Genomic DNA, 112,898 nt, shown 5'->3' with positions numbered 1-112,898 from the left:
GCAGCCGCGCCACCAGCTTTTGACCCAGCAGGCCGTTGGCTCCAGTTATCAGAATTTTCATTGTTTTCTCAATCAGCCGTAAAGCGCCCTTGTTTTGCCCCACCGCGAATGGCTTTTAGCCCCTTTAGAGGTATTGGTAGCCGTAGAGCTTGGTGATTTTCTTCTTCCGCAGGTGCTCCACTTTCATCGTCATGGGCACGCTGGTGAGGGGCCGGTCGCGGTTATCCTTGGGCACTTTGGCAATTTTATCCACCACGTCGAGGCCCTGAATGACCTGGCCAAACACCGTGTACTGGCCGTCGAGGCGGGGCGTACCGGCATGGTTTTCAACCAAGTAAAACTGCGAGCTGCTGCTGGGCGTGCCGGCCGGGCCACCCGTGCGGGCGGCGGCCAGGGCCCCGTACACGTGCGGGTGGCCGGGGCCTAGCTCGGCGGGCACGGTGGGGTCGCCGGGGCGGCCCTGGCCGTCGTTGGCGGGGTCGGCGTCCTTCGAGTTGGCGTCGCCGCCTTGGATCATGAAGCCGTCGATGACGCGGTGAAACGTGGTGCCGTTGTAGAAGCCTTTGCGGGCCTTTTGCAGGAAATTGGCCCGGTGCAGCGGCGTGTCCTGGAACAGCAGCAGCCGGATGGTACCCTCAGGCGTGGTGATGGTCACCACATCGTCTTTGCCGCCCTTGCGGGGGCCCTTGGCCAACGGCGCGGCGGCTTGCGCGGCCGGGGCCAGCAGCAGCAGCGCCACCAGCCACCGCCCGGCTTGAGAAAAGGAGAAAGTCATAAAGCAGTTAATTAGCTATTCAACGCCGCGCTGCCCGCAAAACCAGGCGCCCGGGGCCCTAGCCGCGGTGCTCGCGGATACTGGCCAGGATTTCGCGGCCACCGCGGCCCAGCACCGCATCGGCCACGGATGTACCCAGGCGGTGGGCATCGGCGGCGGGGGCGGTTTGCGTATCCTCCACGTATTCCTCGCCGCTCAGGCTGATGATGCCCGCGTGCAAGTGCAGGGCCCCCACGGCGTCGAGCGTGGCCAGCGCAAACGACGGAATGCTGCACCCGCCCTCCATTGTCTGCAAAAAGGCGCGCTCGGCCCGCAGGCAGGCGTGGGTGGCGGGGTGGTCGAGGGCGGCCTGAATTTGGATTTTCAGGTCCGCGTTCAGGCCCCGGGCGCACTCCACGGCGATGCTGCCTTGGCCGGTGGCGGGCACAAACCGGGTTTCGGGCAGCGTGTGGCGCACCAAGTGCTCGTAACCCATGCGGTGCACGCCAGCGTAGGCCAGCACCAGGCCGTCGTACTGGCCTTCCTCCAGCTTGCGCAGGCGGGTTTGGAGGTTGCCGCGGGCCTCGGCCGTGGTGGCCCCGGGGTAGAAGCGGCGCAGCTGGGCCTTGCGGCGGGTGCTGCTGGTGCCCAGCACAATGCCCGGCTGGTCGAGCGACAAATGCTCGTTAAAGCTCAGCACCACGTCGTTAACCTTTTCGCGCTCCAGAAATGCCAGCAGTTCCAGGTCGTCGGGGATGCTGCTTTGCACGTCCTTAGCCGAGTGCACGGCCAGGTGGGTTTCGCCGCGGCGCAGGCTTTCTTCCAGCTCTTCGGTGAAGACGCCCTTGGCCCCGATTTTGGCCAGCGAGCGGTCCAGCACTTGGTCGCCGATGGTGGTCATGGGCACAATTTCGGACGGCAGGCCGGCCTGGCTGAGCAAGTAGGCCACTCGCTCGGCCTGCCAAAGGGCCAGGCGGCTGCTGCGGGTGGCGAGGCGGATAGGGTTCATTTGGTCAGTTAACAATTAACAGTGAGCAGTCAACACCGCGGGGGCCCTAAATGGCACAGGGCTGGGGGCCCTAAGCCGCACGGAGCTGGCCGCCGAGACGCAACGAGCTGTCCACGAACACCATGCGCGGATTGGCGTTACGCTCAATGTGGTAGTGGGCGTCGGTCAGCTCCTTGGTTAACGCGTCGGCGTTGCGCGGGGTCACAAATTTGGCGAAACTGGCCACAAACTGTTGTTCCTCAGCCGGCAGGTGGGGCATCAGGCGCGGGTCGATGCCGAAGAGCAGCACTTTGCGCACAAGCACCAAGGCGTAGGCCAGCAGCTCCTTCTGGTTTTCGCGGCCCTGCTTCTGGAACGCCTCGCTCTGCTTCAAAATCTCCGCGCCCTTGGTGTTGTAGTTGAAGCACAGGCGCATCCAGTCGCGGAAAAACGCGAAGTAGTCGTGGTCCGCACTCTGATCCTTCGAGGCGATGGCGGCCCCCAGGCTGCCCTCGGCCAGCTGCGCCACCTGGCGGGCCTTGGCCTCGGGCACGTGGTAGTGCGCGTGCAGGTAATCGGTGATGTCGGCCTCGGCGAAGGGGCGCACGGCCACCGGCTGCACCCGGCTGAGGATGGTGGGCAGCAGCCGCTCGGGCGCGTGGCTCACGAGCAGGAACACGGTGGCGGGCGGTGGCTCCTCCAGCAGTTTCAGCACGGCGTTGGCTGTGGCGGGGTGCATCAACTCGGGCAGCCAGAGGATGACGATCTTGAAACGCGCTTCGAACGCTTTGAGGCTCACCAATTTCAGCAGCTGGCCGGCTTCCTCTTTCGAGATGCTGCCCTGCTTGTTTTCGGCCCCGATGTGCTGCATCCAGTCGTTGAAGCCCTGGTAGGGGTTGTCGAGCACGAAGCTGCGCCAATCGGCCATGAACTTGCTGCTCAGCGCATCCTTCGGCACGGCCTTGGTGGTGGTCACGGGCACGATGAAGTTGAGGTCGGGGTGCACCAGCTTGGCAATTTTGGTGCAGGCCGGGCAGTGGCCGCAGCTGTCGTCGGCGTCGGGGCCCCGCTCCTCGCAGTTCAGGTATTGGGCGTAGGCCAAGGCCAGAGCCAGCCCGGCGCCGCCCTCGCTGCTGCGAAACAGCTGCGCGTGCGCCACGTGCTCCCGCCGCACCGATTGGCGCAGCAACTGCTTCACGGCGAGCTGGTTGGGTATGTCGGTAAAGAGCAAATCTAAAAGGAGCTGAAATACATCATATTAACCGCGTTGAGCAGGCCCAACAGCATATACCATCCCACCACGATTACTATTACCGCTGCCAAACGCTCGCCAATACTTACAAAACGGCGAACGGGCCCACCACAGCGCTAATCCGCCGAGTAGCCAGTAAAAAGCAATTATCAGCTTTCCCACTGGCTGGATTTCTTTCATCCCAATGGCTAAAAGCGGTACAGTGGGTATGGCGAGCACGCCAACTCCGCCGAGCAGGTAAGCCAGCGCATCTGATTTGGGTTTCGCAGGATTCATCGGCAACGGCTTAAAGTTCTCCAAGCAAGTTAAGGTTCGGCGCCTACTCCTTTGCCTTTTCCCATACCCTATCCTCGGCCGTGGCCTTGAATACTACTTCCATAATCCCCTGTTCTACCGCGTCGTAGGGCAGGTGGCGGCGGCCCATCACGCGCTCGGCTACCTCGGCTACTTTGGGCAGGCGGAAAGTTTCGAAGCCCGACGGGCCGCCCCAGCTGAAGCTGGGAATGAACTGCCGCGGGAAACCGGCTCCGAAAATATTGGCCCCCACGCCCACCACCGTGCCGGTGTTGAACATGGTGTTGATGCCGCACTTGCTGTGGTCGCCCATCATCAGGCCGCAGAAGGTTTGGCCGGTGTTCACGAAGCGGTGGGCGGCGTGGCTCCACACCTTCACCGGGGCGTAGTTGTTCTTGAGGTTGCTGGTGTTGGTATCGGCCCCCAAGTTGCACCACTGGCCGATAACGGAGTTGCCCAAGTAACCCTCATGGCCCTTGTTGCTGTAGCCCATAATGATGCTGTTGGCTACCTCGCCGCCCACCTTGCAGTAGGGCCCCACGGTGTTGTCGCCGCGCATTTTGGCCCCGGCGTTGATGTGCGACTCTTCGCCCAGCGCCAGGGGCCCCTTGAGGATGGCGCCCTCGTGCACCTGCGAGTTTTTGCCCAGGTAAATCGGGCCGTTTTCGGCGTTGAGGATGGCGGCGCGAATCGTCACGCCCTCCTCGATAAAGATGTTTTCGGGGGCGTACACGATGGTGTGCACGTCGCCGACGGGCTGCGAGGTGCGGCCGTGGGTGAGCAGCGCATAGTCGCGCCGGATCTCGGTGCCGTTGCGCAAAAACAGGTGCCAGGGCCGCGAAATAACCGTCACGGGCTCGGCCACCTGGCGGGCGTCGGGCAGGCCGTCCTGCACCAGCTCGGCCACCAGGGTGGCGTCGGCCAGGTGGGCGGCCACCAGCACCTCGTCGCAATACAGGGCTTGGCCGGGGCGCAGGGCCTGCACCTGCTTGACGAGCAGATCGTCGGGGCACACGGCTCCGTTGATGACCAGCGCGGGGCCCTGCACGTCGCCGGCCGGGAACTTGGCCTGCAAGTACGGCTGGGTGAGGTAGCCCACCGCCGGGGCCCCCAGGCGGTGCTGCCACTTTTCGGCCAGCGTGAGGATGCCGCAGCGCAGCGCCGCCACCGGCCGCGTGAAGGTGAAGGGCAGCAGGTGCGGCCGGATAGCCGGGTCGTCGAATAATAGAACGTGCATTTTTTCTAAGTTATTAGCCAATAGCTAGTTGCTACCAGCTTTTTGTATAGCGGGGTAAATTGTATAGCGGGGCGAATTTACGGCAACACAACTGGGCCGGGGCCAAAAAAAAACTCCTCCCGGGGGGCCCGAAAGGAGTTTTTAAAAGCTAACAGCTGGCAGCTAAGGGCTAACAGCTGAAGAGGAAGCTATTCTTTGTTGGCGCTGCTCTGCTCTTTCTTGGCGTAGCGGCTGCGGAATTTCTCCACGCGGCCGGCCGTATCGATGAACATGTTCTTACCGGTGTAGAAGGGGTGCGAAGCGCTGCTTACTTCGATTTTCACCACCGGATACGTTTTGCCGTCTTCCATCGTAATGGTTTCGGTCGGCTTCATCGTGGAGCGGGTGATGAACTTGAAATCCGAAGAAGTGTCCTGGAACACAACTTCCTGGTACTCGGGATGCGTCTCTTTTTTCATGTAGGAAGCCGGTTTGACCGGGTGAACCCGGCCGATTTTGCGGAAGGGATTGCAAAAGTACGGCTTTGTGCCGACTTAGCCAACGCCAGCCCGCTTTTTTTTCGGATAACGGCCGCCAGTGCAACGCTTTGGGCTCCGGCGTGCTCTTACCAACAGCCGCAATACTGTACTTTTGAAGTAATTCATTGGATAAGCGCGGCAGTCCTTTCGCTCATCAAAGCCCGTTTGCATGAGGCAACCCTCTCTTTTTTCGTCGGTTCCAGTCCGCTTGGCGGGCCTAATTCTGCTGGGGACCCTGCCGGCGGTGGCCGCGGCCTGGCTGCTGCCCACGCGCCTCACCGCCACCCGTACCGGGCCCGACGTGCGCCTGGACTGGTCGGTGGCCGACGAAACGGGCGTGAACGGCTACGACCTGTACCGCCACACCACCGCCCACCCGCGCTTCGAGCTGGTGGCCCGGCGGCCGGCGGCCGGCCACCGCCACTACCGCTGCCTCGACGCGGGCGCCACGCACTTGGCCGGTGGCGAGCCCCTCACCTACCGCCTCGTTACGCGCCGGCCCGGCAGCGCCGCGGGGGGCCCCACGGCGGCTTTCGCGGCCGCAGCGCCCGGGGCCCTGGCGCGCTCCTGGCAGGTCATCAAGCAAACCTTCCGGCAATAGGCGCGGCGTTGCGGGCGCGTGCCCGACCTTTGCGGGCCCACCGCCGCTCATTTGCTTGCCCATGCGCCTCTGCTTCGCTTCCAATAATGCCCACAAGCTCGACGAAATCCGGCCCCTGCTGCCGCCCGGCTTCGAGCTGCTGAGCCTGGCCGACATCGGCTGCCACGAGGAGCTGCCCGAAACCCAGGACACCCTCAACGGCAACGCCCGCCAGAAGGCCGACTACGTGCGCCAGCACTACGGCGTGGCCTGCTTCGCCGACGATACCGGGCTGGAAGTGACGGCCCTGGACGGGGCCCCGGGCGTGTACTCGGCCCGCTACGCAGGGCCCCAGCGCGCGGCCACCGACAACGTGGCCAAGCTGCTGCGTGAGCTGGCCAGCGCCGCCGACCGCACGGCGCAGTTCCGCACGGTGGTGGCGCTGGCTCAGGCCGACGGCAGCACGCGCACCTTTGCCGGGGCCGTGGCGGGGCGCATTGCTGGGGCCCCCAGCGGCGCGGGCGGCTTTGGCTACGACCCCGTGTTTGTGCCCACCGAGGGCGACGGCCGCACGTTTGCCGAAATGAGCGGGGCCGAGAAAAACCAGATCAGCCACCGCGCCCGGGCCGTGGCGGCGCTGCTGGCCTACCTGGCCGCCCACTAGCGGCCGCCCGGCCGGGGCCCCGGCAATGCGCCCCCAACTGCCACTCCTCTAAAACTACCTTTGCGGCCTTATGCAGCAGCAGCCACCTTACCTCGTCGGCATCACCGGCGGCAGCGCCTCGGGCAAAACCACGTTTCTGAACCGCTTGCTTTCGGCGTTTCCCGAAGACCAGGTTTGCCTGGTTTCGCAGGACAACTACTACCACCCGCGCGACAAGCAGGTGATTGACGAACAGGGAGTGCACAACTTCGACCTGCCCGGGAGCATCGACTCGGCGGCCTACGCCGCCGACGTGCTGGCCCTGAGCCAGGGCCGGGAAGTGCGCCGGCAGGAGTACCTCTTCAACAACCCTACCGTCACGCCCAAGCAGCTCGTGTTCCGGCCCGCGCCCATTGTGGTGGTGGAGGGCATCTTCGTATTTCACTTCGCCGAAATTGCCAAGCTGCTCGACCTCAAGGTATTCATCGACGCCCAGGAGCACGTGAAGCTGCACCGCCGCATCATCCGCGACCGCGACGAGCGCGGCTACGACGTGGCCGACGTGCTCTACCGCTACACCCACCACGTGGCCCCCACCTACGAGAAATTCATTGCCCCCTACAAGCACGACGCCGACATGGTGATTCCCAACAACCACCACTTCGACAAGGGCCTGGAGGTGCTCGTGGGTTTCTTGCGCGGCAAAGCGACCGGCCAGTAACCACCGCTACTATAGTATGTACAGCAAAGCCGAAGCCACGCAGCTGCGGCAAGCCTTCTGGACGGCGCTGGGGCAGTACATGGCCCCGGTGCTGTCGGCCGAAGGAGTGCCCGCCAACTGGATAAATTACAAGACGGGCCTGAAAAACGTGTATTTCCGAATGCACGCCGACACCCAGCGCGCCACCATTGGCATTGAGCTGACGATGCCCGACGCGGGCATCCGGGCCCTGTTCTTCGAGCAGTTTGAGGAGCTGAAAACCCTGCTGCACGAAACCCTGGGCGAAACCTGGGCCTGGGAGCCCGCTGCCCTCGACGCCAACGGCCAGCCCCTGGCCCGCATCTACGCCGAGCTGGCCCCCGCCAACCTGTTTAGCCGCGACGACTGGCCGGCACTGATTTCGTTCTTTAAGCCCCGCCTCATCGCCCTGGACGCCTTTTGGAGCGACGCCCAGTACGCCTTCGAGGCCCTGAAATAGGGCCCCGGCGGGCAGGCGCGGGCATTGCGGCTAAAGTCCTATCTTTGTAGTCCCCGTTTACATCCATGCAGGTTTTACTTTCCCGCTTCTGGTCTTCGCTCCGCTTCGCCTGGCTCGCCGCCACGGTGCTGCTGGTGCTGGGCCTGAACCAGCGGGCCGTGAGCGTGCTGCGCCTGCCCGGGGGTCCCGGCGACACCCGCCTCGCTGCCCCGGCCAAGGCCACGGTAGTCAAGCAAAAAGTATTGTTGGAAGCCACGGCCGCCCTGGCCCACTTTGTGGCCCCGGCGGCCGTGGCGTGGTTGCCCACCGCGGCGGGCAGCGTGTGGCTGCCCCGGCTGCGGCGCGCCCTGGCGGCACCGCGGCCCTGCGCCGGCGTGCGGGCCGGCGAGGTATTCCGGGCCCGGCTGCTGGCCGTGGCGCTGGCGCCGCAGGCCCCTTAGCCGCCAGGGGCCACCCGCTTTTTTGGAAAATCGGCTGTCTGGCTTACCGGTAGAATAGTAGCAATCAATTCATTGCTTTTCTCATCATGGTGCTGTCACGTTTGCTACGCATTAGCTGGGTGGTATGCCTGCTGGCCAGCCCGGTAGGGGCAGGGCTGGCGCAAACGGCCCCACCCACCGATGCGGCGCTGCTGGCCGGACACCACACAGTGGCCGTTCTGCCGTTTGAGGCCACCGTGCAGCTGATGAACATGCACGATTTGATCTACGGCACGGGCCCCTTCGCCGCCGTACTGGCCCAGCAGCAGCAAGCAGCGGCCCCGCCCCTGGATTCGGCGCAGCAGCAAGAACAGCTGCGGGTAGCCTACGAGATGCAGTGGCTGACGCTGCAACAGCTGCAAGACCGGCGGCCCAAGCACGGCTACCGCGTGGAATGGCAGCCGGTGGAGGAAACCAACCGCCGCCTACTCGCCGCCGGCATCGCCTACGAAGCGCTGGCGCAGCAGCCGCTGAGCCGCTTGCAGCAAGTGCTGGGGGTGGATGCGCTGCTAACCGGGCAGGTGACGCTCTACCAGCCCATTCCCAAAAGCATGGGCCTGGCGCTCCGGGCCCTCGGCAACGAGCCCCTGCTGTACGGCCCCAGCACCGTGCCGCCCAGCCAGTCAGCCGTTACCCTCGCCCTCTACGATTGCGCTAACAACCGCCAGGTCTGGCAGTTCGATTTTAGCCGCACGGGGGCCAATGCCCTCCCGCCGATGCGCCTGGCCCCGCGCCTGGTGAAGGCGGCACTGCCCTCGCTGCCTTATTGCCAATCCAAAAAAGAATAGCCCGCTCGCTCCTTCCGCCCAGCCGGCTACTACGCTTACCCGCTGGCTTTTTCTAAGGCCAAATTTCATTGCTCATTATTTCATTGCCAACTACTTAACATGCGTAACAAAGGACTCATTACTACCCTCACCATCATCATTGCGGTGATATGCGGGTACCACCTGTTCCTGACCTACATCTCGAACGGGGTGCAGGACAAGGCCGTGGCCTACGCCACCACCGGCGGCAAGCTCAACGAGCTGAAGCGCCAGCACTACCTCGATTCGGTGTGGCGCGCGCCCGTATTTGGGCCCCTCACCTACCGCCAAGTGCGCGAAAGCCAGCTCGGCGAAGGCCTCGACCTGAAGGGCGGCATGCACGTGACGCTGGAAGTATCGCCGGTGGAAATTGTGCGCGCCATGAGCGGCAACTCGAAGGACCCCGCCTTCAACACCGCCCTGGCCCAGGCCCAGGAGGCGCAGAAGGTGAACTCCAGCACGCCGTTCACCACCCTGTTTGGGCAGGACTACCAGCGCCTGGCCCCCAGCAAGCCGCTGGCCACCATCTTCGCCAACACCACCAACAAGAGCCGCGGCATTGACATCAACTCGTCGAACGAGAAGGTGATTGCCGCCATCAACAAGGAAGTGGAAGAAGCCATCGACCGCTCCTTCAACATCCTGCGCACCCGCGTCGATAAGTTCGGCGTGAACCAGCCCAGCATTCAGCGCGTGAAGGGCACCGGCCGCCTCCAGATTGAGCTGCCCGGCGTGGATAACCCCGACCGCGTGCGCAAGCTACTGCAAGGCCAGGCCAAGCTGGAGTTCTGGGAAGTGTGGGCCCAGCAGGAAGTGGGCCCCTACCTGGTGCAGCTCGACCAGGCCCTGGCCGCCCAGGAGAAAGCCACCGCCAAAACCCCGGCTGCCGCTGGGGCCCCCGCTGCCACCGCCGCTGGCGACACCACTTCGCTGGCCGCCCAGCTGGCCAAGAAAAACCCCGCCGCTGCTAGCGCGGGCGCCGACTCGGCCGCCGCTGCGCAGAAAGTAGGGCCCCTGGCCCGCCTGCTCACCATGCCCGGCCGCCTGGGCGTGGCCCTGCGCGACACCGCCCGCATGAACGTGCTGCTGCACAGCGCCGAAGCCAAAGCCATTCTGCCCCCCAACCTGGCCCTGCTCTGGAGCGTGAAGCCCACCGTGGTGGACCGCCAGGAGTACCTGGAGCTGAACCCCATCAAGAAAACCCGTGACGGCCAGGCTCCCGTGGCCGGCGAAGTGGTGGCCGACGCCCGCCAGGACTACGACCAGAGCGGCCACCCCGAGGTGAGCATGAGCATGAACCCGAGCGGCGCCAAGAAGTGGCAGCGCATGACGGCCGCCAACATCGGCCGCCAGGTGGGCATCGTGCTCGACGACTACGTGTACTCGGACCCCGTGGTGCAGGGCGAAATCGCCGGCGGCAACACCAGCATCTCGGGCAACTTCTCCATCGAAGAGGCCCAGGACTTGGCCAACGTGCTGAAGGCCGGCAAGCTGCCCGCCCCCACCCGCATCGTGGAAGAAGCCGTGGTGGGCCCCTCGCTCGGCAAAGAAGCCATCAACCAGGGCCTATACTCGTCGCTGGCCGGCTTGCTGATCATCATGGCCTTCATGGCCGCCTACTACGGCCGCGCCGGCCTGGTGGCCGACGCCGCCCTGCTCTTCAACATGTTCCTGATCTTGGGCGTGCTGGCCGCGTTCCAGACGGCCCTCACCCTGCCCGGCATCGCGGGCCTGATCCTGGTTATCGCCTCGTCGGTGGACGCCAACGTGCTCATATTTGAGCGTATCCGCGAAGAGCTGGACCACGGCCACAACCTCAACGACGCCATTAACGCCGGCTACTCGCGCGCCTTTTCGGCCATCTTCGACTCGAACGTGACCACGATGCTCATCGCCGTGATTCTGGGCTTCTTCGGTACCGGCCCGGTGCAGAACTTCGCCATCACCCTCGGCATCGGCGTACTCACCTCGTTCCTGTCGGCCGTGTTTGTGTCGCGCCTCATCATCGAGGCCCTGGTGAAGGGCAAGGAGGTTAGCAAAATCACCTTCTCGACCTTCCTCTCGCGCAACCTGTTCAAGAATGTGAACTTCGACATCGTGGGCAAGCGCAAAATTGCCTACGCCGTTTCCACGGTCATCATCGTCGTCGGCTTCGCGCTCATGTACGTGCAAGGGGGCCCCAACCTGGGCGTGGACTTCACCGGCGGCCGCGCCTACGTCATCGACTTCAACAAGAACATGGTGGCCTCTGACGTGGCCGACGTGCTGCGCCCCGAGTTCAAGGGCGCCGGCATCGAGGTGAAGCAGTACGGCGCCGACAGCCGCCTGCGCGTGACCACCAGCTACCTCGCCACTGACGAGAGCCAGACGGCCGACAAAACCGTGCTCACCACCCTCAACCAGGGCCTGAGCAAGTTTAGCGCCGATGCCCCGGTAATCAAGTCTACCTCCAAAGTGGGCGCCACCATCGCCGACGACATCAAGCGCACCTCGGTGCTGAGCCTGGGCCTGACGCTGCTGGGCATCTTCGTGTACGTGCTCTTCCGCTTCGAAAAGTGGCAGTACTCAATGGCCGCCGTTATAGCACTATTCCACGATGCATTGTTGGTAATCGCATCTTACCCGATTGCTCGCCTATTCGGGCTGAACTACGAGATGGACCAGATCTTCGTGGCGGCCGTGCTCTCCATCATCGGCTTTTCGATGAACGACACGGTGGTGATTTACGACCGGGTGCGCGAGTACCTGCGCGAGAACCCCAAGCTCACCTTCGCCCAGGTGGTGAACCCGGCCCTGAACTCGACCTTCTCGCGGACGATGATTACGTTCACGACCGTTTTCCTGGTGGTACTGGTACTGTATATCTTTGGTGGTGAGACGCTTCGCTCGTTCTCCTTTGCCATGATGATCGGCATTATCTTCGGCACGTACTCGTCGCTGTTCATCGCCACACCCATCATTCTTGATACCTACGGGAAGAAAGAAGAGCGTGACCGCCTCGCCGCGGGCGAAGATGTGGTCGACCTCACCGGCGGCACACCCAAGCTGAGCCGCAGCACGGTGAGCTAGGGCCCCGGGGGCGGGTTTCCGTCGGGGCCCGTCCCTCCCCTTTTGCATTCGTAGAGAGCCCGGCCCCATTGGCCGGGCTTTTTTGTGCGTTCAACTTATTGTAATAAATCGGGGCAGCTTCCTATTATACCTTGCGCTCTGTAGCGCGGTCCTATTATATCACCGCCGCTTATTCTATCGATTGCTATCCTCTTTCCTACCCTCTATGCGCAAGCTTCTATTCCTATTCCCGGCCCGGGCCGCGGTAGTGGCCGCGGCGGCCCTGCTGGCCCTGGCCACGGGGTGCACCTACTCGCACGCCCCCGAGCCCACCCCGTGCGTCGACGCCGCGCCCGCTACCTACGCGGCCGTGATTTCGCCCATTTTCGAGGCCCACTGCCGCGAGTGCCACGGCGCTACGGTGTACCAGGCGCTGGGCGGCGGCAACGACTACAGCAGCTACGCGGGCATCAAGCAGCAGTCGGCCAGCCTCATCCTGGGCTGCATCCGCCACGACCCGGGCTTCACCCAGATGCCCAAGGGCAAGGACCAGCTCTCGGCCTGCGACATCGCCCGCATCCAGGCATGGATCGATGCCGGCCAGCCCAACAACTAGCCCGGCGCTTCCTCCCCCACCCATTTCCCGCCCGCGAAAGACCGCCCCGCCGCCCCGGCGCCGGCCCTTCGTTTTATGCCACCGCCCATGAAAAGACTGCTATTCTTAGCGTTCAGCTTGCTGTTGCTGGCGGTGCCGGGGCCCGGCTGGGCCCAAGGCAAGTTCATGACCAAAGCGGGCCGGGTTAGCTTCTTCTCCACTAGCATCATCGAAGACATCGAAGCCCGCAATACGGCAGCGGCGGCGGTGCTCGACGTGGCCACCGGCCAGCTGGCGCTCGTGGTGCCCATCAAGGAGTTCGTGTTCAAGCGCACACTCATGCAGGAGCACTTCAACGAGAACTACATGGAGTCGGATAAATTTCCGCGGGCCACGTTCACAGGGCACTTTACGGGGGCCCCCGCCAGCACGCTGGCCGTGGCCGGCTCGCACCAGGTGCAGGTGGAGGGCGACCTGACCCTGCACGGCGTGACGCACCACCTCGAAACGGCCGGCATGCTGGAGCTTAAGGGCGGCCAGCTGATGGTGTTCGCCTTTTTCAGCGTGGCCCCGGCCGACTACAACATCGAGGTACCGCGGCTGGTGCGCGAGAACATCGCCAAAACCGTGAGCATCCGCGTGTCGCTGACCTGCGACGCGGCCCCCGGCACCAGCACGCCAGTATCGCGCGCCACCCCCGATAACTAACTATCCTTCAATACGCTATCCTTATCCCTTTCGATGAAATCACTTCGCTACGCACTAGCTTCCTTCCTGGGCCTGGCGGCCCTGCTCGCCGGGGCCCCGGCCGCCCACGCCCAGGACGACCTGCTCGGCCAGCTTGAAAAAAGCGCCGACCCGCCCAAGCGCGAGGTGGTAGCCGCCACCTTCAAAGCCACCCACATCATCAACTCGCAGTCGGTGGAGAACCCGGGCAAGGGCACGATGGCCTTCCTCATCCAGCACCGCTTCGGCACGCTCAACTCGGGGGCTTACAACTTTTTCGGCCTCGACCAGGCCGTGCTGCGCCTGAGCTTCGAGTACGGCCTCACCAACCGCCTGGCGGTGGGCGTGGGCCGCAGCTCGCAGGAAAAAACCCTGGACGGCTTCCTGAAGTACCGCGCCATTCGCCAAACCACGGGGCCCCAGCCCGTGCCGGTGTCCGTCACGCTGTTTGCCTCGTCGGCCGTCACTACGCTTCGCTTCAGCACCCCAGCCGACCGCAACATGGCCTCGCGCGTGACCTACGCCTACCAGGCGCTCATTGCCCGCAAGTTCAGCCCCAACCTGTCGGTGCAGCTCATGCCCACGCTCATCCACCGCAACTACGTGGCCACCGCCGCCGCCCAAAACGACGTGTACGCCCTGGGGGGGGCCCTGCGCCAGAAAATCACCAAGCGCACCGCCCTCACTGCCGATTACTATTACTTATTTCCGGGCAACACGGCCACTAATTTCCGCAACGCGCTGGGCGTGGGCGTGGACCTGGAAACCGGCGGCCACATCTTCCAGTTGCACGTCACGAACTCGCTGGGCATGACGGAGAAGTTCTTCGTGCCCGAAACCACCGGCAACTTCTTCGCCGGCGACCTATATTTTGGCTTCACCGTGGCCCGCAACTTCACCATCCGGCCCCACTAGGGCCCTAGTTAAAAGTTAAAAAGCCCGCCTGGATTACCAGGCGGGCTTTTTAACTTTTAACGCTTAACTGACTTTCTTACACCAGAATGCCTTCGGCAACGACGCTTTGCACTTCGGGCACCATGCGCTTGAGCAGGTTTTCGATGCCCGACTTGAGCGTGACGGTGGCCGAGGGGCAACCCGAGCACGAGCCTTGCAGGTTCACGGTCACCACGCCTTCGTGGTAGCTTTTGAAGGTGATGTTGCCGCCGTCCTGCTCCACGGCGGGGCGCACGTAGTTGTCGAGCAGGTCGATGATTTTCTGGGCCGTCTGGCCTTCCTGGGCGGTGGGGTCGCCGGCAGTGGCGGCCTGGGCGGCCTTTTGCTCGGCGGCGGGGTCCACGGTGAACAGGGGGCCCCCAGCCTCCACGTAGCCTTTCAGGAACTGGCGCAGTTCGGGGATGAGCTGCGTCCAGGCCAAATCGGGGTGGGTTTTGGTGACGGTGACGAAGTTTTGGGCGATGAACACGCGGCCCACGTAGTCGAACCCGAACAGCTCCTGGGCCACGGGCGAGTTGGCGGCGGCCTCCAGCGTTGGGTAGTCCACGCTCACGCCGTCGGCGAGGAGCTGCTGGTTGAGGACGAATTTCATGCTCTCCGGGTTCGGCGAGGCTTCGGCGTAGATGGATACGGCGGACATGGCGATGATAATTGACTGTGCGAGAGAAGGGCCCCAAGGGCGGCACTACAACAGCGCCGGGGCGGTAGAGGTTGCAAAGATACTAGCGCAGCGCGGCTGCCTTCACGAAGTTAGCTGTAACCAAGCTTATTACAGCTAACTTCTTTTAAGCTTGCGCCAGCGGGGGCCCCAAAGCCGGGCGGTGAGCATTCGCTGCGGCTGGGGCCGTGCCGGTTAGCGGTCCTTTTACAGCTGGTTGCTGCGGGCGCGCAGCAGCAGGTCGGCCAGCACGAGGTGCGTCATGGCCTCCACGATGGGCACGGCGCGGGGCAGCACGCAGGGGTCGTGGCGGCCGCGGCCGGCCAGCGTTACGGCCTCACCGGCCTGGTTGACGGTGGGCTGCGACTGGAGAATGGTGGCCACGGGCTTGAACGCCACCCGGAAGTACACGTCCTGGCCGTTGGAAATGCCGCCCTGGCTGCCGCCGCTACGGTTGGTGCGGGTGGCAATGCGGCCAGCCTCGTCGGTGTAAAACTCGTCGTTGTGCTGCGAGCCGGCCAGCTTCGTGCCTTCAAAGCCCGAGCCGAACTCGAAGCCCTTCACGGCGTTGATGCTGAGCAGGGCGTGGCCCAGCACGGCGGGCAGCTTGTCGAACACCGGCTCGCCGAGGCCCGGGGGCACGCCGGTGGCCACGCCCGTTATCACGCCGCCCACGGTGTCGTGCGCGTCGCGCGCGGCCCGGATGCGGTCTTCCATACGGGCAGCGGTGGCGGGGTCAGGGCAGCGCACGAGGTTGGTGTCAATCAGGCTCAAGTCCAATTCTTCGTAGCCCACAGGCACTTCAATTTCGCCCACGGCCGACACATAGGCCTGCACCCGCACCCCAAAGTGCGCCAGCAGCTGGGCGGCCACGGCCCCGGCGGCCACGCGGGCGGCGGTTTCGCGGGCCGAGCTGCGGCCCCCGCCGCGGTGGTCGCGGCGGCCGTACTTGGCGTCGTAGGTGTAGTCGGCGTGGCTGGGGCGGTAGGCCCCGGCAATGTGCGAATAATCGTCGGAGCGCTGGTCGGCGTTGGGGATGAACAAGCTGATGGGCGTGCCGGTGGTCATTCCTTCAAATAGACCCGACTGGATTTGCACGCGGTCGGCCTCATTGCGGGGCGTGGTCAGCTCGCTCTGGCCGGGGCGGCGGCGGTCCAGCGCGGCTTGGATATGGGCCGCCTCCACAGCCAGGCCGGCCGGGCAGCCGTCAATAATTACCCCGATGCCGGTGCCGTGCGACTCGCCAAAGGTGGTGATGCGGAAAAGGGTGCCGAAGGTGTTGGACATGGGCAAACAAAGCGAAGAAGAAACAAACGAAGGGCAACGAGCCGGCAAGTTCGCGGGAAATTCGCGGGGAATTCATCAGTTGGCCCGCCGCCGGGCCTGCCACCAGCCGGCGGTGGCCAGGCCCAGCAGCCCCACCAGCAGGGCCCCGGCGTAGCGCCGCGCTTGGCGATAGGCATCGAGCGGCTGCCACACGGCGTCGGCCCGGGCAATGGCGGGGCCGTAAAACGGGTCGCTGGGGGCCGCATCGGCCGCCACTGGGGGCCCCGCCGGGGCCGACGCGCCAGCCCGGATCTGAAGGCGCAGGGCCGAGCGCAGCGTGTCGTAGCGCCCCGTGGTGGGGTCAAACACCGCCAGCTGGAAGAGGCTGTCGAGCGGCAGGGGGCCCGGCCGCTGGGCCACCAGGCGGTAGCGAAACAGCTTGCGCCCGCCCCCGCCGGGCAGAGCCTCATCGCGCACCTCGGGGCCGTACACGGCCAGCCCGGGCCGCGGGGCCAGCACCGGCGGCGGCAGGGCCCCCAGGTTGCCGCGCCCCTCCACCCCAAACGTGTAGCCAAACGCCTGCCCCGCCGCAAACTCGGTGCGGCTGATGGATTCGCGCAGCTGGTAGTGGCCCACGGCGGCCGGGGGGCCCCCGCCGCGCCGCGCTGGCAGCGGGCGCACGGCCACCACCAAGGCCGGGGCCAGGTAGGTTTTGTATTGGGCCAGGCGGCCATCCACGCCGGGCTCGGGCTTTTTCAGAAGCCGGAACTTGGTCATCGTTAGGGCCAGGGGCGGGAAGCGCAGGGGCTGGGCCGTGAGCGGGTAGTAGGTGGTTTCGGCCAGCCGGAAGCGCAGCAGCAGCTCGCCGCCGCGGCGCACGGTGTCGGGCAGCACGCGCTGCTCGGCGGCGGGCACCTCCCAGGCTGTGGTTTGGCGCAGCTGCCCAATCAGGCGCGGTAGCTGGTCGTCGAAATCGTGAAAGGCCAGCACCGCCTGGTCGGCGGGCCGCAGGTAGAACGAGAGGGCCACCCGCACGCCCTCACCCACGAAAACCTGCCGGCGGTCGGCCTCCAGGGCCAGGGCTCCGCGGTCGGGCACGTCGAAATACAGGGCCGGCTTAGGCTTGCCAAACAGCTGGTCGAGGGCCCCCACGCCTTGCAGGGGCGCGGCATCGGCCGCCGGGGCCTTGGCTGGGGGCACCGCCACCACGGCCGGGCCCACGTGCACGGTGGTGCCGCCGCCGCGCACCCGCACCCCGTTCACCGTCAGCTGGAAGGGCTTGATGGCGTAGTCGCCCTCGCCATAGGGAGCGTAGCGCTGCGTGAGCGTCAGTTCGGTGAAGCGCTGGCCGGCCACCAGCTGGGTGGTAGTAGTACTGGTTTTACCAGCTTTCTTGAAGCCTTCTAGGTCGGGGAAATCGGAATATTCGGCCAGCGCCTCGCCCCTTAACCTGAACGCTAAAGTATAGATACCCGTAACGGGCACACTGGCCGGGCCGGGCACCAGCGCCACGCGGGGCCCCTCGGGCTGGGCCCAGCACAAAATATCGGCCGACACCAAAAAAATAATAAATAAAAATTGGAGTGCAATCGTTTTCAATCTTTTCGTAATCTGTACGGTAAAGGGCCCCTAAGTTGGCCTAAATCATTGATTAAGCTGTTTATAGCATAAAACTAATCGTATAGGATTAAATCAAGAATAAAATAATTTATGTAAAAACACAATCCTTGCGCCAAGCCGGACCGTATCTAGCCCACGAACGCCTCGGGCGCATGGTGCTCTAGCACTTTACTTTGCCAGAGAAACATGCCACGCCGAAGTGCCGGGCAATGAAAATTCCTTTACCTATTTTTTACCATTTTTCTTTTTCACCATGTCCCAACACTCCCAAGTAGGCGGCAAAGACGAGCTTATCACCGTCCAGCCTCTGTACACGCCTATCAAACGGCGTTCGTTCTTTATGTATGCCGGCGCTACCGCCGGTGCTACTGCATTAGTATTAGCCGGTTGCTCGAAAGACGACACAAATAACAACACGCCCACTACCGGCACTGTGAGCCTTGGCTCGGGCGACGTAGGTGTGCTCAACTACGCTTACGCACTGGAGCAACTGGAAGCTGCTTTCTACGCGCAAGTAGTTAAAACCCCGGCTTCCGACTTCCAGTCGACCGAATTGGCTTACTTCACGCAGGTTGCAGCGCACGAAGCCATTCACCGCGATTTCTTTAAGGCTGCAATTAACCGCGATGCGCCCGGCAAAGCAATCCCCGGCCTGACTCCGAACTTCTCCAGCATTAACTTCTCGTCGCGCGCCTCAGTATTAGGTACCGCGAAGGCATTTGAGGATCTGGGGGTAGCCGCTTATAACGGTGCCGGCAAATTGATCAAGACTGCCGCTTACTTGGTCATTGCTGGCCAGATTGTTTCGGTTGAAGCCCGTCACGCTGCTTACGTTCGTGATTTGCTCGATTCCACTGGCAAATCGTTTGCTGGCGACGACCAAGTAGACCCTACGACTGGCCTCGACAAAGCTATGGCGCCGACTGACGTGATTGCCGTCGCCCAGACCTATGTAATGGAAAAGTTGGACGCTAGCAACGTCGGCAAATAATTTCCTCTTCCTCATTTGTAATCAATTTTTGTTATGGATCTCTTCAAAATAATTGACCAGCTCGCGGAGGTAGATGCCGACGTTCTCGGTCGCTTCGACTCGCGCCGCGCTATTTTCGGTTCGCTGGGCACCGCAGCTAAGCGTTCGGCCTTGGCTGCTACGCCGCTGTTCCTGGGCGCGCTGTTCCAAAAGGCTTACGCCGGCACCACTGGCACCACGGCTACGGCCGTGGAAGTGCTCCAGTATGCACTGGCACTGGAGCTGTTCGAGCAAGACTTCTACAAAAAAGTACAGGCTTCTGCCCTATACACTGCTGCTTCGTCTACTGACAAGGCGGCCATTGACCAAATTAAAAAGCACGAGGATTCGCACGTTACGCTGTTGCAAGGCGCAATCAGAGGCATGAGCGCTACCCCCGTATCGGGCGTTACCTTCAGGTCGACGGTTTTTGCATCCCTCGTCACCTTTAAGACTGGCACCGCTGCCACCTCGCAGCTTGGCATTGCCCAGCTTCTGGAAGACACCGGCGTTCGGGCTTACAAAGGCCGCGCTGGCGAACTGCTCGGTACCGATTTGCTGACCGTTGCTCTGCAAATCCACTCGGTGGAAGCCCGCCACGCAGCAAAAATCCGCGTAATGCGCGGCCAGCTTGCTTGGGTGAACCCCGCCGACGACCTGGCATCCCATCCAGTTTATACCAGCGGTGTTACTACAGGCTCTAACCCTGGCCAGTTTGGCTTGGTGGTTCCTGCTTACACTACGGCTAGCCCAACCGAGAATAACACGACGCAGTCGGCCGTACCCATCACCACTGGCTTGGGCACTACCTACACGGCTTCGGATGCAGCCGCAGCTTTTGACGAGTACCTGCAAGTTGCCGAAGTACTCGACAACTCGCGTGCTGGTAGCCTGATCGGCGCTTAGTCAAAGACACTAGGCCTGCTTGCCACAGGAAAGACAAAAAAAGCCGGTTCCGCAATATGCGGAGCCGGCTTTTTTTTGTCTTTCACAGGCTGAATACGTTGCGCAAGCCGTTTGTTCATCTTGATAGTTTTTGCACTATTCCCAACTGTCAGGAACCCAATTGCATCTACAAAATTTGGGGATTCGGCGGTTATAAACGTAGCCCTGGTCGGTTTCCTTGCGTAATAGGGCACCGCAGTCGTTGGGTGCCGCGTTCCTACCCGGGCGTTGGTGCTTGCGCTGGTGTAACTTGTGTACGCAGCCGGCGGCCCTACCCTTCTATCCCCATCCCACCCATTGCCATGCTCGAATATGCCAAAATCATCTTGCTAAAGGTTAGTTTTAGCAGACTGCTGTTTGAGAAAGAACTGCGCAAAGCGCTCAAAACCGTGCTGCCCGCTGACTTGGCGCAGTTCCGCTCGTGGTGCTATGCCGAATTTTCGCGCCTCTACCGCCGCGTGCTCAAGCGCGTATTCCGGGCCCACGCTGGCCTGGGGCCCGCCCTCAGCGCCGCCTAGGGCCCCCAACGGGTACTACGCCTCGGGCGATACGAATTGGATATTGCGGGTAAGGCCAGCGTAACCCGTGCGCTTCACCGCCGACTGCCGGAACAGTTCCGTGAATAGCTCGTGGGTAATTTCGCGCCAGTCGCTGGCCGACAGGTTTTTCAGTTCCGGGTGCGCCTGGAAATGTGGTTCTTGGTGCGGTTTGGCAAAGCGGTTCCAAGGGCACACGTCCTGGCAGATGTCGCAGCCAAACACCCAGTTGCCAAACTTGCCCGCTACTTCGGTCGGAATCTGGTCCTTGAGCTCGATGGTAAAGTAGCTGATGCACTTGCTGCCGTCTACCACGTAGGGCTCGGTGATGGCCTGCGTGGGGCAGGCGTCGAGGCATTTGGTGCACGTGCCGCAGTAATCGCGGATGGCACCGTCGTAGTCCAGATCCACGTCCACGATCAGTTCGGCGATGAAGTAGAACGAGCCGCTGCCGGGCGTGATGAGGTTGGAGTTTTTGCCCACCCAGCCAAGGCCGCTCTTCTTGGCCCAGGCCTTGTCCAGCACCGGGGCCGAATCGACGAAGCACCGCCCGCCGATTTCGCCAATTTCGGCCTGCATATCAGCCAGCAGCTTTTTCAGCTTGTCCTTAATGACGAAGTGGTAGTCGCGGCCGTAGGCGTACTTACTGATTTTCAGTGTATCGTCAGGCTGCTGTTCCTCCTTGGGCGGGTAATAATTAAGCAGCAGCGAGATTACCGACCGGGCCCCGTCCACCAGCAAGCGCGGGTCGAGGCGTTTGTCGAAATGGTTTTCCATGTAGCCCATGCGGCCGTTCATGCTGCGCTTGAGCCAGTTTTCGAGCCGCGGCGCTTCCTCTTCCAGAAACTCCGCTTTGGAAATACCGCACGCCATGAAGCCCAGCTCGGCAGCGCGGCGTTTGATGAAAGGCGTCCATTCGGCGCGAAGAAGCATGTGATGGCAGGAAATGAACCCCAAAGAAACGAAGAACGCGCCGCTGAGGGCGGCGCGTTCCGTGCATCGTAGCGTGGACTCTACGAGTCCAGGTTGCAGCCACTAAGCCGTAATCTCGGCAAATAGGTCGCCGTTGTTGCCGCGCAAGTGGCTGGGCAGCAGGCGGCCCAGGTGCTGGTAGGCGGCTTCGGTGGCCTCGCGGCCGCGCGAGGTGCGCTTGATGTAACCCTCCTGGATGAGGAAGGGCTCGTACACTTCCTCGATGGTTTCGCCTTCTTCACCACACGCAGTGGCGATGGTGGTGATGCCCACGGGGCCCCCTTTGAACTTGTCGATGATGGTGGTAAGGATGCGCTTGTCCATGTCGTCGAGGCCGCGGGCATCTACGTCCAGGGCGTTCAGGGCAAACTGCGCAATTTCCACCGTGATGGTGCCGTCGCCCTTGATTTGAGCAAAGTCGCGGGTGCGGCGCAGCAGGTTGTTGGCAATGCGCGGGGTGCCGCGCGAGCGGCGGGCAATTTCGAAGGCCGCGTCTTCATGGATGGGCGTGCCCAGGATTTCGGCCGAGCGCAGCACAATGGTAGTCAGCAGCTTAGAGTCGTAGTACTCCAGCCGGGCCGAAATGCCGAAACGGGCCCGCAGTGGGGCCGTGAGCATGCCCGAGCGCGTGGTGGCCCCCACGAGGGTGAAGGGCGAGAGCGAAATCTGGACCGAGCGGGCGTTGGGGCCTGAATCGAGCATGATGTCGATGCGGTAATCCTCCATCGCCGAGTACAGGTACTCTTCCACCACGGGGTTGAGGCGGTGGATTTCGTCGATGAACAGCACGTCGTGCGGCTCCAGGTTGGTGAGCAGGCCGGCCAGGTCCGAAGGCTTGTCGAGCACGGGGCCCGAGGTCATCTTGATGCTGCTGCCCAGCTCGTTGGCGATGATGTGAGAGAGCGTGGTTTTACCCAGGCCGGGGGGCCCGTGCAACAATACGTGGTCGAGGGCGTCGCCGCGCTGCTTGGCGGCGGCCACGAACACCTTCAGGTTTTCCAGGATTTTGGCCTGGCCCGTGAAGTCGTCGAACGACAGCGGCCGCAGGGCCTTGTCGATGTCCTTGTCAGTGGCGTCGAACTGTTCGGTGCCGCCGGTGAGATAGGCTTCGCGCATGGGATAAGTATCGGTTGGTGGTGGTCAGGTGGCAGCCGTGGGGGCCCTATTCCTCAACCCCAACCGCCGGGAAAAAGCTCCCATTATTTTAGCAAAGCTGCGCCGCCGCCGGGGCCCTTGCTAACGGTTCATTAGTACCTCAATGTCGAGGTGCAGCCAATCGTCTTCCCAGGCTTTGTGGTTGAGGCGAGCTTCAATGGCAAAGCCGGCGTCGAGCAGGCGGGCTACGGTTTCGTTCTGGGTTTCGGGCAAGTAGCCGAGCCACACGTTGGCGGGGTGGGTGGTGGGGTGGGTGTGCACCTGCACGGCCCAGTCGTCGTAGTGGCTGTCGGGCTCGCGGGTGAGCAACAGGGCCTGCCCGACTTGCAGCGAAGGTTCTACTTCGTCAATTTCGGGGCGGCGGTGCGAGGTGCCCGCAACGAGGCACTCCAGTAGCACGAGGGGTTCGGTAGCCTGCTTCATGGGGGCAAATTACGGGGCCGATGGCGAATGGCAGGACATTTCGTGCTAATTAGTTCAAACAAGCACTTTACAGCCAGGCGTTTTCTAAAACTGAGGTACGTTGCAGAAGCATTCACCCTTTTCCTTTCTTAACTTGTGAAAAACGTATTTCTCTCCGGAGCATTGGCCCTGGCCGTAGTTGGCTCGTGGGCATTTTACCCGAAGGCGGCCGAGCCGACGGGTTCTATGATGGTTATTAGCAACGTGTCACTTGGCTTTGATGCGCAGGCAGCCATCATCACCATCGACCCCGATGGCAAGCAACAGGAAAAAGCTGTGGATTTCAGCCGGGGCAGCGCCAAGAAACTGGCAGCCAATCTAACCGAAGTACATAAAGCGACTTTAGCCACCGTGAACGAGTACACCAAAGCTGGCTGGCACGTTGTAAGCGTGACGCCCAGTGGGTTTGCCAACCAAGGCAATACAATTTTCGCTCAAAACGTGTATTTATTGGAGAAATAAGGGGCTTCTGTTCCCATTTCACTTCAACCAAAAACGGCCGCCCATTCATTAGGACGGCCGTTTTTTATGCACAAACTAAAGCAGGTGATACAAATCTTGTCTTACTTAAACGCTTGGATGCCGGTGATATCCGCCCCAGTGATGAGCAGGTGGATGTCGTGGGTGCCCTCGTAGGTCACCACCGATTCGAGGTTCATCATGTGGCGCATGATGGGGTACTCGCCGGTGATGCCCATGCCGCCGTGGATTTGGCGGGCCTCGCGGGCTACGTGCAGGGCCATGTCCACGCTATTGCGCTTGGCCATGCTGATTTGGGCGCTGGTGGCCTTGCCTTCGTTTTTGAGCACGCCCAGGCGCCAGGCCAGGAGCTGGGCCTTGGTAATTTCGGTGATCATCTCAGCCAGCTTTTTCTGCTGGAGCTGGAAGCTGGCGATGGGCTTGCCGAACTGCTCGCGCTGGAGGCTGTACTTCAGGGCCGACTCGTAGCAGTCGATGGCCGCGCCGATGGCGCCCCAGGCAATGCCGAAACGGGCCGAGTCGAGGCAGCTGAGGGGGCCCCGGAGGCCTTCGATATTGGGGAGGATGTTCTCCTTGGGAATCTTCACGTTGTCGAACACCAGCTCACCGGTGACGCTGGCGCGCAGGCTCCACTTGTTGTGGATTTCGGGGGTAGTGAAGCCTTCCATGCCGCGCTCCACGATGACGCCCTTGATGCGGCCCTGCTCGTTTTTGGCCCACACCACGGCCACCTGGCACTCGGGCGAGTTGGAAATCCAGAGCTTGGCGCCGTTGAGTACGTAGTGGTCGCCGGCGTCCTTAATGTTGGTGGTCATGCCGCCGGGGTTCGAGCCGTGGTCGGGCTCCGTCAGGCCGAAGCAGCCCAGCCACTCGCCGCTGGCCAGCTTGGGCAAATACTTCTGGCGCTGCTCCTCGGAGCCGTACTGGTAGATGGGGAACATCACCAGGGAGCCCTGCACCGAGGCCGTGGAGCGCATGCCGGAGTCGCCGCGCTCGATTTCCTGCATGATGAGGCCGTAGCTGATATAGTCCATGCCGCCGCCGCCGTACTCGGTGGGAATGGTGGGCCCGAAGGCCCCCACGTCGCCAAACTTGCGCACGATTTCGGACGGGAAATGCGCGTCCTGCGCCCACTTTTCGATGCTGGGCGAAATCTCCTTTTTCACGAAGTCGCGGATGCTCTGGCGCACGAGAATGTGCTCCTCGGTGAGCAGGCCGTCGAGGTCGAAGTAGTCGGTGAAGCCGTTGGCGTTGGTGCTGCCGCCCTGGGCGGTGTGGGCTTTGGCTTCGGGCGATAAAACGTCGGCGATGGAGGACATGGCAAAGGCGGGAATGGGTTTAGGCAAAGGTAACAGGGCCGGCCGGGGCGCGGTTCAGGCCGGGGGGCCGCGGGGACCCCGGCCGCATTTATACCATTGGCACCTCAATTGAGCTGCACGCTTTTTCACTCACATTCATTTCATTACGCGCGCTACCTGAAAGCATGGCATCTCCGCAAACTACTTTTTGCGCCTTCACGCCCGGCCCTGATGGGGGTGCGGGCTAGCCTCTACAACAACGTGCAGAAAAATCCCGGCTACCTGGTCGTGTTCCTGCAATACTTCATCCCGGCGGCGCTTATCGTGTACACCATGCTCGAGCGCATTGCCCTGCTCACCTTCGTGCTGGCGGGGGTTTTATGAGCGGTTCCGGCGGCTGGCCATTCGCAGCCAAATCAGCATCCGGCACCTGGTGCGCGAGCTCAACGAGCAGGAATTCGTGTACTTCACCAAGGGTGACAACGTGGCCAACCTCAACAAGGTGATGACTTACGTGGAGGAAAACGAGCTTACCAACCACCTCAAAATCGTGCTGCTGCTGCGCGAGGGCCAGCAGGTGCCCGCGGGCTTGCTCACCGACCTGGGCGTGCTCGACCGTGCCTACCCTAACATCCACCTCGACTTCGTGGCGCGCCCCGGCCGCTTCGGCCCCGACCTCAGCACGGAGCTGTCGGAGGAGTGGGGCATCCCCAAAAACTTCATGTTCATCGGCTCGCCCGGCGACAAGTTCCGGTACCAGGTTTCGGAGCTGGGCGGCGTGCGGCTGATTGTTTGAGGCCCCCGCGGGGGCCCAACCTCAGGCCACGCCCACCGTCAGCGGCAGCTCGTCGCCGGGGGCGCAGGCGCGGCCGGGCGGCGCGGGCACGTCGGCCTCGGCCCCGCCGGGCAGCTGCACCCGCAGGCCGCCGCCGGGCAGCACCGCCACCACCCGGCCCAGCAGGGGCCCCGGGGCGGCGGGCGGCGGGGGCCCCTGCTGGCGCACCTGGCCCAGCTCCAGTTCCACCACGCGGGTGGCGAGGCGGGCAATTTCGGCCGGGTCGTGGCTGATGAGGATGGTGGTGAGGCCGAACTGCTGGTGCACATCGGCCAGCACCTGCTGGAGGCGCAGGCGAGTGGGCAGGTCGAGGGCGGCCAGGGGCTCGTCGAGCAGCAGCAGGCGCGGGCGGCGGGCCAGGGCGCGGGCCAGGGCCACGCGCTGCTGCTGCCCGCCCGAGAGGGCCCCGGGGCGGCGGCCGGCCAGGGCCCCCAGCTCCAGCAGCTCCAGCAACTCGGCCACCAGGGGCCCCGCACCGGGCGGGCCGGCGGCGGCAAAGGCCAGGTTTTCGCGCACCGTCATGTTGGGAAACAAGGCGTAGTCCTGAAACACGAAGCCCAGCGGGCGCTGCTGCGGCGGCAGCCACTGGCGGGCTTGCTGGTCGTACCAGGGGTGCTCGCCGAAGCGCACAAAGCCGCCGTCGGGGCGGTCGAGGCCGGCGAGCAGGCGCAGCAGCGTGGTTTTGCCCGCGCCCGAGGGGCCGCTGAGGGCCAGCAGCTCGCCGGGGGCCAGGGCCAGGCGCACGTCGAGGGTGCGGGGGCCGGCGGCGGTGTGCAGGGCTTTGAGGAGGTGAAAATCAAGCACGGGCGGGCTCAGAACAGGCGGCGCGTGGCGTCGCGCTTGGTGAGGTAAAACAGGCCCACCAAAATGCCGAACGCCAGCCCCAGCAGCGTGAGGGCGTAGGCGTTGGCCTGGGCGTAGTGCAGGCTCTGCTGCTCGTCGTAAATGGCGATGGAGGCTACCCGGGTGCGGCCCGGCAGGTTGCCGCCAATCATCAGCACCACCCCAAACTCGCCCAGCGTGTGGGCAAAGGTGAGCACGGCCCCGCTGAGCAGCGCCGGCCGCATGTTGGGCAGCAGCACCCGCCACAGCGTGGTGCCGCGCGACTTGCCCAGCGTGTAGGCCGCTTCGCGCAGCGAGCGGGGCACCTGCTGAAACCCCGCCTGCAAGGGCTGCATCATAAAGGGCAGGTTGTACACCACCGACCCCACCAGAATGCCGGCAAAAGTAAAGTTCAGGCTCAGCCCCAGGGTGTTAATCAGGAAGTGCCCCAGCGCCGTATCGTCGCTGAACGCCAGCAGCAGGTAAAACCCAATCACGGTGGGCGGCAGCACCAGCGGCAGGCTCACCACGGCCTCCACCAGCGGCTTGGCGCGGAAGCGGGCGTAGGCCAGCCAGTAGGCCAGCGGCACGCCCAGCAGCAGCAGCAGCGCCGTGGTGCTGGCCGCCAGCACCAGCGTGAGTTGCAGGGTTTGCCAGTAGTCGGGGGGCATTATTGGGTGGGGGGTGCTTGGTTAGTGGTGCTTGGTTAGTAGTGCTTGGTTGGGGGCGGCCCGCCAGGGGCAGGCGGCTGGTTGGGCTGGTGGCCGTTATGCTAACGGGACGTCATGCAGAGCGTAGCGAAGCATCTTTCCCACGGAAGTAACCCAACCGTGCAACGACGCAAAAAAGATGCTTCGTTGCCCTCTGCATGACGGCCTTTTGGCGCGCTTCGTGGCCAGTGGCTAAAAGCTGAACCCGTACTTTTTCAGGGCCTGGCGGGCTACGGGGCTGGCCACGAAAGCGGCGAAGGCGGCGGCCGTGGCGTTGCCTTGGGCCTGCTTCAGCAGCACGTAGCTCTGCTGCAAGGGCTGGTGGGCGGCGGCCGGGATGAGGTAGAAGCGGCCGGCGCGGCGCAGCTCGGGGCTGAGGGCCAGCGAGTAAGCCAGCAGGCCCACGTCGGCGGCACCGGTGGCGGCGTACTGGGCGGCCTGGGCAATATTCTCGCCCAGCACCAGCCGGGGCTGCACCTGGCCGTAGAGCCGGTAGTGGCGCAGCACTTCCTCGGCCTTACGGCCGTAGGGTGCGTGGGCGGGGTTGGCCAGGGCAATGCGCCGCACCTGGGGGTCAAGCAAGGTTTTCATGCCCAGCTTATTGGGGTCGAGCTTCTTGCTCCACAGCACCAAGCGGCCCAGCGCGTAGGGGCGCGGGGCCCCAACCGTGAGGCCGGCCTGCTGCAAGCGCGTGGGGTAGTCGGCGTCGGCCGAAAAAAAGAGGTCGAACGGGGCCCCGTGGCTCAGCTGCTCATAAAACCGGCCCGACGAGCCGTACACCACGCTCACCTTGGCGCCGGGGTGCTGGCGGTGGAAAATCGTCACTAGCGAGTCGAGCACGTACTTCAGGTCGGCGGCCGCCGCGATGGTGAGCGGCGCGGGGCCCGGCGCGGGCGCGGCCCCGGCCGGGGGCCCCAGGGCCAGCAGCAGCAGCGCGAACAGGGCGAAAAAACGATTCATAAGCTTACGCGAAAGGCCACCCGATAACTACCGGGTGGCCCTATGGTTATATCCGCAAAGATACTGCGCCGAGCCGAGCCCCTGGGGGCCCCGCAGCTGGCCCCCAGGGGGCCCTAGCTACCAGCGCAGGTTCACCGAGGCTAGGAAATTGGTGAGGGCCTGCGGGTAGTAGTAGTTGAAGTACTGCGTTTGGCCGCCACTGATGTAGCCGTAGGTGTAGCCGTTGTTCACGTACTTGGCGCCCAGCACGTTGTTAAGCAGGCCAGCCAGCTCAATCTCGCGGAAGCCCAGCTTGCCGGGGTGCCAGAGGTAGCGCACGCGCAGGTCCTGCACGTAGTAGGGAGCGATGCTGCGGCTGTCGGTGCTGGTGTTGTCGAGGTACTGGCGGCCGGCGTAGCGGGCCAGCGTGGCCAGGCGCAGGCCGGGCAGCGGCTCGTACTCGAGGGTGTAGGCGAAGGTGAGGCTGGGCGAAAACGAGATGTTGGTCTGCCGGAAGGCCGTGCCCTGCTCGCCGCCGTTGTCGTAGTCGGCCAGGTAATCGGTGTAGTTGTTGATTTTGTTGCGGCTGAAGGTAGCCGTGGGGCTGAAGGTGAGGCCCCGGGCCAGCAGCGCGGCGGCTTGCAGCTCCAGGCCGGTGCGGTACGAGTCGCGCACGTTGGCGTGGATGGGGTTGCCCACGTCATCGAGCTTTCCACTGAGCACCAACTGGTTGCGGTACAGCATCAGGTAGTAGTTGGCCGACCACTGGATGGGCCCCGTGGTGCGGCGCAGGCCCAGCTCAAAGTTGTTGAGCATTTCGGACGTGGGGCGGCGGTCGGCGGGCGTGTCGGTGTAGTCGGTGCGGGTGGGCTCGCGCTGGGCCAGGGCGTAGGAGGCGTAGGCCGCCAGCCCGTCCTTCACCTGGTAAGTGAGGCCGGCCTTGGGGTTGAGGAAGTTGAACTTGATGGTTTGCTGGCTCTTGCCGCCGTTGGGGCTGCCGTCGGGCGCAAACAGCTCGTAGTTTACGTACCGAAATTGCAAGTCGCCGAAGGCCGACAGCCGCTCGCCGAGCGCCACCGTGGCACGGGCGTAGCTGTTCACGTCGAGCTTGTGGGCGTTGGGCTCCTGGTCGTAGCGGTAGCCGGTTTCGGGGATGTTGTTGCCGCGCTGGGCCCAGGTCAGCTCGTCAAAATGCTGGCCGCGGTAGTTCACCAGGGCCCCACCCAGGGTGAAGGATTGCAGGCGCGACTGCGCGTATTTGGGCTGGAGCTGCAAGGCGTAGGTGGCGCCGTAGAGGTCAGTTTTCAGCCAGCGCCGGCGAATCACGTCGGTGGTCGTGAGGGTATCAAACCCGCCGCCGTTGCGCGGCTGGTACACGGGGCCCCCAATGCCGTACTTGGCGAAATCCTGGTTGGCCTTGTACTCCTCGTAGTAGCCGCCGCCGCGCGTCCAGAAGGGCGTCACGCTCAGGTTGAGGCGGGACGTTAATTGCCGCGACACCAAGAACTGGTAGTAGTCCTGCTGGTAGTTATCGGTCTGGTTTTTATACGCCGGCAAGTGCTGGCCGGCGTCGGTGCCCGACTCATTGTAGCGGCGGTTTTTGGTGAGCAGCGAGTCAGCCAGGCCGAACCAGCTTTGGTACGTGGTTTCGTAGCCGGTGATGATAAGGGCCCGGAGCAGGGTTTTCTCGTCGGAATACGTGCCGGCCAGGTACAGCGACTTCAGCCGCGCCGCGCCGCGGTCCACGTAGCCCTCGCTCTGCACCCGCGAGGCGCGGGCGTCCACCGTAAAGTGGTTGTTGATGAGGCCCGTGCCGGCGGCCACCGTGCTTTTCCAAGTGCCAAACGAGCCGGCCGAGTTGTTAATTTCGGCGTAGGCCTTGGGGCGCAGGCCCAGGGTTTCCACGTTCAGGCTGGCCCCGAAGGCCCCCGCGCCGTTGGTGCTGGGCCCCGCCCCGCGCTGCACCTGAATGCTCTGCACGGACGACGCCAGGTCGGGCAAATCGACGAAAAACACGCCGTGGCTCTCGGCCTCGTTCACCGGCACCCCGTTGAGGGTCACGTTGATGCGCGTGCCGTCGGTGCCGCGGATGCGGAGGCCGGTGTAGCCCACGCCGGTGCCCGCGTCGGAGGTCGTCACCACGCTCGGCGTCTGGTCGAGCAGGTAGGGCAGGTCCTGGCCGAAGTTGCGGGCCTGGAGCTGCTCGCGGCTCACGTTTTGGTAGGCTGTGCCGGTGCGCTCGTTGGCACGGGTGGCCGTGACGACGGCCTCGGGTGTGAGGTTGCGAGCGGTTTGCAGCACCAGCGCGGGCAGCTGCTGGGGCCCCGGCTGGCCTTGCAGCGGCCGGGCCAGCGCCTCGTAGCCCACGTAGCTGGCCCGCAGCGTGTGGGGCCCCGCGGGCACGGCCGGCAGCACAAAGCGGCCAGCGTTGTCGGTGGTAGTGCCCAGGCCGGGCACGTCGGCCAGGGTGATGGTGGCGCCGGGCAGGGGCGCGCCCCGGTCATCGGTGAGGGTGCCGGCCACGGGGCCCTGCGCCCAGGCCGGCGCGGCAACCAGCGCTAGCAGCGCAGCTCCCGCAAAGGGTAGAATTTTCAAAAAAGATGAAAAAATGGGACGCACCCGGGCCCAAGGGGGCGGAGCCAGGGCGGAAACGTCCGCGGATTGTTTATTTCCCTTTCGCCGGCATTACCCGGATCAGGTGCGATGGGTATCATCTCAGCCGGTGTTGCACGCAACGCCAGCACCCCTAAACAGGCCACAAAGGTAGGGCGGGCGGCAACCAGTTGGGGGCCCCGTGGCTTTTTTTCTGCGGCGGCTGGCTTTTCGGTGGAAATCAATTAATTTAGAGCGCCGGGCCGCCGCAACCCCCAGCCCGCGTTGGCTGTTAATAGCCCAGTTGCTTTCCCCCGCCTGCCTGCTATGTACCAGCTTCTCTACGCCGTTGTGCTTTGTGCCGTGCTGCTGTTTGTGCTCGTGGTGCCGCGCCGCCGCGTGGGGCCCCCGCCGCCGCCGCCCGATGGCGACGACGACGGCGGCGAGCCGCACGACCCTGGCCTGCCCGACCTCGACCTGCCCCCCGGCATCTCGCGCCCCATCAACGACTGGGAGCCGGACTACAACCGCCCCCGGGTAGGGGCCTGATTGACCGCATTAATTAGCAAAAGAGCGCGGGCAGCCTTGGAAAATAAGGAGAACCTCTCCCCAATATTTTCCAAGGCTGCCCGCGCTCTTTTGCTAATTTTGATTAAAACACCTCGCCCACGTTGAACGAGAGGCTGCTGGAGCCCTGGATGCCGCGGGCGTAGTCGATACCCAAGTTGGTGTTTGACACCTTATTAAGGTTGATGCGCAGGCCTGCGCCCACGGCCGGGGCTACTTTGTCGTAGCGCTTGGCGATGGGCTCGGCGAGCCGCTGGGCGTCTTCCGACACGGCTTGGGCGTTAGCGAACACCACGCCGCCCAGCAAGCGGTTGCGGGTGAGGCCGAAGCGGTATTCGCTTTCGAGATAAAGCAGGTTTTTACCCCGGAACCGGCCCTGGATGTAGCCCCGGCCCAGGTTGCTGGCGGCGTCCCAGCCGGTGCTGGGCAGGTCCAGGAACGGTGGGTTGCCCTTCAATGTCAATGCGTTGTACGACCAGAAGGCCAGCACGTTGGCCGAGCGGCGGCTGGGGTGCAGGTAAGCGCGGCCTTCGAGCAGCAGGCTTTCGTAGTTGGTGGTGCTGCCCAGGGCCTGGCGGTTGGGCCGGTACACGGCGCTGAGGTAGGCCCCACCGGCTGGGTTGATGGCGTTGGCGCGGCTGTCGTAGAGCAAAATGAGCGCGGGGCCCACCGACAGCGAGCGGCCGCGCACCCCGTCGCGGTAGTGCGAGATGGTGCTGACCTGGCGCGCCCCGTTGCGGCTCACAATGTTCCAGTGGTCGTCGAGCTGCAGGCCCAGCCCGGCGTAGAAGTTGGGCCCCAGGCGGCGCAACGCGCTCTGGTAGGCGCGCAGGTAGTCGTAGTCCATCGTCGTCACCTGCTCGGTGGTGCTGGTGTGCATGCCCAGGCCGTAGGTGCTCTGGGGGTAGTGCATGAGGCGGTAGTCGCTGGCAAAGTTCCAGCGGTTGCCGGCCGCCCACACCGACGCCGCCACCGTGCCGATGGCCTGCGCCCGCGCCGTGTAAATGAGGGCCCCCAGCACCGTCGACATGTTGGCCCCCGGCCGGCGGAAGGCCACACTGGCCGCCACTTCGGCCAGCGCGCCGGTTTGCTGCGAGTAGCCCACGGCCGGCAGCAGCGCCAGAAACTTGTGGCCCCGCGCCAGGGCCAGCGAGTCGTGCGGGGCCAGGCGCAAGCGGGGCACCGCCGCATTTAGGGCGTCCACCACGTCGGCCGCTGCGGGCCGCGGGCGGGGCGCGGGCGCGGGGCGCAAGCTGTCGGCCGGCACCCTGGGCGGCCCCGGAGCCCCGGCCGCGCGCAGCGCCCCGGCCAGCAACAAGCAAAACCACGCACGGAACGGCACTACGGCAGCTAAAAGGGACGAGCGGATAAGAGTTTTTCTTCAGACTACGCTGGGGGCCCCAGGCTTAACGCTGACGTGCCCCGTCCCGGCGGCTCAGCCGATTTCGATTTCGTAGGTGGCCGCAAAGGCCTGGCCGGGAGCCAGCGCCAGGATGCCTTCCTTGTCGCGCAGCTCCTGCGGGGGCCCCACGGGGCTGGCCACGCCGTGCCAGGGCTCGATGCACACGAACGCCGCCCCGGGGCCCTTCGTCCAGAGGCCGAGGTAGGGGAAACCATCGAAGCGCAGGCGCACGAAGTGGGGCGCGCCGTGGGCCCGCAGCGCCACGCGGGTGAAGTCGTAGTTGGCAAACACCAGCGCATCGTCGGCAAACAGCTCGTAGGTGAGCGGCAGTGTGGCCTCCTGGTGCAGCACGGGGGCGGTTTCGCCGCTGCGCAGGCCGCCGCGCAGCAGCTGCTTGCTGAGCGTCACGGGGTGGTCGAACTCGAAGTAATAATCCTCAAACTGCTCGCCCGGCAGCAGCGGGCACCGAAACGCCGGGTGGGCCCCGATGCTGAACAGCAGCTCGTTGCCGGGGGCCCCGGCGGGGTTGCGCACGTCCCAGCGCACGGCCAGGGTGGTACCGCGCAGGGTGTAGGTGATGGTCAGCTCGAAGGCAAACGGGTAGTTGGCGCGGGTCTCGGCCGAGTCGGTGAGGCGGAAGGCCAGTTCGGTTTCGGTGTGGCGCAGCACGGCAAACTCCTGGTCGCGGGCGAAGCCGTGCTGGCCCAGGCGGTAGGCCTGGCCCTCGTGCAGGTACGTATCGTCGGGCAGGCGGCCCACAATGGGGAACAGTACCGGCGCGTGGCGGCCCCACACGGCGGGGTCGGCGGCCCACACGTACTCCAGGCCGGTGGCGGTGGCAACAAGGCCGGTGAGCTCGGCCCCGTGGGCGGCGAAGGTGGCCCGGCACTGGGCATTGGCAAGAACAAGGGCGGGCATGGCGCGAACAGGGGCGAAAGCGGTAAGATCAGGGCCCCTAAGCTACGGCTGGGCGCGCAGCAGCCCATCTACCAGCTGCTGGGCGGCGGCCAGGCGCTGCGCCGGGGGCCCCCAGATTTCGGCAAATGCATCGGGGCCCGCCAGCAGCTCGTCGCGGTAGCGGTCGTAAAAATGCTGGCGCAGCTGCGGGTGCTCGCGCAGCGGGTCGGGCTCCCAGGGCACGTCCACGCCCAGCAGCAGCACCAAGTCGTAGCGCGGCTGGGCCACGGCGGCAGCAATCCAGGCGGGGCAGTGGCCGAAGGCGTGCTCGGCCCATACCTTGATTACCAATAGGTTGGTGTCGCACACCAACAAGGGCCCGCCGGTGGCCGTAGCGGCAGCTTCAGCGGCGGCCTCGGCGGCCAGCTGGCCGTGGGCAATGGCTTCAAGGTCGGCCAGGGCGTAGGGCGGGCGGCGGCCGGTGAGGTAGGTGCGGGCGTACTCGGGCACCCAGGGGGCCCCGTAGTGGGCGGCCAGCTGCTGGCTCAGCGTCGATTTTCCCGTCGATTCCGGGCCGGTGAGGGCAAGGCGAAGCATAGCCAATGTTACGTTTTAAGGCGCAAAGGGACCCAGTGCGGGGCCCTTGCCCCGGCAAAGGTGCGGGCCGGGGCCCCACTGCCGCCGCGCCGTGCCACCGGCGGCATCCAATAAGTACTGATTAAAATCACTTTTGTCCCAAATTGGGACTTTTGCCGGGCCGGGCCTTAGCGGCGGTCTTACCTTTGCCCTCTATCCGCTTAATTATTTTATGCAAATAGCCGCTATCAGTCCGGTCCAACTCGCCAGCCGCCTCGCCGCTGGCGACCCGCTCCACCTACTTGATGTGCGCGACCCCATCGAGTTCGACTACTGCCACCTGCCCGGTAGCGTGCTGCTGCCCCTCGACGAGCTGCCTCAGCGCACCGAGGAAATACCCGCCAGAGGCGAAGTAGTGTTAGTGTGCCACCACGGCGTGCGCTCGGCCCAGGCCCTGAGCTACTTGCAAATGCGCCACGGCCGCACCAACCTCTTGAACCTGCGCGGCGGCATCGACGCCTGGAGCCTCGAAGTAGATCCCTCCGTGCCCCGGTATTAGGTTGGGCAATGGGCAGTGAGCCGTTGGTGTTTAGGAAGTTAGCACTGGACTTGCGCAAACAGGCCGATGACTAGCCCCGGAGGGGCGGCCCATCGGTAGCAAAATGTTGATTAATAACGCCGAAGCCCCAGCGGGGCGGCCCAATCGCCTGCCACGGTGTTGGGCCGCCCCGCTGGGGCTTCGGCGCTCAATAACAACTAATTACTACCACCGGGCCGCCCTTCTGAGGCTACAAGTGCGTAAGGCCTACAGCAGTGCATGGTGAGCAGTTGGCCAAAAACCTGGTGGGCCCTTCTTGCTTTACTGCTAGCTGCTCATTGATACCTGCCAACTAATTAAGTGAAAAACCCCACCCTGCCCGGCCGCCTGGCCCTGCGCCAGCCCCCCGCCGGCCCGCCCCTGATGCGCCAGCGCTGGGGCGACCTACTATTCATGCACTGGCCGGTGCCGCCGGCGGTGCTCGCCCCTTTCCTGCCCCCGCGCCTGGCCCTCGACCTGCACGACGGCCACGCCTGGCTGGCCATCGTACCGTTTCGGATGTGGGACGTGCGCACCCGCTTCACCCCGCCCATCCCGGGGGCCAACCAGTTCCTGGAGCTGAACGTGCGCACCTACGTGCACCTCGACGGCGTGCCCGGCGTGTGGTTTTTGTCGCTCGACGCCGCCAACGCCCTGGCCGTGTGGGCGGCGCGCACGGTGTTTCACCTGCCCTACCTGCGCGCCCGCATGGCCCTGGCCCGCCCCGCCCCCGGCCAGGTGCGCTACACCGCCCGCCGCACCCACGGCGGGGCCCCGGCCGCGCACTTCGCCGCCACCTGGCGCGTGGGCGCGCCGCTGCCGGCCGCCGATACCGCGCCCGGCTCGCTGGCATTTTTCCTCACCGAGCGCTACTGCTTGTACGCGGCCTGGGGGAAGCGCCTCTACCGCGGCCGCATCCACCACGACGCCTGGCCGCTGCGCGAGGCCGAGCTGCTGGAATTCGACTCCAATTTGATTGAAGCGCACGGCTTGCCCACGCCCGCCGGGGCCCCGGTGCTGTACGCCGGGGGCCCCCTGGCCGTGGAGCTGTGGTGGCTGCAACGGGTGTAGCGCGGCCGTTTCCGCTTCCTTTGCGGCTCGCTCCTCCCCTTTTCGCTTTCCGCTCCGCTATGATCCTCGTTGTATTGGTTAACTACAACTCCGCGGCCCACACCCTTGCCTGCGTGGCCTCGCTGCGCGCCCACACCCGGCCCGGCACGGCCTACCAAGTCATTGTGGTCGACAACGCTTCCACGCCCGCCGACCGCGCTGCCTTGCAGCCACTGGCCGCTTGCCCCGAGGTAGAGCTGTGCTACTCGCCGGTTAACCTGGGCTTTGCCGGGGGCAACATGCTGGGGTTTCGCACCGCCACGGCCACCCGCCGGCCGACCCACGTGTTTTTGCTAAACAACGACACGCTGCTGCGCACCGACTGCCTGACGGAGCTGGCCGACTTGCTGACGGCGCGCCCCGAAATTGGCCTGGCCGCCCCCCAAATGTTTGACTCCGAGGGCCAGTGGGTGGAGAGCTACGGCTTCTTCCCCACGCTGGGCGACAAGCTGTTGGGCCGGGGCCTGTGCCGGGCCCTGGGGCTGGGCTACCACCCGCCGCGCCCCGTCCGTGCCGCCCGCCAGCCCTACCCCGCCGACATGGTGACCGGCGCCGCCATGTTTGCTGACGCAGAGCTGTTTGCCCGCATCGGCGGGCTCGACGAAAAGTATTTTCTGTACTGCGAGGAGGAGGACGTAGCCTGGCGCGTGTGGCAGGCCGGGCGCCAAGTGGTGGTGGTGCCCACGTCGGAATTCGTGCACCTGGGCGGGCGTAGCAGCCAACCCAGCTTTGGCCTGCTGCGCGAGTTTTACATTTCGCTCGCCTACTTTTTGCGCAAAAATTTCAACCCCATCCACGCCGAGGCCGTGCGCTGGCTGTTCGTGGTGAAGCTCGTCTTCCGGGCTCGGCGCGGCCGCCAGTACCTGCGCCTGGCCAAGTTCCTGGCCCAGGGCGCGCCCATGTCGGCCTCCATTCGCCCCACCGCGGCCGTTCCCGATTAGGGCCCCAGCGCCGCACCCACTGCTGGCCGCCTCACCGTTTCTTCCGCTCCTCGCTACCCCGCCCTTGCCCAACGATTTCCGCCTGCCCCCGCTGCCCGACTTGCCCATCGTGGAGGCGCTGCCCGCGCTGCGGACCGCCCTGGCCGCCCACACCCGCGTGGTGCTGGAGGCGCCGCCCGGCGCGGGCAAAACCACGGTGGTGCCGTTGGCGCTGCTGGCCGCCGAGTGGCGGGGGCCCCAGGATAAAATCCTGGTGCTGGAACCGCGCCAGCTGGCCGTGCGCGGGGCCGCCGCCCGCCTGGCCCAGCTGCTGGGCGAGCCCGTGGGCCGCACCATTGGCTACCGTGTGCGGCTCGATAGCAAGGTGAGTAAAGACACCCGCGTGGAAGTCATCACCGAAGGCATTCTCACCCGGATTCTGCAGGATGACCCGGCCCTGGAAGGCGTGGCCTGCGTGGTGTTCGACGAGTTTCACGAGCGCAGCCTGAATGCCGATTTGGGTTTAGCACTGGCCCTCGACGCGCAAGCCGTGCTGCGGCCCGAACTGCGGATTCTCATCATGAGCGCCACGCTGGAGGCGCAGCGGCTGGGGCAGTGGCTGCCCGCGCCGGTGGTGTCGTCGGCCGGTTTCCTGTTTCCGATTGACACGCACTACCTCGACCCGCGCCGGGCCGCTGCCCTGCCTAACCGGCCCGGCGAGCGGCTGGCCGCGCTGGTGCCGGCCCAGGTGCGCGCCGCACTGGACGCCCACGCCGAGGGCGACGTATTGGTGTTTCTGCCCGGCGTGGCCGACTTGCAGCGCAGCGCCCGGGCCCTGGATTCGCTGCCCGACGACATTGACCTGCACTTGCTGCACGGCGAACTGCCGTTGGAGGTGCAGGACGCCGCCCTGCGCCCGGCGCGGGCCGGCCGGCGCAAGGTCATCCTGGCCACCAGCATCGCCGAAACCAGCCTCACCATCGAGGGCGTGCGCATCGTCGTGGACGGCGGCTTTGCCCGAGTGCCGCGCTTCGTGCCACGCACCGGCTTCACCACCCTCGAAACCGTGCCCGTGGCCCGCGCCGCCGCCGACCAGCGCCGCGGCCGCGCCGGCCGCCTGGCCCCTGGCACCTGCTACCGCCTCTGGACCGAGGCTGAGCACCACCAGCTGCCCGCTCACCGGGCCCCCGAAATCCAGGCCGCCGACCTCAGCGCCCTGGCACTGGAGCTGGCCCTGTGGGGCACCGCCAACCCCGCCGATTTGCGCTGGCTCGACGCGCCGCCCGCCGCCGCCTACGCCCAAGCCCAAGACCTGCTGGTGCGCCTGGGGGCCCTGGCGGGGGAAATTAAAAGTGAAGAGTTAAAAGTTAAAACGGATAATGAAGGCAACGAGAACACGCCTTTTAACTCTTCACTTTCAACTTTTAACTCCGCTAATTCCCCCTTAAAGCCCACCGCCCACGGACGCCAGCTGGCCAAGCTGGGCCTGCCGCCGCGCCTAGGCCACCTCGTGGTGCGCGGCCAGGAGCTGGGCCAGGGCCCCGCCGCTACCGCCCTGGCTGCCCTATTAGCCGAGCGCGACCTGTTGCGCTGGGCCACCCCCAACGACCCGCGCCCCACCCCGCCCGACCTGCGCCTGCGCCTCGAAGCCCTGGCCAGCGGCCGGGCCCCACTGCCCGGCCTGGCACTGCACCAAGCCACCTTGCAGCGCGTGCGCGACGTGGCCCGCCACCTGCAAAGCCGCCAGGGCCCTAAAAATTCCGTTGCTAGTGCCTCTTTTGCCGACGCGCCCATCGGCCTGCTCACGGCCCTGGCCTACCCCGACCGCGTGGCCCAGCGCGAAACCGACGGCCGCCTGCGCCTGGCCACCGGCCAGCGCGTGGAGCTGCGCACCGAAGACGTGGACCCGCAGGCCGAGTTTTTTGCCGTGGCCCACCTGGCCGGCACGGCCGCCGCGCCCCGCGCTACCCTGGCCGCCCCCGTGAGCCGCGAGGAGCTGGAAACGGCTTTTGCGGAGCAGATTACGACCACCGATGAGGTGCGCTACGACCCCGCCACCCAGCGCGTGGCTAGCCGCCGGGTGCGCCGCCTGGGGGCCCTGCGCCTGGCCGATACCATCATCGGCCAGCCCGATGCGGCGCTGGTGGCCGGGGCCCTGGTGGCCTACTTGCAAGAAGCCGGCCTGGGCAAGCTGAACTGGACGCCCGGGGCCCGGCAAGTGCAGCAGCGGCTGGAGTTTCTGCGCCACCACTTTCCCGCGCCCGCTGCTAATGAAGGCGATGAACAAGCCATAACCACTGACAACCAACAGCTAACAGCGAGCTGGCCCGCCACCGACGAGGCCACGCTGCTGCGCGAACTGCCGCAGTGGCTGGGGCCCCACTTGGCCGGCCTCAAAAGCCTCGACCAGGTGCAGCGCCTCGACCTGACGGAGCCACTGCTGGCGCGCCTGCCCGGCGGCTGGGCCCAGCGCCAGGCCCTCGACCGCCTCGCGCCCGCCGCCCTCGAAGTGCCCAGCGGCTCGCACGTCACGCTCGACTACGCCGAGCCCGCCGCGCCGGTGCTGGCCGTGAAGCTGCAGGAATTGTTTGGCCTCACCGAAACGCCCACCGTGGCCGGCGGCCGGGTGCCGCTGCTGCTGCATTTGCTCTCGCCCGGCGGCCGCCCAGCCCAGGTCACGCGCGACTTGCGCAGCTTTTGGGAGAAGGGCTACTTCGACGTGCGCAAGGACCTGAAGGGCCGCTACCCGCGCCACCCCTGGCCCGACAAGCCCATGGAGCACATCCCGACCAGGCTAACCAAGAGGCGGTTGGATAACCTGTAGCGGGGGCTTACCGCATGTCGTCCTCGTTCACGAAGGCGCTGCTGGGGCCCCCGGTGCGGGGGGAGTAGTGGCGGTGCAGCCAGCGCGAGAGGCCCCCGAGGCCGGGCAGCAGCACGCGCTCGGTGATGTTGGCCTGGTCGAGCTTGTCGCGCACTTCCCACTTGAGGGCGGCCGGAATAATAATACGAAAGTACAATTCGGGGTGGCCGGCCAGCCACTCGTGTAGCACGCTCTGGCTGGCGCTCATCAGCGAAAACAGCGCGTACTGGTGCACAATGCGCGCATCGAGGCTGGGCGGCTCCAGAAACAGCACAAACGGCTCGGCTTGCAGGCTTTCGAGGTTGCGCAAGCTGTCGGTGACGGGGGCCAGCAGCTCGGAAGTGAAGACGTTGGAGCCTTCGTGGCGCAGGGCGTCGCGCAGCGAATCGGGCAGGTGCTCGGCGGCCTTCACGTAGTTCAGGGCCCAAATAATCCCATCCTGGTGGTAGGCCTGGAGGTCGTCGGTGGCGAAGTGCAGGGCCACGTAGGGCGAGTACGTCCAATCGAGCAAGCGGGTGGGCAGGCCGTGGTGCTGGGCCAGGGCCAGCCAGTCCCACACCGAGGCCGTGGCCGCCGGCACGGCCGCCGTGTCGCGGGCGTACTTGCGGAAGTTGCGCAGCAAGTGGTGCTCCAGCTCGAAGTAGTTGCCGCCCAGGCGCTGCAAGCTGGTGGTGAGCAAGTAGTTTTTGGAGCGCTGCCCGCGGTACACAAACGGCGAGCGGAACCGCCCGATGCGCCCGTCCCAGGTATCCTGAAACAGCAATTCCTGCAAATGGGCCCAGGAAGTGGCAACGTGGTCGGCGGCGGAGTAGGGCATGCCCGAAGGTACGGCCGGGGCCCCCAGCCGGCCGCCGGGGACCACAAAAAAGGGGCCCCGGCGCATTGCCAGAGCCCCTTTCTGCCAGAAACACGGACTTATTTTTCCGCTGGAAAGTCTGCGCCTTCGCCCACGCTGGCGTACTGCTCCACCTCGTCGCTCAGCTCCTTGATTTTGGCGCGGGCGCCCTTCACGGCGGCGGCGCCCAGGGGCAGGTGCAGGGGCGGGTTCTCCTGGTTCACCACGTCGTACATGGCCTGGGCGGCGCGCACCGGGTCGCCGGGCTGCTTGCCGCTGTAGCCCTGGATGTCGCCCATGTTTTTGCCGGCCGTGGCGTCGTAATCGGCGTTTTTGGGCTTCGTGAACGTAGCCGATTCGCCCGCCCACTTGGTGCGGAAGCCGCTGGGCTCGATGTTGGTAACGTGGATGCCCAGGGGCCCCACTTCCTTGGAAAGCGCCTCGCCGATGCCCTCAAGGGCAAACTTGGAGCCATTGTAAATGCCCACGCCCGGGAAGGCGCGCAGCCCACCGATGCTGGTGATGTTCAGAATGTGGCCGCTTTTGCGCTCGCGCAGGTGGGGCAGCACGGCCCGCAGCACCCGCAGGGCCCCGAACACGTTCACGTCGAACTGCCGCTGCACTTCGTCCTCGTCAATTTCTTCGATGGGGCCCAGCGAGCCGTAGCCGGCGTTGTTTACCACCACGTCGAGGTGGCCGAGGGCGTCGATGGCTTCCTGCACGGCGCCGGGCACGCGGGCGGCGTCGGTCACGTCGAGCACCACGCCGCGGCCATTGGCGCCGGCCTTTTGGGTGAACTCGTCGGCTTGGTTTTGGTGTCGGAACGTGGCGGCCACTTTGTCGCCGTTGGCGAGCAGTAGTTCGGCCAGGGCCTCGCCGAAGCCGGATGAGGCGCCGGTGATGAACCAGTTTTTAGGGGAATTGGGCATGAGTCGTTTTTGCAAGTGGTGTGAAATACCAGGTGCATAAGACGGCGCGGGGACCCTATTTGTTTTGCCGCGCCGCCGCCGGGGCCCCGGTGCAAGCAAAATTTATTATTTAATAATATTATTGGTTATCAGACATATACAAAGTAGTAACGCACCTTATTGCAACGCAAGCTGCCGCGTGGGGCTCTACCTTTCCCACTCCCCTTTCCGCCCCGCCCATGCGTTTTTGCCCCCCTTTGCTCATCGGCCTGCTGGCCGGGGCCCTGCCCTTGGCCAGTTTTGCCCAAACCGCGGCCCCTGCCCCGTTCAAGCCCCAGCTTTTTGTGGGGCTGGGCGTGGCCGCGGGCTCGCCCCAATCGCCGGTCGCCTCGTTCGACAACACCCTTTCGCCCCTCCTCACGGTGGGGGTGCAGCTGCAGCCCCGGCTGGCACTGCAAGCCAGTGCGCAGTACCACCAGCGCAAGGATTCCTACTTCCACCCGGGCCTTTTCTACTTCAACGGCGGGCTGCACCAGGGCATTAGTTACAGCAACAGCCAGCAGCGTACTATAGCAGTACCCGTGCTGGTGCGCTACGCCCTCACGCGCCGCCCCGAGCAGCGCCTTCAGGTTGACGCGCTGGGCGGCTTCACCCTGGCGCGGGATACCTATCAGAGCAACGCCACTACGGTCGATAGCCTCCAGAACACGGTTAATAACAGCAATTACGACTACGCCAACAACAATTTTTACCTGAATTTGGGCGCTGGCTTGCGCTACCGCTTGGGCAATCACCTGGCCCTAACGGGCGATTTATTGTTCAACCTCCTCTTAAATAGGAATACTTACAATTCCATTTCCTCCACTGGCGCGCTGGGCCTGCGCTACCGCTTCGGGCGCAGCTAGGGGGTGTTTACAATCAGAGCCACGTCAGAGCGGCAATCAAGCAGCAGGTGGCAAAGTAGTTGGCGGCGCGTTTGTCAAAGCGGGTTGCTACCGCCCGGAAGCGTTTTAAGCCGTTGATAGCCCGCTCAATATGGTTTCGCTCTTTATACATGTCGGTGTCATGGTTCAGCGGGATGAGGCGATTCTTTTTGCTAGGAATCACGGCCGTGGCCCCGGCTTGTTGGATTTGGGTGCGCACATACCCAGCGTCGTAGGCCCGGTCGGCCAGTACGGCTTGGCCCGGGCGCAGGTGCCTTGCAAGCAGGCCCGGCGCTTGCGGGCAGTCGCCGGCCTGACCGCCGGTCAGGGCCAGGGCACAAATTCGGCCGTAGGCATCGCAACTCAGGTGGAGCTTGGTGGTGAACCCGCCTCGGCTGCGGCCGAGCGCCTGCCCGACAGGACTATCTTTTTTTTCGCGCCGCCCGCCACCTGGTGCGCCCGTACGGCGGTGGAATCGACCATAAGCTGATGCAAGCCCGTCGCGTTCTGCACCTGGGCCAGTACCTGCGGCCACACGCCAGCTTGGCGCCAGCGCCGAAACCGGGCGTATACCGTGTGCCAGGGGCCGAACCGTTCTACAGGCAAATCGCGCCACGACACCCCACAGCGGGCCCGCCAGAGCACGGCTTCCACAAACAAACGCGTGTCTTTAGCCGTCGTACCTGGCGAACTTTCTTGGCCTGGCAGCAGCGGCGAAAGCCGCGTCCACTGCGCATCGGTCAACAGACTGCGGTCTTTATTCATGCTCAAAGGTCGACCCTAACTGTAAACACCCCCTAGGGCCCCGGGTTCTACCAGCACAGTTCCACCTTTCCTTCGTTTCCCATGCGGCTTTGCATCACCCTTTCATTCGGCCTGCTGGCCGGGGCCCTGCCGCTAGCAAGCCGGGCCCAAACCACCGAAACAGCGCCGTTGCCTCGCTATTACGCGGGCTTGGGCGTTTACCAATTCCCGGTCAGCGGCACCCTGGCCCCCGTGGTACCCACGTTCGGCTTGCAATTCCGGCCGCGGTGGGCGGTGCAGGCCAGCGTAGTCTTTCGCCCGCAGCGCTACGACTATGCGTACAATTATACATACTACGACGCCCCTAGTGGGGCCCAGGGGCAGTACCGCACCACCCTGTATTCTGGCACGGACCGCTCTCGGAGCCTGGCCATCCCCGTGCTGGTGCGCTACACCCTCACGCGGCGGCAAGAGCACCGCTTTCAAGCCGACTTGCTGGGCGGCGTTACGTGGCTACGCCAGTCCTATCGCTCAGAGGAGCACATTGTTGACCCTGCGCAGGGCACAGACGTGTATACCGAACAAGACGGCGCGTATCACACCCTCTACCTCACGCTGGGCCCCAGCCTGCGCTACCGCATCTGGAAAGGGCTGGAAGCCACCGGCGAGCTCACTTACCAGCTAGCAATGGTGGACCCCAACGGCTGGAACGGACGCCGCGTCGACGGGAATGTATCGGCGGGCCTGCGCTACCGCTTTGGCGATTAACTAATCTTTAACATTAGGGCCCCAGCGCCTCGCCCCGCCCGGTGGGGCGTTTCTTTTTCCGGCGCGTTCCAACTTCCCGCTGTAACTTTGCCCTGCAATAGGTTTTCCCTCAAAATCCTTTTGCATATGGCTGATCCCGCCGCCCTCGCTAACAAGATTGCCTTCGAGGCCCTCACCTACGACGACGTACTGCTGCTGCCAGCGTACTCCGAGGTACTGCCCCGCGACTGCGACCCCGGCACCCAGCTCACCGCCCGCATCCGCCTGCAAATTCCGCTGGTTTCGGCCGCAATGGACACCGTGACGGAAGCCGACATGGCCATTGCCATTGCCCAGGAAGGCGGCCTCGGCATCATCCACAAAAACATGAGCATCGGCAAGCAGGCCGAGCAGGTGCGGCGCGTCAAGCGCAGCGAGTCGGCCCTGATCCAGGACCCGTTCACGCTGCTGCCCACCGCCACCCTCGCCGACGCCCGCCACTTGATGCGCCACAACAACATCGGCGGCATTCCGGTGATTGACGGCGAGCGCCGCCTCCAGGGCATTCTCACCAGCCGCGACCTGCGCTTCGAGCGCGACCTGACCCTGCCCGTGACCACCGTGATGGTGCCCCTGAGCCGCCTCGTGACGGCCCCCGCCGGTATCGACCAGGCGGCGGCGGAGGAATTGCTCCAGGACAGCAAAGTAGATAAGCTGCCCCTCGTGGACAAGGACGGCCGCCTCGCCGGCCTGATGACTTACAAGGACATTCGCAAGCGCCGCCGCTCGCCCCAGGCCAGCAAAGACGGCCAAGGCCGCCTGCGCGTGGGAGCCGCCGTGGGCGTGACCGCCGACCTGCTCCAGCGCGTGGCCGCCCTCGTGGAAGCTGGCGTGGACCTGGTGAGCCTCGACACGGCCCACGGCCACTCCAAGGGCGTGCTCGACGCCGTGCGGGACATCAAGGCTGCTTACCCCGACCTCGACGTGATGGCCGGCAACGTGGCCACCGCCGCTGGGGCCCGTGCCCTGGCCGACGCCGGCGCCGACTGCGTGAAGGTGGGCGTGGGCCCCGGCTCCATCTGCACCACGCGCATCATCGCCGGCATCGGCGTGCCGCAGCTCTCGGCGGTGCTGGAAGCGGCCCGCGGGCTGGAGGGCACCGGCATCCCCCTGGTGGCCGACGGCGGCATCAAATTTTCGGGCGACATCGTGAAGGCCCTGGCCGGGGGCGCTGCCGCCGTAATGGTGGGCTCGCTGCTGGCCGGCACCGAGGAATCGCCCGGGCAGCTCATCATCTACGAAGGCCGCAAGTACAAAAACTACCGCGGCATGGGCTCGGTAGAAGCCATGGAGGACGGCAGCAAGGACCGCTACTTCCAGAGCGCCGAGGACGACGTGAAGAAGCTGGTGCCCGAAGGCATCGTGGGCCGCGTGCCCTTCAAAGGCGCGGTAAGCGAGATTATCTACCAGCTGGCCGGCGGCCTGCGCGCCGGCATGGGCTACGTGGGGGCCCCCGACCTGCCCGCCCTGCAAGCCGCCCAGTTCGTGCGCATTACCGGGGCCGGCCTGCGCGAGAGCCACCCGCACGACGTGCAGATTACCCGCGAGGCCCCCAACTACAGCAGCCGCTAGGGCCCCCCCGCCGCCCGGGCGGGCCCCGCGGCGGAATAGGATTCCGCCATTGTAAGTACCTTGCCCGGCGGTTGGGGGCGGAAAGGCCCGCGTGCGGGCGGGCCTGCCCTTCTTTTTCCTGATTCATCTAGTGCGCCAACGCTTATCTCTTTATTCGCTTGTACTGGCCGGCATTAGCTGGGGGCTGCTGCTGCTCGGGGCCCTGGCCCGCGTGCAGGCGCTGCCCATGCTGGCCGGCTGGCCCCGCTGGGGCGTCATTGCGGCGCAGGCGTGCTTCGTCTTCTTCATTTTCCTTAACCAGCGCGCCCAGCCCGACCCACTGCAGGGCTACCACTTCTTGGGCCTGCTGCGGCGGCTGGTGCACGGCCCCGGGCTGCTGGCGGCGCTGGCCCTGGGCCTGGGGCTCATCGAGCGCTCGGTGTCGGCGGGGGCCCCGGTGGGCGGGTCCGCCCTGCTGGCGGTGGTCTACACCGTCAACCTGGGGCTGTTCGTGGCCTTCCTGGCCCGCACCAACTATGCTTGGCGGTCGCTGATTCTGTTTAAGTCGACGCCCCGCCTGCAGCGCGAGTGGCTGTGGTTCGAAATCCTGCTGAGCGGCACCCTCATGCTCCAGCTACTGACCTGGCACCCGCCCGTCATCGTGAGCACGGCGGCGTTCACGGCCTTGGGCTTGTTTGGGGCCTACCTGGGCACCAACCAGAAGTGGGTGGCCTACCTCACCAAGGCGCAGAAGTGGCAGGCCGTCATCTACGAGGTGCTGCTGCTGCTGGGGCTGCTGGTGTTCGTGCAGTACTTCCGCGTCACGCAGTTCGACCCGCTGCTGCTGGCCCCCGAGCCGCAGGGCGCGTTCCTGGTGCTGACGGCTTTTTTCGCTGCGTTTTACTCGGCCATGGGCCTGCTGGTCACGTTCTTCAACCTCCCCACGGCCCAGGTGCAGGAGCAGCGCCGCACCGAAATCCTAAACATCCAGCGCCTCACCCAAATCATTCAGCGGGGGCAGTCGCAGGCCGAAATTTATAAAACTCTGCTCGCCACCACCGTGGAAACCGTGCAGGCCGATGCCGCCTGGCTCGATGTGCCCACCGAGGTGCTGGCCGGCGACGCGGCCACGATGGAGTGCTACTTCAACGTGACCCAGCACGAGGCCGCCCGCTTGCGCGAGCTGCTGGCCGGGGCCCGCCTGGGAGCCGAAAACTTCGTTGATAACAACTTGACCGCCAAGCCCGAGCTGGCCGAGCTGGCTACCCGCTACCGGTCGCTGGCCCTGCTGCCGCTGCGCAGCTTGCAGCACCACTACGGCACGCTCTACGTCCTCAAGCACATCCCCTACGGCTTCGACCCCGAGGACGTGAGCGTGCTGCGCAGCTTCGCCGACCAAACCGTGCTCAGCCTCGAAAACCTGACGCTGGCCAACTTAGCCCTGCTCAACCAGCGCACCCAGGAGGAGTTGAAAATTGCCTCGGAGGTGCAGGACAGCCTCATTCCGAAGAAGCTGCCCACCGACGACTGGTTTGAAATCAGTACCCACTCGCTGGCGGCCAAGGAGGTGGGCGGTGATTTCTACGATTTCCTGTTGCTGCCGGGCCGGCGGCTGGCCGTGCTTATCGGCGACGTGAGCGGCAAGGGCATCACGGCAGCGTTCCACATGGCCCAGATGAAGGGCATATTTCACGCCCTGATGCAAGGCAACCCGCTGGCCAAGAATGAGCGTGACCGGTTTCCGGTACCCAGCCGCTTCATGATGCAAGCCAACACTGCCCTGGCACACTGCCTGGAGCGCTCCTCGTTCATCACCTCCTCGCTCTACATCATTGATTACGAGCAGGGTGGCTTTGTGTTTGCCCGCGCCGGGCACTGCCACACGCTCTACTACCACGCCCTGCGCGAGGAGGTGTTTTACTTCCAGTCCACGGGCCTGGGGCTGGGCATCATCCGCAACGAAGGCTACGAGAAGCACATCAACAACCAGTTTTACGACTACGGGCCCGGCGACGTGATGGTGATTTACACCGACGGCATTGTGGAGGCCCGCGGGGCCGGCCAGGAAGAATACGGCGAAGACCGCCTCAAGCAGCGCCTCGAGGAATGCTACTACCAGGAGTCCGACGCCATCAAGCAGTTTATTATGAACGACTTAAATAGCTTCACCATTGGCCAGCCCATCCACGACGACCAGACGCTGCTGGTCATTAAATTCAAGGCCGTCCAACCCGAACCCACGGCCTGACGTATCGGCCTCACCATGAAAGTAACCGCTCAACCCTCCGCCGACTCCCTGCTCCTCCTCCTCGATGGCGAACTGGACGCCAGCTCGGCCGTGCTACTCGACACCGAATTTAACAAGCCCGACCTGCTCGGCTACCGCAAGGTGCTGGTGGACTGCGCCAAGCTCAGCTACATATCGTCGGCAGGCCTGGGCGTCTTCATTTCGCACTTGCAGCGCCTACAGGACAATAACGTGAAACTGGTCTTTTTTAACATGCAGGAGAAAGTGTTCAACGTATTCGAAATCCTGGGCCTCGACTCGCTCATGACCATCGTACCCACCCAGGCCGAGGCCGCAGCGGCGTAAGGCCGCTTTGGTTTGGGGCCCCTAGCAGGGGCCCCAAACCAAAGCGGTACCGAATAACGTTAGTACTACCTTATCGATAGTAAATAGAAGATTTCTAATGAAGGACGTGCTCCGCATTGAATGCTCGCGCCGCAACCTGCAACAGGTGCGCGACTTCGTGCGGGGTTTTCTCAGCCAACGCGCCGTGCCCGAGCTGCTCATCAACCAGGTGGTGCTGGCCGTGGACGAGGTGGTGGCCAACTTCATCATCCACGCCAACGGCGAGGACGAGCGCCAATTCATCGACTTGGAGCTGACCGTGGTTGGCCGCGCGCTGAGCATCGAGATTGCCGATTCGGGCGACACCATTTTCCAGCCCCGGCCCCACGTGGCCCCCGACCTGCCCGAGTACATCCGGCAGGGGCGCAAAGGCGGCATGGGCATGGCCCTGGTGAACCGGCTGATGGACCGGGTGGAGTTTTTCACCCGCAACCACCACACCGTCTGCCACCTCAGCAAGGAGTTGGCCTAAGAGCCCCAGGGTCCGGCGTGGTTCCCTCATCGGTTGGAAATTAGCTAATTTCGTGCTTGTTCGGGCTGGGCCCTGCCAGCGTTGGGCTGGCGGCCGGGTCCGGTGGGTTCCTTTTTCCTCTTCCATGCACATACGCTTTTTGCACGTCGGCGCGGCCGCTGTGCTGTTTCTGGCGGGCTGCCAGGCCACCAAACCCCAGGCCGCCGGGCCCGCCCAAGCCGCCGCCGGGCCCGCCGTCGAAACCCTGGGGCCCGTGGCCGTACCGGCCAGCGAGTTTGCCTACGTGTACCGCAAAAACAACGGCACGGCCGCCGACTACGGCACCCGCCAGAGCGTGGCCGAGTACTTGGAGCTGTACACCAACTTCCGCCTGAAGGTGCTGGAAGCCGAGCGCCGCGGCCTCGACACCACGCAGGCCTTCCGGCGCGAGTTGGAGGGCTACCGCCAGCAGCTGGCCCAGCCCTACCTCACGGAAAAGAGCGTGACCGACCAGCTCGTGCGCGAGGCCTACGACCGCCTGGGCCAAGAGGTTAGCGCCGCCCACATCCTCATCCGGGTGGCCCCCGACGCGGCCCCGGCCGATACCCTAGCCGCCTACCAGAAGGTGATGGCCCTACGCCAGCAAGTAGCGGGTGGCGCCGACTTTGGGGCCCTGGCCCGGCAGCAAAGCGAAGACCCCTCGGCCAAGGAAAACGGCGGCAGCCTAGGCTACTTCACGGCCATGCAGATGGTGTACCCGTTTGAAACGGCCGCCTACAAAACGCCCGTCGGGCAGGTGTCAATGCCCATCCGCACGCGCTTCGGCTACCACCTCATCAAGGTGAACGACCGGCGGGCGGCGCAGGGCGAAATCAAGGTGGCCCACCTGATGGTGCGCGTGAACGCCCATGCCCCAGCCGCGGATTCGCTCACGGCCAAGAAGAAAATCGACGAGCTGTACGCCCGCCTGCGCAAGGGCGAGGGCTGGGATAAGCTGGTGGCCCAGTTTTCGGAAGATGCCGGCTCGGCTGCCAACGGTGGCGAGCTGCCGCCCTTCGGCACGGGCCGCATGATTCCTTCGTTCGAGGCCGCCGCCTTCCGGCTGCAAAAGCCCGGCGACATTGCCCCGCCCGTGCAGACGCCCTACGGCTGGCACGTCATCAAGCTGCTGGAGCGGCAGCCGGTACCGGCGTTTGCCACCATGGAAACGACGCTGAAAAACAAGGTGGCCAAGGACTCGCGCTCCGAGCTGAACCGGGCCGCGTTCCTCAAGCGTATCCGGCAGGAAGACCAGTTCCTGGAAATTCCGGCGGTCAAGGCTCAGGTGCTAGCCCGAGCTGATTCTTCGTTGGTGGCCGGCCGCTTCAAATACGCCGCCCCGGCCGCAGCTGCCGATGCGAAAAAGAAAAAGCCGGGCGCAGCCGATAACTCGGTGCTGTTCACCATCAAGCAGCAGCCCTATTATGCCAAGGACTTCTTGCAGTACGTGGCGCAGAACCAGCGCCCGCGCCCAGGGGCCCAACCGGCCTTCGTGATGGAGCAGCTCTACGACCAGTACGTGGACCAGCGCCTGACCGATTTTGAGAGAAACTCGCTCGATACCAAGTACGAAGACTATCGGATGCTGGCCAAGGAGTACCGCGACGGCATCCTGCTGTTCCAGCTCATGGACGAGAAGGTGTGGAGCAAGGCCATCGAGGATTCGGTGGGCCTGCAAAAGTTTTTCGCCGCCAACCAAGGCAAGTACCAGTGGGGCCCCCGCACCCAGGCCACCGTGGTGAGCGCCGCCACGCCAGCCCTGCGCAAAGAGGCCATGGAGTATTTCCGGGTTATTCCCCCACCCGTAACGCGGCAGACTTCGCGGGGTATCGTCACCACGGGCATTGCGGAAACCACGATGCCCACTACCAAGGGCATCCCGGCCACCGTCCGGTTCCGCCCCGGAACGGCCACCTTGCTACCGGCCAGCACGGCAGCCCTGGACGGCCTGGTGCGGCAAATGGCCAATGACACTACGCTGCGGGTGGACCTGAGTGCCCAGGTAAAAACCCGCGCCGCGGCCGTGCTGGGTGGGCAGCGCGTGGCTGCCGTGCAGGCGTACTTACTCGGAAAAGGGGCCCCGGCCCAGCGCTTCGGTTACAATACCACCGTCGGGGGCAAGCAGTCCAAACTGCCCGCTTCGGCCGACGCGCTGTACCTGAGCGGCTACACCCACGACCCCACGGCCATCGAGCAGCGCTTTAATGCTAAGAACCCGCTGGCGGTGCAAATTCAGCAGAAAGCCTTCCAGAAGGGCGACAGCAAGGCCGCCGACCAGTTCCTGACCAGCGCGCCCGGCACCTACACTACCCAGCTCGACGGCCGATACTACGCCGTCATCGTGACCAAGCAGCTACCCGCGGGCCCCAAGGCCCTAGCCGACGCTCGCGGCCAGGCCACCAGCGACTACCAGAATTTCCTGGAAAAGGAATGGATTGCCCAGCTCCGCCAGCAGTACCCAGTGCAGGTTAACCAGCCCCAGATAGACAAGCTCGTTACCAAGTAACTACCTACTAGCCAGCACTTTTAAGTGTAAAATAATCTTTTTCTTCAAGCCCCGGCCCGCTGGCCGGGGCTTTTTGCTGGCCGGCGGGTTGCAACCAACTTAGGGCCCCCGGGCTCCTTTTATTGCCGCGGGCCGTTTTGTGGTGAAATTTACGGGCGGCTTTTGGCGTTGCGCGGGCGTGGCAACGCGGGCGGCGGTAACTTTACGGCCCGGTTCCAACCGTTATCCTGAAATAGTTAAGTGATTATGCACAATCCATTGAATCGGCTGGTGGCCGCGGCGCTGTGCGCCCTGGCTTTGGTGCTGGGCGGGGCCCCGGCCGCGCAAGCCCAGTTGGGCGTGGGCCGGCCCAAGGGCCAAGACCTGATCGACGGCATCATCGTGAAAGTAGACAACCAGATTGTGCTGCGCTCCGATGTTGAAAACATCTACGCCCAGGAGGCCGCCCGCGCCGAAGGCAAGGCCCTGCCGCCCGACCTGCGCTGCAAAATCCTGCAAAGCCTAGTGCTTAACAAGCTCATGCTGGCCCGCGCCGACGTGGATTCCGTGACCGTGACCGACGCCAAGGTAGACGGCGAGCTAAGCCGCCGCATGGCCTACTTCGTGCAGCAGGTGGGCTCGGAAAAAAAGCTGGAAGAACTGTATAACAAGTCGGTAAAGTCCTTGAAAGACGACTTGCGGCCCCAGGTGAAGGAGCAGCTGGTGCAGCAGGAGATGCAGGAGAAAATCACCGGCAAAATTGCCGTGACGCCCCGCGAAGTCAACCAGTACTTCACCCGTATCCCGAAGGACAGCCTGCCTTACTACTCGACGGAGGTAGAAGTGGGCCAGATTGTGGTGCCCGCCCAGGTGAACGACGCCGCCAAGCAGGCCGCCGTGGCCAAGCTCAACGACCTGCGGGCCCAAGTGCTGGCCGGCGCGAGCTTCGAGGAGCTGGCCAAAAAGTATTCGGAAGACCCAGGCTCAGCTACCCAGGGAGGCCTGCTGGGCTTCTTCAAGCGCGGCGAGCTGGTGCCCGAGTACGAGGCCGCTTCGCGCAAGCTGGAGCCGGGGCAAATGTCACCGGTGGTGCAGTCGCAGTTCGGCTTTCACCTCATCCAATTCATTGAGCGCAAGGGCGATAGTTACTCCACGCGCCACATCCTGCTAAAGCCCGCCACGGGCGCTTCCGATGCTAGCGCCTCGGCCACGAAGCTGGCCCGCCTCCGCACCCAGATCCTGTCGGACAGCATCAGCTTCGCCAAAGCAGCCAAGGACAACTCCAGCGACAAGGCCTCGAGCACCAACGGGGGCCTGCTAGCCAACCGCCAGGACGGCGGCTCGCGCCTGCCCCTTGACAAGCTCGACCCGGCCATCTTCTTCACCATCGACACCATGAAGGTGGGCCACATCACCCCGCCCCTGCCCTACCGCACCGACGACGGCAAGGACGCCATGCGCATCCTGTACCTGAAATCGAACACCCCCCCGCACCAGGCCAACCTCGAAGACGACTACCAGAAAATCGCCGCCGCGGCCCTCAGCGAGAAAAAGAGCAAAGCTTTGGACCTGTGGTTTGTGAAAAACCGCGGCACCGTGTACCTTGAAGTGGTGCCCGAATACGCCCAGTGCAAGGTGCTCGACGTGGAGCTTTAGCTTGGCTGTTTGAATCAATGAAACGGTCATGCTGAGCCTGTCGAAGCATTTATCCCGCAGTAATAAATTGTAGTTAGTACGCGGGAGAGATGCTTTGACAAGCTCAGCATGACGGCCTCTCACCAATAATTGCTGGGGCCCCAGCCCCAACAACTCGCCGCTTTATCCGCTAGCATGACCAACGACAAAGAAGCCGCCGACGCCCTTGCGGCCCACTACCAGGCGCTGCGCCGCGAAATCGGCCAGGTTATCGTGGGGCAGGATGAGGTGGTGCGGCTGGTGCTCACGGCCGTGTTTGCCCAGGGCCACTGCTTATTGGTAGGCGTGCCTGGCTTGGCTAAAACGCTGCTCATCCAAACCATTGCCGACGCGCTGGATTTATCGTTCAACCGCATTCAGTTCACCCCCGACCTGATGCCGAGCGACATTGTGGGCTCGGAGACGCTGACCCAGCAGCGCGAGTTTCAGTTCGTGAAGGGCCCCATCTTCGCCAACCTCGTGCTGGCCGACGAAATCAACCGCACGCCGCCCAAAACCCAGGCCGCCCTGCTCGAAAGCATGCAGGAATACGCCGTGACCGTGGCCGGGCAGCGCTACCCGCTGGCGCGCCCGTTCTTCGTGCTCGCCACCCAAAACCCCATCGAGCAGGAAGGCACCTACCCGCTGCCTGAGGCCCAGCTCGACCGCTTCATGTTCAACGTGCAGCTGGGCTACCCCAGCTACGCCGAGGAGCTGAACATCGTGAAAAACACCACCGCCGACCGCCAGCACACGGTACGCAAAGTGCTGACGGCCGCCGAAATTCAGGCCTACCAGGCTCTGGTGCGCCGCGTGCCCGTGGCCGACAATGTGGTGGAATACGCCGTGAGCCTGGTGCACAAAACCCGTCCCCAGGGCGAGCGCGCTGCTCCCCGGGCCCAGCAGCTGCTGGAGTGGGGCGCGGGGCCCCGGGCCTCTCAATACTTGGTGGTGGCCGCCAAGTGCAACGCCCTCATCAGCGGCAAATACTCGCCCGACATTGAGGACGTGCGCGCCGTGGCCCTGCCCATCCTGCGCCACCGCCTGGTGCGCAACTTCAAAGCCGAGGCCGAGGGCGTGACGGTGGAACAGATTATCAAGGAGTTACTTTAATTCATTTAACAATTGTCATTTAACATTCAACAGGCAAATACTCCCTGGCCCGGTGATGTGAAATGATGCGCAGCCAGAATGGCTGTTAGATGTTAAATGCTAACTGTTAATTGAAAAATGGAATCCCAAGCCTACTACCAGCAATTTGAGCGCAACGTGCGCATCATCCTCGACGCTATGGCCGCTGGGCTCGACCTGCGTTCCACAGCCCTCGAAACCAGCCTGCCCATTGAGGTGTACGTGCTGTGCGAGGTGCTGAACCAGGGCGCCGGCGAGCAGTTCCGCCTCACCACCGAGGGTGTGGCCCGGCTGGGAGAATTCGAGCAGCAGTTCATGCAGCACGAGGGCCCCGCGCTGGCCGCCGTCCGGCACATTTTGGCCGACAAGCGGGCCCTGATGGCCACGCCCGAAGGCCGCGTGCTAACCAAGGAGATGCTCATCCGCCGCCTCGAATTCTTCAACGAAGCGGCCCGCCAGGTGAACGTGATGCGCACCCAGCACATGCTGGGTAGCCCCCGGCAGTACGCTGGGCAATAGGCCAGGCGAAGGGTCCTGGGGGCCCTAAAAAGCAAAAAGGGCGGGGCCAGCGGAATATTCCGCCGGCCCCGCCCTTTTTGCTTTTTACTCGCAAGCCTTATTCTTTCACTGCAGCCAGCGTAGCCATGTCGATGACGAAGCGGAAGGGTACTTTGCCTTTTTCCACGTCGGCGAATGCTTTGTTAATGTCTTGGATATCAATCAGCTCCACGTCAGCCGTGATGCCGTGCTTGCCACAGAAGTCGAGCACTTCTTGGGTTTCGGCGAGGCTGCCGATGAACGAGCCGGCCACGCTGCGGCGCTTGCTGGCCACCAGCATGTTGTTGGTGCCAGCGGCCAACGGCTCTAGCACGCCCACCAGCACGATATTGCCGTCGCGCTTCAGCAGTTCGATGTATGGGTTCACGTCGTGCGCCACCGGAATGGTGCTGAGGATGAAGTCGAACTTCTCCGCGTGCTTGAGCATAGCCGCGGGGTTCTTCGAGTAAATCACGTCGTGGGCCCCTATTTCCCGGGCACGGTCTTCCTTGTCCATCGACGTGGTAATGACCGTCACCTCCGCGCCCATGGCCACGGCCAGCTTTACGGCCACGTGCCCGAGGCCGCCGAGGCCCACGATGGCTACTTTTTGGCCGGGGCCCACTTTCCAGTGCTTTAGGGGCGAGTAGGTCGTCACGCCGGCGCACAGCAGCGGGGCCACGCCTTGCAGCCGGGCGCCCAGGCTGGTGGGCACGCTCAGTACGAATTTTTCGGTCACCACCAAGTGGTCCGAGTAGCCGCCGTAGGTGTTGGTGCCGTCGGGCTTGAAGGGGCCGTTATAAGTGGCCAGCATGCCGTTCTCGCAGTATTGCTCCTCGCCCTCGGCACAGGAGGCGCAGTGCTGGCATGAGTCCACCATGCAGCCCACACCCACGAGGTCGCCCACCTGGTACTTGGTTACTTTGTTGCCCACGGCCGTGACGCGGCCCACAATTTCGTGGCCTGGCACGCAGGGATACAGCGAGTTTTTCCAGTCGTTGCGTACCTGGTGCACGTCGGAGTGGCACACGCCGCAGTATTCAATGTGGATGGCCACGTCGTGGGCCCCGGGGGAGCGGCGCTCGAAGTGGAAGGGTACTAGCTTAGCATTGACGCTTTTGGCAGCGTAGCCGATGGCAGCGGACATAGGGAGAGGATTATTGGTTTTGGGAAAGAGCGGCGGGGCCCACGGCCGGGGCGGCAGGCAAGGTTTGTACTCCCGCGCCCCGCGCCGGGTTGCCGTCGGTGCGTTTATTACCGCCCCTTTAGTTGGGGCCCCGCCACCGAATAGGGCCCCGGCGCGCTCCAGCCGGGCCGTTTTGTCGTACGTAGGGCTTATGCCGCTTCCGCGTACTCCTCTGCTCACCACCCGCCTGCTACTGCGCCCCTACGAAGCGGCCGACGCCGACGCATTTTTTGCCCTGCTCCAGCACAACCAGGCCCGCCTGAATACCTCCTTCCCCGACCGCCTGCGCACCGTGCCCACCATCGCGGAGGCTCCCGGGGCCCTGGCCGCCTTTGCCGCCGATTGGGAGAGCGGGCGCTTCTACGTGCTGGGCATCTGGCTGCGCGCCACCGGGGCCTACCTCGGCGACATCTGCCTGATGCCCCAGCACGACGCGCAGGCCGAAATCGGCTACTACCTGGCCCGTGAAGCTGAGGGCCACGGCTACGCCCGCGAGGCCCTGGCGGCCGTGTGCGGCTTCGGCTTCGGGCCCGTGGCCAGCCGCCGCCTGCTCATCCGCTGCTTCGCCGACAATACCCGGGGCCAAGCCGTGGCCCTGGCCGCCGGCTTCCGCCTCGAAAACCCTGCCCCCCGCCGCGCCTGGTTCCGCAACGCCGACGCCGTAGGCCGCATCTACCGCTTCGTACAGGAGCGGTGAATGAGTAAGTTGGTGGGTGATTTCAGGATAATATAACGGTCATGCTGAGCTTGTCGAAGCATGATCACCTTGATTCACTCACTCATTGCCCCACGCGGGCGCGGCGGCCTACGTTGCCGAGCAGCCATTCCTGCCGGAAGTTGAGGTAGAAGCCAAACGAGAAATCCAGCAACTGCTTGTTGAAATCGTATACTGGCTCGACGCGCACCGTGAGGGCGGCCGCGTCGGAGATGCGGAAGTCGCGCAGCAGGCGCACCAGTAGCAGCCGGCGCTCGGCGTCGGTGAAGCCGGGCGTGCCGTAGCGCGAGGCAATGGACTGGTAGTAATTGCCGCCCAGGGGGGCAAAAAACTGGTGGCCCTGCCAGTAGCTCAGCATCACGTCGAGGTAGCGGGTTTCGAGCGTGCCGTTGAGGTACAGGCCCCGGCCATCCTGGAAAGGCAAGCGGTAGTTGGAAAACGAGTGGTCGTCGAACAGCAGGCCGTAGGCGTTCAGCCGCACCGCTTGCAGGGTGCGGCCCCGCAGCGGCACCCGCGCCACCACGCCCGTGGCGTAATTGAACAGCGTTTGGATAGGCGCGCGCAGTGTATCAATCTGCCCGCCCGCGTGCCGAGCCGTGAACTGCAGCGGCACGGAAACGTCCACTGGGGCCCCGGGCCGGGTGAGGCGGTAGCTGCCGCTGAGACCGCCGGCAATTTGTTCCTGGTAGTTGCTGCCCGCGTATTCCTGCTTCAGCCAGTCCACCCACACGTCCAGCGCCACGCGCTTGGTGTTCAGGCGGTATTGCAAGCCCTCCTCCAGCGGCACCAGCATCACGCGCTCAAAATCGAGCAGCGGCTCAACGTATCCGTGGTTGAGGTTTGCCCGGATGTTGCCGAAAATGAACTGGTGGGGCCCGTGCGTCCAGGTGGCACGGTAGGTGGGGCGCACCTGCCGCAGCAGAGGGGTTCCAAAATCCTTCCACAAGAACACGCCGGCCTCCAGGCGCAGCTCCTTGGTAGGATAATAAACAAGCTGCGGGTTGAGCTGCGTGCCAAACAGCGTGTAGCCCTCCACAATGTCGTTGAAGTACTCGTTGTCCTTGAAAAACGTGAAGGCGTTCAGGCTAATGCGCAGGTCACCGGCCTGGGGCGCGGCCCGGCTCGCGGCCGTGTCGGCGTCTTCCGCGAGCAGCGTGGGGTTTTTGCCGAACTTGGTCCGGCCCGGCTCGGGCGAGGTAAACGCCCGGTTATCCAGCTGCGCCTGCGCCTCTCCTACCGTAACCAGCAGGGCCCCAACAGCTACTAAAATTCTTAGAAGATTCCGCATAAATTTCCAATCTCAATGGCACAAAAACGCCCACCCCGGTGTTAGAAAAAGCCGCCCAAAAACAGCCGTATTGCAAGCCTTTGTTTTGTCTATATCGGCCGGGGCCAACCCACCAAAACACCGTAACTTTACCCAAACGTAATTCCTTTTTCCCAACTCCTCCCCCATGGCATTAGCAACCTCCAAGGCCCCCAAAGCCGAAAAAGTCGATAAACCCGACAAGGCCGAGAAAGGCGAAGTGAACGTCGCCGCCGAAAAGATGAAAGCCCTCCAGCTTACCCTCGACAAGCTGGACAAAGCCTACGGCAAGGGCACGGTGATGAAGCTCTCCGATAACAAGGTGGACGACATCCCGAGCATTAGCACCGGCTCGCTTTCGCTCGACATTGCCCTGGGTATCGGCGGGGTGCCCCGCGGCCGCGTGATTGAAATCTACGGCCCCGAGTCGTCGGGCAAAACGACCCTGACGATGCACATGATTGCCGAAGCGCAGAAGAAAGGCGGCATGGCCGCGTTCATCGACGCCGAGCACGCCTTTGATAAATCGTACGCCGAAAAGCTGGGCATCGATACTACCAATTTGCTAATCGCGCAGCCCGACAACGGCGAGCAAGCCCTCGAAATTGCCGACCAGCTCATCAGCTCCGGTGCCATCGACATCATTGTGATTGACTCCGTGGCCGCCCTCGTGCCGAAAGGCGAACTCGAAGGCGACATGGGCGACTCGAAAGTGGGCCTCCACGCCCGCCTCATGAGCCAGGCCTTGCGCAAGCTCACCGGCACCATCAACAAAACCGGCTGCTGCTGCGTGTTCATCAACCAGCTCCGCGAGAAAATCGGCGTAATGTTCGGCTCGCCCGAAACCACGACCGGCGGCAACGCCCTGAAATTCTACGCTTCGGTGCGCCTTGATATTCGCCGCATCGGCCAGATCAAGGAAGACAAAGACAACGTGACCGGCAACCGCACCAAGGTGAAGGTGGTGAAAAACAAAGTCGCGCCGCCCTTCAAAGTGGTCGAGTTTGACATCATCTACGGCCAGGGCATCAGCAAAGTGGGCGAGATTGTTGACCTGGGCGTCGACATGGGCATCATTGGCAAGTCGGGCTCGTGGTTCAACTACGGCGAAACCAAGATTGGCCAGGGCCGTGAGGCCGTGAAAACCCTGCTGCTCGACAACCCCGAGCTGGCCGAAGAAATCGAAGCCAAAATCCGGACCATGGCCAAGGGCGACGAGGACGTCATCCCCGTGGACATGAGCATTCCGGAAGACGGCGAAGACACGCTGTAGATAGATTTAAAACTTTTCGGTTAAAATTTAAAATTCAATGTTTTAACTTTTAACCGAAAAGTTTTAACTTCTCAAAGAGAAAGGCCCGCTGCAATCCGCAGCGGGCCTTTTCGCGTTTTTATTTGGGCCCTGGCACCGCATTTGTCTAGCATCGGTCGTTGGTTACGCCTTAGATTTACCCCTACTGCCCACCTCATGCGCCGCTGGATTTACGCTGCTCCGTTTGCTTTGCTGCTACTCGCCGCCCAGTCGGCCACGGGGCCCGGCGAGGCCGTGCGCTACCTGCCGCAGGCCAGCTTCGGGCGCGGCGAGGTCATCAACTACAAGGTGCACTACGGCCTCATCAACGCCGCCGAGGCCACCGTGGAAACCAGTGGGGCCCTGGAGCGCGTAGCCGACCGCCCCTGCTACAAGGCCACCGTGAGCGGGCGCACCATCGGCTCGTTCGACTTCTTTTTACGCATCCGCGACCAGTGGCGGGCCTACATCGACACGGCCAGCATTTTGCCCATGCGCGCCCAGCGCGACATCACCGAGAAGGGCTACCACAAAAAGGAAACCGTGGATTTTGACCAGCTCCGCGCCGTGGCCGACGTGCAGGACCACGACAAGGACAACCCCACCCGCACCTCGGTGAAGGTGGCCAACAACTGCCTGGAGCTGGTGAGCGGCTTTTATTACCTGCGCACCCTCAACCTGGAGCGCATGCGCCCAGGCGAATCGGTGAAGATGCCGGCCTATTTCGACGGCTCCAACTTCCTGCTCGAAGTGGTATTCAAGGGCCGCGAAACCGTGGAAACCAAAGCCGGCACGGTGCGCGCCTTTAAGCTGGTGCCCAAAATGCCGGCTAACAAGATTTTTAAGGGCGAAAACGCCATTTCGGTGTACCTCTCCGACGACCGCAACAAGATTCCGGTGCTCTTCCAGGCCGAGCTGTTTGTGGGCGCTGTGAAGGTGGACATGTACCAGTGCCGCGGCCTGCGCGCCCGCCTGAACCTGGTGCGCTAGCCCACGGCTAGGGCCCCCAGCAAGCCCGCCCCCAGGGGCCCCCAGAACCGCGTCACACAAACGTAACACTGCCTTGGCGCAACGCGGCGGTAATTTTGGGGCAACATTCCACCTAAGCCCCCGCGCTATGAGCACTGCGAAACCGCCCGTTTACAAAGTTCTGGTGGTCGACGACGACCCGGACATCGTGGAGCTGCTGGAATTCAACCTGAAGAAGGAAGGCTACCTCACCGCCTCGGCCGGCGACGGCCGCCAGGCCCTGGAAGTGGCCGCCGCGTTCGGCCCCGACATCATCCTGCTCGACGTGATGATGCCCCACCTCGACGGCATTGCCGCCTGCCGCCTGCTGCGCGAACAACCCCGCTTCAAGGATACCTACATCCTGTTCCTGACGGCCCGCGCCGAGGAGTTTTCCGAAGTAGCGGCCTTCGATGCCGGGGCCGACGACTTCATTGCCAAGCCCATCAAGCCCCGGGCCCTGCTCAGCCGCCTAGCTGCCCTCAAGCGCCGCGACCAAGACCCCCACGCCGCCGTGGAAGCCATCGAAATCAACGGCTTGCGCATCGACCGCACCGGCTTTGCCGTGTACCAGGAGGGCCGCAAAATCACGCTGCCCAAGAAGGAATTTGAACTGCTGGCCTTTCTGGCCGCCGCGCCCCACAAAGTGTTCAACCGCGAAGAGCTGCTCCAGAACATCTGGGGCAACGACGTATTTGTGCTGGCCCGCACCGTGGACGTGCACGTGCGCAAAGTGCGCGAAAAAGTGGGCGACCACCACATCCAAACCATCAAAGGCGTGGGCTACCGCTTCAACGCCGACTAGCTTCGATGAGCAGCAAGCAATTGACAGTGAGCAACGGCCGTTACGGCGGTTGCTCATTTTCTTTGCGCTTCACTGCGTTCCTTGGGAAGACGCATTTTCTTTCAGAATTGCCAACCGCTCACTACTAACTGATTAAATGAATTTCTCGTCCCGCACCGTCGCCATCCTCATCGCGCTGCTGGTGGCGGGCGTGCTCACGGCGTGCGCGCTGGTGGTGCCGGGGCTGCCGCAGCGCGAGGCGTTTCTGGCGGGCGGCATCACGGTGGCCGCTTGCTTTTTGCTGGTGTACCTAACGTTTGAGGCCCTGATTTTTCGGGAGATCAACGGCATTTATGCCGGCCTGGAGCACATCAAGCGCAAGGAGTTCAAGAAGCTGAGCAACAAGTTTTTGTTCCGGCCCGAGCCGGTGAAGCGGGTACGCGACGAGATTTTGCAGATGGCCGAGCGCCGGCAGCAGGAAATCGACGAACTGAAGCGCCTCCAGGCCCTGCGCCGCGAGTTTCTGGCCGACGTGTCGCACGAGCTGAAAACGCCGCTGTTTGCCGCCCAGGGCTTTGTGCACACCGTGCTCGACGCCGAGGGCCCCGACGACATCGACCCCGCCACCCGGCACAAGTTCCTCACCAAAGCCGCCACCAGCCTCGACACGCTCGACGCCCTGATTCAGGACTTGGTCACGATTTCGCAGCTCGAACAGGGCGTGGTGCGCCTGCGCCGCCAGCGCTTCGACCTGGTGGCTTTGGTGCGCGAAATATTTGAGCTAGTGGAGGAAAAAGCCCGCCGCCGCGGCACCACGCTCGAGCTGCTACCGCCCAAGTACGCCACCGCGGGCTTGCCCGTCATCGCCGACCGCAACCGCATCCGCCAAGTGCTCATCAACCTGATTGACAACGCCGTGAAGTACGGCCGCGACCAGGGCCAGGTGCGCGTGTCGTTGGTGGAAAGCAACCGCGGCGTGCGCATCGTGGTGCGCGACGACGGCCCCGGCATTGCCCCCGAGCACCAGGCGCGCATCTTCGAGCGCTTCTACCGCATCGACAAAAGCCGCTCGCGCGAGTCGGGCGGCTCGGGGCTGGGGCTGGCCATCAGCAAGCACATCGTGGAGGCCCACAAATCGAGCATTCGGGTGAAGAGCGCCGTGGGAGAGGGCACCACCATGGAGTTCAAGCTGCCCAAGCCCAAGGTGGTGCCCGGGGCCCCCTAGCCCGGGGCGGGGCCCCCAGCCGTACCTTTGGGGCCCTTATGAAGCTCCCGAATTTCGCCGACCTGATCCTGTTCGAAAGCGACGACTACCTCGTCGTCAACAAGCCGCCCTTTCTGGCCACCCTCGACGAGCGGGTGGGCGGGGCCCCCAACATGCTGCGCATGGCGCGCCAGCACTACGACGACATCCAGGCCGCCCACCGCCTCGACCGCGACACCAGCGGGGCCCTGGCCTTCGCCAAGCACCCCGAGGCCTACCGCCACCTGGCCATGCAGTTTGAGAACCGGGAGGTGAAAAAGCAGTACCACGCCGTGGTGTGGGGCACCCCGCGCCTGGAGCACCAGCTCGTGGACCGCCACATTGAAACCACCACCCGCGGCAAGGCCCGCCTCGCCTACAAGGGCAAGGAGGCCGAAACTTACTTCACCACGCTCGATAATTATGCCCGCCACTCCCTGGTGCTGGCCGAGCCCGTGACCGGCCGCATGCACCAAATCCGGTTGCACTTGCAGTACCTCCAGGCCCCCATCGTGGGCGACGGCATGTACGGCGGGGAAGATTTTTTCCTCTCGTCGCTCAAAAAGAAGTTCAACCTTAAGGAGGGCGAGACCGAGCAGCCGTTCATCAAGCGCTTTGCCCTGCACGCCATGCGCCTGCAATTCGCAGGCCTCGGGGGCGAAGAAATTGCCGTGGAAGCCCCCTACCCCAAGGACTTCCGGGTGCTGGTGGACGTGCTGGCCCAGAACCGCTAGGGGTTTGGTTGTCAGTTGTTCGTTGTCAGTTACTAAATTCAGACCCTAAAAACGGACAACTGACAACGAACAACTAGCGCACTTTCTCGAACACCACGAGGCGTGCCACGCCCCGGCCGGGGTTGTCGGCCTGGCGCAGTTGGGCCCCGGCCCAGCGCTGCCGGAAGTGCGGGTCGGTGGCCAGCATTTCGAGCGGCAAGCCGCCCTCCACCACGCTAAACCACTCGTCCCAAAATACCAGGGTGCCCACCGGCAACTGAGCCACGCTGGGGTGGCCGTCGGCAAATGCGAGGGGCCGGGCCTGGCGGTCAAACACATCCACGCCCAGGGCCAGGGCGATGCCCGGGTGATCGAGCACCACGGAGCGCACCGGGGCCCCGGGCTGCTGCCGGTACCAGGCGGCAGCCTGCTCGGCCAGGGCCAGGTCGCCGGGCGCAGCGAAGTCGCGCTGCCAGCGTAGCCCCATGCGCAGCCCCGTGAAGAGAAACCCCACCATCAGCGCGGCCGCGCCCAGGGCAATGCGCTGGCGCACAGCGGGCGTGCGGCCCAGGGCGCACACCACCTCCAGGCCGCGCAGGGCAATAATGGCCAGCAGGGGCGTCATCGAGGCCAGCACCCGTACCAGGCCCGCCGACCCAAAAATGCCGAACACCCAGAACAAGGTGTGGGCCGCCACAAACACCGCCACGCAGCCGTACACGAGCAGCAGCTCAGCCCGGAACGAGGGCAGCCGCCAACTGGCGCGGCGCGCGGCGCGCGCCAGCAGCTGCCCGCCGCCCAGCACCGCCAGGGTCCCAATTACCCAGCCTAGCAAGTAAAACAACCCCACCGCAAACTGGCCCCAACCGCCGTGCCCGTAGGTTGAGATGGTGGGGTAGGCGTTTTGCCCGAACACCCAGCCCGGCGCGTGCAGCACCAGGGCCCCCACGGCGCTGTACACGGCGTAGCCCAGCAGCAATAGCGGCAGCGCCCGCCACTGCCGCTGCCACCCCAGGTACAGCACCCAGAGGCCCAGCAGGATGAAGCCTTCCGAGCGCACAAACGGCAGCCACGACACCAGCGCCGCCGACCACGCCGGGCGCCCAGCCACCGCCAGCGCCACGCCGCCCACCAGCACCAGCCCGAAGAGCGGCTCCGTGAGGCCCGAGAACTGGATGCGGAAATAATCGGGGGCCGCGTAGCAGCACAGGATGGCCAGCGCCGCGTAGGGCACGCCCAAACCCCGCGCCGTGCGGTAGCTCAGCCAGGCCGAAGTCGCCACCAGCCCGCACTGAAACAGCATCAGCGCCCGGTAGCCGAGCTGCGCGGGGCCCAACATAACCAGCGTAAAAAACGGCTTAGCCCACGAGTGCAGCAGGTTCAGGGGGTGCTGCGGGGCAAAGCGGGCGTACAAGTAGTGCTGGATGCTGTCGCCGGTATCGTAGGGGTTTTGGGTGATGAACACGAAGGCCACCGACACCAACAGCCCCAGCAGCAGCAGCCCACGGGCCACGCGGCCAGAGCCAGCAAAATCGTCGGGGGCGGGGCGGAGCGAAACCATGGAACGGGGGCAGCAAAGGGGGAAGGTGCGCAAAAGTAGGGGCCCCGGCAAGACAAAATCCTGAATACTACTTGGTAATCTGGGCAGAAAAAGGTACCTTTGTGTCCGTTTTTCCCGAAGCCCAACCGGCTTCGGGTTTATTTTCAATTGTTTAGCCTACCTATATTTCCGACTCATGGACCACCTGAGCTTCAAGACGACCCACGTCAACAAGGCCAACGCCCAGAAAAGCTGGGTTATCGTCGACGCCAGCGTAGCCCCGCTGGGCCGCGTGTGCAGCCAGATTGCCAACATCCTGCGCGGCAAGCATAAGCCGTCGTTCACCCCCAATTCCGATTGCGGCGACAACGTTATCGTCCTCAACGCTGACCAGGTGCGCCTGACGGGCAAGAAGATGACCGAGAAGGTGTACATCTCGCACTCGGGCTACCCCGGCGGCCAGAAGCGCCGCACGGTGCGCGAGCAGATGAACCGCGACTCGCGCCGCGTAATTGAGCACGCCGTAAAAGGCATGCTGCAAGGCAACAAGCTGGGCGCCGCCCAGTACCGCAACATGTACGTGTACGCCGGTACCGAGCACCCCCACGAGGCCCAGCAGCCCCAACCCATCGAACTCACCAACCTGTAGGCCAACTAAGGCCCCAGGCTTTTTAAATTTTTCACTAAATGGCAATTACCAACACCTCTGGTAGAAGAAAAACCTCGGTGGCCCGCATTTACATGCAGGCCGGGCAAGGGAATATCACTATCAACGACCGGGACATGAAAACGTACTTCAGCAACGAGTTGCTGGAAAACGTCGTGAACCAACCCCTCGCAATTCTTGAGCAAGTCGGCCAGTACGACATCAAGGTGAACGTGAAAGGCGGCGGCATTTCGGCTCAGGCCGAAGCCATCCGTTTGGCCATCACCAAAGCTTTGGTGAGCGACAACGAGGAAACTCGCCCGGCGCTGAAAAAAGAAGGTTTCCTGACCCGCGACCCGCGGATGGTGGAACGCAAGAAGTTCGGCAAGCGCAAAGCCCGTCGTTCGTTCCAGTTCTCGAAACGCTAAAACCAGGAGGACCTTTATCATGGCTCAGACAACCTATAAAGACCTGCTCGAAGCAGGCTCGCATTTTGGTCACCTCACCCGCAAGTGGGATCCCAAAATGGCGCCGTACATCTTCATGGAGAAGAACGGCATCCACATCATCGACCTGAACAAAACGCTGGTTTCGCTGGAGTACGCCTCCACCGCCATCCGCAACATCGCCAAAAGCGGCCGCAAAATCATGTTTGTGGCCACCAAAAAGCAGGCGCAGGAGATTGTGACCACCGAAGCCGAGCGCCTAAAGATGCCCTTCGTCACCGACCGGTGGCTGGGTGGCATGCTCACCAACTTCGCCACGGTGCGCAAGTCGCTGAAGAAAATGTCGACCATCGACAAGATGGTGAAAGAGAACACGGCCTACGCCGCCCTCGCCAAGCGCGAGAAGCTGATGATGTCGCGTGAGCGCGCCAAGCTCGACCGCGTGCTGGGTGGCATCGCCGACCTCGGCCGCCTGCCCGCCGCCCTGTTCGTGGTGGACGTGAAGCGCGAGCACATCGCCGTGAAAGAAGCTCAGAAACTGGGCATTCCGGTGTTCGCCATCTGCGATACCAACTCGAACCCCGAGCTGGTGCAGTTCCCGATTCCCGCCAACGACGATGCCTCGAAGTCGATCCAGCTCATCGTGGGCGTGATCGGCAAGGCGATTGAAGAAGGCCTATCGGAGCGCAAGGTGGACAAAGAGGACGCCGACCGCAAGGAGGCCGACGAAGCCGCCATTGCCGAGAAAACTGCTGCCGACGAGGAATAAGCGCCTTTTCGCTCTTTGAAAGAAGGGAACCTTCGCGAAGCAGTTGGCTCCGGGGGTTCCCTTCTTCTTTTTGATTCTACACCCAACCCCCACTTACTCTAATGGCCGCAATTACCGCCGCAGACGTAAACAAGCTCCGCACCATGACCGGTGCGGGCATGATGGATTGCAAGAAAGCCCTCGTGGAAGCCGACGGCGACTTCGAAGCCGCCCGCGACATCCTGCGCAAGCAGGGCCAGAAAATCGCCGACAAGCGCGCCGAGAACGAAACCTCCGAAGGCTTGGTGCTCGTGAACGTGAGCGCCGACGGCACCAGCGGCAAGCTGGTGGCCCTGGCCTGCGAAACCGAGTCGGTGGCCAAAGTGGCCAACTTCCGCGAGCTGGTGCAGCAGATTTTGGACGCCGCTGTGCGTACCAAAGCCGTTACCAAAGCAGACCTGCTGGACGCCAAGGAAGCCGATGGCCGCAGCGTGCAGGAGCACATCACCGACCTGATGGGCAAAATTGGCGAGAAGCTGGACGTGACCTACGCCACGCTGGAAGCCGAGAAAGTGGCTTCGTACATCCACTCCGACAACAAAAAGGGCGTGCTCGTGGGCTTGAAGAACGTGGGCAGCGCCGACACCGCCGAGGTGGGCCGCGACGTGGCCATGCAAATTGTGGCCATGAAGCCCGTTGCCGTGGACAAAGACGGCGTGGACTCGGCTACCGTGGAGCGCGAGATTGAAATTGGCAAGGAGCAGGCGCGTGCCGAAGGCAAGCCCGAGGCCATGCTGGAGAAAATCGCCCAGGGCAAGCTCAACAAGTTCTACAAAGACAACACGCTCCTGAACCAGGAATTCGTGAAGGACAACTCGAAGACCATCGCCCAGCTGCTCGACGGCACGTCGAAAGGCATGACGGTTTCGGACTTCAAGCGTGTGGCTATCGGCGCTTAATTGCCGCTTTTAGTTAAATTGAAAGCCCGCTGGCATTGCGCCAGCGGGCTTTTTTTATTATTTCATCGAATGAGTATAAATCAGCAGCATTCAAACCAAGGGCCCCAGCCGTCCTCTTTCAAATGGATGCTGTGGGCGGCGGGTTCGTTTGTAGTGAATAGCGTTATAGGAGTGATATTACTGCTGAGCAGTTTTTCTATACATGGCTCGCCACCAAGCGCTTCGGTGGAAGCAATGGGCTATTTTGTTCTGACCAACTTGGTTGTTCTCATCGTGCTTATGGGCACGCGAGAAAAGCAAGCAGCCAGTGGATTCAGTTTGGGCTCTTTCGTGCCGGTGGCAATTATCGCACTAATGTGGGCTTTATCGTAGCCCGCTGCCAGGCCCGCACCCGGGCCGTGGCATTCTCCCGGATGTTCATGTAGAACAGGCCGATGTCGGCGGCGTGGAAGGAGTGGCGCAGCTCGGGGTAGCCGGGGAGGAGGAAGCGGGGGTAGCCGCGAACCTGGGGCGGCGTAATCCAGAGCAGGCCGCGGTGGATTTGGGCGTCGGTCACGTGGGCGTCGATGCGCTTCAGGTGCGGGCCGACGCCGCCACGGTTGAGGGCCGCAGGGGCCCTGGCGGTGTCGAGCGTCCAGGTGAGGGGGTTGACGACGGCCAGGCCGTGGTAGGGCGGGTAGTCGAAACCGCGCTCGGAGGTGTTCCAGGCCACGTAGCAACCAGTGGCCAGCGAATCGGCACAGGGACGAAGGATTTGGTATTCGTTGGTTTTTGCTTGGCAACCGATGAGGTAGGCGGCGACGAGGCGTTTGCGCAGCGCGGGGTCGTGGTCGAAAAAGTCGTGGAGCAGGCGCGTGGCGTGGGTGCCGCCCTGGCTATGGCCGGCGATGATGAGGGGCCGGCCCTGGTTGTAGTGGGCGAGGTAGTACTGGAAAGCGGCCTTCACGTCGGCATAGGCCAGGTCAAGGGCCTGCTGGCCGCTGGGGCCCTGCTTGTCAAAAAACGAGTACAGCGTGGCCTGCCGGTAGCGTGGGGCGTAGACGCGGGCCGCCGCGTTGAACACGCTGGCCTGGTTGAAGATGGTGGTGCGGTCGGTGTAGCGGTTGAGGCGGGCGTTGCCCACGGCGGCGTTCCAGCTGCCGCGCCAGTAGTAGCTGGTGGGGTGGATGAAGAACACATCAGCGGCGGCCGTGGCCTGGCGGTCGCGCAGGCTGGCGGCATGGGGCAGGGCATCGGCCGAATCGCGGCGGGTGGGCAGGGCAGCCCAGGCGCTTTCCTGGGCGTAGTCGGGAACTGCTGGGGAGGCGGAAGCCGCGAATTTGTGGGCGGGCTTCAGCCAGCTAATGCAGCTGGTGCAGGCCAGCAGGGCGACGGGCCACCACCAAGCCGGGCGCAGGGCCCTATGGCTTGGCAAAACGAAACGGGGCAAACGCATGGGGGCAGGAACGGGGTCATCCAGCTTGCGAAACAGCCGCGGCGGGGCGCAATGTTTCGGCGGGGCGCGGCTATTTTACAAGTGCCGCTAGGGGGCTGGCTTAATGCGTGAAATGTTATTCCGACATTCCCGTGCGGGCAAGCCATGAGTACTTGGGGCCCCTGCTGCTGGGTGACTGCCCAGCGATTACCAGGCAGCCAGCTGAGAGCCGGCAGCCCGGGCCGTTCTACTCTGGGCCAGGGGCCCCAGCTACGGCGTCAGCGTGTTTTCGATGACTTTTTCCTGGCGCAGGTAGTCGATTTTGTAGTCGGGCGTGAAGCGGACGCGCACTTGGGTGCGGGTTTGCTGGTGCTGCTGGAGCGTGGGCCGGAACGAGCGGGCCACTTCGGTGTAGGTGGCGGTGCGCGAGCCGTCGGCCACCGGGGCACTTACGCGCAATGAGCCCGGCGCAATGCTGGCCTGGTAGTCCTGAAACTCGGGGAAGTGATTGGTGGCCAAGTTCTCGGCGATGGCGGCGGGGGTAGTACCGCGCAGCAGCAGAAACCGCTCGACGGCGGGCGCGAAGTGGCCCCCGGCGTCGAAGGGCGCGGCTTGCAGGTCGGCGTAGTAGCTGGCCAGGGCCCCGCGCACGGCTTGCTCGGCGGCTGCGGGGGTAGCTTCGGGGGCGCTGGCGGCGGCGGGCGCGGCGGCTGTGGCGGCGGGCACGGCCGTAGTGTCGGCCGCTGCGGGGGCCTGGGCGGTGCTGTCCACCGGCGGGGTGATGGGAGCAGTTTGGGGGAACACCCGCACGGTTTCGGGGGCGGCCACGGGCGGGCGCTCCAGCTGCGGGGCCTGGGGCCCTACTTCGGGGGCCGCGGCGGTGCTGTCGGCGGCGGTGCGGCTGCCGCTGGTGAGGTGCTCAGAGGCCCGCGGACCGCTCATCAGGTAGGCCACCAGCAGCACCAGCAGCAGCACGCCGCCGCCAATGAGCACGTAATTCAGCGCCGACGAGCCGGCCGGTGGGGCCCCTAGTTCGGCGGCACCCTCGTCCTCCACCGCGGAGGGCGGCGGGGCCACAACCGGCGGCACGGGCGGGGCCGCGGCGGCCGCGGCGGGCCGTTTCGAGCCGATGAAATCCGGCGCTGGCGCAACGGGTGGCACGGTTGGTTTTTGGGCTCCCAAGAAGTCCGGCGTGGGCGCAATTGGCGGCGCGGCGCGGCTGGGCCCCGGTGCGGGCGGCGCAGGTACCGGCGAAGCAGGCGCGGCGGGCGCAGCCGGAGCCGCGGGGGCCCCAGCTTCGGCTTGCAGCAGGGCTAGTAGGGCAGGCGCGTTCTGGCCTTGCAGCAGGGTGGCGATGCGGCGGTCGTAGTCGCGGTCGGTAATCAGGCCGTTTTGGCGGTCGTTGCGCAGCTGGCGCAGCGCGGCCAGGGCGGTTTCAGAGGAAGGATCCACGGGGAAGAAAATGCTATTTGCGTTCGAGGCCCGAGAGGCGGGCCTGGCGCTGCTGCAAGCGCTTGAAGGCCGCCGCCCGGGCCGCCGCGTTGAGCACCAGGGCGGATGAGTCCTGGCTGACTTGCAGGCGGTTGTCGGCGTTTTGCTTGATGAGCGACTCGATTTTGGAAAGGTTGCTGGCCGTGTTCGAGCGGGCCGAGTTGGCGCTTTTTTCGAGCTTGTCCTTCTCTTTATCGGCCTTCTTTACCAGGTCTTCGGCCTCGGCCACCCGCTCGCGGTAGGCCTGGAGACGGGCGGCGTTGGCGAAGCTCTGGGTAATGGTGCGCAGGGCGTTGAACTCGGTGGGCGTGCGGTCGGGGTCGAAGAACGAGCTGTTGTCGAAGGCCCCGAACACGGCCAGCTCGGCCACCGAATCGGAGGGCGCAACAGTGGTGGCATAGAGGTCGACGAGCTTGCCCGAGATGGTGGAGGCCGGCGTCTGCTTGGCCTTGAGCGGGTCGGTTTTGCTGCCGCCCACGCCCAGCACCCCGCCGCCCTTAAACTTGATGGCGTAGTTGTCCTTCATCCAGGTTTGGAAGTAGTCGCGCACCCAGCTGGCGCTGCCCTCCACCTGCACCTTGAGGGCGGCCCGCTCGCGGCGGTCGTAGCTGACGGTGCTGTTGCGCACGTCGTAGGTTTGGGCCCCGGCCGGGGCGGTGGCCAGCAGCGTGGCCAGGCAGCTCAGGAGCAAGCAATAGCGCTGAAACATAAGCAATAAGGCGTTGGGAAAGAAGCGAACGGGAAGGTAATCGGCGGGGGCCCTAGCGCAGCTCGTGGCGCTCGAAGGCGGCCTGCAAATCGGCGCGCATGGCCTGGAAGCGGCCGATGGCGGCGGCCAGAAACTCGTCGTCGAGCAGCTCGCGCGCCTCGGCATCGGTGCCGGTGAGCAGGTCCAGCTCGGCCACTTTGTAGGTCTGCTCCAGGTTGCCCTGCTCGAGCTTGAGCAGGAACTTGCTGTTCCAAGCCAACAGCGTGATTTTGACGGCGGGGTGGGGAATGTCGGCGACGTGGCGCATGGCTCAAAAACAAAGCATTAGGGCCCCGAAGGTAACCCGTGGGGCCATAACCCTGCCGGGGCCCCTGCGTAAAAAGCCTGTTGCTCCGGGGCTGACAGGGCCCCATTATGGTTTCACCTTCAATACCTTACCGCCATGCCCCAGGGAGATAAGTCGAAGTACACCGACAAGCAAAAACGCCAGGCCGAACACATCGAGGAGGGTTACGAAAAGAAAGGCGTCCCCGCCGACGAGGCCGAAGCCCGCGCCTGGGCCACGGTGAACAAGCAGGACGGCGGCGGCAAAAAGCCCGGCGGCGCGGGCCGCAAAAAGGCCAGCTAGTCGGCCGGGGGCCCCGGCGTTTTGGCGGGGGCCAGCAGCGCTTGCAGCAGGCTGATATTAGCTACGATGAGCACCGTGGTGCAGTACGAGAGCAGGATTTCGCTCACTACGTAGCCCTGGGCCAGGCCGGCGGTAGGGTACACTTCGCTGCCGCCGGCGGTGGTGAAGCGCCCGGTGCTGAAGTAGAAAAACGTGAGCAATTGCCCCACGGGGTCTTGCTCGCCGAAGGGCAAGTGAAACGATTCGGGCCGGATGCGGTGCAGGCAATAGTAGTCGATGGTGTACGAAGTAATAATTAGCAACACGTTCAGGAACAAGAACATGAGCAAGTGCCGGCGGTACACGTCATTAGCCACCGAGCGGCGAATCCAGCGCAGGATGGAGGTGATGAAGTAGGCCAGCTTGGCCAGCGTGATGGCCACCAGCATGGCCGTGATGAGGCCGGGCGAGTACACCTCGTACAAATCGAACACGAACAGCAGCGCCCCGCCGGCAATGAAGCCAACGAACAGCAGGGCGGCGCGCACCAACGGATGACGCATAAGCGGGAGCGGGACGCGCAGGGGCCCCGGGCAAAAGTAGCGCGGGCCGAATTGTGTTGGCCGGCCGCGCAATCCTGTACCGGCGCGGGGCACCCGTTCTGCGTTAAGGGTTGTTGTTATGCAGTGTGCCGGCCGGGTTTTTCTGGCGGGCCGCCCGCCCCACCGCCATGCCCTCAGCTCCTGACCTCCTCGCCCCTGCCCTGGCGCCCCCGCCCGCCGCGGGGCCCCTGCACACCGAAACCCTCGCCATTGAGGGAATGACCTGCGCCTCCTGCGCCAATTTCGTGGAGAAGGCGCTGGCCCGGGCCCCCGGCGTGGCCAGCGCCCACGTGAACCTGGCCACCGAAAAAGCTACCGTGGCCTTCGCCCCCGCCCTCACTAGCCGCGCCCAGCTGGCCGCCGCCGTGGAGGCCGCTGGCTACCACGTAGCCACCGCGGCCGAGCCGGCGGCGGGCGGCCCGCCCGCCGCCGGGGGCCCCAGCGACGACGAGCTGGCCGCCCGCAAAGCGTTGGCCTACCAAGCGTTGCGCCGCCGCTTCTGGGTAGCGGCGGCGCTGGCCGCGGTGATTATGCCGCTGAGCATGCTGATGCTGTGGCCGGCGGCGATGCACCGCGTATCGGAGCCGGCGCTGAACTATGCGCTGCTGCTGCTTACGCTGCCGGTGCTGGGGTACTGCGGGCGCGAGTTTTACGTATCGGCCTGGAACGGGCTGCGCCACCGCACCGCCAGCATGGACACGCTGATTGCCGTGGGCACCGGCGCGGCGTTTTTGTTCAGCCTGGCTGCCACGCTGGGGCCCCAGTGGCTGCGGGCGCAGGGCGTGGCCCCGGCCGTGTACTTCGACACCACGGCCACCATCATCGCCCTCATTCTGCTAGGCAAGGTGCTGGAGGCCCGCGCCAAAGTGCAAACCTCGGCCGCCATCAAGGCGCTGCTGGGCTTGCAGGCCAAAACCGCCCGCGTAGTGGGCCCCGACGGCCGCGAAACCGACGTGCCCGTGGCCGACCTGCGCCCCGGCGACGTGGTGGCCGTGCGCCCCGGCGAGAAGGTGGCCACCGACGGCCAGCTCACCGAGGGCCACTCCAGCCTTGATGAAAGCATGCTGACCGGCGAGAGCCTGCCCGTGGAAAAGCGGCTGGGCGACAACGTGTTCGGCGCCACCATCAACAAAACCGGGGCCTTCCGCTTCCGCGTGACCAAGGTGGGCACCGACACCGTGCTGGCCCAGATTGTGCAGCTCGTGAGCGACGCGCAGGGCAGCCGGGCCCCCATCCAGCGCCTGGCCGATAAGGTGAGCGGCGTGTTCGTGCCAGTGGTGATGATGCTGGCGCTGCTCACGTTCGTGCTGTGGTTCGATTTGGGGGCCCCGGCCACGCGCTTGCCGCTGGCCCTCACCGGGTTTGTGGCGGTGCTAATCATCGCCTGCCCCTGCGCCTTGGGGCTGGCCACGCCCACGGCCATCATGGTGGGCACCGGCCGGGGGGCTGCCTACGGCGTGCTCATCCGCAACGCCGAGGCCCTGGAAAAAGCCTACAAAGTGGACACCGTGCTGCTCGACAAAACCGGCACCATCACCCAGGGCCAGCCCGCCCTCACGGACCTGCTGCCCCTGCCCGGCCACGCCGCCGCCGACCTGCTGCCCCTGCTGGCCGCCGTGGAGCGCCGCAGCGAGCACCCGCTCGCCGCCGCCGTGGTGCGCTACGCCGATGAGGCGCAAGTCAGCAACTTAGCCGCCACCGGTTTCCGCGCCGTGGAGGGCCAGGGGGCCGCCGCCACCGTGGGCGGCCGGGCCGTGCTCATCGGCAACGAGCGCCTGCTGCGCGAAGCCGGCATCGCCCTCACGCCCGCCGCGCAGGAGGCCGCCGCTGGCCTGCTGGCCCAGGCCAAAACCGTGCTCTACGCCGCCCTCGACGGCCAGCCCGCCGCCGTGCTGGGCCTCGCCGATGCGGTGCGCCCCACCTCCGCCGCCGCTATTAGGGCCCTGCAAGCCCAGGGCCTGGAAGTGGTGATGATGACCGGCGACAACCCCCAAACCGCCGCCGCCGTGGCCCAGCAAATGGGCATCATGCGCTACTTCGCCGAGGTGCTGCCCGCCGGCAAGGCGGCCAAAGTGCAAGAATTGCAAGCCGAAGGCCGCACCGTGGCGATGGTCGGCGACGGCATCAACGACGCGCCCGCCCTGGCCCGCGCCGACGTGGGCCTGGCCATGGGCACCGGCACCGACGTGGCCGTGGAGGCCGCCGGCATCACCCTCATGCGGCCCGATTTGCAGGGCGTGGCCACCGCCCTGGCCCTTTCGCGCCACACCATGCGCACCATCCGCCAAAACCTGTTTTTCGCCTTCGTCTACAACGTGGTGGGCATCCCAGTGGCGGCGGGGCTACTCTACCCGCTCACCGGCTGGCTGCTCTCGCCCATGCTGGCCGCCGCCGCCATGGCCCTCAGCTCGGTGTCGGTACTCACGAACTCGCTACGCCTGCGTGGCTTCAAGCCCGAGGCGTAGGCGGCAAGTTTTCCCTTTTAAAAATCGAAATTATGGACGCAACGCAAGTGCTCGTCACCGTTATTGGCCTGGGGCTGATGGCTTTCGTGGCCTGGTTTTTCTTTGGGGCCCCGCACCGGGTGGGGGTGGCCGCGCCGGCGGTGGGCGGCGTGCAGCAGGTGGATATTCAGGTGAAAGGCGGCTACTCGCCCGACGTTATCGAGGTGCAGCGGGGCCAGCCCGTGCAGCTCCGCTTCTACCGCGACGAAACCACCAGCTGCTCGGAGGAGCTGCTGATGCCCGATTTCAACGTGCGCCGCGACCTGCCCGCCCATCAAACCACCACTGTGGACTTGCTGCCCCAGCAGGCCGGCCGGTTCGAATTCACCTGCGGCATGCACATGCTGCGCGGCAGCCTGGTGGTGAAATAGGGCCCCGGGGCGAGCAGCGACACCGCGTAGCTTCAAGCGGCTCAGCAATCTGTCGGCTGTTATAAATGGGCGCGGATGAATTTATTCAGGTCCTTCTTATCCAGTCCAAACTCCTGCTTCAGGGCCCCGAAAAAATCCTCGTCGGCCGGCGGCCCCGGGGCACTAACCTAGGTGGCCGGCCGCTGGTTGGCCACCCAACCAACGGGGATAGATTGCTACCGCGCGGCGCCGGCCAAGTGGCGCAGCTCACCGGCCCCGGCGTAGTTTCGCCGGGCATTTTCACCTTACTTCCGCTTCATGTTGCCAGAATTTCTCGGTGAGTTTCGGCCGCAGCTTGAACACTACCGGCTCGATTACCTGAAGCTGGCGGCCCGGCCGCTCGGGGCCGGTGCGCCCACGGCCCTCACGCAAAGCAAGCTGCTGGGCCAGCCCTACTTGCCGGTGGGCACGCCCTACCCCCACGACGAGCGGGGCCAGCCCATGATTTTGCTGGCGCAAATCAACTTTGCCGAGGCCCCGGCGCTGCCCCCCTACCCCACGGCGGGCATTTTACAGCTGTTTGTGTCGCCCACCGAGTGGTACGACATGGACGACTATTGCGTGCTGTTCCACCCCGATACCAACGCCGGGGCCCAAACCGACTTTGGGTTTATAACCCCCGCCCTCTACGCCGATTCCCCGATCAGCGTAGAGCACGCGCTCAGCTTCGCCCTGGCCACTGAGTACGGCGGAGCCGAGGATTGCCGCTTTCGGCCGGATTTTGGGGGCAGGGACTATTACGAATACCTGAAAACCTTGTCCGAAGAACAGGAAGAGGCGCTGAACCGCTGCTGTGGCAACGCGGGGCACAAGGTGGGCGGTTACGCCTATTTTGCGCAGCGCGACCCCCGCGCTGCATCAGCCCCGGGGGCCAACGACGTGCAGCTGCTCCAGCTTGATTCGGACGAACAAATCAGGTTTGGCGACAGCGGCCTGGCGCACCTGTTCATCAGCCCAGACGCGCTGCGCGAGCGGCGGTTTGACCAAGCCTACTTTTACTGGGACTGCTGTTAGAATTACAAGTAATTATTAATGAGATATTTATTAGCCCTCCTTTGCTGTGGGGCCCTATTGCCCGCCCGGGCGCAGCAGCCGCAGTTCACAGTGCGCAACTTGCACCTGCCCAAGGAGCTGGCCTACTACGACAACCAGTTCTCGGGGCTCGCCGCCAGCGCCGATAAGCTGTACCTACTGTCGGAGAGCCGGCTTCAGGACAAGGCGGAGGCCAAGCTCTACTCCGTGCGCCTCGCCGACCTCGACCGCCAGCTTGCCGACACCGCCTACGTGCTGCCCTACCAGAAGCTGCCCATCGCGGGCCTGCCCGCACTGCGCGACCGCATGGCCGCCGCCGGGCAGCGCTACGAGGGCCTGGAGGCCATGCTGCTGGTGCAGAATGTGGTGTATCTGTCCGTCGAAACCGATACCCCGTCGCCCCTGTGCTACCTGCTCAAGGGCCAACTGCGCGCCGATGCCGTGGTGCTCGATACCACCTTTCTGCTGCCCCTGGCCAAGCCCCTGGCGGCCGATGGCAGCCACATTTACAACGCCGGCTTCGAGGCGCTGGCCGAGGCGAACAAGCAGGTGCTGGCCTTCTTTGAATACAATAGCTTCCCGGGCCAGAACAGCATTTACGAATTAACTGACAAGCACTTATCCAGCGCCAGCGCGCCTAGCAAGTTGCCCCTGGACCAGCTGCCCTTTCGCATCACCGACATGACGGCAGCCGGCAAAAATCGTTTCACGGCCCTCAATTACTTCTTCAAGGGCGAGGGCGGGGATGCCATCTACCGCACGCCGGCCAGCGACTTGCCCAACGCGCAGCTCATTCGGGGCCTGGGCGACTATAAGAACTACGCCCGCCTGCTCACCATCGAGCTCAAAGACAATAAGCTGACCTGGCAGCCGCTGTGGGAATTTCCCGAGCAGTACCGGGGCTACAACTGGGAAGGCATCGCCGCTTACAAAGGCGGCTACTTCGTCATCAACGACAAATACACGCCCAGCCGGCCCTACCAAACCACCCTGCTGTACTTGCAACCCACCAAGTAAGCCGCCGCCGCTATGTGGGGCCCCAACCCGGGCGGCCGGCCGCCGTACAACGGCCCAACCAACGGTGATGGATTTCCACCGCGAACCGCCGGCGCCTCGCGCGCCGCGCTGATGATTCCTACTGAACCGACCGGCCGCAGGGGCCGCGCCGGCTGAATCGTCTTGTTACTTCGCGCCGTGGCTCACCGTACCGCTTCCCTTCTTTCCCGCCTGCTGCCGGCCCGGCTGCGGGCTTCGTCCACCACGGCCACGGCCATCTTTTTGGGGCGCTGGGTGCTGCTGGCGGCGCTGGTGGGGGCCCTGGCGGGCACGGCGTCGGCCGGCTTTTTGGTGGCGCTGGAGTGGGCCACGCACTGGCGCGAAGCCCACCCCTGGGCCCTGGCGCTGCTGCCGGTGGGCGGCCTGCTGGTGGGCCTCACCTACCACCACTTCGGCAACCGCGTGGTGAAGGGCAACAACCTGATTCTGGACGAGATCCACGCGCCCGGCGAGACGATTCCGCTGCGGCTGGTGCCGCTGGTGCTGGGTGGCACACTCGCCACGCACCTGTTCGGCGGCTCGGCAGGGCGCGAGGGCACGGCCGTGCAAATGGGCGCCGCCCTGGCCGACCAGCTGGCGCGCTGGCTGCCGCGGCGCGAGCGCCGGCTGCTGCTCATCGCGGGCATGAGCGCGGGGTTTGCCTCGGTGTTCGGTACACCGCTGGCGGGGGCGGTGTTTGGGCTGGAAGTGTTTTTGCTGGGCCAAATCCGCTACGACGCCGTGCTGCCCAGCTTCCTGGCCGCCGTGGTGGCCGATGCCGTGACGCGCGCCTGGGGCGTGGGCCACACCCAGTACCCCGCGCTGGCGGCGCTGCCACTCACGGCCACCGGGCTGGGCTGCACGCTGCTGGCGGGGGCCCTGTTCGGGCTGGCGGCGCGGTTTTTCGCCACCCTCACGCACGGCATCGGCAAGGTTTTCGGCCGGATAACGTACCCGCCGCTGCGGCCCGTGGTGGGCGGCGCGCTGGTGGCCGCGGCCATGTGGGGCCTGGGCACCATGCGCTACGCCGGCCTCGGCGTGCCCGTCATCGTGGAGGCATTCCAGCACCAATTAGGGGCCCAGGACTTCGCCCTGAAGCTGCTGTTGACGGCCCTCACGCTGGGCGCGGGCTTCAAGGGCGGGGAGGTGACGCCGCTGTTTTTCATCGGGGCGGCGCTGGGCTCGGCGCTGGCCGGGGTGCTGCCGCTGCCGGTGGCGCTGCTGGCGGGCATGGGCTTCGTGGGCGTGTTTGCGGGCGCGGCCAACACGCCCTTGGCCTGCCTGCTGATGGGCCTGGAGCTGTTTGGGGCCCCGGCCGGCGTGTACCTGGGCCTGAGCTGCGTGGTGGCCTACCTGTTCTCAGGCCACCACGGCATTTACGCCTCCCAACTGATTGGGCAGGCCAAAAACCCACTGCTTGGCCGGCAACAGGGCCGGCGGCTCAACGAGCTTAAGTGAAGTGCCGCCCATAAAATAAGTTGGGGCCTTACCCTTGCGCCACCAGCTGCGGCTGCACCCGCAACCGGCGCTGGGCCACCACCAGCACCAGCATCAGCCCGCCGCAGGCCAGGCCGATGACGGGCGCGGTGGTGACTTCCAGCAGCCAGCCGTTGAGGTAGCTGCTGGCCACGCCGCACAGGTTCACGAGGGCCATGTAGGTGGTGAATTGGGAGCCCTCAATTTTAGGGCGGCAGAAGGCCATCAGGGCCGGCATGGCGGCCACGCTCAGCAGCGGGTCGGCCACGTTCATCAGCACGAGGCCCGTGAAGCCCACGGCCCGCAGGTGCCAGAATGGCGCCAGGGCCCCAAATACGAGCAGGAAAAAGGCGTAGCCGGCCAGCACCCAGTATTGCAGCTTGGCCGTGCCGAGGCGGTCCACGAGCACGCCGCCGCCCAGCAATAGTACAAACGCCGCCACGCTGCCCCAGCTGCCTTGCAGGATGGACACGTCGGCGTCGGCCCAGTGCAGGGTGTGGATGAGGTGGTAGTTGTAAGCGTTGCCGAACAGGTAGGCGGCCAGGTAAGCCAGGAAAATAATGCCGAACGCCTGCAGGCTGTAGCGCTCCACCACGGCCCGCCACAGCTCGGTAAAGAGCCAGCGCAGCGAAGGGTTTTGCTCGTCGTCGTTCAAGGCGGCGGCGTGGGCCCGGGCGGCCGCGCGCCCAGCTTGGCCGAAGGTGGGCAGCAGACGGTCGGCGCGGTCGAGCTTGATGAAAAAAGTTAACACCGTGAGCACCAGTAGCGTGCCCGACTGCACCAGTGCCGCCGGCCGGAAGCCGCCGTGGTGCAGCACGTAGGCCAGCACCGCCCCCCCCAAGGCCCAGCCCAGCAGGTAGCCGCCGCGCATGAAGGCGTTCACGCGGCCGCGCTCAGCGGGCGGCACCACCGAAATGGCAATGGCGTCCACACTAGCATCTTGGATGGAGGCGAACACGCTGTGCACGAAAAACACCCCACCCATCAGCCCCAGCTGGGCCACGGGGTTGCGCACGAGCAGCAGCGAAAGCGAGGCCAGGCAGGCCACCAGCTGCGTGAGCACCACCCACTGCTTGCGGTGGCCAATAATGGAATATTGAAACTTGTCGATCAGGGGCCCCCAGATGAACTGGAACGTCCAGGGCAGGCCCACGATGGCGGCGAACGTGCCCACCGATTTGGCCGTGAGTCCGCTGCCCACCAGGTAGTTATACACCGCCGTCAGGGCAAACCCCGAGGGGATGCCCTGCATTATGTATAGGTAGAAAAACGTGAAGTAGCGCAGCCCCACGCTCTCCCGAAGCACCATATTTTTTGCCATAGCCGTGCGCTAACAACGGCTTCAGGCGGCAATGGTTAAGGCCCAGCTTATCGGCGGGCCGCGCACGCGCTACGCGCCACAACCACTTAGCCAATAGTGCCTTTAACCAGGGGGTTAGGATGGGTCGGTACCGGGCAGCACCGGCTCGATGTCCATTTGCTGGAGCAAGCCGTCTTGCACGGTGTAGAGGTGCTTCACGGGGCCCTCAAATAGCAGTTTGCCCTGCTTGTCGTGCACTACCTGGTGCACGGCTACCTCAAACCGGCCGTCGGCACGCGCTTGGATGCCGGTGGGCGTCACCTTGGGGTCCAGCTCCTCCCACTGCCGCAGCCAGTAGGCGCGCACTTCGGCGGGGCCCGTGGCGTAGTCGCCCTCCCAGGCCTTGGCCCAGCGCACCTGCGGGTGGAAGGTGGCCAGCACGGCGGGAATGTCGCGGGCGTTGAAGCCGGCGTAAGCGGTGCGGATCAGGTCGTGGGGCGTTGCCATGCGAAAAGGAAAAAGGATGTGGTAATAAAGGCGCGGGGCCCCAATAGTTAAGGCCCCGCTCGGCGGCCGCGCCGGGCGCTACGGTGCCAGCTGCAACATTTCCAAGCGGTTGTCGAACGGGTCGCGGACGAAGAAGCGCTGCCGACCGTCGGGCAGCACGGAAGCCGGCTCGATGGCCACGCCCTGCGCTTCCAGCGCCCGCCGGGCCCCGGCCGCATCGGCCACCTCGAAGGCCGGGTGGCGCTTCGAGCGGGGCCCCAGCGGCGCGGGGTCTTCTTGGATGTGCAGCTCGATGCCGCCCACCAGGTACCAGACGGTGGCCTTGGGGTGGGGCCCCGGGGCCTCGGGCAGCCCCAGCACCCCGCCGTAAAAGGCGCGGGCCATTTCCAGGGCCCCCACCGGCACGCTCAGCAGCAAGTGGTGGAAGCGGGTGAATTGGATCATAAAGGATGGTTATTTTAGTAAGCCCCTTCAAAGGATAAGACGTTCCAGGCCACCGTATCACACCCAGCGCTGCTGTACTTATCAGTGGTGGTCTGGAAAAGACCAACAAGTGACGAAAGGCAGCAGCGCAATGTGGCCAATAGCTTCATCGTTTTACGTTTATCGAGTAATTAACAAACCCGGCATTTGCTACTTAAATCAACGCTGCCTGCCTTCAAAGATGGCCCCGGGGCCCCTACTCCGCCACGGCTTCGGCGGCTTTGCTGATGTCGCCGCTCACTTTTTGGAGGAAGGCCAGCTGCTCGCGCCAAGTGGGGTCGTCGGGGGCCAGGGCGGCGGGGGGCGGCGGGGCGGCTTCGGGCTCGGGGGCCCCGGGGGCCAGGCGGCGCAGGGCGGTGGCCAGGGCCCCCTGGGCCCCCACCAAGGCGCGCCGGGTGGCGGGCGTGAACTCGGGGCCCGGGTCGGCGGCGGCCAGGGCGGCGGCGCTGGCCGCCAGGGTGTAGTTGAGCACCACAAATTCATAAACGGCGGCGGGCTGGCGCTGGGTGCGCTTGGGCTCGGAGAGCATGCGCTGGAAGGCGGCGGCCAGGTTGGCGGTGGCCACGTAGGCGGTTTTGCGGGCCAGGCGGTAGGCGGTGGGCGCGGGGCCGGCGGGGGCGGCCAGGCGGGCGGCCACCTGGCGGAGGTAGTCCTGGTTGGCGCGCAGCACGGCGGCCATCAACTCGGGCAGCCCGGCGGCCTCCCAGCGCGGAAACAGGAAGTAGCCGCTGCCAAAGGCAATGGCACTGCCAATGAGCGTATCGATTACCCGTTCCTGGAGCACGTCGAGGTACGCAAATTTCAGCAGCCCGTACATGATGATGAGGTAGGCCGTGAGGAACACCACGAACACCCCGTAGCTCAGGCGCTGAAACGAGTAGGCCACGATGGCGAACACCACCAGCACGGCAAAGCGCACGTCGTTGCTGCTCACCACGGCCAGCACGGCCAGGCCCAGCAGGCCGCCGCCCAGCGTGCCCACGATGCGCTGCCCGTTGCGCTGCCGCGTGAGGCTGAAGCCCGGCTTGAGCAGCACCGTGGCCGTGAGCAAAATCCAGTAGCTGTGGTCGCCGTGCCAAAGCAGATCGGCCACCCCGAAGGCCACCACGCTGGCCGCCAGCACCCGCAGCGCGTGCCGGAACACGGCCGATTTCAGGGTGAAGCTCTGCCAGTAGGCCCCGGCCTTCCAGGCGTCGCGGGCAATGAACTGCACGTGCTGGGCAGCGCGGCCGGGCTCGGCGGGGGCTGCCCCGGGGCCCGCGGCGGCGTCGAAGTAGCGGCTCATGTCGGCCAGGCGGCGGCTGAAGTCGCGCAGGTTGACGAGCGTTTTCTTGAGCGGCCACACGCTGCCCCCCCCGTCCTGGGCCCCCAGCGCGTCGAGGTGGGTTTTGAGGGCTTCGAGGGCGGGCGCGAAGTCGGGCGGCGGGCCGCTCAGGGCGCGGTTGGCCTGGATGGCGGCCCCCAGGCGGTCGAGGGCGGCGGCCTGGGCGCGCAGCAGCCGGGCCACCTCGTCGAGGACCCCGCTGGCCCCAAAGTCGCGCCGCAGGGCCCCGTAGTCGAGGAAGGTGGCCGTCGCCCGCTCGTACAAGTCCACCACGTCGATGAAGGTGAGCACCAGCCGCCGGCCCGTGCTCGTGGATTCGTTCACCACCTGCCGGCTGCGGAAGAGCACGGCGCGCACGGCCTCCTGGGTGTCGCTCACGGCCACCTGGCGGGCCACCAGGCGCCGGTAGTCGTCGGCCAAGTCGGTGCGGGTGCGGTAAAAGTCGGCCTTGGCCACGAGGTAGCCGGCCAGCGCGTGGATGCTCTCGCCCAGCGCCTGCTGCGCCGCCCGGTAGGGCCCCACCCAGTTGAGCACCAGCGCCAGCAGCCCGTACCAAGCCCCGCCCGCGGCCAGGGCCAGCGCGTGGGGCAGCACCAGCGCCGGCCGCGCCGCCGGGTGGGCTAGCGTGAGCACCAGCGCCAGCAGCCCGCCCGTGCCCACGGCCCCGGCCCGGGCCCCCCACACAAGAAACATGCTCAGCCCAAAGCTCAGCGCGGCCACCTCCAGGCCCAGCAGCCAGCGCACCGGGGCCACGTAGCCCGTGAGAAGGGCCACGGCAAACACGAGGGCCAGGGCCGCCAGCTGGCCGTTGCGGCGGTGGCCGGCGGGGCCCGGCGTGTCGGGCACGCTCACGCACACCGCGCCGGTGGCCATCGTCAGGCCCAGGTCGAACTGCCCAAACTGGGCCCCCAGCGCCGCCGGCAGCAAAATGGCCACCGCCGTGCGCAGCCCACCCGAAAAATCGGCCCCGAAAAAAAAGTAGTGCAGGCGGGTAGGCAGGCGCATTCGGCGGCGAAGTAAGAAAAGCGGGGCAAGCGGGGCGCGGGCCCCAGCCGTTACGTCAAAAGCACTTGTTGCTTAAGCAGCAGCAAGTGCCCAAAGAACGGAACCCGGCGGCACGAAAAGCCGCCACGCCGCACGCCGCGAAGCCTCTCTACTGCGGCCGTAATTGATTGGTTGCGCAGGCAAGAGGCCCCACGGCGCACGGCCCGGCGTTCTGGCGAGCCAGGGCCCCCGGCGGCGAGCTGGCCCTTAGCACAGCGCGCCTTTAGTACAGCGCGTCTTCCACTGGCTCAATTTTGGGCGGCAGCTGGGTTTCGCCGAGCAGCTCGCGCAGGTCGATTTCGATGCTGCGGGAAATGGCCGTCATCGGCACGTCGTTAATAGTGTTGTCGAAGGGGTTTTCGCTGATGTGGCCCACCATCTCGATGGTGTTGAACACCCACGACACGAGCACCGAAAACGGCACCATCAGCCACACGTGGTACTGGCCCAGGGCCAGGCGGCTGTCAAACTCTTCCACCAGGCCCAGGGGCAGCAGCAGCGCAAACAGCCACACAAACACGGAGCTGAAGTAGGCGTACTGCCGCGGAAAGGGCGTGTTTTTGATGCGCTCGCAGCCGCCCTGGAAATTGAACAAATCCTGCACGGTTTGCATCATGGCCACCTGGCGGAACTCGGTGAGCAGGCCCGTGCGGTTGAGGTCGAGCAGCTCCTTGCTCTGGTGGCGCAGCAGGTGGGTGGGCGGGTTGGCGGCGTAGCGGGCAGCCGAGTCGCTGGGGTCGAGCAGAAAGGGCGCTACCTCCGTGTCCCAGAGCTCGTTGGTTTGGCGGCGCAGGTGCAGGCGCAGGGCGTTGCACCAGGCAATCTGGCGGTACACCAGGCGGCGGTGCAGCGCGTGCACCTCGGCGCCGTCGGGGTAGCCCTCCGGGAACTGCACAAAGTCAAACACCCGCAGCGCCCACACCCGCGAGGTGTTCACGATGCTGCCCCACAGCTGCCGCCCCTCCCAGAAACGGTCGTAGGAGCCGTTGTTTTTGAAACCGATGTAGAACGCCACCGCCGTACCCAGCAAGGCCACCGGCTGCCACGGAATGTCGAGCACGTGCACATTCAAGGGCCCGTATAAAAAGCAGATCAGTACGTTGTAGGCAAAGAAAAACAGTAGGCTTTTGCGCGATAAGCGCCAGATGAGCTGCGGGCGAAGATTGGGACGGATGTACATGAATGGGAATAAGAACAAAGGAGCAGCCCCGTCATACGCCGCCGCCGGGGCCCCCGGCCGAATGCTGGCCGCGGCTGGGGGCCCCGGCCGTAGCCAGCAGTGGCGGTTAAAGAAGCCCGCCGGCCCAAACAGTGCCGACGGAATAGCCAAAATTAACGTATTTTGAAGGGGATGCGCCGGCCGCGCCCCTTTTAAATTCATCTTTCCTTCATGAACAAACTTCTGCTCCCCGCCCTGGCCGGGGCCCTGTGCCTGGCCACCGGCCCCGCCGCCCACGCCCAAAAGCGCCCCCCCGCCCCCAAGCCCGACCGCACCCAGGTGTTCGACTCGGTGGCCCAGCCGGCCGTGCCACTGGGCGGCACGGCCGCCTACGCCCAGTTCTTGGCCGACCACCAGCGCTACCCGGCCCCGGCCATGCAGCAGGGCCAGCAGGGCACGGTGCCGGTCAGCTTCGTGGTGGAAAAAACCGGCGTGGTGAGCCACGTGGAGGTCGCCAAGCCCGTGGCCCCGCTGCTCGACGCCGAGGCCCTGCGCCTCATCAAGAGCGGCCCGCGCTGGACGCCGGCCAAAAACCGGGGCCAGGTGGTGCGCCAGCGCGTGACCGTGCCCGTAAGCTTCGTGCTCTCGCCGCCAGCCGCCACCGTGCAACTGCCCGCCAAGGGTGGGGCCCCCGCCCCGCCGCCCAATGCCGCCGACATCGCCGCCTCGGCCCACCCCGACCAGCCGGCTGTGGTGGCACCCGATAAGCCCGCCACCCCCGTGGGCGGCACCGATGCCTTTTTTGCCTGGATCGAGAAAAACCAGCAGTACCCCAAGCTGGCCCGCCAGCGCAAAATCCAGGGCAAGGTGCCGGTCGAATTCGTGGTGCAGGCCGACGGCAGCCTCACGGATGCCCGGGTGCTGAAAAAGATGGGCTCGGGCCTCGACGAAGAGGCCCTGCGCCTGATCCGGACGGCCCCAAAGTGGGAACCCGCCACCTACCAGGGCAAGCCCTTAAAGCAAAAGCTGGTGCTGCCCGTCTTGTTCCAACTGTAGGCCCCCCGGACCGACGCGCCTGTCCCCCCCGCGCCCTAGCCGGGCCCCCAGGGCCATACTTTTTGGCCCCGCCCGCTGTTGTGCTTACCCCTGCGCTTCCCTTTGCCCTGTTCCATGTACACCGTCCAGACCGACACCCTGCTGCCCGACGCCCTGCTAATTCCCGCCGATGCGGCGCCGGTGTGGCCCTACCAGGCCCGCTTCCGGCGCACGATCCAGGCCCTGGCCGACGAGCTGTTTGGGCTGCTCGACGACGACTTGAACCCCTTGGTGCAGCTGCTGGCCATGCCCACCGACACGGACTTGCCCGTGCGCTTCCTGGAAGCCGGGGCCGATGCCTTGCCCGCCGAACCCTTCGCCGGCGTGGTGGCCCGGGGCCAGGACATTCAGTACTCCAGCCCGTGGACCTACAATGACCGCGACGACCTCTCGCCCGCCATTTTGCGCCGGCGGCAAGAAGGCCGGGGCCTGCGCTGGGCCGTGCAGGACGTACTCAACGCGCTGGACGTCGATACGCACTACGTGCACTTCGCGGGCTGGCCGATTTTGGTCAACGACTGCTTTATTCTGACGATCCTGCGGGTCCAGCGCAAGGCTCTGCGGGCCCATCCCACCCTGCTGCCCGACCGTTATTACACCGACGGCAAGCCCCTGGCCACATCGCTGGCCATGGCCGTGATGTACCGCTTCAACGAAGAGGCAGTGAAGAACCTTAGCGAGCCTGAGCCCGGCGCGGGCGTGATGAGCCGCCCCCGCGAGGCCGAGGAGCTGCTGCGCGCCGCCGGCCGCTCCTTCCTCGACACGCCGGCCCAGGCCCTGGGCCTCGACCCCGCCGTGGCCCAACTGTTCGTCACCTGCAACACCATTTCGAGCCTGCGCTACGAAGGCGCCGAGGGCGTGGGCCGGCTGCTGCTGGCCCGCCGCCACCACCCCAACCTGGAGGAGGTGTTCGCCCTCACGTGCCCCACCCCGCTCACCGACTACCGGGCCGTGCGCAAGCTGCTGGAAATGACCACCCCCGACGTGCACCTGCTCGCCGACGGCGAAAACGTGTACGCCCTGGGCCGCCAAGTGGGCCACTACGACGCGGCCCGCGAAGACCTGTTCGCCGTCAACTTCATCACCCACTACGCCTGGGAGCTGCAGCACGGCACCCACTTGCTGCTGCGCGCCCACTACGGCCTGCCCGGCCTGCCGCGCGCCCGCCTCAGCCGCGCCAGCTTCCGGCGCGACCTTAAGCGCACCTTCGGCCTGAGCGACGCGCCCAAAGTGGACAAGCTGTGGGACGTGGTGCTGGAGGCCAGCCGCCAGAAGCACGGCACGCTGCTCGTCATCACCACCGAAGCCCTGGCCGAGGCCGACCGCCTCAAGCTCCAGTGCACCCTCATCGAGCCCGTGCCGCTCACCCCGCTCATCACGCGCCTCGTCACGGCCATCGACGGGGCCGTGCTGCTCGACCCCGAGGGCTACTGCTACTCCATTGGCGTAATTTTGGACGGCACCGCCAGCGGCCGCGGCGACGGCAGCCGCGGGGCCCGCTACAACTCGGCCCTGCGCTACGTCGAAAGCTCGCGCTACCCCTGCCTGGCCGTGGTCGTGAGCGAAGATGGCCTGGTGAACGTGCTCACAAAGGATTCGCTGCCGAAGCTGGCGTAATCCGGCGGGGCCCCCAGGGTCCCCGCCGGGCGGCTATTGCTTGCACACCTTCTGCACCGAAAGCTGGCCGTCGAGCACCACCTGCAGCAGGTATACCCCCGCTGGCAGGGCGGCCAAGTGGCCCAGCGCGCAGGTGCCGCTGGCCAAGTCAGCGGCCGTGAATGCCTGGTGGTGCAGCTGCCGGCCGTCGAGGGCCCGCAGGCTGGCCGTACCAGCGGCGGCCCCCAGCGGCCATTGCAGCCGCAGCGTTTCGCCGAAGGGCACGGGGGCCACTTGCACGGCGCGCGCTACACTGGTCGTCACCAACGCCGGGCTTGAGTACGTGCTGCTGCCGTCCCGGTCGAGCTGGCGCAGGCGGTAGTAGCCCGGGCCGGCCGTGCGGGGCCGGTACTGGTAGGTGTATTCGGTGGCAGTGGCCTTGTTGCCCGCGGCGGCCACCCGGCCCACCGGCGCAAAGGCCCGGCCGTCGGCGCTGGCTTCCACTTCAAAAGCGTCCGAATTCATTTCGCTGGCCGTGCGCCACTCCAGCTGCACCGCCCCGTTGGGCAGGGCGTGGCCCCCGAAGGCCGTGAGTTGCACCGGCAGGGGCCCTACGCCCTGCACCGTGGCGGCGTTGGCGTTGTACGCCACAAAGGCCACGTCGCTGCTACCGCTTAGCTGCACCTGAAACTTGGCCACGCGGCGGTAGTCGCTGGCAACCAAGCCAAACTCCTTGAAGTCGGCGGTCCACAGCCGCAGGTCACGGGGCGTTTTGGTGAAGCCCAGGGCCAGCGACAACAGGCTCTGCGTAGCGTCGTAGAAATCGGCCAGCCACTGGCCCACCACCGGGAAAGCGCTGCCGTAGGTGACGGTGACGGGCTTGCCTACCACGGCCCCGGTGGCATCCAGGAAGCTGTACACGTCCGACGAGCCCGCCGGGTCGGCAAACTGCGTCACGAGCACGTCCGGCACCCCGTCGTTGATGGCCGCGGCCTGCACGTTGCTGATGGTGAAGGTGAGGGTACCGGCGGGAATGTTGGCCACGCCCGTGCCCAAGTCTAGGCCGTTGGGCCCGTCGGTGAGGTAGCGCGCCAGGTCGCGCAAGGGGGGCGGAAAGCTGGGCCCGTTGTTCACGTGGTCGTAAAGCTGTCCCAGGCCCACCTTGGTGCTCAGGTTTGTGCCAATGGCCGCCACGGGCAGGGCCCGGTACAGGCCGGGCGTAAAAGCTAGCTTGGCTTGCCGCAGCCGGGCATCGCTCACGCCCGTCGAGTAGCGCACCCCATTGGCCACAAACGCAAGCAGGTAGTGCGAGCTATCCGGCTTCACGGGATTGGTGTATTCGGCGGGCTTGGCGCCGTTGGCACTCACCCACAGCCCGTTGTAAGTGGTGGCAATTTCTGTAACGTAGTTGACGCTCTGGGCCTTGGCGGCTGGCGCCAGTGCGCTTATCAGGCATAGAATGGTAAAGGTTTTTTTCATAGCAGTGCGTTGGTGGAAGGTTGAAATCAACCAGAATGTAGCCAGCAGCAAGTGATAACAGAGCGAGATAAATACTATTTTTTACAAAAATCAATACTTATTATTATCCATTATATGTTTGACTATTAAACTGTAATGATTAAAAAAAAATGACGGCTCAAAGATATTAGGACGTGATATTTATATTATTTTAATAAACATCACTTTTCTTTGAAAATTGATTTTCGCCCAGCACCCAGCCCTTGCCGGAGCTACGCGCATTGCCACAACGAAAAGAGCGAGGGCAACCCGGCGGCCGCCCTCGCTCCATGCAACCTGTGCGATTTTAAGCCCGCGCCACCGTCACCCCCGGGGCCCTATCGTTTGGCCCGAAACGACCACGTGACGCGGAACACCGCCACCACGTCGCCGGCCTCGTCGCGGCCGGTGCTGGTGCACACCGCGGTGCGGCCCTCGCCGGTGGCGCGGCTCTCGGCCACAGCTTGGGCAATGGCGGCGCCATCGGGGCAGGTGAAGGCAATCAGGCCCGTGGCCTTCTTGGTGAACGTGGCCTCCAGGCCCGTGACGAGCATTGACACGGGGCCCCCGGCCTGCACGTGCAGCATGGCTTGAAGGCCGCTGGCCAGTTCGGCCGCCATGGCCAGGCAGGCGAAGTAGATGCTGCGGAACGGGTTTTGGGTGAGGTACTTGTACCGGATGGTGACCGTGGCGGCTTCCGGCGTTAGCTCGCGCAGGCGCAGGCCGGCCAGGGCGGCCATCGGCAGCTTGCGCAGCAGGAACAGCCGCAGCTTGAGGGGGCTAAGCACTTGGCGGCGGAAAGCCGCGGCTTGCGGGGCCTCGGCGGCAGAAAAAGCAGGGTCGGGCATGGGGCGGGCGCGCGGCGGATGCGCGGCCCAAGCTACGGCTTTTTGGCCGGGGCTCTAGGCGGGGCAGGCGCGGGCGCCGAGTGCACCGTCAGTTCCTGGTAGCCGAAGGTGGGGTCGGTTTCGCGCCGAAACTCCAGCGCTGGCAGCTCGGCCAGCACAATTTCGGCGGTGGTGTACACCCGGCAGCCGTCGAGCAGGTGGCCGCCCAGGGTGCGGCCCGTGCTGTCGGCCACGGCCAGGTGCAGGTGCGAGCCGTGGGTGGAAAGCGTGCCCACGAGCGACACGATTTCGAAGTGGCCGCGGTACTCGGTGGGGCCCTCCTGGTTGGCTAGCCGCAGCGTGGCCACCGTGAGGCTGCCCACGCACGTGAGCAGGGCCCCCGCCCGCAGGTGTTGGGCCTGCACAAACGCCAGGATGCCCTGGCGCAGGTCGTCGCCGGGGCGTAGGCGCAGGGCGTAGGTTTTCAGCGGGGAAGACGGGGCAGCAGGCACAGCGGCGGCGGATATATGGCGCGGCGAAGGCTGCGCCAGCGCGGGGCCGGCCAGTAACCCCAGCAGCGGAAAGAGGAAGCGGAACACCCGGCAAAGTAACGGCATTCTGGGGCCTTGGGCGCTGGCCCGCTGGAGCCCCCAGCCGCTACTCGCCCGGGTAGCGCAGCCCGATTTCGGCCCGCACCGCGTCTAGTAACCCCATCAGCTCCAAGCTGAAAGCCAGCGGGAGCAGCGGGCTTTCCGATAGGCCCTGGGCCAGGCACTGCTGCACGTGCGCCGCTTCGTAGTGGTAGCCACCGCCGGCCCAGGGCGCGGGGTATTCCTGCGCTTTTTCCTCGCCGAAAAGCTGCACCCGCACGCCGGTGGGCGCGTGGAACCGCCCCGTGAGCTGCAACTGGCCCTTGGTGCCGTACAGCACGCAGCGGTTGTCGGTGGGGGCGGCGATGGTAGAAAACAGGGTGGCCGTGGCGCCGCTGGCATACGCCAAGGCCATCGCGCAGTTCGCGTCCACGCCGGTGCCGGTGGGCGTCGAAACGGCCCGCACGGCCGCTGGGGCCCCTAGGAACAACTGGCTGATGAAGAGCGGGTACACGCCAATGTCGAGCAGAGAACCGCCGGCCAGCGCGGGATCGAACAGCCGCCCGGTGGGATTAAAGGGGGTTGCGAAGCCAAAGTCGGCCACCAGGTGCTTCACCTCGCCGATGACGCCGGATTGGACTAACTCCAGGGCCTGGGCGATGGCCGGGAAGAAGCGCGTCCAGAACGCTTCCATCAGGAAAACGCCCCGCTCCTGCGCCACGCGCACCATTTCTTGCGCTTGGCTAGCGTTCTGGGCAAAGGCCTTTTCGCAGAGCACGGGCAGGCCGCCGCGCAGGCACAGCAGGGCGTGGGCGTGGTGCTCGGAGTGCGGCGTGGCGATGTACACGGCGTCGATGCCGGGCACGGCCAGCAGCTCGTCGTAGCTGCCCACCGCGTGGGGGGCCCCAAACTCGGCGGCGAAGGCTTGGGCTTTGGCCAGGCTGCGCGAGGCCACGGCGTGCAGCTTGGCGCCGGGCACGTGCGCCAGGTCGGCGGCAAATTTGCGGGCGATGTGGCCGGGGCCCAAAATGGCCCAGTTGAAGGTGCGCATGAGTGAAAAGCCGGGTGGGTGAGCGGCCGAAGGTAGGGCGGGGCCCGGGTTTCGGCGGCCGCGGCCCGGGGCCCCCAAGTTTTCTCGCCCCGGGATTTAGCGGGCTTTCGGGTCGGCCGGGGCCCCCAGCAAGTCGGGGTAATCCGTGATGATGCCGTCCACGCCGTGCTGCACCAGCTGGGTAATTTCGGCCGCGGTGTTCACCGTCCACGGCACAACCTTGAGGCCGTGCTGGTGGCACTCGCGCACCAAGTCGCTGGTGACCAGCTGGTGGGCGGGGCTGTAGATGGTGGGCAAAAAGCTCAGGCGCTGCAAGTTGCCGGCCACCCCGAGCTGGTTTGCTACCAGCAGGGCCGTTTGCTGGGCCGGGTGCGTGCGGTGCAGCACTTCCAGCGAGCGGGGGTCGAACGACTGGATCGTCACCCGGTCCTGCACGCCCTTGGCCGCCACCACGGCCATCAGCAGCCGCACGAACTCCTCCGGCGCGGGGTGCAACTGGCCGTCGCCGGCGGGCGCGAGCTTGGTTTCGATGTTGTAGCGCGGCGCGGGCCGGTGCTTGCGCCGCGCGTAGGCTTCGGCCGAGTCAATTACTTCGGCCAGCAGCGGCTTGTAGGTCCGCAGCTTTTGCTGCCGCGCAAACTGGGGGTTGCCGGCCCCGCCCGCGTCGTAGCGCCGGATGTCGGCGTAGGGCATGGCGTAGAGCCGGTGGTTTTGCTCCTCGCTCTTGGCCAGGGGCTGGCCCTCGGGCGTGCGCATGAAATCGGCGTTCAGGAACGGGTCATGCGACAGCAGCACCTGCTTGTCTTGGCTGATGGCGATGTCCATTTCCAGGGTGGTCACGCCCAGGTCCAGGGCCCGGCGCATGGCCGGCACGGTGTTTTCCGGCATCAGGCCGCGGCCACCGCGGTGGCCCTGCACATCGAAACCGGCCGGCACTGGCACAGGGCCCTGGGCAGCGGCCCCAGCGGCGCCCAGTAGCCCCAAGGAAAGAAAAGGAATTAGTAGGCGCATGTTGCAATTAATTAATTTCTCAGTCATCATTTTTAGCTACTATAATAATGTTCCGTGTGGTGCACAAAAAATTACCACTGTTAAATTAAGAAATCCACAATTACTTTTATTTAAATATTTTTTTATACTATCGGCTAATTATGCTCGATTTAAAATTAAGCCTCATGTGCTCTTTCTGTGTAATTTATTTTATCGTTTTGTAAATATTATTTTTCTGCTTCGGCGAATAATTTAATCATACCCAATAATTAGCGCACCAGTTGCAAACCGGAAGAATTATGGCGCAAATTAGCCGGAATTGCGGCCATTGCAATGAATTTTCTGTGAATATATTTCATAATACAAAGACACTTTTGCCGTAATAGCACGCCTCTACTTTTGCAGCCAAATTTATAATACCCCTGCAAATGGCACAACACCTACCGAAAACAATTACCGTTTTCTTACTTTTAATTCTCGGCTTTGGACGAATTACTGCGGTGGCGCAAACTTCCCAAGCGGGCATTAGCGGCGTGGTAACGGACGATAAAAAAGAAGTTATTCCGGGCGCAACGGTACAGGCGCGCAACGAAGCAACCGGTTTCACCACGTACACGGCCAGCAACCCAAAGGGCGAGTATACTTTTAAGCAATTGCCGCTGGGGGGGCCCTACACCGTTACGGTTACGTTCGTGGGCTACGGCACCCAGAAACGGGGCGGCTACACGCTCAACCTGAGCGACATTTTGCGCCTGGACGTGCAGATGCAAACGGCCACCAACGAGCTCGACGCCGTGGTGGTGAACGCCTCCAGCATGCAGAACAACATCCCCAACCTGGGGGCCTCCACGGCCGTTACCGCCCGCAACATCCTCAAGCTGCCCGTCAACGGCCGCAATTTCACGTCCCTCATCGACCTTTCGCCCCTGAGCCGCGGGGGCAGCGTATCGGGGCAGCTGGCCACCTCCACCAACTACACCATCGACGGGATGACGGCCAAGAACGCCACGTTCGGCGGCACGGCGGGCACCGGGGCCCCCTACTCCATCTCCATCGAGGCGGTGCGCGAGTTCAAGGTGGTGACCAACCAGTACGACGTGACGTACGGCCGCAGCGGCGGGGGCACCATCAACACGGCCACCAAAGCGGGCACGAACACGCTGAGCGGCAGCGCCTTCACCTTCGTGCGGGCCAACCAGCTGTCGTCGCCCTACGACATCCGCGGCAACAAGCGCAACGTGCCGTTCTCTACTTACCAGTACGGCTTTTCGCTGGGGGGCCCCATCATCAAGGACAAGGCCCAGTTCTTCATCGCCTACGACCACCAGCGCGACGCCCGGCCGCTGCAGATTGCCGACATCCAGGGCCCCGCCGACGAGCAGCGCCTGAACGTGACGCAGGGCACGCTCGACAACTACCTGCGCATTGCCCGCGGCAAGTACGGGGTGGCCAATTCGCAGCAGTTCGGCTCGTTTGATAAGCGGGAAAACACCGACGCCATCTTCGCCCGGGTCGATTTCCAGCTCAACAACAAGAATTTGCTGACCGTCAGCAACAACTACGTTTACGACCTCAACAACCAGAACATCAACGACAACACGGCCATCAACCTGTACGAAGTGTACGGCAGCAGCCGCAACAAAAGCAACAGCACGCTGGCCACGCTGCGCTCGACGCTGAGCCCGCGCCTGACCAACGAGCTGAAGGTGCAGCAACTGTCGGCGTCGGTGGAGAGCATTTCGGGCGACCAGCTGCCGTCGGGGTTCGCCACCCTGCCGCGCGCCATCGTCGACCGCATCCAGTCGACGGTGAACGACAAGAGCGTGTTCACCTCCATTCAACTGGGCGGGCAGCGCTACGCGCCGGAGTACTTCTTCAGCAACGTGTCGCAGATTACCGACAACGTGTACTACAACACCGACAAAATCAATTTCACATTCGGCACCGATTTAATGTACACGCACTTGCGGTCGCGGTACGGCAGCGAGCTGAACGGCCGGTTCTACTACACGGGCCTGACCAATTTTGAAAACCTGGCCCCGTACCGCTACGCCCGGGAAATTCCGCTGGTGGACGACCCCAGCGTGAAGCAGAACTTTATCAACACCGGCCTGTACGCCCAAATGCAAACCACCCTGGCCCCGGGGCTGGACGTAATGGCCGGCATCCGGGCCGACTACACCACGTACCTGAACAAGCCCAACTTCAACCAGGTGGTGTTCGACGACTTGGGGCTGCGCACGGACCACTCGCTCACCACGTTTCAGCTCCAACCTAGGGCCCAGCTCACCTGGAACGTGGGCGAGCGGCAGAAAGACATTGTGCGCCTGGGCGGCGGCATTTTCGGGTCGGACATCCTCAACTACACCATGATCAACAACATGGTGTTCGACGGCACCAAGCTGGCTTCGGTTGACATCACGAACACGCCGGCGAACCCCAACTTGGTGCCGGTGCCCAACTTCCCCGGCTACCGCGCCAACCCGGCCACCACGCCCGGCACGGAGCTGTTCAACGACCCCAGGGTGCAGCGCCTGTCCACCATCAACCTGAACCGCGAAGACGTCCGAATCCCGGTCGTTTACAAAGCCAATTTTTCTTACAACCGCTTCGTGACCGAGCGGCTGCGCCTGGGGGTGAGCGCCTACATGAGCCTGGGCCGCAATAACTACATGTACACCGATGCTAACCTGGTGGACCAGCCCTACTTCCGCCTGAGCAACGAGGACAACCGGGGCGTGTACGTGCCGGCCAACACCATCGCCACCAGCAACGGCGCCACCGACTGGACGCAGGGCCGCAAAACCACGCGGGTGGGCCGCGTGCTGGCCCTGAACAGCGAAGGCCGGGTGAACCAGTACGCCTTCGTGTTCGACGGCACGTACCGTTACTTAAAAGACGGCGAAATCTCGTTCAGCTACACCTACAACGACACCAAAGACAACACCTCCTACAACGGCAACGTGGCCAACACCGCCACGCTGGCCCTGCCCGTGCGCGACAACCCGCGCGACCTGAGCAAGCTCTCCCCCTCGGACAACCAGTTCCGTACTAAGGTGGTGGTGTACGGCACGCTGCCCACGTTCTACGGCATCAGCGTGGGTGTGCGGTACTCCGGCATCGGGGGCACCCCGTACTCGCTGCTGGTGGCCGGCAACGTGAACGGCGACTTTGTGGCGTCCAACGACCTGGCCTATGTGTTCGACCCCAAGGATTCGAAAGCACCGGAGTCGCTGCGCAACGGCATCCAGGCGATACTGGACAACCCCAACGCCAGCGAGAACCTCAAAGACTACGTGCGCCGCAGCATCGGCAAAGTGGCCGAACGCAACGGCGGCGTCAACAGCTTTTACGGCCAGCTTGACCTGCGCATCGCCAAACGCTTCAAAACGTTCAGCCAAAGCCAGTACCTCGAGTTGTCAGGCGATTTGTTCAACGCAACCAACCTGCTGAACAAGAGCAACGGCGTGGTTAAAACGCTGGGCAACCAAAGCATTTATTCCTTGGCCAGCTTCAACGCCGCCACCAGCAACTACAATTACAACATCAACCCCAACACGGGCGTGGTGACGCCCAACAACAACCCCTACCAGTTCCAGTTGGGTTTGCGCTACGGTTTCTAACCCCGCTGCCCGCTGCGGCTAATGGCTGGCCAAGACGAAAGCCACCCGTAGCAGCGAGCAGCTAGGCCCCAGCGGCCCCGGGTAAAACAGAATGGTCCGACGAATAACCCAAGGGGTTTCGTCGGACCATTCTCGTGTTTGCAAGAACTGCTTTGCTGCAAGGTGCGGGCGCAACCAGCGTCGCCATCAGGGCCCCTGGGCCCCAGCCGCCGCCCGGGGGCCCTAACGGCTGAAGCGCACCGTGCCGTTGCGCATGCGGATGCTAACGTTGCCGGCGCCACGCCGCGGCACGGTGCGGCCGAACACGCCCAGCACGTCGCTCGACTGCGCGCCGTGGGCCTCGGAGAGCACCCGCACCAGGGCGGGGTCAACGAGGAGCTGGCCCTGCTCGGTGCGCACGTCGAAGCGGAAGGCCGGGGTTTCGGCGAAGCCCAGGCGAATGGTGCTGAAGCCGCCGTCGAGGGTGATTTGGCGGAAGTTGGGGCCCGTGTCGCGCACCTCAAAATCGGGGCAGTAGCGCAGGGCCATGTCCAGCTCCTCGCCAATTTTCTCTACGCTGAAGTGCGAAAAGCCCGACGAGCCCCGCAGCGAGCCCACCGTGCCCAGGGCCAGGTCGCCGTACTTGCTGTGCACCACCAGGGTTTCCACGGTGCCCACTTCCACGTCGGCGTAGTTGGTGCGCAGGTCCACGGTTTGGCCGGCGTCGAGGCGCAGGCGGGCGTAGCTGGCGTCGATGCTGGCGCGGCCCGCAAACGGAATGGCGCAGTTGCCGTTGGCGATGCGCACCGCGTTGCGGGGCCCCAGCAGGCGGGCCGTGCGCAGGTCGCCGTAGTTCACGGCCAGGTCGGTGGGCCCAGTGAGGTCACCGGCCACGGCCACGGCCCCGAAGCCGTTGGCCACGCGCAGGGCCGTGGCCGCGGGCAGCCACACGGTGTAGTTGATTTCGTAGCGCCGGCCGCTGCACCCGCTGCGGCCGCGCAGCGCGGGCCCAAACTGGGAGGCCACCAGCACGCCGCCCGTGCGGGCGTCGTAGTCGAGCCACTGCACGCCCAGGGCGTCCAGCACTTGCCGGGCCCCAGCCTCCGTTTCGGAACGGGCCACCAGCTCGGCCTCCACCTTGATTTCGGCCTTGCCCCAGGTATTGATTTGCACCCGGCCGTAGCGGGCCTCTAGGGCGAAGGGCCGGCCGGCGGCGGGCACCCGGTAGCGGCGGCTTAGGCGGCGGCGCTGCTCCACGGGCGGCGTGGCCGCATCAAGCTCGGCATCACCACCCGTTTGGCCGGCGGTGGCGGCCGGGGCGCTGGGGCCCTGCTGGCCGGCGGCGGATAGGGCCCCGGGGGCGCGGCGGGCCTGCACGGGCGCGCCGTGCCCGAGCAGCCCGGCGGCCAGCACCAACGCCCCCAGGCGCCGCATTTTCCAACGGAAGGCCCCGCGCTGCACTACCGCGGGCGGTAAGAGCGGCTGTCGGCTAGCACCAGGCCGGCGGCAGTGGTGGGACGGGCTTCGGTCATGGCGCGGGTTTGCAGTTGGCGGTCGAGCAGGTCGAGACGGATTTGCAGGTTGCGGTTCATGGCCGTCAGCACCACGTCGGGCTGCGGGTGGTGGGGCAGCTCCAGCTTGAGCGTGTGGTAGCTCGAGTCGAGGGCCGCCAAATCGTGCCGCCACTCGGCGGTGGGGCTGCCGGCGGCCGAATCAGCCAGCTGACGCAGCTCCGCTTTGCGCTCGTTGAGTTGGGCCACGTAGTAGCTTTCCATCCCCTGCACAGCCGTGAGCAAGCGCCTGTCGGTGAGGTCGTTGCGGTCGGCCGCGGCCAGGGCCTGCGGGTCGCCCATGTACAGGGGCCCCAGGGGCGGGGCGCTGGTTTCAGCGGCAATGCCTGGCTCGGGGCCCGGCAAGCGGTGGCCCGATTTCCAGGCCTCGCTGGCCCCGGCGGCCACTACCAGCAGGGCCAGCGCGGCGGCCACGCCGTAGCGGTGCAGCCACGAAGCCGGCGCGGCGGCCAGCGGCGCGGGGGCCCCGGGCAGCGGCGCGGCGGCGGCCGGCACCGCAGCAACCGGCCCGGCGGCGGGGCCCGCGAGTTCGTTCTCGATGGCGGCCCACAGGTCGGGGCGCGGCTCGTGCACGTCGAAATCGGCGCGGTGCCGCTCGACGAAAGTGGCTAATGAATCGGGCTTATCGGATTGCATGATAATGGTAAGAACGGGCGGCCAGCCGGGGGTGGGGCAACGGCTGGGGCGGCAAGCTATAAATAGGAATGATTGGCGGAGAAGCGACCTGGGGGCCCTAAAAAGATGTCAGTGGAGGCCCTGCTGGGCGGCCAGCTCGCGCAGCTTGGCGCGGGCCCGGCTGTACTGCGACTTGGAAGTGGATTCGGAAATGCCGAGGATACCTGCCACCTCCAGGTGGTCGTAGCCCTCTAACAAATAAAGCGTTAGCACCACGCGGTAGCCATCGGGCAGCTCCTGGATGCAGCGGCGCAGCACGTCGGCGCGGTAATGAGTGTCGGCTTCGTCTTCGGCCGAGTAGTGGGTTTCGAGGGGGGCGTCGTGGTGCTGCTCGCCCAGCGGCACCAGGGCCAGGCGGCGCTGGCGCAGGCAGTTGATGCTCTTGTTCACCACAATGCGCTTCAGCCAGGCCCCAAACGAGGAGTCGCCCTTGTAGCTGCTCAGCTCACGGAAAGCGCTCAGAAACGACTCTTGCAGCACATCTTCCGCCTCGGCGTAATCACCGGTGATGCGCAGGGCGGCGTTGAACATGGCCTTGGCGTAGCGCCGGTACAGCTCGGCCTGGGCTTGGCGGTCGTGCAGGCGGCAGCGTTCCACCAGCGGGGCGTTGATGTCGACGTAGGCAGAGTAGGCAAGGGCTTCCATGCAGGGCAATGAAGGGGCGGAACGCGTTAGCAACCCAAAGACCGGGCAATGGGTTCGGGGTTGCATTGCGGGTGAGCGGCCCGGCCGGCTGGCCGGGGCCCCTAAAATACATCGGCCCGCAACATCCCGAACAATTTTCTTGCGTGGTTGCGAAAGCTTGCATTACCTTTGTCGCAGCAACCCGTTTTAAGGTTGTTTTTATACAGAGGCGCGGAGAGACAGGCTCGATGAACCGCCGGCAACCCCCACTACGGTGGAACGGTGCCAAGTCCTGACATATAAAACCGTCGCCGTGCGCTACTTCCCCCATCTCCGCTTGCAACCCACTCCCGCCGCCGCTGCCCTGCGCCGTTCGTGCTGCTGTTGCATGCCGTGCCCCACCGGCCGTATGCGGGGGGGTTGTGCTGGTTGTTGAAGCCCGTTTAATTTCCTGCGGCTGCCCCGGTAGCCTCCCCTCGCCCGCCCCCACCGCGGCACTTGAGCCGTTGCCCGTTCTGTAACGGCGGCTGGTGCAGCCGGGCCCCGGGCCCCTGGTTTTTTCCTCGAAAAAACCGCCTCCTCCCCCTTTATTATTATGGACTTACCCCTTGAACGCCAGGTCGATGACCTGCGCCGTGACTTGCCCGAACACGCTGCGCTGGAAACGCTGGCCTTGCTGGCCGCGCGCTTTCCCGGCCGCGCGGCGTTTTCCACCTCGTTTGGCCTCGAAGACCAGATCATCAGCCACCTGATTTTCGAGCACCAGCTGCCCATCCGGGTGTTCACGCTCGACACGGGCCGCAACTTTCAGGAAACGTACTCGACCTGGAACAAGACGCTGCTGCGCTACGGCCAGCCCATCGAAGTATTTGCCCCCCAGGCCCCTAGCCTCGAAGCCCTCGTTGCGCAAAAGGGCCCCAACAGCTTCTACGAGAGCCTGGAGAATCGCAAGGAGTGCTGCCACATCCGCAAGGTGGAGCCCCTGGCGCGGGCCCTGGCCGGCACCCAGCTTTGGTTCACCGGCATCCGCGCCGAGCAGTCGGCCAACCGCCAGCACATGCACCGCGCCGAGTGGGACGCCGGCCACCAGCTCATCAAAGTGCACCCGCTCTTCGACTGGACGTGGGACGAATGCGTGGCGTTTGCGCAAGAAAATGGCGTACCGACCAACCCGTTGCACCAGCAGGGTTTCGTGAGCATCGGCTGCGCGCCGTGCACCCGGGCCATCAAGCCGGGCGAGGACTTCCGCGCCGGCCGCTGGTGGTGGGAAAACGCCGACGCTAAAGAGTGCGGCCTCCACGACACCACCGCCCACCAGGGGCTCGACCCGGTGGTGGAGCGAATGCCCGGTTAGGGCCCCCACTGCGTCACGTCCAGCTATTTATCATCGAATGCCCCGCGCCGGGGCCCCAATTTTAACGGCCATGCCCACCCCTATCTACCTCGATTATCTTGACCGGCTCGAAGCCGAAGCTATCCACATTTTGCGCGAAGTAGCGGGCCAGTTTGAGCGGCCCGCGCTGCTGTTTTCGGGCGGCAAGGACTCGATTGCCCTCACGCGGCTGGCCGAAAAGGCGTTCCGCCCCGGCAAGTTCCCGTTTCCGCTCGTGCACATCGACACGGGCCACAACTTCCAGGAAATCATCGATTTCCGCGATTCGCTGGCCGCCTCGCTGGGCGAAAAGCTGATCGTGCGCAAGGTGGAGGACACCATCCGCACCCGCGGGTTGCACGAGCCGGGCGGCAAGTACCCAAGCCGCAACCCGCTGCAAACCTACACGTTGCTCGACGTGATTGAGGAGTTTGAGTTTGACGCGTGCATCGGCGGGGCCCGGCGCGACGAGGAGAAGGCCCGCGCCAAGGAGCGGATTTTTTCGGTGCGCGACGACTTCGGCCAGTGGGACCCCAAGCGCCAGCGCCCCGAGCTGTGGAACATCTACAACGGCCGCATCCAGAAGGGCGAAAACGTGCGCGTGTTTCCCATCTCAAACTGGACCGAGCTGGACGTGTGGAACTACATCCAGCGCGAAAACATCAAGCTGCCAGATATTTACTTCGCCCACGAGCGCCAGTGCGTGGTGCTGCCCAGCGGCCAGCTCCTGGGCCTGAGCGAGCACCTCAACCTCGACGACACCGACGAAATTGTGAGCCGCCGCGTGCGCTTCCGCACCGTGGGCGACTCGACCTGCACCGCCGCCGTGGAGAGCGGCGCCGCCTCGATCGACGACATCATCCAGGATTTGCTGCTGGCCAAGGTGAGCGAGCGCGGCGCCACGCGCCTCGACGACAACCTGTCGGAAACCGGCATGGAGGACCGCAAGCGCAACGGGTATTTCTAAGGCAAGCAATTAACAACCAGCAATCATGGATTTACTACGATTTATCACCTGCGGCAGCGTTGACGACGGCAAGAGCACGCTCATCGGCCGGCTGCTGTACGACAGCGATTCGGTGTCGCTCGACGTGCTGGCAACGCTCGAAAAGAAGCGCACGGCCACCAACAGCACTGACGTGGACCTGGCCTTGCTAACCGATGGCCTTAAGGCCGAGCGCGAGCAGGGCATTACCATCGACGTGGCCCACAAGTACTTCACCACGCCGCGCCGCAAGTTCATCATCACCGACGCGCCGGGCCACGTGCAGTACACCCGCAACATGGTGACCGGCGCCAGCAACGCCGACCTGGCCATTGTGCTCGTGGACGCTCGCCAGGGCGTGATCGAGCAGACGCGCCGGCACACGCTGCTGGCGTCGCTGCTGGGCATCAAGCACTTCGTGCTGGCCGTGAACAAACTGGACCTGGTGGGCTACGACGAAGCCGTTTTCGAGCGGATTGTGGCCGACTACCAGGCCGTGGCTCAGCAGCTGAAACTGGCCGACGTGGTGGCCATTCCGCTGAGCGCCCTGCACGGCGACAACGTGGTGCGCCGCTCGAAGCAGATTGCCTGGTACCAGGGCCCCAGCCTGCTCGAACACCTTGAGAGCGTGCCGGCTACCATCGACGCCAACCCGAACGAGCCGCGCTTTCAGGTGCAGTACGTCATCCGGCCCCAGACCGAGGAGCTGCCCGACTACCGCGGCTACGCCGGCCGCATCCAGAGCGGCACGTACCGGGCCGGCGACAAGGTGCGCATCTGGCCGTCGGGCCTCGAAACGGTGATTGACGCCATCGAGGTGAACCAGCAGCCGGTGGCTGCCGCCGTGGCCCCGCAGGGCGTGATTTTGCGCCTGCGCGACGACATCGACATCAGCCGCGGCGACACTGTTGTGCCCCTGGCGGCCCACCCGGCCGTGGTGCGCGAGTTTGAGGCCACCTTGTGCTGGATGGACGAGCGGCCCCTGCGCGCCGGCCGCAAGCTGCTGGTGCAGCACCACGCCGCCGTGGTGAAGGCCTCGGTGACGGCCATTCTCCAGAAAATCAACATCGAAACCTTCGAGAGCCAGGGCACCGACGAGGCCAAGCTCAACGACATCGTGCGGGTGCGCATCAAAACCGCCCTGCCCCTAGTGGCCGACGAGTACCGCCAAAACCGCGTGACTGGGGCCTTCATCCTAGTAGACGACCAGACCGGCGCCACCCTCGCCGCCGGCCTCATCGCCGCCACCGACCCCGAGTACTTCACCCAGGAAGTGCCGGCTGAAACGGCGTTTTCCATCTAATTCCACCCGGTTTTTGCCCCCAACCTATGGCTAACTCCCCGCTTTTCGTGCCCCGCCTGACGGTTGTCGGGGCGGGCCCCGGCGACCCGGAACTGCTCACCCTGAAAGGCGCGCGGGTGCTGGCCGCGGCCGACGTGGTGCTGTACGACGCGCTGGCCAACGACGACCTGCTCACCCACGCCCGGCCCGGCGTGCCCCGGCTGTTTGTGGGCAAGCGCCGCGGGGCCATGGCCTACACCCAGCTCGGCATCAACGAGCTGATTGTGCAGCAGGCATTTAAGCACGGCCACGTGGTGCGGCTGAAGGGCGGCGACCCGTTCGTGTTCGGCCGGGGGCGCGAGGAAATGCTCTACGCCGAAGCCCACGGCCTGGCCACCGAGTACGTGCCGGGCATCAGCAGCGCGGTGGCGGCGGCGGGCAGCATGGGCATCCCGGCCACCCACCGCGGCCTGAGCGAAGGCTTCCGGGTGCTCACGGCCACCACCGCCGACGAGCAACTGTCGGGGGCCCTGCTGGAAGCCGCCCAGAGCCCGCGCACCACCACCGTCATCCTGATGGGCATGGGCCGGCTGGCGGAAATCATGGCGCTGTTTGGCCGCTACGGCGGGGCCGACGTGCCCGCCGCCGTGGTGCAAAACGGCACCCTGCCCACCGCCCGCGCCGTGACCGGCACCGTGGCCACCATTGCCGAGCGCGCCCGCCGCGCCGGCCTGGGGGCCCCGGCCGTGATTGTGCTGGGCGAGGTGGTGCGGCTGGCCAAGCTGCCGGCCCAGGAGGCCGACGCCAGCGCCGTACTGCCCAGCTTTTTGCACGAGCTGCTGCCCTACGCCAAGGTAGCCTAAGGGCCCCGGCCGCTTCCTTTCCATTCGTATAATTCGCTGATTTCCTTCGCCTGATGCCCGCGTTACCCATCCTCCCGCCTACCCTCGACGAAGCTGCGCTGCAGCAACTGACGGCGGGCCTTACTTCGCAGCAGCTGGTGTGGCTGAGCGGCTACCTCTACGGCCAGGCCGCGGGCGCCGGGGCCCCCAGTGCCGCCGCGCCGGTGGCGGCGGCCGCAGCGGTGCCGGCCGCCGCTGAGGCCCCCGCCGCGGCTGAGAAGCTGACGATTCTCTACGGCTCGCACACCGGCAACGGCAAAAAAATTGCCCAGCAGGCGGCCGCCGCGGCCCAACGCCGGGGCCTGGTGGCGGAGGTGCGCGACATGAACGACTACCCGCCCCGGCAGCTGGCGCAGGAACAAAACCTGCTCGTCGTCGTGAGCACGCACGGCGAGGGCGAGCCGCCCATCAGCGCCGAGGAATTGCACCAGTTCATCGGCGGCGCCCGGGCCCCCAAGCTGCCGAAGCTGAAGTACAGCGTGTTTGCCCTGGGCGACACGAGCTACCTGCACTTCTGCCAAACGGGCAAGGACTTTGACGAGCGCCTAGCCGCGCTGGGCGCCACCCGCCTGCTGGCCCGCGCCGACGCCGACGTGGACTACCACGCCGCCGCTGACCAGTGGGTGGAAGCCGTGCTGGACCTCATCGCCGGGGCCCCAGCGGCGGCCGCACCAGCCGCGGCGGAGGTTGCTCCGGCAGCGGCCGTGGGGGCCCCGCGCGAAGCGGCCGTAGTGGCCGAAATTGCGCCCGCCCACTACACCAACGCCAACCCCTGGCCCGCCAAAGTACTGGAGAGCATTCAGTTGAACGGCCGCGGCTCGGATAAGGAGACGTACCACATCGAGCTGGACTTGGCCGGCGCCAACCTGGCCTACGCCCCCGGCGACGCGCTGGCCGTGCGCCCGCTCAACCACCACCCGCTGGTGGAGGAAGTGCTGCAAGCGGCCCGCCTCAGCGACTCGGCCCCGGTGCTGCTGGGCGGCGAGAGCCTGCCGCTGGCCGCCGCCCTGGCCAGCCGCCGCGAGCTGACCGTGCTCACGCGCGACGTGCTAGAGCGCTACGCCGCCCTGGCCCCACACGCCGAGCTGCACGGCCTGCTGGCCGATACGGCCCGCCTCCAGCCCTACCTCTACGGCCGCGACGTGGCCGACTTGCTCCTCGATTTCCCCACCGACCAGCTCACGCCCCAGGCCCTGGCCGACACGCTGCGGCCGCTGCCCACCCGCGCCTACTCCATCGCCAGCAGCCTGCTGGCCCACCCCGACGAGGTGCACCTCACCGTGGGGGCCGTGCGCTACGAGGCCCACGGCCGCCAGAAGCAGGGCGTGTGCTCGTCGCTGCTGGCCGACCGCGTGGCGGTGGGCGACGAAGTGCGCGTGTTCGTGGAGCACAACGAGTACTTCAAGCTGCCCACCAACGTCGGCACCGACATCATCATGGTGGGCGCGGGCACGGGCATCGCCCCGTTCCGCGCCTTCGTGGAGGAGCGGGTGGAGCTGGGGGCCCCGGGCCGCAACTGGCTGCTGTTTGGCAACCCGCACTTCACTACCGATTTCCTCTACCAAGCCGAGTGGCAGCAGCACCTCAAGCGCGGCGGCCTCGCGCGGCTCGACGTAGCATTTTCGCGCGACCAGGCTGAGAAAGTGTACGTGCAAGACCGCCTGCTGGAGCGCAGCCGCGACGTGTTCGGCTGGCTCGAAAACGGGGCCCACTTCTACGTGTGCGGCGACAAAAACCGCCTCGGCCACGCCGTGCAAGCCGCCCTGGTGCAAGTGGTGCAGAAAGAAGCCGGCCTCTCCGCCGAGGACGCCGCAGCCTACGTGAAGAACCTGCGCAAGCAGCGCCGCTACCTGGAGGACGTGTACTAAGCCAGGGGCCCTAAATAAAGAACCCCACGCCCAGGCACCCACCTTCCCAATTTGCCTCCTGAAACGCTCTTAGTCATGCCCATGCCCTCCTGTTGTTGTCGCCTCGCTGGCTGCTGTTTGCGCCCGCTTCCCGGTTCGTTTTGGTCCGCTTCGGCGGGCCCCTTCCCGACTCCAACTGCTACTTTTCGTGAAAGCTTACTACCCTTCGTTTCTCCTCTTCCTGATCCTGTTACTGGCTAGCATCGGCGCGGCGTTTGCCCAAACCGAGCTCATTGCCATCAGCGGCGTGGTGCGCGAGAAAGGCACCCGCGAGGCGCTGCCCGGCGTCAGCATCAGCATCAAGGGCACCAACGCCGGCACCCAGAGCGACGGCGACGGCAAGTTCGCCCTTAAGGGCCGCCTCAAGTACCCGTTTACGCTCGTGTTCAATGCGTTGGGGCACGAGGCCATCGAGCTGCCGATTGTGAGCAGCAACCAGCCGCTCGACGTGCAGCTGGAGGCCAAGGGCACGCTCACCAGCGAGGTGGTGGTGTCGGCCTCGCGGGTCGAGGAAAGCCGGCTGAAGTCGCCGGTGGCCATTGAGAAATTGGACATTCGCGCCATCAAGGAAACGCCGGCCCCCAGCTTCTACGACGCGCTGGAGAACGTGAAGGGCGTGCAGATGCTCACCAGCAGCCTCACCTTCAAAGTGCCCAACACCCGGGGGTTCAACATCCCCAACAACTTCCGCTTCATGCAGCTCGTGGACGGCGTGGACATGCAGGCCGCCACGCTGGGCGTGCCGCTGGGCAACGCCATCGGGCCCACCGAATTGGACATTGCCAGCGTGGAGATTACGCCCGGCGCCGCCTCGGCCCTCTACGGCATGAACGCCATCAACGGCATGGCCAACCTCACCACCAAGAGCCCCTTTACCTACCAGGGCCTCAGCGTGTACCAGAAAATTGGGGTGAACCACGTGGACGGCATCGACCGCAACCCAAGCGCCCTCACCGAAACCGCCGTGCGCTACGCCCAGGCCCTGGGGCCCCGGTGGGCCTTCAAGGTGAACCTGGACTACTTGCGCGGCACCGACTGGCTCTCGAACACCCAAACCGACCAGAACCCGCAGGGCCTCGCCACCTCCAACCCGGCCTTTCCGGAGCTGGCCGGCGCCGCCAACCCGGCCGCCGACTTGTGGAACCGCTACGGCGACGACACCAACTCGTCGCTGACCGTGACCATCCCCTACCAGGGCCGCAACCAGGCCTTTACGGTGACGCGCACGGGCTACTACGAGAAGGATTTGGTGAACCCGATTGTGCGCAACATCAAGGCCGACGCCAGCCTGCACTACAAGCTGGCCGACAACCTGGAGCTGAGCTACGGCTACCGCTACGGCCTGATGGACGGCGTGTTCCAACGCGGCAACAAGATCCAGCTCAACGGCGTGACGGTGCAGAACCACAAGCTGGAGCTGAAGGGCAGCGACTTTGTGGTGCGCGCCTACACGCTCATCGAAAACACCGGCGACTCCTACAACCTCAACCCGCTGGCCCTGAACCTGGACCTGCAAAACGGCTCGAACGCCGTGTGGGGCGGCAAATTCCGCACCGCGCTGCAGAGCCAGCTGGCGGCCGGCACCGCCCTGGCCCCGGCCATGGCCGCCGCCCGCGCCGCCGCCGACGCCGGCCGCGCCGAGCCCGGCACCCCGGCCTTCGACGCGCTTAAGAACCAGATTACCAGCATCAACAACTGGGATAGCGGCGTGAACGTGGCCGGGGCCCCCATCCCCGGCGGGGCGGCCCTCACGCAGCACAGCCGCACCTACCACAGCGAGGGCCTCTGGAACCTGGGGCCCCGCGTCAAGTTCGTTGACCTGCTGGTGGGCGCCGACGCTCGCGTTTACCAAATCATCCCCGACGGCAACAACTTTGTGGACTTCAGCCGGCCGCTGACCGAACGCAGCCTCCCGGGCGGCAACTACGTGTACTACAAGAAGTTTGGCGCCTTCGCCCAGGCCAGTAAGCTGCTGCTCGACGACAAGCTCAAGCTGACCGCTTCGCTGCGCGTGGACTACAACCCCGAGTTCACGGCCAAGGCCAACCCGCGCCTGGCGGCCGTGTACACGCTGGCCGAGAAGCACAACTTCCGCGCCTCGTACCAAAACGGCTGGCGCTTTCCATCGCTGTTCGAAGCGCTGTCGTTCGTGAACAACGGCAACGTGCGCCGCGTGGGCGGCCTGGCCCGCGTGAACGAGGGCCTGAACTACCTGCAGAACTCGTACACCCGCGCCAGCATCGACCAGTTCAACGCCGCCGTGAACGCCTACGTGGCCGCCAACGCCGGCAGCACCGCCACCCAGGCCGCCGCGCTGCCCCAAAACAGCGCCCTGCTGCAGGTGGCCAACCTGGCCACCGAACAGCCCGAGCAAATCAACGCCTACGAGGTGGGTTACCGCAGCGTGCTGTTCGACAATAAGTTGGCCATCGACGCCGACGCCTACTTCAACGTGTACTCGGGCTTCCTGGGCCAGGTGGAGGTGAGCGTGCCCAAAGACGCCAACGGCAACCAAGTGGCCGTGGGCACCGCCGATGCCGCCGTGGCCGCCCTGCGCGCCAACCGCGACGCCCGCCAGGACCGCTACCGCGTGTACACCAACTCGCGCCAAGACTACCGCAGCTACGGCTCGACGCTGGGCCTGACCTACAACTTCTACCAGAAGTTCACCCTGGCCGGCAACGTGAACTACAACGCGTTGTCGGCCAACAACCAAACCGATGTGTTCGTCACCGGTTTCAACACCCCGAAGTGGGCCACCAACCTCTCCTTCGGCAACCGCGAGATTGTGCGCAATTTCGGCTTCAACGTGAACTGGCGCTGGCAGCAATCCTTTTACTGGGAAAGCCCGCTGGCCAACGGCCAAGTGCCCGCCTACCAAACCCTCGACGCCCAGGTGAACCTGCGCGTGCCCGCCCTCAAGTCCACCATCAAGCTCGGCGGCACCAACCTCTTCAACCAGCGCTACTACCAGTACGCCGCCGGGCCCACCATTGGGGCCCTGTACTACGCGAGCGTCGTGTTCGACGCCACGGTGCTGCACTAGCGGCACGTTCTCCCTGCCCATTTCCCTCCCATTCCATGTCCGATACCACCGCCCCCGCTCCCAAGCTTTCCGAAGTTGAGCACGTTAAAATTGCCAGCCGCTACCTGCGCGGCACGCTGGTGGAAAGCCTCGCCAACCGCCTCACCGGGGCCCTCAACCCCGACGACACCCACCTCATCAAGTTCCACGGCTCGTACCAGCAAACGGACCGCGACCTGGAGAGCGAGCGGAAGCGCCAGAAACTCGAGCCGCTGTTCTCGTTCATGATCCGGGTGCGGGTGCCGGGCGGCGTGGCCTCGGCCGCGCAGTGGCAGCGCATGGACGCGCTGAGCGACGCCTACGGCAACGGCACCATGAAGCTCACCACGCGCCAGACCTTCCAACTGCACGGCGTGCTGAAGCGCAACTTGCCCGCCGCCATTCAGGGGTTTAACGAAGTGCAGATGGACAGCATTGCAGGCTGCGGCGACGTGAACCGCAACGTGATGTGCAACACCAACCCGCACGAATCGGCGGTGCACGGCGCAGTGGTGGGCATTGCCCAGGCCATCAGCGCGCACCTCACGCCGCGCACCACGGCATACCGCGAAATCTGGCTCGACGGCGACCTCCAGGAAACCACCGAGGCCGTGGACGACGAGCCGATTTACGGCCACACCTACCTGCCGCGCAAGTTCAAAATTGCCCTGGCCCTGCCGCCCTACAACGATTCCGACATCTTCTCGAACGACATCGGCCTCATCGCCATCGAGGAAAACGGTGCGCTGCTAGGCTTCAACGTGGCCGTGGGCGGGGGCCTAGGCATGACGTTCGGCATGAATGAAACCTACCCGCGCCTGGCCGACCTCATCGGCTTCGTGCCCGCCGACAAGGTGCTGGACGTGTGCGAGAAGGTGGTGACCATCCAGCGTGACTGGGGCAACCGCGAAAACCGCAAGCTCTCGCGCCTCAAGTACACCATCGACCGCGTGGGCCTGCCCGCCTTCGTGGCCGAGCTGCACCAGCGCCTGGGCTACGAGTTGGCCCCGGCCCAGCCCTACCAGTTCCACAGCTCCAGCGACGCCTTCGGGTGGACGGGGGCCCCGGACGGGCCCTCGCACCTCGTGCTGTTCGTGGAGGGCGGCCGCATCCTCGACCGGCCGGGCTACCGGCTCAAGTCGGCGCTGCGCGAAATCAGCGCCTTCCACACCGGCGAGTTCCGCCTCACCGGCAACCAGAACCTGATTCTGGCCAACATCGCGCCTGCCCACCGCGCCCGCATCCAGGCCATCCTGGAAGAAAACGGCGCCGCGCCCAAGGCCGAGCAGCTCACTGCCCTGCGCCGCGGGGCCCTGGCCTGCGTGGCCCTGAACACCTGCTCGCAGGCCTTCGCCGAAGCCGAGCGCTACCTGCCCCAGCTGCTCGACAAGCTCGACGCCGTGGTGCGCGCCCACGGACTGGCCGAGGCCGGCATCCTCATCCGCATGACGGGCTGCCCCAACGGCTGCGCCCGCCCCTACCTGGGCGAAATCGGGCTGGTGGGCAAGGCCCCCGGCCGCTACAACCTGTACCTCGGCGCCGACCACTTCGGCGAGCGCCTCAACAAGCTGTACCGCGAAATGCTGGACGAGGACGGCATCCTGCGCGAACTGACGCCGCTGCTGGCCGCCTACGCCGCCAACCGGGCCCCCGGCGAGGGCTTCGGCGACTTCGTGGTGCGCACCGGCGTGGTAAAAGCCACGGTAAAAGGACTAGACTTCCACGATTAAGTCTTATTTTACAGCTGAATATGGCTACCGACCTGCTTGTATCTGCGCCGCCCGCCCGGGGCCCGGCCGCTGGGGCCCCCAGCGGGCCCTCGCTGCCCGTGTTCCTCGACCTGGAGCAGCGGCGGGTGTTGCTGGTGGGCGGCGGCGACGAAGCCCTGGCCCAGCTCACGGCCGTGCTGCACGAGCATCCGCACGCCGCCATCACGGTGGTGGCCCCGCACCTGCTGCCGGCTCTTTACGCGCTGGCGGCCCAGCACGAGCAGGTGATTTTGCGCCGCCGCACCTTCGAGCCCGAAGACCTAGTGGGCCACGACCTGGTGCTGGTGGCCGCCACTGACGCGGCGCTGCACGGCCGCGTGCGCGCCGCCTCGTCGGCGCGCCGGCTGCACGCCGTGGCTGCTTTCGGCCCCGCCGAGGAAGCCGCGGCCGTCGATTACTGGCAGCGCGTGGCCACGGCCTCGCTGGGGGCCTTCGCCGTCTTTTTGGTGCTCAATATTTTGTCGTATTACTTCACCTGGCAGCAGGTGTGGGGCGTGGCCCGCTCGTCAGGCACGTTCTACACATTCGTGGCGGTGGGCTTCATTGCCCAGCTCATCGACGGGATGCTGGGCATGGGCTACGGCGTGGTGTCGGCCATCAGCCTGATGTCGCTGGGGCTGAGCCCGGCGTCGGTCAGCGCCAGCATCCACACGGCCGAGATGTTCGCCAGCGGCGCCTCGGGCTACAACCACTACCGGTTTGGCAACGTCAACAAGCGCCTGTTCAAAGTGTTGCTACTGCCGGGCATTCTGGGCTCCGTCAGCGGGGCCCTGCTGCTGGCCAAGTTCGGCGACCAGTACGCCAACATTATCAAGCCGGTGCTGGCGCTATACCTGCTCGGGCTGGGCGTGCGCATCATCAGCAAGGCCGTGCGCAAGCAGGCCCAGCAGCGCCGCAAGGTGAAAAACGCCGGCTGGCTGGCCGGCGCCGGCGGCTTCCTCGACTCGTTCGGCGGCGGCGGATGGGGGCCCCTGGTCACGAGCACGCTCATCGCCAACGGCCGCACGCCCAACTACGTCATCGGCACCGTCAGCCTGGTCGAGTTCTTCGTGACGTTCGCCAGCGCTCTTACCTTTTTCTCCATCCTGGGCCTCTCGCACTGGCAAATCGTGGCCGGCCTCATCGTGGGCGGCGTGGCGGCCGCGCCCCTGGCCGCGCGCTTGGCCGGCCGCCTGCCCACCCGCTGGATGTTCGTGGGCGTGGGCACCATGGTGGTGGTGTGGAGCCTGTGGGCCCTGCGCAAAGTGGACGTGGCCGCCATCTGGCACTACCTGGGGGCCCTGTTTAGCTAGGAGGTGTTAACAGTGATTATTAATTTGGGCCATGGATTACCTGTTGACAGACGCGCAGTGGGCGCGCATCGCGCCGCTGTTGCCCGGCCGGGAGGGCACGAGCGGGGGCCGCGGCCAGGACAATCGGCGCTTCGTAGAAGCGGTGCTTTGGCTGGCCCGCAACGGCTGCCGGTGGCGGGCGCTGCCCGCCGCCTGGGGCAACTGGCACACGACGTACACGCGTTTCCAGCGCTGGACCGCCTCCGGGGTGTGGGCCCGGGTGCTGGCAGCCGTGCAGCAAAACGATGCCCTGCACTAGGAGGTGTTAACAGTGATTATTAATTTGGGCCATGGATTACCTGTTGACAGACGCGCAGTGGGCGCGCATCGCGCCGCTGTTGCCCGGCCGGGAGGGCACGAGCGGGGGCCGCGGCCAGGACAATCGGCGCTTCGTAGAAGCGGTGCTTTGGCTGGCCCGCAACGGCTGCCGGTGGCGGGCGCTGCCCGCCGCCTGGGGCAACTGGCACACGACGTACACGCGTTTCCAGCGCTGGACCGCCTCCGGGGTGTGGGCCCGGGTGCTGGCAGCCGTGCAGCAAAACGATGCCCTGCACACGCTGCTCGTCGATTCGACCACCGTACGGGCGCACCAGCACGCGAGCGGGGCGCGCAAAAAAACGGGCCGCAAGCCCTGGGCCGCAGCCGCGGCGGCTTGACCAGCAAGCTGCACTCGGTCGCCGATGCGCGCGGCCGGTTGGTGCGTTGTGGTCTGACGGCGGGCCAGCGCCATGACGCGCCACAGGCCTTGCCCCTGCTCGAGGGCTTGGCCCCGGCGTACCTCATCGCCGACCGGGGTTACGATTCCGACCCGCTCGTGGCCGCACTGGCCGCCCGTGGCACCTGTGCCGTGATTCCGCCCCGGCGCAAGCGCCTCTTCCCGCGGGCCTACGATGCGGTCCGCTACGCCCAGCGCCACCCCATCGAGCGGCTTTTCAGCCGTTTAAAGCAGTTTCGGCGCGTGGCCACGCGCTACGACAAGCTCGACGCGCACTTTTTGGCCTTCATTCACTTGGCGGCGACCGTACTCATTTCCGCTCCGCTCGTGCCGATGTTCACGTTGGCAATGCCGCAGTCGGAGCCGCTGGCGGCCAGGAAGGCCTCGGCCTCGCGCATGTTCAGGGTGAAGATGCTGCTGCTCAGGCCCTGGCGCACGTCGTTTTGCAGGTCGATGGCGTTTTGCACGTCGCCGCTGTACTTGATGAGGTAGAGGATGGGCGCGAAGGTTTCTTCCTGCACCGTGGCGTAGTGGTTTTCCACCTCCACCAGCGCGGGGCGCACGTAGTGGCCGCCGGCGTATTCGGCGCCGCTCAGCACCTCGCCGCCGGTCAGCAGCGTGCCGCCTTCGGCCTGCACTTTCTCCAGGGCCCCGGTGAAGGCGGCCACCGCGGCGGCGTCGATGAGGGGCCCCACGAGGGTGCCTTCCTGCAGCGGGTGGCCGATGGGCAGCTTGGGGTACACGGCCAGCAGGCGCTGCTTCACGTCCTCAAAAATGCTGTCCTCGATGATGACGCGGCGGGTGCTGGTGCAGCGCTGCCCGGCCGTGCCCACCGCCCCAAACACGATGGCGCGAATGGCGATGTTCAGGTCGGCATTTTTCGTGACGACGATGGCGTTGTTGCCGCCCAGCTCCAGCAGGGCGCGGCCCAGGCGGGCGCCCACCACTTCGCCCACCTTGCGGCCCATGCGGGTGCTGCCCGTGGCCGACACCAGCGGCACGCGCCGGTCGGCGGCCAGGGCCGCGCCGATGGTGGCGTCGCCAATGATCAGGTTGAACACGCCTTCGGGGATGTCGTTGTCGGCCAGCACGCTCTTGATGATGTGCTGCACGGCCACGGCTGTAAGGGGCGTTTTCTCCGAGGGCTTCCAGATGCTCACGTCGCCGCACACGGCGGCCAGCATGGCGTTCCAGCTCCACACGGCCACCGGGAAGTTGAAGGCCGAGATGATGCCCACCACGCCCAGCGGCTGGTACTGGTCGTACATGCGGTGCGCGGGCCGCTCCGAGTGCATGGTGAAGCCGTGCAGCTGCCGGCTCAGGCCCACGGCAAAGTCGCAGATGTCAATCATTTCCTGCACTTCGCCCAGGCCTTCCTGCAGGATTTTGCCCATTTCGGCGCTCACCAGCTTGCCCAGCGGCTCCTTGCACTCGCGCAGCTTGTTGCCAATCTGGCGCACGATGTCGCCGCGCTTGGGGGCCGGCACGAGGCGCCAGGTTTTGAAGGCTTCGGTGGCGGCCTGCACCACGGTTTCGTAGTCGGCGGCCGTGGCGAAGGCCACGCTGGCAATGCGCTGGCCGTCGGCGGGCGCGTTGATGACGCGGCGCTCGGCGTTGGGGGCCCCGCCCCAGGTGCGGCCGGTGGCGTAGGCGGCGTTGTCGGCTTCCACGCCGAGCTGGCGCAGCACGTCTTGCAGGCCGTGGGGGTCGGCGTGGAGGTGGCCGCCGGGCACGGCGAGGTCGGCGGGCGTTTCTTGTTCGAGGGCTTGC

General features: G+C 65.0%; 105 protein-coding genes, 2 pseudogenes and 3 riboswitches (2 of these 110 only partly in view). Of the genes and pseudogenes, 61 read left to right on the top strand and 46 right to left on the bottom strand.

Annotation, left to right across the window (positions count from 1 at the left end; genetic code table 11):
* The 7 genes from EAH73_RS05730 to EAH73_RS05700 form a co-directional block, all read right to left on the bottom strand.
* A protein-coding gene (locus tag EAH73_RS05730) for an SDR family oxidoreductase (RefSeq protein ID WP_140465532.1) crosses the window boundary here: on the bottom strand, positions 1–61 show its 5' portion. It extends 836 nt beyond the left edge of the window; 61 of the gene's 897 nt are visible here — the first part of the coding sequence; it begins with the start codon at positions 59–61; its stop codon lies off the left edge, out of view.
* A gap of 63 nt (positions 62–124) precedes the next feature.
* Positions 125–775 (bottom strand): peptidylprolyl isomerase, encoded by a 651-nt coding sequence (locus EAH73_RS05725; protein WP_140465531.1) that lies wholly within the window; start codon positions 773–775, stop codon positions 125–127.
* Positions 776–833: 58 nt separating this feature from the next.
* Entirely contained in the window at positions 834–1,763 is a 930-nt protein-coding gene (gene hemC, locus EAH73_RS05720) for a hydroxymethylbilane synthase (protein WP_140465530.1), read from the bottom strand.
* A gap of 70 nt (positions 1,764–1,833) precedes the next feature.
* Positions 1,834–2,973, bottom strand: coding sequence for an ATP-binding protein (locus tag EAH73_RS05715; protein WP_140465529.1), 1,140 nt, complete (start codon positions 2,971–2,973; stop codon positions 1,834–1,836).
* 27 nt (positions 2,974–3,000) lie between these two features.
* On the bottom strand, positions 3,001–3,270 hold the full coding sequence (locus tag EAH73_RS05710; RefSeq protein ID WP_140465528.1) for a hypothetical protein: 270 nt from the start codon (positions 3,268–3,270) through the stop codon (positions 3,001–3,003).
* Positions 3,271–3,313: 43 nt separating this feature from the next.
* Positions 3,314–4,525: a GlmU family protein gene (locus EAH73_RS05705; protein ID WP_140465527.1), complete on the bottom strand. Its 1,212-nt coding sequence runs from the start codon at positions 4,523–4,525 to the stop codon at positions 3,314–3,316.
* Between the two features lie 188 nt (positions 4,526–4,713).
* Positions 4,714–4,983 (bottom strand): type B 50S ribosomal protein L31, encoded by a 270-nt coding sequence (locus EAH73_RS05700; protein ID WP_068235991.1) that lies wholly within the window; start codon positions 4,981–4,983, stop codon positions 4,714–4,716.
* A 229-nt stretch (positions 4,984–5,212) separates the two neighbouring features.
* Between EAH73_RS05700 and EAH73_RS05695 the strand changes: the two genes are divergently transcribed.
* The 10 genes from EAH73_RS05695 (at position 5,213) to EAH73_RS05650 (ending at position 14,034) form a co-directional block, all read left to right on the top strand.
* On the top strand, positions 5,213–5,644 hold the full coding sequence (locus EAH73_RS05695) for a hypothetical protein (RefSeq protein ID WP_140465526.1): 432 nt from the start codon (positions 5,213–5,215) through the stop codon (positions 5,642–5,644).
* A 61-nt stretch (positions 5,645–5,705) separates the two neighbouring features.
* A complete protein-coding gene (gene rdgB, locus EAH73_RS05690) occupies positions 5,706–6,287 on the top strand; it encodes an RdgB/HAM1 family non-canonical purine NTP pyrophosphatase (protein WP_140465525.1) in 582 nt (193 codons plus the stop codon).
* A gap of 70 nt (positions 6,288–6,357) precedes the next feature.
* Positions 6,358–6,987 (top strand): uridine kinase, encoded by a 630-nt coding sequence (locus EAH73_RS05685; protein WP_140465524.1) that lies wholly within the window; start codon positions 6,358–6,360, stop codon positions 6,985–6,987.
* 16 nt (positions 6,988–7,003) lie between these two features.
* A complete protein-coding gene (locus tag EAH73_RS05680; protein WP_140465523.1) occupies positions 7,004–7,465 on the top strand; it encodes a DUF4268 domain-containing protein in 462 nt (153 codons plus the stop codon).
* A 65-nt stretch (positions 7,466–7,530) separates the two neighbouring features.
* Positions 7,531–7,905: a hypothetical protein gene (locus EAH73_RS05675; protein WP_140465522.1), complete on the top strand. Its 375-nt coding sequence runs from the start codon at positions 7,531–7,533 to the stop codon at positions 7,903–7,905.
* An 86-nt stretch (positions 7,906–7,991) separates the two neighbouring features.
* Positions 7,992–8,732, top strand: a complete 741-nt coding sequence (locus tag EAH73_RS05670; RefSeq protein ID WP_140465521.1) for a hypothetical protein — start codon at positions 7,992–7,994, stop codon at positions 8,730–8,732.
* A gap of 99 nt (positions 8,733–8,831) precedes the next feature.
* Complete coding sequence (gene secDF / locus EAH73_RS05665; RefSeq protein WP_140465520.1) at positions 8,832–11,819, top strand: protein translocase subunit SecDF; 2,988 nt, start codon at positions 8,832–8,834, stop codon at positions 11,817–11,819.
* 205 nt (positions 11,820–12,024) lie between these two features.
* Complete coding sequence (locus tag EAH73_RS05660; protein ID WP_140465519.1) at positions 12,025–12,414, top strand: c-type cytochrome; 390 nt, start codon at positions 12,025–12,027, stop codon at positions 12,412–12,414.
* 87 nt (positions 12,415–12,501) lie between these two features.
* Positions 12,502–13,101 (top strand): YceI family protein, encoded by a 600-nt coding sequence (locus EAH73_RS05655; protein WP_140465518.1) that lies wholly within the window; start codon positions 12,502–12,504, stop codon positions 13,099–13,101.
* A gap of 33 nt (positions 13,102–13,134) precedes the next feature.
* The gene (locus EAH73_RS05650; protein WP_240047156.1) at positions 13,135–14,034 is read left to right on the top strand and encodes a DUF5777 family beta-barrel protein; all 900 of its coding nucleotides are present in this window, start codon (positions 13,135–13,137) and stop codon (positions 14,032–14,034) included.
* Between the two features lie 76 nt (positions 14,035–14,110).
* On the opposite strand, the gene EAH73_RS05645 is transcribed toward EAH73_RS05650, so the two are convergent.
* The 3 genes from EAH73_RS05645 to EAH73_RS05635 all read right to left on the bottom strand — a co-directional run bounded on the left by EAH73_RS05645 (position 14,111) and on the right by EAH73_RS05635 (position 17,554).
* Positions 14,111–14,713 carry a NifU family protein gene (locus EAH73_RS05645; RefSeq protein WP_068236008.1) on the bottom strand — a complete coding sequence of 201 codons (603 nt, stop codon included), beginning with the start codon at positions 14,711–14,713 and terminating at the stop codon, positions 14,111–14,113.
* Between the two features lie 225 nt (positions 14,714–14,938).
* A complete protein-coding gene (gene aroC, locus EAH73_RS05640; RefSeq protein ID WP_140465517.1) occupies positions 14,939–16,018 on the bottom strand; it encodes a chorismate synthase in 1,080 nt (359 codons plus the stop codon).
* A 75-nt stretch (positions 16,019–16,093) separates the two neighbouring features.
* Entirely contained in the window at positions 16,094–17,554 is a 1,461-nt protein-coding gene (locus tag EAH73_RS05635) for a BatD family protein (protein WP_161599456.1), read from the bottom strand.
* A 316-nt stretch (positions 17,555–17,870) separates the two neighbouring features.
* Between EAH73_RS05635 and EAH73_RS05630 the strand changes: the two genes are divergently transcribed.
* From EAH73_RS05630 to EAH73_RS05620, 3 genes are all read left to right on the top strand, one after another.
* The gene (locus EAH73_RS05630) at positions 17,871–18,608 is read left to right on the top strand and encodes a ferritin-like domain-containing protein (RefSeq protein WP_140465515.1); all 738 of its coding nucleotides are present in this window, start codon (positions 17,871–17,873) and stop codon (positions 18,606–18,608) included.
* Between the two features lie 33 nt (positions 18,609–18,641).
* Complete coding sequence (locus EAH73_RS05625; protein WP_140465514.1) at positions 18,642–19,532, top strand: ferritin-like domain-containing protein; 891 nt, start codon at positions 18,642–18,644, stop codon at positions 19,530–19,532.
* Positions 19,533–19,873: 341 nt separating this feature from the next.
* A complete protein-coding gene (locus tag EAH73_RS05620; protein ID WP_140465513.1) occupies positions 19,874–20,089 on the top strand; it encodes a hypothetical protein in 216 nt (71 codons plus the stop codon).
* 15 nt (positions 20,090–20,104) lie between these two features.
* Here the strand turns inward: EAH73_RS05620 and queG are convergent, their stop codons facing one another.
* The 3 genes from queG to EAH73_RS05605 form a co-directional block, all read right to left on the bottom strand.
* Positions 20,105–21,040: a tRNA epoxyqueuosine(34) reductase QueG gene (gene queG, locus EAH73_RS05615; RefSeq protein ID WP_140465512.1), complete on the bottom strand. Its 936-nt coding sequence runs from the start codon at positions 21,038–21,040 to the stop codon at positions 20,105–20,107.
* Positions 21,041–21,142: 102 nt separating this feature from the next.
* Entirely contained in the window at positions 21,143–22,195 is a 1,053-nt protein-coding gene (gene ruvB, locus EAH73_RS05610) for a Holliday junction branch migration DNA helicase RuvB (protein ID WP_140465511.1), read from the bottom strand.
* 120 nt (positions 22,196–22,315) lie between these two features.
* Entirely contained in the window at positions 22,316–22,657 is a 342-nt protein-coding gene (locus EAH73_RS05605; protein ID WP_140465510.1) for an HIRAN domain-containing protein, read from the bottom strand.
* Positions 22,658–22,792: 135 nt separating this feature from the next.
* Between EAH73_RS05605 and EAH73_RS05600 the strand changes: the two genes are divergently transcribed.
* Positions 22,793–23,158, top strand: a complete 366-nt coding sequence (locus EAH73_RS05600; protein WP_140465509.1) for a hypothetical protein — start codon at positions 22,793–22,795, stop codon at positions 23,156–23,158.
* Between the two features lie 101 nt (positions 23,159–23,259).
* On the opposite strand, the gene EAH73_RS05595 is transcribed toward EAH73_RS05600, so the two are convergent.
* On the bottom strand, positions 23,260–24,495 hold the full coding sequence (locus EAH73_RS05595; protein ID WP_240047154.1) for an acyl-CoA dehydrogenase family protein: 1,236 nt from the start codon (positions 24,493–24,495) through the stop codon (positions 23,260–23,262).
* A gap of 210 nt (positions 24,496–24,705) precedes the next feature.
* On the opposite strand from EAH73_RS05595, the gene EAH73_RS22995 reads away from it, so the two are divergent.
* A complete protein-coding gene (locus EAH73_RS22995; protein ID WP_161599455.1) occupies positions 24,706–24,858 on the top strand; it encodes a hypothetical protein in 153 nt (50 codons plus the stop codon).
* Positions 24,821–25,270, top strand: coding sequence for a hypothetical protein (locus tag EAH73_RS05590; RefSeq protein ID WP_140465508.1), 450 nt, complete (start codon positions 24,821–24,823; stop codon positions 25,268–25,270). The genes EAH73_RS22995 and EAH73_RS05590 overlap by 38 nt, the downstream gene beginning before the upstream one ends.
* A 21-nt stretch (positions 25,271–25,291) precedes the next feature.
* On the opposite strand, the gene EAH73_RS05585 is transcribed toward EAH73_RS05590, so the two are convergent.
* The 4 genes from EAH73_RS05585 to EAH73_RS05570 form a co-directional block, all read right to left on the bottom strand.
* Complete coding sequence (locus EAH73_RS05585) at positions 25,292–26,113, bottom strand: ATP-binding cassette domain-containing protein (protein ID WP_140465507.1); 822 nt, start codon at positions 26,111–26,113, stop codon at positions 25,292–25,294.
* An 8-nt stretch (positions 26,114–26,121) separates the two neighbouring features.
* Complete coding sequence (gene modB, locus EAH73_RS05580) at positions 26,122–26,802, bottom strand: molybdate ABC transporter permease subunit (protein WP_140465506.1); 681 nt, start codon at positions 26,800–26,802, stop codon at positions 26,122–26,124.
* Positions 26,803–27,033: 231 nt separating this feature from the next.
* Positions 27,034–27,801, bottom strand: a complete 768-nt coding sequence (gene modA / locus EAH73_RS05575) for a molybdate ABC transporter substrate-binding protein (RefSeq protein ID WP_140465505.1) — start codon at positions 27,799–27,801, stop codon at positions 27,034–27,036.
* Positions 27,802–27,918: 117 nt separating this feature from the next.
* Positions 27,919–30,375, bottom strand: coding sequence for a TonB-dependent receptor (locus EAH73_RS05570; protein ID WP_140465504.1), 2,457 nt, complete (start codon positions 30,373–30,375; stop codon positions 27,919–27,921).
* 58 nt (positions 30,376–30,433) lie between these two features.
* Positions 30,434–30,538: riboswitch (TPP riboswitch) on the bottom strand.
* 161 nt (positions 30,539–30,699) lie between these two features.
* Between EAH73_RS05570 and EAH73_RS05565 the strand changes: the two genes are divergently transcribed.
* Positions 30,700–30,921 carry a hypothetical protein gene (locus EAH73_RS05565; RefSeq protein WP_068236053.1) on the top strand — a complete coding sequence of 74 codons (222 nt, stop codon included), beginning with the start codon at positions 30,700–30,702 and terminating at the stop codon, positions 30,919–30,921.
* Positions 30,922–31,024: 103 nt separating this feature from the next.
* On the opposite strand, the gene EAH73_RS05560 is transcribed toward EAH73_RS05565, so the two are convergent.
* From EAH73_RS05560 to EAH73_RS05550, 3 genes are all read right to left on the bottom strand, one after another.
* Positions 31,025–32,281 (bottom strand): hypothetical protein, encoded by a 1,257-nt coding sequence (locus EAH73_RS05560; protein ID WP_140465503.1) that lies wholly within the window; start codon positions 32,279–32,281, stop codon positions 31,025–31,027.
* A gap of 93 nt (positions 32,282–32,374) precedes the next feature.
* Positions 32,375–33,259: an aldose 1-epimerase family protein gene (locus tag EAH73_RS05555; RefSeq protein WP_140465502.1), complete on the bottom strand. Its 885-nt coding sequence runs from the start codon at positions 33,257–33,259 to the stop codon at positions 32,375–32,377.
* 42 nt (positions 33,260–33,301) lie between these two features.
* Positions 33,302–33,835: an AAA family ATPase gene (locus EAH73_RS05550; protein ID WP_140465501.1), complete on the bottom strand. Its 534-nt coding sequence runs from the start codon at positions 33,833–33,835 to the stop codon at positions 33,302–33,304.
* A gap of 211 nt (positions 33,836–34,046) precedes the next feature.
* Here EAH73_RS05550 and EAH73_RS05545 point away from each other — a divergent pair, with 211 nt between their 5' ends.
* The 4 genes from EAH73_RS05545 to hrpB all read left to right on the top strand — a co-directional run bounded on the left by EAH73_RS05545 (position 34,047) and on the right by hrpB (position 39,245).
* Complete coding sequence (locus EAH73_RS05545) at positions 34,047–34,373, top strand: rhodanese-like domain-containing protein (RefSeq protein ID WP_140465500.1); 327 nt, start codon at positions 34,047–34,049, stop codon at positions 34,371–34,373.
* Between the two features lie 339 nt (positions 34,374–34,712).
* Complete coding sequence (locus EAH73_RS05540; protein WP_140465499.1) at positions 34,713–35,462, top strand: YqjF family protein; 750 nt, start codon at positions 34,713–34,715, stop codon at positions 35,460–35,462.
* A gap of 59 nt (positions 35,463–35,521) precedes the next feature.
* Positions 35,522–36,442, top strand: coding sequence for a glycosyltransferase family 2 protein (locus EAH73_RS05535; protein ID WP_140465498.1), 921 nt, complete (start codon positions 35,522–35,524; stop codon positions 36,440–36,442).
* 64 nt (positions 36,443–36,506) lie between these two features.
* On the top strand, positions 36,507–39,245 hold the full coding sequence (gene hrpB / locus EAH73_RS05530) for an ATP-dependent helicase HrpB (RefSeq protein WP_240047153.1): 2,739 nt from the start codon (positions 36,507–36,509) through the stop codon (positions 39,243–39,245).
* Between the two features lie 7 nt (positions 39,246–39,252).
* Here the strand turns inward: hrpB and EAH73_RS05525 are convergent, their stop codons facing one another.
* Together EAH73_RS05525 and EAH73_RS05520 are read right to left on the bottom strand one after the other, a co-directional pair.
* Positions 39,253–40,101: an FRG domain-containing protein gene (locus EAH73_RS05525; RefSeq protein ID WP_140465497.1), complete on the bottom strand. Its 849-nt coding sequence runs from the start codon at positions 40,099–40,101 to the stop codon at positions 39,253–39,255.
* A 98-nt stretch (positions 40,102–40,199) separates the two neighbouring features.
* Positions 40,200–41,048 carry an oxidoreductase gene (locus tag EAH73_RS05520; protein WP_140465496.1) on the bottom strand — a complete coding sequence of 283 codons (849 nt, stop codon included), beginning with the start codon at positions 41,046–41,048 and terminating at the stop codon, positions 40,200–40,202.
* A gap of 218 nt (positions 41,049–41,266) precedes the next feature.
* On the opposite strand from EAH73_RS05520, the gene EAH73_RS05515 reads away from it, so the two are divergent.
* A complete protein-coding gene (locus EAH73_RS05515; protein WP_140465495.1) occupies positions 41,267–41,932 on the top strand; it encodes an outer membrane beta-barrel protein in 666 nt (221 codons plus the stop codon).
* Positions 41,933–41,945: 13 nt separating this feature from the next.
* Here the strand turns inward: EAH73_RS05515 and EAH73_RS05510 are convergent.
* Positions 41,946–42,715 (bottom strand): annotated as a pseudogene (locus EAH73_RS05510) (IS5 family transposase).
* Positions 42,716–42,796: 81 nt separating this feature from the next.
* Here EAH73_RS05510 and EAH73_RS05505 point away from each other — a divergent pair.
* The 9 genes from EAH73_RS05505 to EAH73_RS05465 all read left to right on the top strand — a co-directional run bounded on the left by EAH73_RS05505 (position 42,797) and on the right by EAH73_RS05465 (position 53,983).
* The gene (locus EAH73_RS05505; RefSeq protein ID WP_140465494.1) at positions 42,797–43,462 is read left to right on the top strand and encodes a hypothetical protein; all 666 of its coding nucleotides are present in this window, start codon (positions 42,797–42,799) and stop codon (positions 43,460–43,462) included.
* A gap of 126 nt (positions 43,463–43,588) precedes the next feature.
* Positions 43,589–45,073 carry an IMP dehydrogenase gene (guaB, locus tag EAH73_RS05500; protein ID WP_140465493.1) on the top strand — a complete coding sequence of 495 codons (1,485 nt, stop codon included), beginning with the start codon at positions 43,589–43,591 and terminating at the stop codon, positions 45,071–45,073.
* A 130-nt stretch (positions 45,074–45,203) separates the two neighbouring features.
* Positions 45,204–47,300, top strand: coding sequence for a PP2C family protein-serine/threonine phosphatase (locus EAH73_RS05495; protein ID WP_140465492.1), 2,097 nt, complete (start codon positions 45,204–45,206; stop codon positions 47,298–47,300).
* A 15-nt stretch (positions 47,301–47,315) separates the two neighbouring features.
* Complete coding sequence (locus EAH73_RS05490; RefSeq protein ID WP_140465491.1) at positions 47,316–47,645, top strand: STAS domain-containing protein; 330 nt, start codon at positions 47,316–47,318, stop codon at positions 47,643–47,645.
* Positions 47,646–47,742: 97 nt separating this feature from the next.
* Positions 47,743–48,156: an ATP-binding protein gene (locus tag EAH73_RS05485; RefSeq protein ID WP_140465490.1), complete on the top strand. Its 414-nt coding sequence runs from the start codon at positions 47,743–47,745 to the stop codon at positions 48,154–48,156.
* Positions 48,157–48,280: 124 nt separating this feature from the next.
* A complete protein-coding gene (locus tag EAH73_RS05480) occupies positions 48,281–50,680 on the top strand; it encodes a peptidylprolyl isomerase (protein ID WP_140465489.1) in 2,400 nt (799 codons plus the stop codon).
* Positions 50,681–50,926: 246 nt separating this feature from the next.
* Positions 50,927–52,315 carry a peptidylprolyl isomerase gene (locus EAH73_RS05475; RefSeq protein ID WP_240047152.1) on the top strand — a complete coding sequence of 463 codons (1,389 nt, stop codon included), beginning with the start codon at positions 50,927–50,929 and terminating at the stop codon, positions 52,313–52,315.
* Positions 52,316–52,489: 174 nt separating this feature from the next.
* Positions 52,490–53,446, top strand: a complete 957-nt coding sequence (locus tag EAH73_RS05470) for an AAA family ATPase (protein WP_140465488.1) — start codon at positions 52,490–52,492, stop codon at positions 53,444–53,446.
* 117 nt (positions 53,447–53,563) lie between these two features.
* Positions 53,564–53,983 (top strand): hypothetical protein, encoded by a 420-nt coding sequence (locus EAH73_RS05465; protein ID WP_140465487.1) that lies wholly within the window; start codon positions 53,564–53,566, stop codon positions 53,981–53,983.
* A gap of 97 nt (positions 53,984–54,080) precedes the next feature.
* On the opposite strand, the gene EAH73_RS05460 is transcribed toward EAH73_RS05465, so the two are convergent.
* The gene (locus tag EAH73_RS05460) at positions 54,081–55,148 is read right to left on the bottom strand and encodes an NAD(P)-dependent alcohol dehydrogenase (RefSeq protein ID WP_140465486.1); all 1,068 of its coding nucleotides are present in this window, start codon (positions 55,146–55,148) and stop codon (positions 54,081–54,083) included.
* Positions 55,149–55,338: 190 nt separating this feature from the next.
* Here EAH73_RS05460 and EAH73_RS05455 point away from each other — a divergent pair, with 190 nt between their 5' ends.
* Entirely contained in the window at positions 55,339–55,884 is a 546-nt protein-coding gene (locus EAH73_RS05455) for a GNAT family N-acetyltransferase (protein ID WP_161599454.1), read from the top strand.
* 82 nt (positions 55,885–55,966) lie between these two features.
* On the opposite strand, the gene EAH73_RS05450 is transcribed toward EAH73_RS05455, so the two are convergent.
* The gene (locus tag EAH73_RS05450) at positions 55,967–57,190 is read right to left on the bottom strand and encodes a hypothetical protein (RefSeq protein ID WP_140465484.1); all 1,224 of its coding nucleotides are present in this window, start codon (positions 57,188–57,190) and stop codon (positions 55,967–55,969) included.
* Positions 57,191–57,449: 259 nt separating this feature from the next.
* Here EAH73_RS05450 and recA point away from each other — a divergent pair, with 259 nt between their 5' ends.
* From recA to EAH73_RS05425, 5 genes are all read left to right on the top strand, one after another.
* Complete coding sequence (recA, locus tag EAH73_RS05445) at positions 57,450–58,481, top strand: recombinase RecA (protein ID WP_240047178.1); 1,032 nt, start codon at positions 57,450–57,452, stop codon at positions 58,479–58,481.
* Between the two features lie 195 nt (positions 58,482–58,676).
* Positions 58,677–59,489, top strand: a complete 813-nt coding sequence (locus EAH73_RS05440) for a DUF3108 domain-containing protein (protein WP_140465483.1) — start codon at positions 58,677–58,679, stop codon at positions 59,487–59,489.
* Positions 59,490–59,616: 127 nt separating this feature from the next.
* The gene (locus tag EAH73_RS05435; RefSeq protein ID WP_140465482.1) at positions 59,617–60,312 is read left to right on the top strand and encodes a response regulator transcription factor; all 696 of its coding nucleotides are present in this window, start codon (positions 59,617–59,619) and stop codon (positions 60,310–60,312) included.
* A gap of 136 nt (positions 60,313–60,448) precedes the next feature.
* Entirely contained in the window at positions 60,449–61,516 is a 1,068-nt protein-coding gene (locus EAH73_RS05430) for a sensor histidine kinase (RefSeq protein ID WP_140465481.1), read from the top strand.
* Between the two features lie 38 nt (positions 61,517–61,554).
* On the top strand, positions 61,555–62,268 hold the full coding sequence (locus EAH73_RS05425; protein ID WP_140465480.1) for an RluA family pseudouridine synthase: 714 nt from the start codon (positions 61,555–61,557) through the stop codon (positions 62,266–62,268).
* A 73-nt stretch (positions 62,269–62,341) separates the two neighbouring features.
* Here EAH73_RS05425 and EAH73_RS05420 read toward each other — a convergent pair whose 3' ends face one another.
* Positions 62,342–63,808 carry a hypothetical protein gene (locus tag EAH73_RS05420; protein ID WP_140465479.1) on the bottom strand — a complete coding sequence of 489 codons (1,467 nt, stop codon included), beginning with the start codon at positions 63,806–63,808 and terminating at the stop codon, positions 62,342–62,344.
* Between the two features lie 175 nt (positions 63,809–63,983).
* Here EAH73_RS05420 and rplM point away from each other — a divergent pair, with 175 nt between their 5' ends.
* The 5 genes from rplM to EAH73_RS05395 all read left to right on the top strand — a co-directional run bounded on the left by rplM (position 63,984) and on the right by EAH73_RS05395 (position 66,958).
* Positions 63,984–64,436, top strand: coding sequence for a 50S ribosomal protein L13 (rplM, locus tag EAH73_RS05415; protein WP_140465478.1), 453 nt, complete (start codon positions 63,984–63,986; stop codon positions 64,434–64,436).
* 38 nt (positions 64,437–64,474) lie between these two features.
* Positions 64,475–64,861 carry a 30S ribosomal protein S9 gene (gene rpsI / locus EAH73_RS05410; RefSeq protein ID WP_140465477.1) on the top strand — a complete coding sequence of 129 codons (387 nt, stop codon included), beginning with the start codon at positions 64,475–64,477 and terminating at the stop codon, positions 64,859–64,861.
* Between the two features lie 19 nt (positions 64,862–64,880).
* Complete coding sequence (gene rpsB / locus EAH73_RS05405) at positions 64,881–65,648, top strand: 30S ribosomal protein S2 (protein WP_140465476.1); 768 nt, start codon at positions 64,881–64,883, stop codon at positions 65,646–65,648.
* Between the two features lie 101 nt (positions 65,649–65,749).
* Positions 65,750–66,586: a translation elongation factor Ts gene (gene tsf / locus EAH73_RS05400; RefSeq protein WP_140465475.1), complete on the top strand. Its 837-nt coding sequence runs from the start codon at positions 65,750–65,752 to the stop codon at positions 66,584–66,586.
* A gap of 18 nt (positions 66,587–66,604) precedes the next feature.
* Positions 66,605–66,958, top strand: coding sequence for a hypothetical protein (locus tag EAH73_RS05395; protein WP_140465474.1), 354 nt, complete (start codon positions 66,605–66,607; stop codon positions 66,956–66,958).
* Here the strand turns inward: EAH73_RS05395 and EAH73_RS05390 are convergent.
* From EAH73_RS05390 to EAH73_RS05375, 4 genes are all read right to left on the bottom strand, one after another.
* The gene (locus EAH73_RS05390; protein ID WP_140465473.1) at positions 66,930–68,021 is read right to left on the bottom strand and encodes a DUF3089 domain-containing protein; all 1,092 of its coding nucleotides are present in this window, start codon (positions 68,019–68,021) and stop codon (positions 66,930–66,932) included. The genes EAH73_RS05395 and EAH73_RS05390 overlap by 29 nt on opposite strands.
* Positions 68,022–68,270: 249 nt before the next feature.
* A complete protein-coding gene (locus tag EAH73_RS05385; protein ID WP_140465472.1) occupies positions 68,271–69,452 on the bottom strand; it encodes a hypothetical protein in 1,182 nt (393 codons plus the stop codon).
* Between the two features lie 13 nt (positions 69,453–69,465).
* Complete coding sequence (locus EAH73_RS05380) at positions 69,466–70,200, bottom strand: hypothetical protein (RefSeq protein WP_140465471.1); 735 nt, start codon at positions 70,198–70,200, stop codon at positions 69,466–69,468.
* Positions 70,201–70,252: 52 nt separating this feature from the next.
* Entirely contained in the window at positions 70,253–70,507 is a 255-nt protein-coding gene (locus EAH73_RS05375; protein WP_068236166.1) for a hypothetical protein, read from the bottom strand.
* A 135-nt stretch (positions 70,508–70,642) separates the two neighbouring features.
* Here EAH73_RS05375 and EAH73_RS05370 point away from each other — a divergent pair, with 135 nt between their 5' ends.
* Positions 70,643–70,828, top strand: a complete 186-nt coding sequence (locus EAH73_RS05370; protein WP_140465470.1) for a hypothetical protein — start codon at positions 70,643–70,645, stop codon at positions 70,826–70,828.
* Here the strand turns inward: EAH73_RS05370 and EAH73_RS05365 are convergent.
* Positions 70,825–71,370, bottom strand: coding sequence for a hypothetical protein (locus EAH73_RS05365; protein WP_140465469.1), 546 nt, complete (start codon positions 71,368–71,370; stop codon positions 70,825–70,827). The two genes, EAH73_RS05370 and EAH73_RS05365, sit on opposite strands and share 4 nt — an antisense overlap.
* Positions 71,371–71,537: 167 nt before the next feature.
* On the opposite strand from EAH73_RS05365, the gene EAH73_RS05360 reads away from it, so the two are divergent.
* From EAH73_RS05360 to EAH73_RS05340, 5 genes are all read left to right on the top strand, one after another.
* The gene (locus EAH73_RS05360; RefSeq protein ID WP_140465468.1) at positions 71,538–73,874 is read left to right on the top strand and encodes a heavy metal translocating P-type ATPase; all 2,337 of its coding nucleotides are present in this window, start codon (positions 71,538–71,540) and stop codon (positions 73,872–73,874) included.
* A gap of 32 nt (positions 73,875–73,906) precedes the next feature.
* Positions 73,907–74,284: a cupredoxin domain-containing protein gene (locus EAH73_RS05355; RefSeq protein WP_140465467.1), complete on the top strand. Its 378-nt coding sequence runs from the start codon at positions 73,907–73,909 to the stop codon at positions 74,282–74,284.
* A gap of 297 nt (positions 74,285–74,581) precedes the next feature.
* Complete coding sequence (locus tag EAH73_RS05350) at positions 74,582–75,337, top strand: YwqG family protein (RefSeq protein WP_140465466.1); 756 nt, start codon at positions 74,582–74,584, stop codon at positions 75,335–75,337.
* A gap of 18 nt (positions 75,338–75,355) precedes the next feature.
* On the top strand, positions 75,356–76,372 hold the full coding sequence (locus tag EAH73_RS05345) for an esterase-like activity of phytase family protein (RefSeq protein WP_140465465.1): 1,017 nt from the start codon (positions 75,356–75,358) through the stop codon (positions 76,370–76,372).
* Positions 76,373–76,426: 54 nt separating this feature from the next.
* Positions 76,427–76,500: riboswitch (Fluoride riboswitch) on the top strand.
* Between the two features lie 49 nt (positions 76,501–76,549).
* Positions 76,550–77,848 (top strand): chloride channel protein, encoded by a 1,299-nt coding sequence (locus tag EAH73_RS05340; RefSeq protein ID WP_262711074.1) that lies wholly within the window; start codon positions 76,550–76,552, stop codon positions 77,846–77,848.
* Between the two features lie 28 nt (positions 77,849–77,876).
* Here the strand turns inward: EAH73_RS05340 and EAH73_RS05335 are convergent, their stop codons facing one another.
* The 5 genes from EAH73_RS05335 to EAH73_RS05315 all read right to left on the bottom strand — a co-directional run bounded on the left by EAH73_RS05335 (position 77,877) and on the right by EAH73_RS05315 (position 83,704).
* Complete coding sequence (locus EAH73_RS05335; RefSeq protein WP_140465464.1) at positions 77,877–79,187, bottom strand: MFS transporter; 1,311 nt, start codon at positions 79,185–79,187, stop codon at positions 77,877–77,879.
* A gap of 114 nt (positions 79,188–79,301) precedes the next feature.
* Positions 79,302–79,673 (bottom strand): nuclear transport factor 2 family protein, encoded by a 372-nt coding sequence (locus tag EAH73_RS05330; protein WP_140465463.1) that lies wholly within the window; start codon positions 79,671–79,673, stop codon positions 79,302–79,304.
* A gap of 78 nt (positions 79,674–79,751) precedes the next feature.
* A complete protein-coding gene (locus tag EAH73_RS05325) occupies positions 79,752–80,117 on the bottom strand; it encodes a VOC family protein (protein WP_140465462.1) in 366 nt (121 codons plus the stop codon).
* Between the two features lie 235 nt (positions 80,118–80,352).
* Positions 80,353–82,485, bottom strand: a complete 2,133-nt coding sequence (locus EAH73_RS05320; protein ID WP_140465461.1) for an FUSC family membrane protein — start codon at positions 82,483–82,485, stop codon at positions 80,353–80,355.
* A 262-nt stretch (positions 82,486–82,747) separates the two neighbouring features.
* Positions 82,748–83,704 carry a bestrophin family protein gene (locus EAH73_RS05315; protein WP_140465460.1) on the bottom strand — a complete coding sequence of 319 codons (957 nt, stop codon included), beginning with the start codon at positions 83,702–83,704 and terminating at the stop codon, positions 82,748–82,750.
* 210 nt (positions 83,705–83,914) lie between these two features.
* On the opposite strand from EAH73_RS05315, the gene EAH73_RS05310 reads away from it, so the two are divergent.
* Both EAH73_RS05310 and EAH73_RS05305 read left to right on the top strand, forming a co-directional pair.
* Positions 83,915–84,739: an energy transducer TonB gene (locus EAH73_RS05310; RefSeq protein ID WP_140465459.1), complete on the top strand. Its 825-nt coding sequence runs from the start codon at positions 83,915–83,917 to the stop codon at positions 84,737–84,739.
* Between the two features lie 114 nt (positions 84,740–84,853).
* Complete coding sequence (locus EAH73_RS05305; protein WP_140465458.1) at positions 84,854–86,395, top strand: DNA integrity scanning protein DisA nucleotide-binding domain protein; 1,542 nt, start codon at positions 84,854–84,856, stop codon at positions 86,393–86,395.
* Positions 86,396–86,428: 33 nt separating this feature from the next.
* Here EAH73_RS05305 and EAH73_RS05300 read toward each other — a convergent pair whose 3' ends face one another.
* The 5 genes from EAH73_RS05300 to EAH73_RS05280 form a co-directional block, all read right to left on the bottom strand.
* A complete protein-coding gene (locus tag EAH73_RS05300; protein ID WP_140465457.1) occupies positions 86,429–87,853 on the bottom strand; it encodes a hypothetical protein in 1,425 nt (474 codons plus the stop codon).
* Positions 87,854–88,209: 356 nt separating this feature from the next.
* Complete coding sequence (locus EAH73_RS05295; protein WP_140465456.1) at positions 88,210–88,719, bottom strand: PaaI family thioesterase; 510 nt, start codon at positions 88,717–88,719, stop codon at positions 88,210–88,212.
* A gap of 32 nt (positions 88,720–88,751) precedes the next feature.
* Positions 88,752–89,315 carry a PPC domain-containing DNA-binding protein gene (locus EAH73_RS05290; protein ID WP_140465455.1) on the bottom strand — a complete coding sequence of 188 codons (564 nt, stop codon included), beginning with the start codon at positions 89,313–89,315 and terminating at the stop codon, positions 88,752–88,754.
* Positions 89,316–89,355: 40 nt separating this feature from the next.
* Positions 89,356–90,339 (bottom strand): Gfo/Idh/MocA family protein, encoded by a 984-nt coding sequence (locus EAH73_RS05285; protein ID WP_140465454.1) that lies wholly within the window; start codon positions 90,337–90,339, stop codon positions 89,356–89,358.
* 96 nt (positions 90,340–90,435) lie between these two features.
* Complete coding sequence (locus EAH73_RS05280) at positions 90,436–91,323, bottom strand: glycerophosphodiester phosphodiesterase family protein (protein ID WP_240047151.1); 888 nt, start codon at positions 91,321–91,323, stop codon at positions 90,436–90,438.
* 506 nt (positions 91,324–91,829) lie between these two features.
* On the opposite strand from EAH73_RS05280, the gene EAH73_RS05275 reads away from it, so the two are divergent.
* A complete protein-coding gene (locus tag EAH73_RS05275; RefSeq protein WP_317129374.1) occupies positions 91,830–94,952 on the top strand; it encodes a TonB-dependent receptor in 3,123 nt (1,040 codons plus the stop codon).
* Between the two features lie 222 nt (positions 94,953–95,174).
* Here EAH73_RS05275 and EAH73_RS05270 read toward each other — a convergent pair whose 3' ends face one another.
* From EAH73_RS05270 to EAH73_RS05260, 3 genes are all read right to left on the bottom strand, one after another.
* Positions 95,175–96,365 (bottom strand): hypothetical protein, encoded by a 1,191-nt coding sequence (locus EAH73_RS05270; RefSeq protein WP_140465452.1) that lies wholly within the window; start codon positions 96,363–96,365, stop codon positions 95,175–95,177.
* 26 nt (positions 96,366–96,391) lie between these two features.
* Positions 96,392–97,138: a hypothetical protein gene (locus EAH73_RS05265; RefSeq protein WP_140465451.1), complete on the bottom strand. Its 747-nt coding sequence runs from the start codon at positions 97,136–97,138 to the stop codon at positions 96,392–96,394.
* Between the two features lie 108 nt (positions 97,139–97,246).
* Positions 97,247–97,822, bottom strand: a complete 576-nt coding sequence (locus EAH73_RS05260) for an RNA polymerase sigma factor (protein WP_140465450.1) — start codon at positions 97,820–97,822, stop codon at positions 97,247–97,249.
* A 195-nt stretch (positions 97,823–98,017) separates the two neighbouring features.
* A riboswitch (SAM riboswitch) is annotated at positions 98,018–98,107 on the top strand.
* A gap of 289 nt (positions 98,108–98,396) precedes the next feature.
* Here EAH73_RS05260 and EAH73_RS05255 point away from each other — a divergent pair.
* The 10 genes and pseudogenes from EAH73_RS05255 to EAH73_RS05210 all read left to right on the top strand — a co-directional run.
* The gene (locus EAH73_RS05255) at positions 98,397–99,155 is read left to right on the top strand and encodes a phosphoadenylyl-sulfate reductase (RefSeq protein ID WP_140465449.1); all 759 of its coding nucleotides are present in this window, start codon (positions 98,397–98,399) and stop codon (positions 99,153–99,155) included.
* Between the two features lie 70 nt (positions 99,156–99,225).
* Positions 99,226–100,140 (top strand): sulfate adenylyltransferase subunit CysD, encoded by a 915-nt coding sequence (gene cysD / locus EAH73_RS05250; protein WP_140465448.1) that lies wholly within the window; start codon positions 99,226–99,228, stop codon positions 100,138–100,140.
* A 25-nt stretch (positions 100,141–100,165) separates the two neighbouring features.
* Positions 100,166–101,461: a sulfate adenylyltransferase subunit 1 gene (locus EAH73_RS05245; RefSeq protein WP_140465447.1), complete on the top strand. Its 1,296-nt coding sequence runs from the start codon at positions 100,166–100,168 to the stop codon at positions 101,459–101,461.
* Positions 101,462–101,487: 26 nt separating this feature from the next.
* Complete coding sequence (gene cobA / locus EAH73_RS05240) at positions 101,488–102,303, top strand: uroporphyrinogen-III C-methyltransferase (protein ID WP_140465446.1); 816 nt, start codon at positions 101,488–101,490, stop codon at positions 102,301–102,303.
* Positions 102,304–102,356: 53 nt separating this feature from the next.
* Positions 102,357–104,210, top strand: coding sequence for an assimilatory sulfite reductase (NADPH) flavoprotein subunit (locus EAH73_RS05235; RefSeq protein WP_140465445.1), 1,854 nt, complete (start codon positions 102,357–102,359; stop codon positions 104,208–104,210).
* A 187-nt stretch (positions 104,211–104,397) separates the two neighbouring features.
* Entirely contained in the window at positions 104,398–107,295 is a 2,898-nt protein-coding gene (locus EAH73_RS05230) for a TonB-dependent receptor domain-containing protein (protein ID WP_240047150.1), read from the top strand.
* Positions 107,296–107,330: 35 nt separating this feature from the next.
* Positions 107,331–109,043, top strand: coding sequence for an NADPH-dependent assimilatory sulfite reductase hemoprotein subunit (locus tag EAH73_RS05225; protein ID WP_140465443.1), 1,713 nt, complete (start codon positions 107,331–107,333; stop codon positions 109,041–109,043).
* 20 nt (positions 109,044–109,063) lie between these two features.
* Positions 109,064–110,374 carry a TSUP family transporter gene (locus EAH73_RS05220; protein WP_140465442.1) on the top strand — a complete coding sequence of 437 codons (1,311 nt, stop codon included), beginning with the start codon at positions 109,064–109,066 and terminating at the stop codon, positions 110,372–110,374.
* A gap of 31 nt (positions 110,375–110,405) precedes the next feature.
* Positions 110,406–110,672, top strand: a complete 267-nt coding sequence (locus tag EAH73_RS05215; RefSeq protein ID WP_140465441.1) for a transposase — start codon at positions 110,406–110,408, stop codon at positions 110,670–110,672.
* A 31-nt stretch (positions 110,673–110,703) separates the two neighbouring features.
* A pseudogene (locus EAH73_RS05210) lies at positions 110,704–111,440 on the top strand (IS5 family transposase); the annotation flags it as partial.
* On the opposite strand, the gene EAH73_RS05205 reads toward EAH73_RS05210, so the two are convergent.
* Positions 111,419–112,898, bottom strand: the 3' portion of a protein-coding gene (locus tag EAH73_RS05205; protein WP_140465440.1) for an aldehyde dehydrogenase family protein. The gene runs 5 nt beyond the window's last position; the window shows 1,480 of its 1,485 coding nt (coding positions 6–1,485); its start codon lies off the right edge, out of view; its stop codon occupies positions 111,419–111,421. The pseudogene EAH73_RS05210 and the gene EAH73_RS05205 sit on opposite strands and share 22 nt — an antisense overlap.

It is taken from the genome of Hymenobacter nivis (assembly GCF_006439025.1).
Classification (GTDB): domain Bacteria; phylum Bacteroidota; class Bacteroidia; order Cytophagales; family Hymenobacteraceae; genus Hymenobacter; species Hymenobacter nivis_A.
This window is presented reverse-complemented; position numbering and strand designations above follow the sequence as displayed.

Excerpts from the sequence above, each read along its gene's own strand:
- EAH73_RS05725 (WP_140465531.1), bottom strand. The coding sequence starts at position 775 with ATGACTTTCTCCTTTTCTCAAGCCGGGCGGTGGCTGGTGGCGCTGCTG.
- hemC (WP_140465530.1), bottom strand. The coding sequence starts at position 1,763 with ATGAACCCTATCCGCCTCGCCACCCGCAGCAGCCGCCTGGCCCTTTGG.
- EAH73_RS05710 (WP_140465528.1), bottom strand. The coding sequence starts at position 3,270 with ATGAATCCTGCGAAACCCAAATCAGATGCGCTGGCTTACCTGCTCGGC.
- EAH73_RS05705 (WP_140465527.1), bottom strand. The coding sequence starts at position 4,525 with ATGCACGTTCTATTATTCGACGACCCGGCTATCCGGCCGCACCTGCTG.
- EAH73_RS05700 (WP_068235991.1), bottom strand. The coding sequence starts at position 4,983 with ATGAAAAAAGAGACGCATCCCGAGTACCAGGAAGTTGTGTTCCAGGAC.
- EAH73_RS05695 (WP_140465526.1), top strand. The coding sequence starts at position 5,213 with ATGAGGCAACCCTCTCTTTTTTCGTCGGTTCCAGTCCGCTTGGCGGGC.
- rdgB (WP_140465525.1), top strand. The coding sequence starts at position 5,706 with ATGCGCCTCTGCTTCGCTTCCAATAATGCCCACAAGCTCGACGAAATC.
- EAH73_RS05685 (WP_140465524.1), top strand. The coding sequence starts at position 6,358 with ATGCAGCAGCAGCCACCTTACCTCGTCGGCATCACCGGCGGCAGCGCC.
- EAH73_RS05680 (WP_140465523.1), top strand. The coding sequence starts at position 7,004 with ATGTACAGCAAAGCCGAAGCCACGCAGCTGCGGCAAGCCTTCTGGACG.
- EAH73_RS05675 (WP_140465522.1), top strand. The coding sequence starts at position 7,531 with ATGCAGGTTTTACTTTCCCGCTTCTGGTCTTCGCTCCGCTTCGCCTGG.
- EAH73_RS05670 (WP_140465521.1), top strand. The coding sequence starts at position 7,992 with ATGGTGCTGTCACGTTTGCTACGCATTAGCTGGGTGGTATGCCTGCTG.
- secDF (WP_140465520.1), top strand. The coding sequence starts at position 8,832 with ATGCGTAACAAAGGACTCATTACTACCCTCACCATCATCATTGCGGTG.
- EAH73_RS05660 (WP_140465519.1), top strand. The coding sequence starts at position 12,025 with ATGCGCAAGCTTCTATTCCTATTCCCGGCCCGGGCCGCGGTAGTGGCC.
- EAH73_RS05655 (WP_140465518.1), top strand. The coding sequence starts at position 12,502 with ATGAAAAGACTGCTATTCTTAGCGTTCAGCTTGCTGTTGCTGGCGGTG.
- EAH73_RS05650 (WP_240047156.1), top strand. The coding sequence starts at position 13,135 with ATGAAATCACTTCGCTACGCACTAGCTTCCTTCCTGGGCCTGGCGGCC.
- EAH73_RS05645 (WP_068236008.1), bottom strand. The coding sequence starts at position 14,713 with ATGTCCGCCGTATCCATCTACGCCGAAGCCTCGCCGAACCCGGAGAGC.
- aroC (WP_140465517.1), bottom strand. The coding sequence starts at position 16,018 with ATGTCCAACACCTTCGGCACCCTTTTCCGCATCACCACCTTTGGCGAG.
- EAH73_RS05630 (WP_140465515.1), top strand. The coding sequence starts at position 17,871 with ATGTCCCAACACTCCCAAGTAGGCGGCAAAGACGAGCTTATCACCGTC.
- EAH73_RS05625 (WP_140465514.1), top strand. The coding sequence starts at position 18,642 with ATGGATCTCTTCAAAATAATTGACCAGCTCGCGGAGGTAGATGCCGAC.
- EAH73_RS05620 (WP_140465513.1), top strand. The coding sequence starts at position 19,874 with ATGCTCGAATATGCCAAAATCATCTTGCTAAAGGTTAGTTTTAGCAGA.
- queG (WP_140465512.1), bottom strand. The coding sequence starts at position 21,040 with ATGCTTCTTCGCGCCGAATGGACGCCTTTCATCAAACGCCGCGCTGCC.
- ruvB (WP_140465511.1), bottom strand. The coding sequence starts at position 22,195 with ATGCGCGAAGCCTATCTCACCGGCGGCACCGAACAGTTCGACGCCACT.
- EAH73_RS05605 (WP_140465510.1), bottom strand. The coding sequence starts at position 22,657 with ATGAAGCAGGCTACCGAACCCCTCGTGCTACTGGAGTGCCTCGTTGCG.
- EAH73_RS05595 (WP_240047154.1), bottom strand. The coding sequence starts at position 24,495 with ATGTCCTCCATCGCCGACGTTTTATCGCCCGAAGCCAAAGCCCACACC.
- EAH73_RS22995 (WP_161599455.1), top strand. The coding sequence starts at position 24,706 with ATGGGGGTGCGGGCTAGCCTCTACAACAACGTGCAGAAAAATCCCGGC.
- modB (WP_140465506.1), bottom strand. The coding sequence starts at position 26,802 with ATGCCCCCCGACTACTGGCAAACCCTGCAACTCACGCTGGTGCTGGCG.
- modA (WP_140465505.1), bottom strand. The coding sequence starts at position 27,801 with ATGAATCGTTTTTTCGCCCTGTTCGCGCTGCTGCTGCTGGCCCTGGGG.
- EAH73_RS05565 (WP_068236053.1), top strand. The coding sequence starts at position 30,700 with ATGTACCAGCTTCTCTACGCCGTTGTGCTTTGTGCCGTGCTGCTGTTT.
- EAH73_RS05555 (WP_140465502.1), bottom strand. The coding sequence starts at position 33,259 with ATGCCCGCCCTTGTTCTTGCCAATGCCCAGTGCCGGGCCACCTTCGCC.
- EAH73_RS05550 (WP_140465501.1), bottom strand. The coding sequence starts at position 33,835 with ATGCTTCGCCTTGCCCTCACCGGCCCGGAATCGACGGGAAAATCGACG.
- EAH73_RS05545 (WP_140465500.1), top strand. The coding sequence starts at position 34,047 with ATGCAAATAGCCGCTATCAGTCCGGTCCAACTCGCCAGCCGCCTCGCC.
- EAH73_RS05535 (WP_140465498.1), top strand. The coding sequence starts at position 35,522 with ATGATCCTCGTTGTATTGGTTAACTACAACTCCGCGGCCCACACCCTT.
- EAH73_RS05525 (WP_140465497.1), bottom strand. The coding sequence starts at position 40,101 with ATGCCCTACTCCGCCGCCGACCACGTTGCCACTTCCTGGGCCCATTTG.
- EAH73_RS05520 (WP_140465496.1), bottom strand. The coding sequence starts at position 41,048 with ATGCCCAATTCCCCTAAAAACTGGTTCATCACCGGCGCCTCATCCGGC.
- EAH73_RS05515 (WP_140465495.1), top strand. The coding sequence starts at position 41,267 with ATGCGTTTTTGCCCCCCTTTGCTCATCGGCCTGCTGGCCGGGGCCCTG.
- EAH73_RS05505 (WP_140465494.1), top strand. The coding sequence starts at position 42,797 with ATGCGGCTTTGCATCACCCTTTCATTCGGCCTGCTGGCCGGGGCCCTG.
- guaB (WP_140465493.1), top strand. The coding sequence starts at position 43,589 with ATGGCTGATCCCGCCGCCCTCGCTAACAAGATTGCCTTCGAGGCCCTC.
- EAH73_RS05490 (WP_140465491.1), top strand. The coding sequence starts at position 47,316 with ATGAAAGTAACCGCTCAACCCTCCGCCGACTCCCTGCTCCTCCTCCTC.
- EAH73_RS05485 (WP_140465490.1), top strand. The coding sequence starts at position 47,743 with ATGAAGGACGTGCTCCGCATTGAATGCTCGCGCCGCAACCTGCAACAG.
- EAH73_RS05480 (WP_140465489.1), top strand. The coding sequence starts at position 48,281 with ATGCACATACGCTTTTTGCACGTCGGCGCGGCCGCTGTGCTGTTTCTG.
- EAH73_RS05475 (WP_240047152.1), top strand. The coding sequence starts at position 50,927 with ATGCACAATCCATTGAATCGGCTGGTGGCCGCGGCGCTGTGCGCCCTG.
- EAH73_RS05470 (WP_140465488.1), top strand. The coding sequence starts at position 52,490 with ATGACCAACGACAAAGAAGCCGCCGACGCCCTTGCGGCCCACTACCAG.
- EAH73_RS05465 (WP_140465487.1), top strand. The coding sequence starts at position 53,564 with ATGGAATCCCAAGCCTACTACCAGCAATTTGAGCGCAACGTGCGCATC.
- EAH73_RS05460 (WP_140465486.1), bottom strand. The coding sequence starts at position 55,148 with ATGTCCGCTGCCATCGGCTACGCTGCCAAAAGCGTCAATGCTAAGCTA.
- EAH73_RS05455 (WP_161599454.1), top strand. The coding sequence starts at position 55,339 with ATGCCGCTTCCGCGTACTCCTCTGCTCACCACCCGCCTGCTACTGCGC.
- EAH73_RS05450 (WP_140465484.1), bottom strand. The coding sequence starts at position 57,190 with ATGCGGAATCTTCTAAGAATTTTAGTAGCTGTTGGGGCCCTGCTGGTT.
- recA (WP_240047178.1), top strand. The coding sequence starts at position 57,450 with ATGAAAGCCCTCCAGCTTACCCTCGACAAGCTGGACAAAGCCTACGGC.
- EAH73_RS05440 (WP_140465483.1), top strand. The coding sequence starts at position 58,677 with ATGCGCCGCTGGATTTACGCTGCTCCGTTTGCTTTGCTGCTACTCGCC.
- EAH73_RS05435 (WP_140465482.1), top strand. The coding sequence starts at position 59,617 with ATGAGCACTGCGAAACCGCCCGTTTACAAAGTTCTGGTGGTCGACGAC.
- EAH73_RS05430 (WP_140465481.1), top strand. The coding sequence starts at position 60,449 with ATGAATTTCTCGTCCCGCACCGTCGCCATCCTCATCGCGCTGCTGGTG.
- EAH73_RS05425 (WP_140465480.1), top strand. The coding sequence starts at position 61,555 with ATGAAGCTCCCGAATTTCGCCGACCTGATCCTGTTCGAAAGCGACGAC.
- EAH73_RS05420 (WP_140465479.1), bottom strand. The coding sequence starts at position 63,808 with ATGGTTTCGCTCCGCCCCGCCCCCGACGATTTTGCTGGCTCTGGCCGC.
- rplM (WP_140465478.1), top strand. The coding sequence starts at position 63,984 with ATGGACCACCTGAGCTTCAAGACGACCCACGTCAACAAGGCCAACGCC.
- rpsI (WP_140465477.1), top strand. The coding sequence starts at position 64,475 with ATGGCAATTACCAACACCTCTGGTAGAAGAAAAACCTCGGTGGCCCGC.
- rpsB (WP_140465476.1), top strand. The coding sequence starts at position 64,881 with ATGGCTCAGACAACCTATAAAGACCTGCTCGAAGCAGGCTCGCATTTT.
- tsf (WP_140465475.1), top strand. The coding sequence starts at position 65,750 with ATGGCCGCAATTACCGCCGCAGACGTAAACAAGCTCCGCACCATGACC.
- EAH73_RS05390 (WP_140465473.1), bottom strand. The coding sequence starts at position 68,021 with ATGCGTTTGCCCCGTTTCGTTTTGCCAAGCCATAGGGCCCTGCGCCCG.
- EAH73_RS05380 (WP_140465471.1), bottom strand. The coding sequence starts at position 70,200 with ATGTTTCAGCGCTATTGCTTGCTCCTGAGCTGCCTGGCCACGCTGCTG.
- EAH73_RS05375 (WP_068236166.1), bottom strand. The coding sequence starts at position 70,507 with ATGCGCCACGTCGCCGACATTCCCCACCCCGCCGTCAAAATCACGCTG.
- EAH73_RS05370 (WP_140465470.1), top strand. The coding sequence starts at position 70,643 with ATGCCCCAGGGAGATAAGTCGAAGTACACCGACAAGCAAAAACGCCAG.
- EAH73_RS05365 (WP_140465469.1), bottom strand. The coding sequence starts at position 71,370 with ATGCGTCATCCGTTGGTGCGCGCCGCCCTGCTGTTCGTTGGCTTCATT.
- EAH73_RS05360 (WP_140465468.1), top strand. The coding sequence starts at position 71,538 with ATGCCCTCAGCTCCTGACCTCCTCGCCCCTGCCCTGGCGCCCCCGCCC.
- EAH73_RS05355 (WP_140465467.1), top strand. The coding sequence starts at position 73,907 with ATGGACGCAACGCAAGTGCTCGTCACCGTTATTGGCCTGGGGCTGATG.
- EAH73_RS05350 (WP_140465466.1), top strand. The coding sequence starts at position 74,582 with ATGTTGCCAGAATTTCTCGGTGAGTTTCGGCCGCAGCTTGAACACTAC.
- EAH73_RS05345 (WP_140465465.1), top strand. The coding sequence starts at position 75,356 with ATGAGATATTTATTAGCCCTCCTTTGCTGTGGGGCCCTATTGCCCGCC.
- EAH73_RS05335 (WP_140465464.1), bottom strand. The coding sequence starts at position 79,187 with ATGGCAAAAAATATGGTGCTTCGGGAGAGCGTGGGGCTGCGCTACTTC.
- EAH73_RS05330 (WP_140465463.1), bottom strand. The coding sequence starts at position 79,673 with ATGGCAACGCCCCACGACCTGATCCGCACCGCTTACGCCGGCTTCAAC.
- EAH73_RS05325 (WP_140465462.1), bottom strand. The coding sequence starts at position 80,117 with ATGATCCAATTCACCCGCTTCCACCACTTGCTGCTGAGCGTGCCGGTG.
- EAH73_RS05320 (WP_140465461.1), bottom strand. The coding sequence starts at position 82,485 with ATGCGCCTGCCTACCCGCCTGCACTACTTTTTTTTCGGGGCCGATTTT.
- EAH73_RS05315 (WP_140465460.1), bottom strand. The coding sequence starts at position 83,704 with ATGTACATCCGTCCCAATCTTCGCCCGCAGCTCATCTGGCGCTTATCG.
- EAH73_RS05310 (WP_140465459.1), top strand. The coding sequence starts at position 83,915 with ATGAACAAACTTCTGCTCCCCGCCCTGGCCGGGGCCCTGTGCCTGGCC.
- EAH73_RS05305 (WP_140465458.1), top strand. The coding sequence starts at position 84,854 with ATGTACACCGTCCAGACCGACACCCTGCTGCCCGACGCCCTGCTAATT.
- EAH73_RS05300 (WP_140465457.1), bottom strand. The coding sequence starts at position 87,853 with ATGAAAAAAACCTTTACCATTCTATGCCTGATAAGCGCACTGGCGCCA.
- EAH73_RS05295 (WP_140465456.1), bottom strand. The coding sequence starts at position 88,719 with ATGCCCGACCCTGCTTTTTCTGCCGCCGAGGCCCCGCAAGCCGCGGCT.
- EAH73_RS05290 (WP_140465455.1), bottom strand. The coding sequence starts at position 89,315 with ATGCCGTTACTTTGCCGGGTGTTCCGCTTCCTCTTTCCGCTGCTGGGG.
- EAH73_RS05285 (WP_140465454.1), bottom strand. The coding sequence starts at position 90,339 with ATGCGCACCTTCAACTGGGCCATTTTGGGCCCCGGCCACATCGCCCGC.
- EAH73_RS05270 (WP_140465452.1), bottom strand. The coding sequence starts at position 96,365 with ATGCGGCGCCTGGGGGCGTTGGTGCTGGCCGCCGGGCTGCTCGGGCAC.
- EAH73_RS05265 (WP_140465451.1), bottom strand. The coding sequence starts at position 97,138 with ATGCAATCCGATAAGCCCGATTCATTAGCCACTTTCGTCGAGCGGCAC.
- EAH73_RS05260 (WP_140465450.1), bottom strand. The coding sequence starts at position 97,822 with ATGGAAGCCCTTGCCTACTCTGCCTACGTCGACATCAACGCCCCGCTG.
- EAH73_RS05255 (WP_140465449.1), top strand. The coding sequence starts at position 98,397 with ATGGACTTACCCCTTGAACGCCAGGTCGATGACCTGCGCCGTGACTTG.
- cysD (WP_140465448.1), top strand. The coding sequence starts at position 99,226 with ATGCCCACCCCTATCTACCTCGATTATCTTGACCGGCTCGAAGCCGAA.
- EAH73_RS05245 (WP_140465447.1), top strand. The coding sequence starts at position 100,166 with ATGGATTTACTACGATTTATCACCTGCGGCAGCGTTGACGACGGCAAG.
- cobA (WP_140465446.1), top strand. The coding sequence starts at position 101,488 with ATGGCTAACTCCCCGCTTTTCGTGCCCCGCCTGACGGTTGTCGGGGCG.
- EAH73_RS05235 (WP_140465445.1), top strand. The coding sequence starts at position 102,357 with ATGCCCGCGTTACCCATCCTCCCGCCTACCCTCGACGAAGCTGCGCTG.
- EAH73_RS05225 (WP_140465443.1), top strand. The coding sequence starts at position 107,331 with ATGTCCGATACCACCGCCCCCGCTCCCAAGCTTTCCGAAGTTGAGCAC.
- EAH73_RS05220 (WP_140465442.1), top strand. The coding sequence starts at position 109,064 with ATGGCTACCGACCTGCTTGTATCTGCGCCGCCCGCCCGGGGCCCGGCC.
- EAH73_RS05215 (WP_140465441.1), top strand. The coding sequence starts at position 110,406 with ATGGATTACCTGTTGACAGACGCGCAGTGGGCGCGCATCGCGCCGCTG.